This window comes from Micromonospora sp. C41, from assembly GCF_018070485.1.
Lineage (GTDB): Bacteria > Actinomycetota > Actinomycetes > Mycobacteriales > Micromonosporaceae > Micromonospora > Micromonospora chalcea.
Genome location: NZ_JAGPXP010000005.1, coordinates 168,815 through 281,091, shown reverse-complemented (window position 1 = coordinate 281,091; position 112,277 = coordinate 168,815). Strand labels below are relative to the sequence as shown.

General features: G+C 71.7%; 108 protein-coding genes and 2 tRNA genes (2 of these 110 running past the window's edge). 50 read left to right on the top strand and 60 right to left on the bottom strand.

The window, feature by feature from the left end; translation table 11 throughout:
- From KBX43_RS08595 to KBX43_RS08555, 9 genes are all read right to left on the bottom strand, one after another.
- Positions 1 to 2,322, bottom strand: partial view of a helix-turn-helix domain-containing protein gene (locus tag KBX43_RS08595; protein WP_210883993.1) — the 5' portion only. It extends 255 nt beyond the left edge of the window; 2,322 of the gene's 2,577 nt are visible here — the first part of the coding sequence; its start codon is at positions 2,320 to 2,322; the stop codon falls past the left edge of the window.
- A 101-nt stretch (positions 2,323 to 2,423) separates the two neighbouring features.
- The gene (locus KBX43_RS08590; RefSeq protein WP_210883992.1) at positions 2,424 to 3,572 is read right to left on the bottom strand and encodes an acyl-CoA dehydrogenase family protein; all 1,149 of its coding nucleotides are present in this window, start codon (positions 3,570 to 3,572) and stop codon (positions 2,424 to 2,426) included.
- Positions 3,573 to 3,690: 118 nt separating this feature from the next.
- On the bottom strand, positions 3,691 to 5,223 hold the full coding sequence (locus KBX43_RS08585) for an acyl-CoA carboxylase subunit beta (RefSeq protein WP_043327635.1): 1,533 nt from the start codon (positions 5,221 to 5,223) through the stop codon (positions 3,691 to 3,693).
- 187 nt (positions 5,224 to 5,410) lie between these two features.
- The gene (locus KBX43_RS08580) at positions 5,411 to 6,331 is read right to left on the bottom strand and encodes a hydroxymethylglutaryl-CoA lyase (RefSeq protein WP_043330791.1); all 921 of its coding nucleotides are present in this window, start codon (positions 6,329 to 6,331) and stop codon (positions 5,411 to 5,413) included.
- A 26-nt stretch (positions 6,332 to 6,357) separates the two neighbouring features.
- The gene (locus KBX43_RS08575; protein ID WP_210884006.1) at positions 6,358 to 7,695 is read right to left on the bottom strand and encodes an acetyl/propionyl/methylcrotonyl-CoA carboxylase subunit alpha; all 1,338 of its coding nucleotides are present in this window, start codon (positions 7,693 to 7,695) and stop codon (positions 6,358 to 6,360) included.
- Positions 7,696 to 7,772: 77 nt separating this feature from the next.
- Complete coding sequence (locus KBX43_RS08570; RefSeq protein ID WP_043327636.1) at positions 7,773 to 8,387, bottom strand: TetR/AcrR family transcriptional regulator; 615 nt, start codon at positions 8,385 to 8,387, stop codon at positions 7,773 to 7,775.
- Positions 8,388 to 8,445: 58 nt separating this feature from the next.
- Positions 8,446 to 11,292 carry a hypothetical protein gene (locus KBX43_RS08565; RefSeq protein ID WP_210883991.1) on the bottom strand — a complete coding sequence of 949 codons (2,847 nt, stop codon included), beginning with the start codon at positions 11,290 to 11,292 and terminating at the stop codon, positions 8,446 to 8,448.
- Positions 11,285 to 13,078: an HSP90 family protein gene (locus KBX43_RS08560; protein WP_064448005.1), complete on the bottom strand. Its 1,794-nt coding sequence runs from the start codon at positions 13,076 to 13,078 to the stop codon at positions 11,285 to 11,287. The genes KBX43_RS08565 and KBX43_RS08560 overlap by 8 nt, the downstream gene beginning before the upstream one ends.
- Positions 13,079 to 13,241: 163 nt before the next feature.
- A complete protein-coding gene (locus KBX43_RS08555; protein ID WP_210883989.1) occupies positions 13,242 to 14,381 on the bottom strand; it encodes an FAD-dependent monooxygenase in 1,140 nt (379 codons plus the stop codon).
- Between the two features lie 90 nt (positions 14,382 to 14,471).
- Between KBX43_RS08555 and KBX43_RS08550 the strand changes: the two genes are divergently transcribed.
- The 3 genes from KBX43_RS08550 to KBX43_RS08540 are packed head-to-tail and all read left to right on the top strand — an operon-like array spanning position 14,472 to position 16,807.
- Complete coding sequence (locus tag KBX43_RS08550; RefSeq protein ID WP_043327640.1) at positions 14,472 to 15,071, top strand: TetR family transcriptional regulator; 600 nt, start codon at positions 14,472 to 14,474, stop codon at positions 15,069 to 15,071.
- Positions 15,072 to 15,086: 15 nt separating this feature from the next.
- Entirely contained in the window at positions 15,087 to 15,617 is a 531-nt protein-coding gene (locus tag KBX43_RS08545; protein WP_064448007.1) for a SigE family RNA polymerase sigma factor, read from the top strand.
- A complete protein-coding gene (locus KBX43_RS08540; protein WP_166456822.1) occupies positions 15,614 to 16,807 on the top strand; it encodes a hypothetical protein in 1,194 nt (397 codons plus the stop codon). Before KBX43_RS08545 ends, KBX43_RS08540 begins: the two co-directional genes overlap by 4 nt.
- Positions 16,808 to 16,862: 55 nt before the next feature.
- On the opposite strand, the gene KBX43_RS08535 is transcribed toward KBX43_RS08540, so the two are convergent.
- The 4 genes from KBX43_RS08535 to KBX43_RS08520 form a co-directional block, all read right to left on the bottom strand.
- Entirely contained in the window at positions 16,863 to 17,765 is a 903-nt protein-coding gene (locus tag KBX43_RS08535; protein ID WP_043327642.1) for a sulfurtransferase, read from the bottom strand.
- Between the two features lie 89 nt (positions 17,766 to 17,854).
- A complete protein-coding gene (locus tag KBX43_RS08530; RefSeq protein WP_210883988.1) occupies positions 17,855 to 19,951 on the bottom strand; it encodes a hypothetical protein in 2,097 nt (698 codons plus the stop codon).
- 158 nt (positions 19,952 to 20,109) lie between these two features.
- Complete coding sequence (locus tag KBX43_RS08525; RefSeq protein WP_043327643.1) at positions 20,110 to 20,556, bottom strand: hypothetical protein; 447 nt, start codon at positions 20,554 to 20,556, stop codon at positions 20,110 to 20,112.
- Between the two features lie 2 nt (positions 20,557 to 20,558).
- A complete protein-coding gene (locus KBX43_RS08520) occupies positions 20,559 to 21,329 on the bottom strand; it encodes an SGNH/GDSL hydrolase family protein (RefSeq protein ID WP_043327644.1) in 771 nt (256 codons plus the stop codon).
- A 254-nt stretch (positions 21,330 to 21,583) separates the two neighbouring features.
- On the opposite strand from KBX43_RS08520, the gene KBX43_RS08515 reads away from it, so the two are divergent.
- Together KBX43_RS08515 and KBX43_RS08510 are read left to right on the top strand one after the other, a co-directional pair.
- Positions 21,584 to 23,068: a hypothetical protein gene (locus KBX43_RS08515; RefSeq protein ID WP_210883987.1), complete on the top strand. Its 1,485-nt coding sequence runs from the start codon at positions 21,584 to 21,586 to the stop codon at positions 23,066 to 23,068.
- A 19-nt stretch (positions 23,069 to 23,087) separates the two neighbouring features.
- On the top strand, positions 23,088 to 24,491 hold the full coding sequence (locus tag KBX43_RS08510) for a PQQ-binding-like beta-propeller repeat protein (protein WP_210883986.1): 1,404 nt from the start codon (positions 23,088 to 23,090) through the stop codon (positions 24,489 to 24,491).
- On the opposite strand, the gene KBX43_RS08505 is transcribed toward KBX43_RS08510, so the two are convergent.
- From KBX43_RS08505 to KBX43_RS08485, 5 genes are all read right to left on the bottom strand, one after another.
- Complete coding sequence (locus KBX43_RS08505) at positions 24,475 to 25,653, bottom strand: WD40 repeat domain-containing protein (protein WP_064448012.1); 1,179 nt, start codon at positions 25,651 to 25,653, stop codon at positions 24,475 to 24,477. The two genes, KBX43_RS08510 and KBX43_RS08505, sit on opposite strands and share 17 nt — an antisense overlap.
- Positions 25,650 to 26,180: a SigE family RNA polymerase sigma factor gene (locus KBX43_RS08500; protein ID WP_043327648.1), complete on the bottom strand. Its 531-nt coding sequence runs from the start codon at positions 26,178 to 26,180 to the stop codon at positions 25,650 to 25,652. The genes KBX43_RS08505 and KBX43_RS08500 overlap by 4 nt, the downstream gene beginning before the upstream one ends.
- A 115-nt stretch (positions 26,181 to 26,295) precedes the next feature.
- Positions 26,296 to 26,811, bottom strand: coding sequence for a putative immunity protein (locus KBX43_RS08495; protein ID WP_043327649.1), 516 nt, complete (start codon positions 26,809 to 26,811; stop codon positions 26,296 to 26,298).
- Positions 26,808 to 27,365: a putative immunity protein gene (locus KBX43_RS08490; RefSeq protein WP_064448013.1), complete on the bottom strand. Its 558-nt coding sequence runs from the start codon at positions 27,363 to 27,365 to the stop codon at positions 26,808 to 26,810. Before KBX43_RS08490 ends, KBX43_RS08495 begins: the two co-directional genes overlap by 4 nt.
- Positions 27,362 to 27,697, bottom strand: a complete 336-nt coding sequence (locus tag KBX43_RS08485) for a hypothetical protein (protein ID WP_082931107.1) — start codon at positions 27,695 to 27,697, stop codon at positions 27,362 to 27,364. Before KBX43_RS08485 ends, KBX43_RS08490 begins: the two co-directional genes overlap by 4 nt.
- 95 nt (positions 27,698 to 27,792) lie before the next feature.
- On the opposite strand from KBX43_RS08485, the gene KBX43_RS08480 reads away from it, so the two are divergent.
- Complete coding sequence (locus KBX43_RS08480; RefSeq protein ID WP_210883984.1) at positions 27,793 to 28,596, top strand: helix-turn-helix transcriptional regulator; 804 nt, start codon at positions 27,793 to 27,795, stop codon at positions 28,594 to 28,596.
- Positions 28,587 to 28,778 (top strand): DUF397 domain-containing protein, encoded by a 192-nt coding sequence (locus KBX43_RS08475; RefSeq protein WP_043327652.1) that lies wholly within the window; start codon positions 28,587 to 28,589, stop codon positions 28,776 to 28,778. The genes KBX43_RS08480 and KBX43_RS08475 overlap by 10 nt, the downstream gene beginning before the upstream one ends.
- On the opposite strand, the gene KBX43_RS08470 is transcribed toward KBX43_RS08475, so the two are convergent.
- Positions 28,753 to 29,523: a class I SAM-dependent methyltransferase gene (locus KBX43_RS08470; RefSeq protein ID WP_210883982.1), complete on the bottom strand. Its 771-nt coding sequence runs from the start codon at positions 29,521 to 29,523 to the stop codon at positions 28,753 to 28,755. The genes KBX43_RS08475 and KBX43_RS08470 overlap by 26 nt on opposite strands.
- Entirely contained in the window at positions 29,520 to 29,897 is a 378-nt protein-coding gene (locus KBX43_RS08465) for a VOC family protein (RefSeq protein WP_210883980.1), read from the bottom strand. Before KBX43_RS08465 ends, KBX43_RS08470 begins: the two co-directional genes overlap by 4 nt.
- A gap of 173 nt (positions 29,898 to 30,070) precedes the next feature.
- Here KBX43_RS08465 and KBX43_RS08460 point away from each other — a divergent pair, with 173 nt between their 5' ends.
- From KBX43_RS08460 to KBX43_RS08445, 4 genes are all read left to right on the top strand, one after another.
- On the top strand, positions 30,071 to 31,840 hold the full coding sequence (locus KBX43_RS08460) for a proline--tRNA ligase (RefSeq protein WP_210883978.1): 1,770 nt from the start codon (positions 30,071 to 30,073) through the stop codon (positions 31,838 to 31,840).
- 54 nt (positions 31,841 to 31,894) lie between these two features.
- On the top strand, positions 31,895 to 32,314 hold the full coding sequence (locus tag KBX43_RS08455) for a CBS domain-containing protein (RefSeq protein WP_030499538.1): 420 nt from the start codon (positions 31,895 to 31,897) through the stop codon (positions 32,312 to 32,314).
- A 76-nt stretch (positions 32,315 to 32,390) separates the two neighbouring features.
- Positions 32,391 to 32,816 (top strand): SufE family protein, encoded by a 426-nt coding sequence (locus KBX43_RS08450; RefSeq protein ID WP_013283255.1) that lies wholly within the window; start codon positions 32,391 to 32,393, stop codon positions 32,814 to 32,816.
- A gap of 20 nt (positions 32,817 to 32,836) precedes the next feature.
- The gene (locus KBX43_RS08445) at positions 32,837 to 33,469 is read left to right on the top strand and encodes a DsbA family protein (protein WP_166456813.1); all 633 of its coding nucleotides are present in this window, start codon (positions 32,837 to 32,839) and stop codon (positions 33,467 to 33,469) included.
- A 36-nt stretch (positions 33,470 to 33,505) separates the two neighbouring features.
- Here KBX43_RS08445 and KBX43_RS08440 read toward each other — a convergent pair whose 3' ends face one another.
- The 4 genes from KBX43_RS08440 to KBX43_RS08425 form a co-directional block, all read right to left on the bottom strand.
- Positions 33,506 to 34,054 (bottom strand): YbaK/EbsC family protein, encoded by a 549-nt coding sequence (locus KBX43_RS08440; RefSeq protein ID WP_043330797.1) that lies wholly within the window; start codon positions 34,052 to 34,054, stop codon positions 33,506 to 33,508.
- A 59-nt stretch (positions 34,055 to 34,113) separates the two neighbouring features.
- Positions 34,114 to 34,311 (bottom strand): hypothetical protein, encoded by a 198-nt coding sequence (locus tag KBX43_RS08435; RefSeq protein WP_043327658.1) that lies wholly within the window; start codon positions 34,309 to 34,311, stop codon positions 34,114 to 34,116.
- Between the two features lie 36 nt (positions 34,312 to 34,347).
- Positions 34,348 to 35,127, bottom strand: coding sequence for an SDR family oxidoreductase (locus KBX43_RS08430; protein ID WP_210883977.1), 780 nt, complete (start codon positions 35,125 to 35,127; stop codon positions 34,348 to 34,350).
- 266 nt (positions 35,128 to 35,393) lie between these two features.
- The gene (locus KBX43_RS08425) at positions 35,394 to 36,770 is read right to left on the bottom strand and encodes an MFS transporter (RefSeq protein WP_187693749.1); all 1,377 of its coding nucleotides are present in this window, start codon (positions 36,768 to 36,770) and stop codon (positions 35,394 to 35,396) included.
- Positions 36,771 to 36,924: 154 nt separating this feature from the next.
- Between KBX43_RS08425 and KBX43_RS08420 the strand changes: the two genes are divergently transcribed.
- The gene (locus KBX43_RS08420) at positions 36,925 to 41,361 is read left to right on the top strand and encodes an HAD-IC family P-type ATPase (RefSeq protein ID WP_069089559.1); all 4,437 of its coding nucleotides are present in this window, start codon (positions 36,925 to 36,927) and stop codon (positions 41,359 to 41,361) included.
- Here KBX43_RS08420 and KBX43_RS08415 read toward each other — a convergent pair.
- Positions 41,358 to 42,305 carry an L-threonylcarbamoyladenylate synthase gene (locus KBX43_RS08415; RefSeq protein ID WP_043330800.1) on the bottom strand — a complete coding sequence of 316 codons (948 nt, stop codon included), beginning with the start codon at positions 42,303 to 42,305 and terminating at the stop codon, positions 41,358 to 41,360. The genes KBX43_RS08420 and KBX43_RS08415 overlap by 4 nt on opposite strands.
- 20 nt (positions 42,306 to 42,325) lie before the next feature.
- The gene (locus tag KBX43_RS08410) at positions 42,326 to 42,955 is read right to left on the bottom strand and encodes a helix-turn-helix domain-containing protein (protein WP_043327660.1); all 630 of its coding nucleotides are present in this window, start codon (positions 42,953 to 42,955) and stop codon (positions 42,326 to 42,328) included.
- A 65-nt stretch (positions 42,956 to 43,020) separates the two neighbouring features.
- Between KBX43_RS08410 and KBX43_RS08405 the strand changes: the two genes are divergently transcribed.
- Entirely contained in the window at positions 43,021 to 43,611 is a 591-nt protein-coding gene (locus KBX43_RS08405) for a dienelactone hydrolase family protein (RefSeq protein WP_043327661.1), read from the top strand.
- 3 nt (positions 43,612 to 43,614) lie between these two features.
- Here KBX43_RS08405 and KBX43_RS08400 read toward each other — a convergent pair whose 3' ends face one another.
- Genes KBX43_RS08400 through KBX43_RS08390 form a run of 3 tightly spaced genes read right to left on the bottom strand, consistent with a single transcriptional unit; the run spans position 43,615 to position 45,037 of the window.
- A complete protein-coding gene (locus tag KBX43_RS08400) occupies positions 43,615 to 44,295 on the bottom strand; it encodes a PH domain-containing protein (protein ID WP_210883976.1) in 681 nt (226 codons plus the stop codon).
- A 53-nt stretch (positions 44,296 to 44,348) separates the two neighbouring features.
- Positions 44,349 to 44,735, bottom strand: a complete 387-nt coding sequence (locus tag KBX43_RS08395) for a VOC family protein (RefSeq protein ID WP_069089563.1) — start codon at positions 44,733 to 44,735, stop codon at positions 44,349 to 44,351.
- Positions 44,732 to 45,037 carry a helix-turn-helix transcriptional regulator gene (locus tag KBX43_RS08390; RefSeq protein WP_043327664.1) on the bottom strand — a complete coding sequence of 102 codons (306 nt, stop codon included), beginning with the start codon at positions 45,035 to 45,037 and terminating at the stop codon, positions 44,732 to 44,734. Before KBX43_RS08390 ends, KBX43_RS08395 begins: the two co-directional genes overlap by 4 nt.
- Before the next feature lie 53 nt (positions 45,038 to 45,090).
- On the opposite strand from KBX43_RS08390, the gene KBX43_RS08385 reads away from it, so the two are divergent.
- Complete coding sequence (locus tag KBX43_RS08385) at positions 45,091 to 45,639, top strand: AAA family ATPase (protein WP_210883975.1); 549 nt, start codon at positions 45,091 to 45,093, stop codon at positions 45,637 to 45,639.
- 79 nt (positions 45,640 to 45,718) lie between these two features.
- A complete protein-coding gene (locus KBX43_RS08380; RefSeq protein WP_064448027.1) occupies positions 45,719 to 46,453 on the top strand; it encodes an LPXTG cell wall anchor domain-containing protein in 735 nt (244 codons plus the stop codon).
- A 66-nt stretch (positions 46,454 to 46,519) separates the two neighbouring features.
- Here the strand turns inward: KBX43_RS08380 and KBX43_RS08375 are convergent, their stop codons facing one another.
- Complete coding sequence (locus KBX43_RS08375) at positions 46,520 to 46,918, bottom strand: ester cyclase (RefSeq protein WP_210883974.1); 399 nt, start codon at positions 46,916 to 46,918, stop codon at positions 46,520 to 46,522.
- Between the two features lie 147 nt (positions 46,919 to 47,065).
- On the opposite strand from KBX43_RS08375, the gene KBX43_RS08370 reads away from it, so the two are divergent.
- Together KBX43_RS08370 and KBX43_RS08365 are read left to right on the top strand one after the other, a co-directional pair.
- The gene (locus tag KBX43_RS08370; RefSeq protein WP_210883967.1) at positions 47,066 to 47,950 is read left to right on the top strand and encodes an aminoglycoside phosphotransferase family protein; all 885 of its coding nucleotides are present in this window, start codon (positions 47,066 to 47,068) and stop codon (positions 47,948 to 47,950) included.
- A gap of 46 nt (positions 47,951 to 47,996) precedes the next feature.
- A complete protein-coding gene (locus KBX43_RS08365) occupies positions 47,997 to 48,560 on the top strand; it encodes a dihydrofolate reductase family protein (RefSeq protein WP_210883965.1) in 564 nt (187 codons plus the stop codon).
- Positions 48,561 to 48,623: 63 nt separating this feature from the next.
- On the opposite strand, the gene KBX43_RS08360 is transcribed toward KBX43_RS08365, so the two are convergent.
- Positions 48,624 to 49,010: a MerR family transcriptional regulator gene (locus tag KBX43_RS08360; RefSeq protein ID WP_064448031.1), complete on the bottom strand. Its 387-nt coding sequence runs from the start codon at positions 49,008 to 49,010 to the stop codon at positions 48,624 to 48,626.
- 95 nt (positions 49,011 to 49,105) lie between these two features.
- On the opposite strand from KBX43_RS08360, the gene KBX43_RS31405 reads away from it, so the two are divergent.
- From KBX43_RS31405 to KBX43_RS08350, 3 genes are read left to right on the top strand one after another with little or no spacing between them, the layout of a single operon-like run.
- Positions 49,106 to 49,720 carry an NADPH-dependent FMN reductase gene (locus KBX43_RS31405; protein WP_247677235.1) on the top strand — a complete coding sequence of 205 codons (615 nt, stop codon included), beginning with the start codon at positions 49,106 to 49,108 and terminating at the stop codon, positions 49,718 to 49,720.
- Positions 49,669 to 50,022, top strand: coding sequence for a DUF4259 domain-containing protein (locus KBX43_RS31400; RefSeq protein WP_231915607.1), 354 nt, complete (start codon positions 49,669 to 49,671; stop codon positions 50,020 to 50,022). Before KBX43_RS31405 ends, KBX43_RS31400 begins: the two co-directional genes overlap by 52 nt.
- 42 nt (positions 50,023 to 50,064) lie before the next feature.
- Entirely contained in the window at positions 50,065 to 50,343 is a 279-nt protein-coding gene (locus tag KBX43_RS08350; RefSeq protein WP_064448033.1) for a hypothetical protein, read from the top strand.
- An 82-nt stretch (positions 50,344 to 50,425) separates the two neighbouring features.
- Here the strand turns inward: KBX43_RS08350 and KBX43_RS08345 are convergent, their stop codons facing one another.
- The gene (locus KBX43_RS08345; RefSeq protein WP_166456803.1) at positions 50,426 to 50,923 is read right to left on the bottom strand and encodes an SRPBCC family protein; all 498 of its coding nucleotides are present in this window, start codon (positions 50,921 to 50,923) and stop codon (positions 50,426 to 50,428) included.
- Positions 50,924 to 52,515: 1,592 nt separating this feature from the next.
- On the opposite strand from KBX43_RS08345, the gene KBX43_RS08340 reads away from it, so the two are divergent.
- Together KBX43_RS08340 and KBX43_RS08335 are read left to right on the top strand one after the other, a co-directional pair.
- Positions 52,516 to 54,039 (top strand): hypothetical protein, encoded by a 1,524-nt coding sequence (locus KBX43_RS08340; RefSeq protein WP_210883963.1) that lies wholly within the window; start codon positions 52,516 to 52,518, stop codon positions 54,037 to 54,039.
- A 644-nt stretch (positions 54,040 to 54,683) separates the two neighbouring features.
- A complete protein-coding gene (locus tag KBX43_RS08335) occupies positions 54,684 to 55,328 on the top strand; it encodes a class I SAM-dependent methyltransferase (protein WP_210883961.1) in 645 nt (214 codons plus the stop codon).
- 152 nt (positions 55,329 to 55,480) lie between these two features.
- Here the strand turns inward: KBX43_RS08335 and KBX43_RS08330 are convergent, their stop codons facing one another.
- Positions 55,481 to 56,230, bottom strand: a complete 750-nt coding sequence (locus KBX43_RS08330; RefSeq protein WP_307851488.1) for a glycosyltransferase — start codon at positions 56,228 to 56,230, stop codon at positions 55,481 to 55,483.
- Positions 56,227 to 57,018 carry a GntR family transcriptional regulator gene (locus tag KBX43_RS08325; RefSeq protein WP_030501466.1) on the bottom strand — a complete coding sequence of 264 codons (792 nt, stop codon included), beginning with the start codon at positions 57,016 to 57,018 and terminating at the stop codon, positions 56,227 to 56,229. The genes KBX43_RS08330 and KBX43_RS08325 overlap by 4 nt, the downstream gene beginning before the upstream one ends.
- Before the next feature lie 154 nt (positions 57,019 to 57,172).
- On the opposite strand from KBX43_RS08325, the gene KBX43_RS08320 reads away from it, so the two are divergent.
- The 13 genes from KBX43_RS08320 to KBX43_RS08260 all read left to right on the top strand — a co-directional run bounded on the left by KBX43_RS08320 (position 57,173) and on the right by KBX43_RS08260 (position 65,704).
- Positions 57,173 to 57,490, top strand: coding sequence for a hypothetical protein (locus tag KBX43_RS08320; protein ID WP_041799353.1), 318 nt, complete (start codon positions 57,173 to 57,175; stop codon positions 57,488 to 57,490).
- A gap of 294 nt (positions 57,491 to 57,784) precedes the next feature.
- On the top strand, positions 57,785 to 58,678 hold the full coding sequence (locus tag KBX43_RS08315) for a hypothetical protein (RefSeq protein WP_210883958.1): 894 nt from the start codon (positions 57,785 to 57,787) through the stop codon (positions 58,676 to 58,678).
- An 86-nt stretch (positions 58,679 to 58,764) separates the two neighbouring features.
- On the top strand, positions 58,765 to 59,637 hold the full coding sequence (locus tag KBX43_RS08310; RefSeq protein WP_210883955.1) for an FtsK/SpoIIIE domain-containing protein: 873 nt from the start codon (positions 58,765 to 58,767) through the stop codon (positions 59,635 to 59,637).
- On the top strand, positions 59,634 to 59,846 hold the full coding sequence (locus KBX43_RS08305; RefSeq protein WP_210883953.1) for a hypothetical protein: 213 nt from the start codon (positions 59,634 to 59,636) through the stop codon (positions 59,844 to 59,846). Before KBX43_RS08310 ends, KBX43_RS08305 begins: the two co-directional genes overlap by 4 nt.
- A gap of 84 nt (positions 59,847 to 59,930) precedes the next feature.
- On the top strand, positions 59,931 to 60,368 hold the full coding sequence (locus KBX43_RS08300) for a hypothetical protein (protein WP_210883951.1): 438 nt from the start codon (positions 59,931 to 59,933) through the stop codon (positions 60,366 to 60,368).
- Positions 60,368 to 60,667 (top strand): hypothetical protein, encoded by a 300-nt coding sequence (locus KBX43_RS08295; RefSeq protein WP_210883949.1) that lies wholly within the window; start codon positions 60,368 to 60,370, stop codon positions 60,665 to 60,667. The genes KBX43_RS08300 and KBX43_RS08295 overlap by 1 nt, the downstream gene beginning before the upstream one ends.
- Positions 60,664 to 61,014: an RRQRL motif-containing zinc-binding protein gene (locus KBX43_RS08290; protein ID WP_013288473.1), complete on the top strand. Its 351-nt coding sequence runs from the start codon at positions 60,664 to 60,666 to the stop codon at positions 61,012 to 61,014. Before KBX43_RS08295 ends, KBX43_RS08290 begins: the two co-directional genes overlap by 4 nt.
- Positions 61,011 to 61,307, top strand: coding sequence for a hypothetical protein (locus KBX43_RS08285; RefSeq protein ID WP_210883947.1), 297 nt, complete (start codon positions 61,011 to 61,013; stop codon positions 61,305 to 61,307). Before KBX43_RS08290 ends, KBX43_RS08285 begins: the two co-directional genes overlap by 4 nt.
- Positions 61,294 to 62,103 carry a DUF2637 domain-containing protein gene (locus tag KBX43_RS08280; protein ID WP_210883945.1) on the top strand — a complete coding sequence of 270 codons (810 nt, stop codon included), beginning with the start codon at positions 61,294 to 61,296 and terminating at the stop codon, positions 62,101 to 62,103. Before KBX43_RS08285 ends, KBX43_RS08280 begins: the two co-directional genes overlap by 14 nt.
- Positions 62,100 to 62,363, top strand: a complete 264-nt coding sequence (locus KBX43_RS08275; protein WP_210883943.1) for a hypothetical protein — start codon at positions 62,100 to 62,102, stop codon at positions 62,361 to 62,363. The genes KBX43_RS08280 and KBX43_RS08275 overlap by 4 nt, the downstream gene beginning before the upstream one ends.
- Positions 62,363 to 64,147, top strand: a complete 1,785-nt coding sequence (locus KBX43_RS08270; protein WP_210883941.1) for a replication initiator — start codon at positions 62,363 to 62,365, stop codon at positions 64,145 to 64,147. Before KBX43_RS08275 ends, KBX43_RS08270 begins: the two co-directional genes overlap by 1 nt.
- 22 nt (positions 64,148 to 64,169) lie before the next feature.
- On the top strand, positions 64,170 to 64,436 hold the full coding sequence (locus tag KBX43_RS08265) for a helix-turn-helix domain-containing protein (protein ID WP_210883940.1): 267 nt from the start codon (positions 64,170 to 64,172) through the stop codon (positions 64,434 to 64,436).
- The gene (locus tag KBX43_RS08260) at positions 64,436 to 65,704 is read left to right on the top strand and encodes a site-specific integrase (RefSeq protein WP_210883939.1); all 1,269 of its coding nucleotides are present in this window, start codon (positions 64,436 to 64,438) and stop codon (positions 65,702 to 65,704) included. The genes KBX43_RS08265 and KBX43_RS08260 overlap by 1 nt, the downstream gene beginning before the upstream one ends.
- Before the next feature lie 15 nt (positions 65,705 to 65,719).
- On the opposite strand, the gene KBX43_RS08255 is transcribed toward KBX43_RS08260, so the two are convergent.
- From KBX43_RS08255 to gyrB, 6 genes are all read right to left on the bottom strand, one after another.
- A tRNA-Ala gene (locus KBX43_RS08255) sits at positions 65,720 to 65,795 on the bottom strand.
- A gap of 10 nt (positions 65,796 to 65,805) precedes the next feature.
- Positions 65,806 to 65,934: a DLW-39 family protein gene (locus KBX43_RS08250; protein WP_013283222.1), complete on the bottom strand. Its 129-nt coding sequence runs from the start codon at positions 65,932 to 65,934 to the stop codon at positions 65,806 to 65,808.
- A 43-nt stretch (positions 65,935 to 65,977) separates the two neighbouring features.
- Positions 65,978 to 66,051 (bottom strand) — tRNA-Ile (locus KBX43_RS08245).
- Positions 66,052 to 66,196: 145 nt separating this feature from the next.
- The gene (locus KBX43_RS08240) at positions 66,197 to 67,129 is read right to left on the bottom strand and encodes a DUF3566 domain-containing protein (RefSeq protein WP_043327671.1); all 933 of its coding nucleotides are present in this window, start codon (positions 67,127 to 67,129) and stop codon (positions 66,197 to 66,199) included.
- 3 nt (positions 67,130 to 67,132) lie between these two features.
- Entirely contained in the window at positions 67,133 to 70,912 is a 3,780-nt protein-coding gene (gyrA, locus tag KBX43_RS08235; RefSeq protein WP_124778873.1) for an intein-containing DNA gyrase subunit A, read from the bottom strand.
- Between the two features lie 130 nt (positions 70,913 to 71,042).
- A complete protein-coding gene (gene gyrB, locus KBX43_RS08230; protein WP_043327672.1) occupies positions 71,043 to 72,989 on the bottom strand; it encodes a DNA topoisomerase (ATP-hydrolyzing) subunit B in 1,947 nt (648 codons plus the stop codon).
- A 547-nt stretch (positions 72,990 to 73,536) separates the two neighbouring features.
- On the opposite strand from gyrB, the gene KBX43_RS08225 reads away from it, so the two are divergent.
- A complete protein-coding gene (locus tag KBX43_RS08225) occupies positions 73,537 to 74,091 on the top strand; it encodes a hypothetical protein (RefSeq protein WP_210869924.1) in 555 nt (184 codons plus the stop codon).
- Here the strand turns inward: KBX43_RS08225 and KBX43_RS08220 are convergent.
- Positions 74,076 to 74,564: a MarR family winged helix-turn-helix transcriptional regulator gene (locus tag KBX43_RS08220; RefSeq protein ID WP_210883938.1), complete on the bottom strand. Its 489-nt coding sequence runs from the start codon at positions 74,562 to 74,564 to the stop codon at positions 74,076 to 74,078. The genes KBX43_RS08225 and KBX43_RS08220 overlap by 16 nt on opposite strands.
- Positions 74,565 to 74,645: 81 nt before the next feature.
- Between KBX43_RS08220 and KBX43_RS08215 the strand changes: the two genes are divergently transcribed.
- Positions 74,646 to 74,885: a hypothetical protein gene (locus tag KBX43_RS08215; protein WP_043327675.1), complete on the top strand. Its 240-nt coding sequence runs from the start codon at positions 74,646 to 74,648 to the stop codon at positions 74,883 to 74,885.
- Here the strand turns inward: KBX43_RS08215 and KBX43_RS08210 are convergent.
- The 5 genes from KBX43_RS08210 to dnaA all read right to left on the bottom strand — a co-directional run bounded on the left by KBX43_RS08210 (position 74,876) and on the right by dnaA (position 81,690).
- A complete protein-coding gene (locus KBX43_RS08210) occupies positions 74,876 to 75,481 on the bottom strand; it encodes a DciA family protein (protein ID WP_064448047.1) in 606 nt (201 codons plus the stop codon). The genes KBX43_RS08215 and KBX43_RS08210 overlap by 10 nt on opposite strands.
- Complete coding sequence (gene recF, locus KBX43_RS08205; RefSeq protein WP_043327677.1) at positions 75,474 to 76,604, bottom strand: DNA replication/repair protein RecF; 1,131 nt, start codon at positions 76,602 to 76,604, stop codon at positions 75,474 to 75,476. The genes KBX43_RS08210 and recF overlap by 8 nt, the downstream gene beginning before the upstream one ends.
- Before the next feature lie 16 nt (positions 76,605 to 76,620).
- Entirely contained in the window at positions 76,621 to 77,493 is an 873-nt protein-coding gene (gene gnd, locus KBX43_RS08200; protein WP_030499509.1) for a phosphogluconate dehydrogenase (NAD(+)-dependent, decarboxylating), read from the bottom strand.
- A 40-nt stretch (positions 77,494 to 77,533) separates the two neighbouring features.
- The gene (gene dnaN / locus KBX43_RS08195) at positions 77,534 to 78,667 is read right to left on the bottom strand and encodes a DNA polymerase III subunit beta (RefSeq protein ID WP_043327678.1); all 1,134 of its coding nucleotides are present in this window, start codon (positions 78,665 to 78,667) and stop codon (positions 77,534 to 77,536) included.
- 1,190 nt (positions 78,668 to 79,857) lie between these two features.
- Positions 79,858 to 81,690, bottom strand: coding sequence for a chromosomal replication initiator protein DnaA (dnaA, locus tag KBX43_RS08190; protein WP_113974477.1), 1,833 nt, complete (start codon positions 81,688 to 81,690; stop codon positions 79,858 to 79,860).
- Between the two features lie 576 nt (positions 81,691 to 82,266).
- On the opposite strand from dnaA, the gene rpmH reads away from it, so the two are divergent.
- The 9 genes from rpmH to KBX43_RS31395 all read left to right on the top strand — a co-directional run bounded on the left by rpmH (position 82,267) and on the right by KBX43_RS31395 (position 91,578).
- Positions 82,267 to 82,404: a 50S ribosomal protein L34 gene (gene rpmH, locus KBX43_RS08185; protein WP_018788530.1), complete on the top strand. Its 138-nt coding sequence runs from the start codon at positions 82,267 to 82,269 to the stop codon at positions 82,402 to 82,404.
- A 34-nt stretch (positions 82,405 to 82,438) separates the two neighbouring features.
- Positions 82,439 to 82,852 carry a ribonuclease P protein component gene (rnpA, locus tag KBX43_RS08180; RefSeq protein ID WP_043327680.1) on the top strand — a complete coding sequence of 138 codons (414 nt, stop codon included), beginning with the start codon at positions 82,439 to 82,441 and terminating at the stop codon, positions 82,850 to 82,852.
- 41 nt (positions 82,853 to 82,893) lie between these two features.
- Positions 82,894 to 83,133 carry a membrane protein insertion efficiency factor YidD gene (gene yidD / locus KBX43_RS08175; RefSeq protein ID WP_091567651.1) on the top strand — a complete coding sequence of 80 codons (240 nt, stop codon included), beginning with the start codon at positions 82,894 to 82,896 and terminating at the stop codon, positions 83,131 to 83,133.
- Positions 83,134 to 84,135 (top strand): membrane protein insertase YidC, encoded by a 1,002-nt coding sequence (yidC, locus tag KBX43_RS08170; RefSeq protein ID WP_043327681.1) that lies wholly within the window; start codon positions 83,134 to 83,136, stop codon positions 84,133 to 84,135.
- Positions 84,136 to 84,347: 212 nt separating this feature from the next.
- Entirely contained in the window at positions 84,348 to 84,938 is a 591-nt protein-coding gene (locus tag KBX43_RS08165; protein ID WP_030499504.1) for a R3H domain-containing nucleic acid-binding protein, read from the top strand.
- Positions 84,939 to 85,174: 236 nt separating this feature from the next.
- Positions 85,175 to 86,041, top strand: coding sequence for a 16S rRNA (guanine(527)-N(7))-methyltransferase RsmG (gene rsmG, locus KBX43_RS08160; protein ID WP_209964509.1), 867 nt, complete (start codon positions 85,175 to 85,177; stop codon positions 86,039 to 86,041).
- 246 nt (positions 86,042 to 86,287) lie between these two features.
- Positions 86,288 to 87,628, top strand: coding sequence for an AAA family ATPase (locus tag KBX43_RS31835; protein WP_307851486.1), 1,341 nt, complete (start codon positions 86,288 to 86,290; stop codon positions 87,626 to 87,628).
- A gap of 27 nt (positions 87,629 to 87,655) precedes the next feature.
- Entirely contained in the window at positions 87,656 to 88,696 is a 1,041-nt protein-coding gene (locus tag KBX43_RS08150; RefSeq protein ID WP_064448052.1) for a ParB/RepB/Spo0J family partition protein, read from the top strand.
- 2,024 nt (positions 88,697 to 90,720) lie between these two features.
- Positions 90,721 to 91,578, top strand: a complete 858-nt coding sequence (locus KBX43_RS31395; protein ID WP_307851485.1) for a hypothetical protein — start codon at positions 90,721 to 90,723, stop codon at positions 91,576 to 91,578.
- Positions 91,579 to 91,580: 2 nt separating this feature from the next.
- Here the strand turns inward: KBX43_RS31395 and KBX43_RS08140 are convergent, their stop codons facing one another.
- Positions 91,581 to 92,573 (bottom strand): D-alanine--D-alanine ligase, encoded by a 993-nt coding sequence (locus tag KBX43_RS08140; RefSeq protein ID WP_043327686.1) that lies wholly within the window; start codon positions 92,571 to 92,573, stop codon positions 91,581 to 91,583.
- Between the two features lie 7 nt (positions 92,574 to 92,580).
- A complete protein-coding gene (locus KBX43_RS08135) occupies positions 92,581 to 93,894 on the bottom strand; it encodes a PLP-dependent aminotransferase family protein (RefSeq protein WP_064448053.1) in 1,314 nt (437 codons plus the stop codon).
- 282 nt (positions 93,895 to 94,176) lie between these two features.
- Here KBX43_RS08135 and KBX43_RS08130 point away from each other — a divergent pair, with 282 nt between their 5' ends.
- Positions 94,177 to 94,842, top strand: coding sequence for a hypothetical protein (locus tag KBX43_RS08130; RefSeq protein WP_043327687.1), 666 nt, complete (start codon positions 94,177 to 94,179; stop codon positions 94,840 to 94,842).
- Between the two features lie 7 nt (positions 94,843 to 94,849).
- Here the strand turns inward: KBX43_RS08130 and KBX43_RS08125 are convergent, their stop codons facing one another.
- From KBX43_RS08125 to murJ, 7 genes are all read right to left on the bottom strand, one after another.
- Positions 94,850 to 96,010 carry an N-acetylmuramoyl-L-alanine amidase gene (locus tag KBX43_RS08125; RefSeq protein ID WP_043327688.1) on the bottom strand — a complete coding sequence of 387 codons (1,161 nt, stop codon included), beginning with the start codon at positions 96,008 to 96,010 and terminating at the stop codon, positions 94,850 to 94,852.
- A gap of 165 nt (positions 96,011 to 96,175) precedes the next feature.
- On the bottom strand, positions 96,176 to 96,499 hold the full coding sequence (gene trxA, locus KBX43_RS08120; protein ID WP_030499495.1) for a thioredoxin: 324 nt from the start codon (positions 96,497 to 96,499) through the stop codon (positions 96,176 to 96,178).
- 38 nt (positions 96,500 to 96,537) lie between these two features.
- Positions 96,538 to 97,491 (bottom strand): thioredoxin-disulfide reductase, encoded by a 954-nt coding sequence (gene trxB, locus KBX43_RS08115; RefSeq protein WP_064448138.1) that lies wholly within the window; start codon positions 97,489 to 97,491, stop codon positions 96,538 to 96,540.
- A 175-nt stretch (positions 97,492 to 97,666) separates the two neighbouring features.
- Positions 97,667 to 98,614, bottom strand: a complete 948-nt coding sequence (locus KBX43_RS08110) for a hypothetical protein (protein ID WP_113974483.1) — start codon at positions 98,612 to 98,614, stop codon at positions 97,667 to 97,669.
- On the bottom strand, positions 98,611 to 99,315 hold the full coding sequence (gene sigM / locus KBX43_RS08105) for an RNA polymerase sigma factor SigM (RefSeq protein ID WP_064448055.1): 705 nt from the start codon (positions 99,313 to 99,315) through the stop codon (positions 98,611 to 98,613). The genes KBX43_RS08110 and sigM overlap by 4 nt, the downstream gene beginning before the upstream one ends.
- 43 nt (positions 99,316 to 99,358) lie before the next feature.
- Entirely contained in the window at positions 99,359 to 100,972 is a 1,614-nt protein-coding gene (locus KBX43_RS08100) for a protein kinase family protein (protein WP_064448056.1), read from the bottom strand.
- Positions 100,973 to 101,381: 409 nt separating this feature from the next.
- On the bottom strand, positions 101,382 to 103,130 hold the full coding sequence (murJ, locus tag KBX43_RS08095; protein WP_064448057.1) for a murein biosynthesis integral membrane protein MurJ: 1,749 nt from the start codon (positions 103,128 to 103,130) through the stop codon (positions 101,382 to 101,384).
- A gap of 132 nt (positions 103,131 to 103,262) precedes the next feature.
- Here murJ and KBX43_RS08090 point away from each other — a divergent pair, with 132 nt between their 5' ends.
- Positions 103,263 to 104,723 (top strand): CCA tRNA nucleotidyltransferase, encoded by a 1,461-nt coding sequence (locus KBX43_RS08090; protein WP_043327693.1) that lies wholly within the window; start codon positions 103,263 to 103,265, stop codon positions 104,721 to 104,723.
- A gap of 184 nt (positions 104,724 to 104,907) precedes the next feature.
- Positions 104,908 to 106,947: a S8 family serine peptidase gene (locus tag KBX43_RS08085; protein ID WP_043327694.1), complete on the top strand. Its 2,040-nt coding sequence runs from the start codon at positions 104,908 to 104,910 to the stop codon at positions 106,945 to 106,947.
- A 64-nt stretch (positions 106,948 to 107,011) separates the two neighbouring features.
- On the opposite strand, the gene KBX43_RS08080 is transcribed toward KBX43_RS08085, so the two are convergent.
- The 4 genes from KBX43_RS08080 to KBX43_RS08065 are packed head-to-tail and all read right to left on the bottom strand — an operon-like array spanning position 107,012 to position 110,722.
- Positions 107,012 to 108,520: a flotillin family protein gene (locus KBX43_RS08080; RefSeq protein ID WP_043327695.1), complete on the bottom strand. Its 1,509-nt coding sequence runs from the start codon at positions 108,518 to 108,520 to the stop codon at positions 107,012 to 107,014.
- A 21-nt stretch (positions 108,521 to 108,541) separates the two neighbouring features.
- Positions 108,542 to 109,084, bottom strand: a complete 543-nt coding sequence (locus tag KBX43_RS08075) for an NfeD family protein (protein WP_210883937.1) — start codon at positions 109,082 to 109,084, stop codon at positions 108,542 to 108,544.
- 31 nt (positions 109,085 to 109,115) lie between these two features.
- On the bottom strand, positions 109,116 to 110,216 hold the full coding sequence (locus tag KBX43_RS08070; protein ID WP_210883936.1) for a PD40 domain-containing protein: 1,101 nt from the start codon (positions 110,214 to 110,216) through the stop codon (positions 109,116 to 109,118).
- Positions 110,213 to 110,722, bottom strand: a complete 510-nt coding sequence (locus KBX43_RS08065) for a SigE family RNA polymerase sigma factor (RefSeq protein ID WP_369799317.1) — start codon at positions 110,720 to 110,722, stop codon at positions 110,213 to 110,215. The genes KBX43_RS08070 and KBX43_RS08065 overlap by 4 nt, the downstream gene beginning before the upstream one ends.
- Before the next feature lie 68 nt (positions 110,723 to 110,790).
- Here KBX43_RS08065 and KBX43_RS08060 point away from each other — a divergent pair, with 68 nt between their 5' ends.
- Entirely contained in the window at positions 110,791 to 111,270 is a 480-nt protein-coding gene (locus tag KBX43_RS08060; protein ID WP_210883935.1) for a methylated-DNA--[protein]-cysteine S-methyltransferase, read from the top strand.
- Positions 111,271 to 111,335: 65 nt separating this feature from the next.
- Here KBX43_RS08060 and KBX43_RS08055 read toward each other — a convergent pair whose 3' ends face one another.
- Positions 111,336 to 112,277 carry the 3' portion of an inositol-3-phosphate synthase gene (locus KBX43_RS08055; protein WP_030499482.1) on the bottom strand. The gene runs 138 nt beyond the window's last position, so 942 of the gene's 1,080 nt are visible here — the last part of the coding sequence; its start codon lies beyond the right edge, outside the window; its stop codon occupies positions 111,336 to 111,338.

Genomic DNA, 112,277 nt, shown 5'->3' with positions numbered 1-112,277 from the left:
GATCAGCCCACGCAGCGCGTCCTCGGCGCGTGCGTCCGCCACCGCGCCGGGTGGATTCAGGCTCTCCATGACCGGCGGCCGCCGCTGGCCCGGCACCGCACCCGAGGGCCACAGCTCGGCGGCCGCGGCCAGCGCCTCGTCGCCCCGGCCCTGGCCGGCGAGCGCCAGCGCGACCTTGCCGACCGTCCGTCGCTGTCGGCGGGGATCGCCCAGCTCGGCGAGCGCGGTCGCCACCCGGCGGCCCTGCTCGACCGCCTCCGCGTACCGGCCCTCCAGACGGGTCAGCTCGGCCTGATCGGCCCGCGCCAGCAGGCGCAGGCGCCGGTCGCCGCACTGCGCCGCCAGGCGGTCCACGGTGGCCAGCCGCCGCCGGGCGTCGGCCAGCCGCGCCGCGCGTACGTCGTGCCAGGTGAGGTGCGACTGGGCAACGGCCATCTCGCGTACCCGGCCGTGGCGGGTGGCCGTCGCCAGCGCGGCCTCGGCCTGCTCACGGGCCTCGTCGTGCGCACCGAGCCCGCGCAGCAGCACGCAGAGCACGGACCGGGCCGACAGCTCCCCGATCACGTCACCCGCCTCGGCGAAGATGACGAGCGCGGCCCGGGCGGCCGGCAACTCCTCCGCGCCCGCGCCGTGCTCGGCGGCCAGCCGGGCCGCGCCGAGCATCGCCCAGGCCCGCAGCGTGGACCGGGTGCCGGCGGTACGCGGATCGGCCAGCAGCCGCCGCAGCCAGCGCCGGCCGGAGACGTCCCGCCCGCGCAGCCGCCACCACCGGGGCAGCGACGCGGCCAGCAGCAGCGCCGTCTCCGGCGCATGCTCGGCGGCGTACGCGAGGGCGGCGGTGATGTCGCTCGTCGCCTCGTCGAGCAGGCGTACCGCGCCGGACAACTGTGCGCCCACCAGCCCGGGCGCGGTGCGGTGGACGATCCTGGCGATCACCGCGGCGTGCCGGAGCCGGATCCCGGCGGTCTCGCCCTCGACGTCGGCCTGCTCGGCCGCGAAGTCACGGACCGCGTCCAGCAACCGGAACCGGAACGGGCCGGCGCCCCGGACGCTGAGCAGGCCCAGCTCGCGCAGCCGGTCCAGCATCGGCGCCGCGTCCCACCGCTCGCCGCCACCGGCGAGCAGCTCCCCGGCGAGCAGCTCCTCGGCCAGCTCGACCGACCAGCGGTTACGGAACGCGGAGAGCCGCCGCAACGCGGCCCGGTCGGCGGGCGCGAGCAGGTGGTAGCTGCTGGCCACCGCCTCGCGCAGCGTCACCGTGCCGGCCGATCGGTCGGCGGCGGGCTCCCACCCGGGATGGGCGCCGGTCAGGTCCAGTACGCGGTCGCCGTAGCGGTCGAGCAGTTCGGTGACGTCGAGGATGCGTCCCCGCGCCGCCATCAGCTCGATCGCCAGCGGCAGCCCGCCGAGGCGGCGTACCAGCGCGGCGAGCGCCGGCAGCTCGGCCGCCGTGGGTGGTTCGCGGCGGGCCTGGGCGAGGCGGGCGGCGAACAGCGCCGCAGCGGGCCAGCGATCCAGGTCGGCCCGGTCGGCGGGCGCGGCGTCCGCCGGTGGCACGTCGAGCGGCGCGACCGGGCGGACCAGCTCGCCGGGCAACCCGACCGGGCGGCGGCCGGTCACCAGCACCCGGAGATCCGGCGCGGCGGCGGTCAGGGCGCGAAGCGCCTCGGCCACCGGCTCGGGCGCCCGGTCGACCGCGTCGACGACCAGCAACGCCGGCCGGCCGTCGAGCCGGCAGGCGAGGTCGGCCAGCCGGTTCACACCGAACACCGACGCGGACGCGGCGAGCACGTCGGCGACGTCCGAGCCCTCCCCGACCAGCACCCCGCTGACACCGCCCGGGTGCCGGGCCGCCACCGCGTGCGCGACAGTGACGGCGAGCGCGGTCTTGCCGACCCCGGCGAGCCCGACCAGGCTCACCACCGGGTGGGCGTCGAGCAGACCGGACACCTCGGCCACGTCCCGGTCGCGGCCCACCAGGGGTACGGGCTGGGGCAACGCGACCGGCGCGGCCGACGGTCCGGCGGCTGCGGTGTCGGGGAGGCGGGGTCCGGGCCGGGCCGGCGTGGGCCGGGCGGTGGCGACGAACTCCCGCCGGTCGTCACCGGCCAGGCCGAGCGCGTCGGCCAGCAGATCCACTGTGGTGCGCTGAGGGCGGACGGCCCGCCCTCGCTCCAGATCGCGGACCGTCCGCACGCCCACGCCGGCCCGGCCCGCCAGCTCGGCCTGGGTCAGGCCGGCGGCGAGCCGGTGCCCGCGCAACAGATCGGACAGACCGGTGCGACCGCCTGGGCTCCGCGCACCGTCATGATCCGGAGTCATGGGCACGAAGAGTACGGATCGACTCCGACGCTCCACAGCCCATCGTCACCCACCCGACCGTCCCCTGCCGTTATCCGACAGGACGCGGACGAGTGCGCCTCTCACATGCCGAGGTCGCGGGCGATGATCATGCGCTGCACCTCGCTGGTGCCCTCACCGATCTCCAGGATCTTGGAATCGCGCCAGAAGCGGGCCACCGGGTACTCGTTCATGAAGCCGTACCCGCCGTGGATCTGCGTCGCCTCGCGGGCGTTGTCCACCGCGACGGTGGAGGCGTGCAGCTTGGCGATCGCCGCCTGGCGCTTGAACGGCTCACCGGCGAGCATCCGCGCGGCGGCGTCGTAGTAGGCCAGCCGGGCGGTGTGCGCCTTCATCTCCATGTCCGCGATCTTGAACTGGATGGCCTGGTAGTTGCCGATCGGCTGACCGAACGCCTGGCGCTCCTTGGCGTACTTGATCGACTCGTCCACGCAGCCCTGGGCCAGGCCGACGGCGAGCGCCGCGATGGCGATCCGGCCCTCGTCCAGGATGCGCAGGAACTGGGCGAAGCCCCGGCCGCGCTCGCCGAGCAGGTTGGCCGCCGGCACCCGGCAGTCGTCGAACGTCAGCTCGTGCGTGTCCGACGCGGTCCAGCCGACCTTCGAGTAGCCGGGCGCGACGGTGAAGCCGGGCGTACCGGACGGCACGATGATCGTGGACAGTTCCTTGCCGCCGTCCGGCCGCGTACCGGTGACTGCGGTGACGGTGACCAGCGCGGTGATGTCGGTGCCGGAGTTGGTGATGAACGCCTTCGAGCCGTTGATCACCCACTCGTCGCCGTCCAGGACCGCCCGCGTCCGGGTGCCGCCCGCGTCCGACCCGGTGCCCGGCTCGGTGAGCCCGAACCCGGCCAGCGCCTCACCGCTGAGCAGCTTCGGCAACCACTGCGCCTTCTGCTCCTCGGTGCCGAACCGGTAGATCGGCATCGCGCCGAGCGACACCGCGGCCTCCAGCGTGATCGCCACGCTGGAGTCGACCCGGGCCAGCTCCTCCAGGGCCAGGCAGAGCGCGAAGTAGTCGCCGCCCATACCGCCGTGCTCCTCCGCGAACGGCAGCCCGAACAGGCCCATCTTGCCCATCTGACGGACGATCTCGTACGGGAAGCTGTGCTGCTCGTAGTGCTCGGCGATGGTGGGCGCGACCACCTCGCGGGCGAATTCCCGGACGCTCTCCCGCAGCGCCTGCTGCTCCTCGTCGAGCCGGAAGTCCATGTCGATCCTCCTGGAAAGGGCGGGCCGCCGGGCGCTCGTGACGCCGGGAGCGGCTGAAGCGTTAGGAGGGGCCCCTTTACATGCACCAGGCGTTAAGAGGGGGCCCTTCCTTACCGGGTCAGACGGGGGTGACGCCGTGGCGGCGCCGGGAGAAGTGCCGCTCCTTGCCGCGCGCGGCGGCGAACCGGCGTACCAGCTCGGCGCGCAGCTCGTGCGGCTCGACGATCGCGTCCACCACCAGCTCGCTGGCGAGGCGGACCACGTCGATGTCGCGCTCGTACTCCTCGCGCTTCGCGGCCACGAACGCGGCCCGCTCGGCCTCGTCGGAGATGGCGGCGATCTTGTTGGCGTAGACCGCGTTGACGGCGGCCTCCGCGCCCATCACCGCGATCTTCGCGGTGGGCAGCGCGATCGTGGCGTCCGGCTCGAAGCCGGGGCCGGCCATCGCGTAGAGACCCGCGCCGTACGCCTTGCGGACCACCACACAGATCTTGGGTACGGTCGCCTCGGAGATCGCCGTGATCATCTTCGCACCGTGCCTGATGATCCCCTGCTTCTCCACCGCGCTGCCGACCATGAAGCCGGGCACGTCGGACAGGAACAGCAGCGGCACGTTGAACGCGTCGCAGAGCTGCACGAACCGGGTCGCCTTGTCGGCCGAGTCGACGAAGAGCACGCCACCCTTGAACATCGAGTTATTGCCGACCACGCCGACGACCTCGCCGTTCAGCCGGCCGAACCCGATGGTCAGCTCCTTGGCCCACAGCGCCTGGATCTCGAAGAAGCTGCCGGAGTCGAGCAGGCCCTTGACGTACCGGCGCATGTCGAACGCCTGCCGCTCGCTGGCCGGCACCAACGCGGCCAGGTCGGCCTTCTCCGGCGCGTCCACCGCGTCGGCGGCGGGCGGGTCCTGCTTCCAGTTCGACGGCAGGTACGACAGGTAGGTCCGTACCACGTCGAGCGCGTCGTTCTCGGTCTTGCAGAGGAAGTGACCGACGCCGGACTCGGCGCAGTGCACCTTGGCGCCGCCCATCGCCTCCAGCGTGGTCTTCTCGCCGGTGACCATCTCGACCATCCGGTCGGAGCCGAGGTACATGCTGGCGTTGCCGTCCACCATGGCGACCACGTCGCAGAACGCCGGGATGTACGCCCCGCCCGCCGCGCTCGGCCCGAACAGCGCGCACACCTGCGGGATCGAGCCGGAGGCGCGGACCTGGTTCCAGAAGATCTTCCCGGCGCCGCGCCGACCGGGGAACAGGTCGACCTGGTCGGTGATCCGGGCCCCGGCCGAGTCGACCAGGTAGACCATCGGCACGCCGGTCGCGTACGCCCGCTCGATGATCCGGATGATCTTCTCGACGGTACGCGCGCCCCAGCTGCCGGCCTTGACCGTGGAGTCGTTCGCCATCAGGCAGACCTGGCGGCCGTCGATGGTCGCGGTGCCGGTGACGACGCCGTCGGCGGGCAGCCCGTCGGCCATCGCGTTGGCGTAGAGCCCGTCCTCGACGAAGGAGCCCTCGTCGACCAGGTACGCCACCCGCTCCCGGGCGAACAGCTTGCCCTTCGCGGCGTTCGCCGCGTGGTACTTGTCCGCACCACCGGCGCGGGCGCGCTTGCGCAGCTGCTCCAGTGCCTCACCGTCGAGCGTCACGCCGACTCCCGTTGCCACCGCCCGCGCAGGGCGCCACCGACCTGAACGATCGTTAGGCTACCCCACCGCCGCCCTCTCCGGCGACCCGCTCCTCGCACCCCCACCCATCCACTCCCGTGATCAAGGAGTTTGCGTCCTCCGCGCGGCCGAATGAGGACACAAACTCCTTGATCAACGCGCGAAACGGTCAGGAGGGGAGGGGGGTCAGGCGGGTACGGGGGCCGGCTCGGAGGACTCCCGACGGAAGCTTCTTGCCCACCAGGGTCTCGGCCAGCTCGGCGGCAGCGATCAGGGCGTCCAGGTCGATGCCGGTGTCGATGCCCATGTCGTGCAGCATGTGCACCGCCTCCTCGGTGGCCAGGTTGCCGCTGGCCCCCGGCGCGTACGGGCAGCCGCCGAGGCCGCCCACGCTGGCGTCGAACTCGGTGACGCCCAGCTCCATCGCGGTGAGCATGTTCGCCAGCGCGGTACCCCGGGTGTTGTGGAAGTGCAGCAGCACCGGCAGGTGGGCGTTGCGGTCCCGCACCGCCGTGACCAGCTCGCGGACGCGCCGGGGCGTACCCATGCCTGTGGTGTCGCCGAAGGCGACGCGGTCCGCGCCGTCGCGGGCGACCCGGTCCACGATCGCGGCGACCCGGCGGGGGTCCACGTCGCCCTCGTAGGGGCAGCCGAAGCTGGTCGCCACGATCACCTCGGCGGTCGCGCCCGCGCCGTGCAGCAGGTCGATCAGCTCGGCGATGTCGTCCAGCGACTCGTCGGTGGAGCGGTTGACGTTACGGCGGTTGTGCGTGTCGCTGGCCGAGACCACCACCTCGATCTCGGTGAAGCCGGCGGCCAGCGCCCGCTGCGCGCCACGGGTGTTCGGCACCAACGCGGAGTAGCGCACCCCGTCGGCCTTCTCCGCCCGCTGCCACACCTCGTCGGCGTCGGCCATCTGCGGGATCGCCCGGGGGTGGACGAAGGAGACGGCCTCGATGCGCCGCACCCCGGTACGGGACAGCGCGTCGAGCAGCCGCACCTTCGCGTCGGTGGGGATGGGCTCCTCGTTCTGGAGGCCGTCCCGGGGACCGACCTCACGGATGCTCACGGAGTCGGGGAGTTCCGCCATCAGGTTCACCTCGTTCGGGTCGAAGGTCAGCGCATCCGGGAGACGATGCCGGTGTCGTAGTCGCCGGAGAGGAACTCCGGGTTCTCCAGCAGCTCGGCGAAGAACGGCAGGTTGCACTTCGGGCCGGCGATCTCGAACTGGGCGACCGCCGCCCGGGCCCGCTCGACCGCCTCCTCGCGGGTGTCCCCGCTGACGATCAGCTTGGCCATCAGGCTGTCGTAGAACGGCGTGACCGTGTTGCCGGCGACGTAGCCGGAGTCCAGCCGTACGCCGGCGCCGGCCGGCTCGTTCCAGGTGGTGATCGCGCCCGGGCCGGGCAGGAAGCGCTTCGGGTCCTCGGCGTTGATCCGCAGCTCGATGGCGTGGCCGCGCGGGGCGAGCGCGTCCGGGTCGAACGTCGGTGCCAGCCCGGCCGCCACCCGGAGCTGTTCCTCGACCAGGTCGACGCCGTAGACGTACTCGGTGACCGGGTGCTCGACCTGCAGCCGCGTGTTCATCTCCAGGAAGAAGAACTCCTGCGTCGAAGGATCGAGCAGACATTCCACGGTGCCCGCGTTGCGGTAGTTCACCGCCTCGCCGGCCCGTACCGCGGCGGCCAGGAAGCGCTCGCGCAGCTCCGGCGAGACCGCCGGGGACGGCGACTCCTCGACCAGCTTCTGGTTGCGCCGCTGCACCGAGCACTCCCGCTCGCCGAGCGCCACCACCCGGCCGTCGGCCAGGCCGAGGATCTGCACCTCGACATGGCGTACCCGGGGGAAGTACCGCTCGATCAGCACCGAGCCGTCGCCGAACATCCGCTCCGCGAACGCGCGGACCTTGTCGTACTCGGTGCGCAGCGCCGCCTCGTCGGCGGCCACGCCCATGCCCATGCCACCGCCACCGGCGGCGGCCTTGACCATCACCGGGTAGCCGATCTCCGCGGCGGCCGCGACCGCCGCGTCCAGGTCGGCCGCCGGCTCGGTGGTGCCGGGCGCGACCGGCACCCCGGCCGCCGCCATCAGGTTCCGGGCGTTGATCTTGTCGCCCATCGCGGTGATCGCGTCCGCGCCGGGTCCGACCCAGATCAGGCCCGACCCCTCGACGGTACGGGCGAAGTCCGCGTTCTCGGACAGGAAGCCGTAGCCGGGGTGGATCGCCTGCGCGCCGGTGCTGCGGGCGGCCTCGAGGATCGCCTCGACGTTCCGGTAGCTCTGCGCCGGGTTCGCCGGGCCGACGCAGACCGCCTCATCGGCCTCGGTCACGAACGGCAGCGCGCCGTCGGCCTCCGAGTGCACAGCGATCGTCCGGATCCCGAGCCGCCTGCCGGTACGGATGATCCGGCGCGCGATCTCCCCCCGGTTGGCGACCAACAACGATTCGATCATCTTCTGCACGGACGTGACCCCTTCTCGACGCAAAGCCGGGGTCTCTTCTTAACATGCGTTAAGGTCCGGGCGGCGTGTCAGGTCGGGTCGGTGGGCGCGAGCAGGGCCGCGAGCGTCGCGCCGCGCAGCAGCTCGGCCCGGCGCCGGCGATCGACCTCGCCACCGAGGAACGGCGTCGAGTTCATCAGGCCGAACGCCGCGTGGGCGAGCACCCGGGCCGCGCCGTCCGGCAGGCCGGGGTGCAGCGCGGTCAGCACCGTCACCCACTCCTCGACGTACATCCGTTGAAGCCGGCGGATGCGCCGGCGCGGCTCGTCCGGAAGGCGGTCCAGCTCGTGCAGGTGCAGCGCGATCACCGCCGGGTTGGCCAGCGCGAACTCGACGTGGAAGTCGATCAGCGACTCCAGCGCGCCACGCGGGTCGTCCGGGTGCCCGGCGGCCCGCTCCCGCCCGCCCGCGAGCAGCCCCTCGCTGACCGGCACCAGCGCGGCGACGAGCATCGCCTCCTTGCCGGCGAAGTGGTGGTAGAGAGCCGGCCCGGTGACACCGGCCGCCGCGCCGATGTCGTCCATCGACACGCCGTGGTAGCCGCGCGCCGCGAAGAGGCCGACCGCGATCTCCAGGATCTCGTCCCGCCGGGACCGGCGCCGGGCCGTGCCCGCCGTCCCCCGTGCCTGCTGTTCCACCGCCACCGGATCAGCCTAGACCTCGGCGTCGATCTAGAGCAGCCGCGGTTACCCGGCAGTCGCCTCAGTCCTCCTCGATGCCGTGCTCGGCGCGGACCGTCGCAGCCTCGGCCGGCCGGCCCTGGTCGTCGAGCGCGCGGGCCAGCAGCCAGGCGGCATGCGCGGCGGGCCGGGAGCCGGTGGGCAGACCACCCAGCACCGGACGCAGCAGCCCTTCGGCCTGCTCCGGCCGGCCGTCGCGCAGCAGCAGCTCGCCGGTCAGCACCTCGACCTGCGCCGCCTCGCCGAACGCCTCGATCGACCGGAGCCGCCCCGGCACACCCTCCAGCCGGTCCAGCGCGGCGGTGAGCCGGTCCTCGCCGATCAGCACCCGGGCGACCGCGTCGGCGGCCATCGCCCGCTCGTACGTGACCACGGGCGGCTCGTCGGGCTGACCGGAGACCGCGGCCGCCGCGGCGTCCACCCCCTCGATCGCGGCCACCGCGGCCGGCAGGTCACCGGACCAGTGCAGGGCGAGGAGTTCCCGCCGCCGGGCCCGCAGCTCGTCCACCTGGAATCCGGTCAGCCGCCACGCGCTGGCCGCCGCCGCGAACCGCTGCGCGGCCAGCGCGTCCCGGTCGGCGTCGTAGAGCAGGCCGCCGGACTCCTCCAGCACCTGCGCCCGGCGGGGAAGATTGTCCGGCCCGTCCAGGTTCTCCGCCAACGTGTCGAGCACCGCGAGCGCCAGATCCGTCTCGCCGAGCCCCGCGTAGATCCCCGACAGCATGTGCCGGCACCGGTCCGCCTCCGCCTGCGCGCCCGCCCGGTCCAGGCCGAGCACCGCCTCCTCGGCCACCTCGGCGGCCTCGGCCAGCCGGCCGGCCATCCGGTACGCCTCGGCCAGCTCCCAGCGCAGCAGCGCGTCGCCCTCCAGCCCCTGCTCGACGCAGAGCGTGACCGCCTCGGCCAGATCGTCCACCGCCTCGCCGGCCCGGTCGGCGGCCAGCAACGCCCGGCCCCGGGTCACCCGCAGCGGCAGGTGGGCGCCGGCCGGGGCGACAGTCAGCGCCTCGTCGCAGGCGGCCACCGCGTCGGCCGGATCGTCGGTGGAGCGGGCGTACGCCAGGCAGGCGCTGGTCAGCATCTCGGCGTCGCCCAGCTCGCCGGCCAGCCGGCGGGACCGTGCCGCCGCGTCCCGGAACTCCTCGGCCCGCTCCAACTGCTCCAGCACGTGCGTGCGGTGCAGCGCGACCCGCCCGGCCAGCCACGGATCGGCGTCCGCCTCCGCGTCGGCGCGGTCGAGCGCGTCGAGCGCCTCCGCCCACCGCTCCCGGTGCACGTGGGCGAGCGCGAGCCGGTCCCAACCGGCGGCCCGATCCCGCGGTTCGCCGTGCGCGGCCAGGTACGCGGCCGACTCCCGGGCCAGCGTCAGCCCCTCGTCCGCGCTCTCCTCGGTCATGCTCAGCAGCACACCGAGCCGCCCGGCCACCACCTGCGCCCGCAGCGGGTCCGGCACCTCCCGCCACGCGGCCAGCGCCTCCCGGTTGACAGCGGTCGCCACCGCCACGCCGTCGTCGTCCTCCTGGGACAACTCGCCCGCCCGCAGCTCCAGCCGCCACGCCCGGGTGGCCGGCGGCAGGTCGGCGTCGCCGTACCGCTCGTCGTACGCGCGCAGTACGGTGCCCAGCCCCTCCCGGCAGTTGGTGCGCCAGCACTCCTCGGCCAGCGCCAGCAGCTCGTCGGCGCCGGCGTCGGCGGGCACGCTGACCGGCGGCTCGGTCGTCGCCCGGTCGTCCGGCGCGGTACGCGGCGCGGGCACCACCGGGCGGCGCACGCTGGCGGAGAGCGGCAGGTGCTCGCCCTCCGGCCCGGCCACCAGCTTCCGGGCGATCAACGCGGACTGGTGCGTGGTGCCGTTACGCGCGTCGAAGCGCCCGGCCAGCCCGGTGGCCGTACCGGCCAGCTCGTCGGCGAGCGCGCCCACCGGCACGTCGGCGGCCGGCCGGTCACCGGAGGCGCGACGGTGCACAGTCAGCTCGGCCGGCACCTGACGCAGCGCCGCCGACGCGGCGGCCGCGAAATGCATCGCGGCAGCCGGGGTGGGCGCCCGGTCCAGCCAGTCCAGGTGCCGCTCGACCAGCTCCAGCGCGCGGGCATCGTTGCCGGTCGCGGTGCAGAACTCGATGTGCTCGGCGACGTCCCACAGGTTGGCCAGGTGCCCACGCAGCCGCCGGTACGCCTCCCGGTGCGCGTCCCGCGCGGCGTCGCCCCGGCCGGTCTCGCGGTAGGGCGTGAGCAGCGCGGTGAGGATTCCCTGCGGCTGCTCGCTGCAGGTCAGCCGGCCGGCGAGCACCGGCTCGGCGAGGGCCACCGCCTCCTCGTGCCGGCCCAGCCGGACCAGGTGCGCGACCTGCGTGGTCGGGTCGCAGCCGGCGCAGTCGGAGAGCGTGTCGCGGGGCGTGGTCATCCACTTGCGGTACCACTGCTCCGCCGCGTCCTCCTCGCCCACGTGCGCGGCGACCAGGTAGCGGTGCTTGTGGACCGCCTGCAACGAGTGCCCGGCGTCGCGGTAGCGCCGCTCCATGTCGTCGAGCACCGCGTACGTCCGGTCCAGCGGCAGCTCCGGGAACTTCACCATGGCGTTGACCATGTACTTGAAGGCCCAGAGCAGCTGGTGCGTGTAGCCCTGGTGGTAGGACTGCGGATCCTTGTCGTACTCGGACAGGCACCAGGAGAACGTGACGAACGACTTCGCCGGTTCGCCGCCGTAGACGTACGCGGTGGTGCCGGTGACCCGGGCGGCGAAGGCCAGGTGCCGGTCGTCGCCCGCGTCGGCGCGGCGCAGCAGTTGTTCCAGCGCGGCGATCTGCCCCGGGCCGTACGGCATGGTCTCGATCTCGTGGTGCATGCGCCAGAGGTCGTCGTCAGTCACGGGTCACTCCCGGTACGGCCCGGCCGAGCAGGCCGAGGAAGGAACTGTTCAGCAGCGCGGCGTCGGCCGCCCGGATCGGGTGGTGCCCGAGCAGCAGGGCCTGCCCGTAGAGCGCCTCGACGGCCAGCCCGACCAGCTCCGGGTCGGCGAGCGTGGTCACCCGGCGGACCAGCGGGTTGCGGTGGTTGAGCACGAGTTGCGGGCGGTCCGGCGGGGCGGAGGCGGCGAGCGCGTCGAGCACGCCGCCCCACAGCTCGTCGGCCTTGTCCCGGCTGGCGGCGAGCTGGTCGTGGAACGCGGCCGAGCGGGACACCAGATAGAGCGCGGGCAGCGAGACCGGGTCGTACGCCCGGATGACGACCTCGCAGCCGAGCCGTTCCAGCGCCCGCTGCGCCCCGGTCAGGAACGGACGCAGGGCCAGCTCGGTCGCCGGGTCGAGGATCTCGAACCGGGTGGTGAGGTCGCTGGGCTCCAGCCGTTCGATGAGCACCGATCGATCCACTGTGGGCAATCGCTCGATCAGCTCGGTGTCGTACGTGTAGCCGCCGTTCACCACCGCCAGGTCCTGCGCGGCGGCCACGGCGGCGAGCTGGCGGAACTCGTCCAGGCCGGCGGCGTACCGGAGCACGCCGTGGCGCTGCCGGAACTCGGCGAGCGTCATCGTGCCGACGTTGGTGTCCATCGGCCACCATTGGTCGACCAGCCGCAGCATCTCGTCGTCGTGCATCGCGAGCGCCTTGACGCCGAGGTGGTGCACCTGGAGGAACTCGCCGAGCCGGCGCGGGTCGTGCTTGGCCAGCCGCACCAGCCAGCCCCGGATCTGGTCGCCGAGCGCCTCCCGGACGGAGGTGAGCAGCGCGTCCTCGTAGAGCGCCTCGCGGCTGGCGGTGGGGCGCAGCTCGCTCGCGTCGACCACGCAGTGGGCGAAGAAGGCCCACTCGGGCAGCAGCCCGTCGGCGTGCTCGCTGAGCAGCATCCGCTTGAGGTAGACCCGGTGCCCGGCGCGGGCGGCCGGGTTCACCGCGGTGGGCAGGATGAACGCCACTCCGGTGAGGCCGGCCTCGGGCACCGACAGCGGCACCACGTCGAACGGGACGAACCCGAGCAGCTCCTGCGCGTACCGCTGGAGCCCGGCGCGGTCGACGGGCGCGCCGGGTGTGGTGGGCCACGGCGGCGGCCCGGCGGTGGTCGGCGTGTCGCCGACCCGGACGTCGACCGGCAGCAGGCTGCCGTAGAGGCGGGCCAGCTCGGTGACGGTGGGTACGCCGAGCCACTGGTCGGCGTCGCGCCGGGGCACCAGCGTCACTGTGGTGCCGGGCTCGTCGCGGGCCTGCTCCGGCTCGGCGAGCCGCACCGCGTACCGGCCGTCGGACCAGCCCGTCCAGAGCACCGTGGGCTCGTCGGCGTGCCGGGTGACCACCCGGATCTCGTCGGCGACCAGGAAGCAGGAGAGCAGCCCGATGCCGAACTGGCCGAGGAACTCGTGCCGGGAGAAGCCCAGCTCGTCGCGTTTGGAGCTGCGGCCGATGGTGGCGAGCAGCTCGTGCACCTGCGCCTCGGTCAGGCCGATGCCGGTGTCGTGCACGCGCAGGGTGCCGTCGCCGGTCAGCTCGGGCGGCTCGATGCGTACCCGGGCCGGGGCGTTCGGCTCGGTGGACCGGCGCGCGGTGATCGCGTCGACGGCGTTCTGGAGCAGCTCGCGCACGTAGACGCGCGGGCTGCCGTACAGGTGGTGACTGAGCAGGTCGACCACGCCACGGAGGTCCACCTGGAAGGTGCGGTCCAATCGCGCTCCCGGTTCGGATTTCGGCGCTCACCGTACCGGTCAGCGCCGACAGTGTCCGACCCGTTTCATCCCTCCCCCGCCCGCCCACCTCCTCGCTGATCTTGCACTTTCCGCCCGGTCGAAGGCGCACGAAAAGGACCCGTCGAGGGCCCGAACTGCAAGATCAGCGGGGTGGGGGTTCGAAGCCGGCGAGGCGGGTTGCGATTCGGGCGCGCATCGGGGGGAGGGTGGAGACCGCCTGGAGCAGGAGGTTTCGCAACGGGCGGAGTGGGGGTGGGGCGGCGGCTAGGCGGGTCAGGGTGGCGGCGAAGCCGAGCACCTCCTCGGCGCGGGGGCGGCGGTCGGCCGCGTACCCGTCGAGGGCCCGCGGACCGGCGGCGAGCGCGTCGCCGAGCGCTACCGCGTCGCGCAGGCCGAGATTCATCCCCTGCCCGCCGGCCGGGCTGTGCACGTGCGCCGCGTCCCCGGCGAGCAGCACCGGCCCGCAGCGGTAGGTGCTCGCGATCCGGTGGTGGATCCGGAACCGGGACGACCAGTCCATCCCGGTGACCCGGTCCGGCCGGCGCGCCGGACCGCGCTCGTCGAGCAGCGCCTGGAAGTGGTGCGCCTGCGGATCGCGCGGCGCGTCCGCCACCGCGGCGACCAGCCGCACCGTACCGTCGGGCAGCGGCGCCCAGACCAGCGGGCCCCGCCGGGACAGGAAGAGGCTCACCTGGTCGCGCGGCAACGCGCTGTCCACCCGGACGTCGGCGAGCAGGAACGACTCCCCGGGGTCGGCCGGGCCGCCGAAGCCGATGCCGGCGAGTTCGCGGACCCGGCTGTGCATCCCGTCCGCGCCGACGACCCAGCGCGCCCGGACCGCGCGGCCGCCGTCGAAGCGCGCGAGAGCGCCGTCGCCGTCGAGGTCCAGGCCGGTCATCTCGTACGGCCGCAGCACGCGCCCGCCGAGCGCGGCGAGCCGGTCGGTGAGCACCGCCTCGGTCTCCGCCTGCGAGATCAGCAGCGCGTACGGGTAGCGCGACGGCAACCGGTCGAAGGGGACGGTGAGCAGCACCCGGTCCCGGTCGCGGACGCTGAACCGGGCCGAGCGCAGCCCTCGGGCGGCCAGCGGCGCGGCGACAGCGATCCGGTCCAGCACTTCGAGGGTGCCGGCGTGCACGACGGCGGCGCGCGACGTGACGGGCGGCTCGGCGAGCCGGTCGACGACGGTCGCGGCAACCCCGTGCCCGGCCAGCGTCACGGCCACCGCCAGGCCGGTCGGCCCGGCGCCCACCACGAGGACGTCGGTGCGTTCGGGCAGCATCGCTCCCACCTCCGGCTCGGTCAACAACTGTTTGCCAACACATGTTGACTTCACTGTAGAACCAATGTCAACACGTGTTGGCCTACAGTCGTGGACGTGACCGAACCCGCCACCCGAACCCGCCGCTCGGACGCCACCCGGGCGGCCATCCTGCGCGCCGCCCGGGAACGCTTCGCCGCCGACGGCTACGACCGGGCCACCATCCGGGCCATCGCCGCCGACGCCCACATCGACCCGTCGATGGTGATGCGCTACTACGGCAGCAAGGAGGGACTCTTCGCCGCGGCGGCCGAGTTCGACCTGCGCCTGCCCGACCTGGCCGAGGTGCCGCCGGACCGGCTCGGCGAGACACTGACCCGGCACTTCGTACGCCGCTGGGAGGCGGACGGGACACTCGTCGCCCTGCTCCGGGCCGCCGCCACCAACCCCGGCGCGGCCGAACGGATGCGCGGCATCTTCGCCGGCCAGCTCGCCACCGCGGTGGCCCGGTCGAGCGCCGACCCGGCGACTGCCGAGCGGCGGGCCGGTCTGGTGGCCAGCCAGATCCTCGGACTGGCCCTCACCCGGTACGTCGTCCGGCTGCCACCCGTGGTGGACCTCGACCCGGAGGAACTGACCGCCTGGGTCGGCCCGACGATTCAGCGCTACCTGACCCAACCTTTGCCCCCGTCCCGCGCGTCTGGCCGGTGACGGAGGAGGAGCCGGATGGGGCGTGACTCGGACGACGGGCGGGCGGACTACCTCGCCTTCGTCGAGTCGCACCAGCACCGGCTGCTGCGCGCCGCGTACCTGATCTGCGGCAACCGGCACCAGGCCGAGGACCTGCTCCAGGACGCGCTGCTCAAGCTGGCGCTGCGCTGGCCGTCGGTGCGCGACGGCGACCCGGCCGCGTACGTGCGCGCCATCCTCTACCGCGACGCCGTGTCCTGGTGGCGACGCCGGCGGCGGGAGTGGCTCAGCGCGTACCCGCCGGAGCGGCCGGACACGGACGGCGACCCCGCGTTGCGGCTCACCGTGCGCGCCGCGCTGGACCGGCTGCCGCCACGCCAGCGGGCCGTCGTGGTGCTGCGCTACTTCGAGGACCTGACCGAGGTCGCCACCGCCGAGGCGCTCGGCGTCACGGTCGGCACCGTCAAGAGCCAGTGCCACGACGCGCTGCGCCGGCTGCGCGACGTGGTGCCCGCCCCCGGCCGGTCCGGCGACGGCCTGGCCGCCGGAAGCGAGGTGAACCCGTGAACGAGACGGAACTGAACCGGCTGCTGACCCGGGCCACCGAGGAGATCCACCCGACCCGGCCGGCCGCCGCCGGATGGGAACGGGCCGGGCGGGTCCGTCGTGCCCGCCGCGCCGCCGGGGCCGCCGCCGTCGCCGTGGTCCTGGTCGGCGGCGGTACGACAGCGCTCCTGCACCGCTCCGGCCCGCCCCCCGCGGCGCCACCCCGCCCGGCGGTGACCTCGGCCCCCAACGCGCCGGTCGTGCAGCGGCCCCCGGACCGGCTCGGCGAGGCGGGCGACCCGCTCGGCCGGCTCGGCGACCGGGTCGGCGCCGACCTCTCCGACCGCCCGGTGAGCCGGGCGCTGGCGCTGTACCAGCCGGTCGACCCGGCCACCGGCGAGGCGGGCACGGTCCGGGTGCTGGGTGACGACGGCATCGTCCGGGAACTCGACGTGGTCACGCTCGCGCCCACCCGCGACGCCGGGGGCAACGAGGCGACGGCACTCAAGCCGGGCAGCCTGTCGCCGGACGGCCGGACCGCCGCGTTCGCGCAGACCGGCGAGGTGGTGGTGGTCGACCTGACCGACGCCGAGGTGCGTCGCTATCCGCTCGCGGGCTACCTGGAACACGTGGTCTGGGCCGGTGACCGGCTGATCGTCGGGGACAACGACACCGCGTACGAGCTGGACCGGCGCACCGGAGCGGCGCCGAAGCTGACAGTCGACCCGTGGACACTCGTCGTACCCGAGCCGGCCCGGTCCGGCGACCTGCTCACAGTGGGCGGCTGGTCCGGGGACGGCGGCCTGGCCGTACGCCGGTTCCCCGCCTCCGGCGGCGCGCCGGACCGGCTGCCGGTGACCACCGGCGCGCTTCCCCCCGGCTACCGGCTGGACGAGGTGTACGGGCGGGGCTGGCAGCGCGGCGACCGGATCGGCCAGGCCGGGTGGACCACCACCGCCAGTGGCGCCGGCACGATGAGCGGGGGCGAGGGCGTGGCGGTGCTGGACGCCCGCACCGGCGCGGTGACGCGCCTGCTCGACCTGGGCCGGGAGGGCCGGGCCAAGGCGTGCTGCGAGGTGTACGGCTGGACCGCCGACGGCGGCCTGCTGTTCCGCTACGACGCCGGGCTGGCCCGCTGGCGGCCGGAGACCGGCGCTGTCGACCTGGTGGCGGCCGACGTCCCCGGGAGCCTGTCGATCGCCGCCCGCTGACGGGTCCGGAACGCGGCCGGTCCCGCCGCGGTGACGGCGGGACCGGCCGGGACGCTCAGCGGGTCAGGCCGCCGGGCTGGTCGCCCTTCACGACGGGAGCCCGGACCAGGTTGCCCCACTCGGTCCACGAACCGTCGTAGTTGCGCACCTGCGGGAAGCCGAGCAGGTGGTGCAGCACGAACCAGGTGTGGCTGGACCGCTCGCCGATCCGGCAGTACGCCACCACGTCGTCGGACGGGCTCAGACCGAGCTGGTCGGCGTAGATGGCGCGCAGCTCGTCGGCGGACTTGAACGTGCCGTCGTCGTTCGCGGCGGACTTCCACGGCTTGCTCACCGCGCCCGGGATGTGCCCGCCGCGCAGCGCGCCCTCCTGCGGGTAGTCCGGCATGTGCAGCATCTCGCCGGTGTACTCGCCCGGCGACCGCACGTCCACCAGCGGCCGACCGGCCGCCACGTGCGCCATGACCTGCTCCCGGTACGCGCGGATCGGCGCGTCGTTGCGCTCCGGCACCGGGTACGAGGCGCGGGGCCGGCTCACCTTGTCCCGGGTCAGCTCCCGCCCCTCGGCGATCCACTTCTGCCGGCCGCCGTCGAGCAGCCGTACGTCCGGGTGACCGAAGAGGGTGAAGACCCAGAGGGCGTACGCGGCCCACCAGTTGAAGTTGTCGCCGTAGAAGACGACCGTGTCGTCCCGCCCGATGCCCTTGGCCGCGCACAGCTCGGCGAAGCTCGCGGCGTCCAGGTAGTCGCGGGTGACCTGGTCGTTGAGTTCGGTGTGCCAGTCGACCTTGACGGCGCCGGGGATGTGGCCGGTGTCGTAGAGGAGCACGTCCTCGTCGGACTCGACCACCACGAGCCCTTCGTCGCCCAGGTGCTCGGCCAGCCATTCGGTGGTGACCAGGCGCTGCGGGTCGGCGTACGACTGGAGATCAGGATGCGGATCGCTCGGCACAGGCATGATCCCCAAGGTACGCCGGATCGCGGGCCACGGATGTGACACCGGCCCCACCGCCTCGGAAAGGTGGTGGGGCCGGTGCGGTCAGGTGCTCAGCCCTCGGCCACCAGGAACGTCCAGACCTGCTCGGGCGAGCGGGTGCCGTCCGCGGTGACCCCGACGACAGTGAGCGTGTGCGTCCCACCCTCGGTGGGCGTCCAGCTCACCGTCGCCCGGCTGCCGGTCTCGACGCGCTGCTCGACGCCGTCGTCGAACCGGTAGAGGAAGGCCACCGTCGTGGTGAGTTGCGACGTGAACCGGAACTCGCCCGGCTGGCCCGGACCGCCCATGGGCACGTCCGTCCGGTACGGGTCGGCGGTGACGGCGGGGCGCAGGTCCCGCACCCGGAAGGACAAGGTCGCCGGCTCCGATACGGTGCCGTCCCCGCTCACGCTGCGCACGACCAGGTTGACCACGCCCGCCTCGGTCGGCGCCCAGGTGACCGACGCGGTGCCGTCGGCCTGCGCGGCCACCACCTTCTGGTCCTCGCCGGTGAACTGGTAGCGGTAGCTGACCGTGTCGGGCAGGCGGGGGGTGAAGGTGAAGACGCCCGGAATACCCTGCCCTCCGCTGGGGATGGGCAGGTAGACGGTGGCCGAGACCTTCGGCGCGGTCGGCAGGGTGAACTGCCGGCTGCTGGTGGCCTCCACGCCGTCGGCCGTGACGCTGGTGACGGTCAGGGTGCGGGAGCCGCCCCGGGTCGCGGTGACGGTGATCGCGGCGGAGCCGTCCGCCGCGGCGTCCACCGTCTGCTCGGGGTCGCCGTCGAGGGCGTAGCGGTAGCGCACCACGCCGTCCATCTGCGGACGCAGCTGGAACGTGGCAGACACCCCGATCTCACTCAGCCGTCCCTCCACGACCGGCGACACGTCCGAGGCGCGGAACGTGTACTCGGTGGTCGCCGAGCGGTTGCCGACCGCGTCGAGGCTCCACACCCGCAGGGTGTTCGGGCCACTGTCCGGGGTGAGCGTGACGGTGGCCGTGCCGCCCGTCCGGTCCGCGTCGATCGTCTTCTCGACGCCGGAGTCCAGCGAGTAGCCGTACCGCACCACGTCGGCGGCGCCGTTGGCGGTGAAGGTGAACTCGCCGGGCAGAGCCGGGTACCACCCGTCGTCGTCGGGGAAGTCGGTCGACGTCACGACGGGCGGCGTGGCCGGCCCCCGGACGTCGAGGCGGAAGTAGCAGACCGGGCTCCACTCGCCGGTGGCCCGGCTGTCCGCCGCCCGCATCTGCCAGGCGTACGTCCGGTCGTGCTCGAACGGCGACGGATAGATGGTGTCGTAGCGGCCGACGGCCCGCTCGCCGTCGCGCGCGTAGTCGGTCTGCTCGATCCGCGCCTCCGGCTGGTCGACCGGCCAGGCCGCGAAGGAGACGGTGAGCTGGTCCGTGCCGCCGCTGTCGTTGCGGTCCCGGTCGTGCACCACTCCGGAGGGGACTGGGTAGCGGATCACCTGGTACGGCTCGGTGGTGGTGCACGCCGTGCCGGTCTCGCTCCGCAGGTCGGTCGGCACGCCGGGGCGGAAGTTGTAGTCGATCGAGATGCCGACCTTGCTGGCGTACTTCCGTGCCAGTGCCGGGTCCCGCTCGGCGTCGGCGGGCAGCCGCAGCGAGAGGGTCAGCGTCGACCGGCCCTCGGCGAGCGCCTGGCGCAGCCCGTCGACCGCGTCGAACTCCACCCGGGGCGCCGGGCAGACGGTCTGGTCGGTGAGCTGGCGGCTGTCGACCAGCCCCAGGTCGGCCGGGGGGTTCCGCCAGCTCGACCGGGCGGTGTAGGCGGCGGTACGCCGCAGCTCGACCACGGGACGTTTGGTGCAGTCGCCGCCTGCCGTCTCCTTCACGTCGAGGACTGCGGACTGGATGTCCGCTCCCCGGTAGCGGGAGATGTCGAACGTGAAGTAGGCGCGCGACGTGTGCGGGCGGCCTTTCCCGTCCTTCCACGTGCCGACCGGCACGTCCCCGGACCGGTCGATGTCGACCGTGGTGGGCGAGTGCGAGTCGGTCCAGGCCCACGAGGTGTTCGTCTCGTAGCGGATGTCGTACGCGGCTGCCGGCGCCGCGGTGGCGGCCACCGTTCCGGCCGCGACCACCATCGACAGCGCGGCGGCGAGCACGCCTCGCCGGGCGGTTCGACGTGGATTTCTGTCAGGCATGAGGGTCATCCCTCATCCACCTTTCCCCGATTTCGCCCCGTACTCGATCGACGGGGGTAGCGGATGCTATCCAGTGGGGCGGACATCGGGCGATCCCGATAAGCGGCCGACCGGACACATCGGACGAACGGCGGTGAAGGTCGAGCCGTGCGGCGGGGTCAGGCGCGGCGGTGCACCAGGCGGCCGGCGACCACTGTGGCCAGGCAGGCGCCGTCCGGGCCGAACACGGCGAGGTCGGCCCGCCCGCCGGTCACCAGTGCTGGCGGCCGCACGCCGGGCAGCACCGCCACGTCGTTGCGGGCCGCGGCAGCCCGCAGCGCCGGGTCGGCCACGTGCTCCTCGACCACCGCGGCGACGCCGAGCCGGAACAGCGCGTGCACCCGCTCGCGCGGCGTGGGCGCCGGGGGCAGCGGACCGTCGTGCACGAGCGCCGGCCCGAGCGTGCCGGCCCACCGCCGCACCCGCATCCCGGGGTACGCGCCGGGAAGCTCGTCCGTCGGCACGATCGCCTCGACCCGGTCACCGGCGACCACGACGGCCAGCCCCGCTCGGGGCGGGTCGTCGGCTGTCAGCCGCAGCAGGTCGGCGGCGTGGACGGTACGCACACTCAGTCGCGCTCGACCGGCCCGAGCACCGGCCGCTTGGCGGTGACGAAGTCGCCGGAGGACCGCCCGGTCAGCCGGCGCCTGATCCACGGCGCCAGGTGCTTGCCGGCCCAGCGCAGGTCGGCGGCGCGCGCGGCGAGCCACGGGCTGGGCGCCGGGTGCGGCGGGACCAGCAGCCACTCCTCGTCGCAGCCGACGCCGAGCGCGGTGAGCACCTGCGCGGCGACCCGGCGGTGGCCCGCCGCCGACAGGTGAATCCGGTCGGTGCTCCAGAGCAGCGGGTTGAGGTAGGTGTCGTCGGAGTACAGGTCGACCAGGATCGCGCCGTGCCGCTCGGCCACCTCGCCGACCACCCGGTTGAGCAGCGTCACGCGCGGGGCCATCAGCCGCTGGCCGGGCAGCCGGGACATCACGTCGGCGAACCGGAACAGCACCACGTCGCTGCCGCCGGAGCGCAGCCGCTGCACGACCGAGTCGAAGCGGGGGACGAACGCGTCCGGGTCGAAGGTGCGGCGCAGCACGTCGTTGCCGCCGGCCGCGAAGCTGATCAGGTCGGGCTTCATGGCCAGCGCGGACGGCACCTGCTCGGCCACCACGTTCGGGAACAGCCGGCCCCGGATGGCCAGGTTGGCGTAGCCGAAGTCGGGCCCGGCCTCGACGGCGAGACGGGTGGCGACCAGATCGGCCCAGCCCCGGTAGCTGCCGTCCGGATACGCGTCGTCCATGCCTTCGGTGAAGCTGTCGCCCACCGCCACGTAGCTGCGCCAGCGCACGGCGCCTCCCTCAGACGTCCCGGCAGAAGTGCGTCGCACAGTCTGTCACCGCGCGGGCCGCTCCCGCTGGCCCTGGACGCCGGACGTGGCGGATGTCTCGACGTCCTGCTCACGACAACCACCCCCGGGGACAAAAGCCCCGACCCGTCCAGGCGGGGCAGAATCCGTCGTCCGGACCGGGGATGATGGCTGCCGTCATCCGGCCGCGCGAAACCGTCCGGCCGGTCCCGCATCCGGCACGAGCGAGGAACCACATGACGCAGGGGCACCCACCGGCGGCAGGTTGGCCACCGCCCGGCAACGCCGACCCCCGGTACGGCGGACCGCCGCCCCCCGGGCAGCAGTGGGCGCCCCCGGGCGCGCCGAAGTCCCGCCGTGGGCTCTGGATCGGGCTCGCGGCGGGCGCGCTCGCGCTGGCGGTCTGCGCCGGCACGGCGGTCGGCGTCGGGCTGGGCCTGCGCGGCGACGACGAGGACGGCTCCGCGCCGAAGGCGACAGCCGGCGCGAACGGTGTCACCGTCACCGACGCCGAGCTGACCGCCCTGCTCGACCGGCACAGCAAGGCGCTGGCGGCGAAGGACCTGGACGGCTACCTGGCCGCGTTCGACCCGGCCCGCAAGGAACTGATCGCCGGGCAGACCCAGCTGTTCCGCAACCTGGGCAAGCTGCCGCTGTCGGTGGCCCGCTACGAGACGATCGAGAAGCAGGGCCGCGTCAGCGACGCCTTCGGGCAGGGCGTCACGTTCCAGCTCGACGTCTCCTTCGTGCACCAGCTGGACGGCTACGACCTGGCGCCGGTCGCCGAGTGGTACCGCTGGACGATCGTCCGCGCCGGCAAGGACGCGCCGATCCAGGTCACCGCCGTCACCGGCGCACCGGCCGGCGGCAACGGCGACTCGAAAACCGTCTACTACCCCGGGCCGTGGGACAAGTGGCGGGACATCCATGTCGAGCGGACCCCGTACGCCCTGATCATCACCGATGCGGCCCGGGCGGCCGTGGCGAGGCGGTACGCCCCGGCCGTCGACAAGGCGGTGACGAGCAACCTGGCCGTGTGGCGGGCCAACGCGCCGCCCGAGCCGGCGTCTGACAAGTTCGTCGTCACGCTCGCCGCCGGCAAGGACGAGATGACCTCGCTCTACCGGATCGGCACCGAGAAGGCCACCGAGGCGGGCTACTCGGTGGGCATGGTCGCGGCCGAGCGCAAGGACGGCAGGAACACGATCGGCGGCACCCGCATCGTGGTGGACACCGGAGATCGTTACTTCACCCGCTCCGGCGGCGACAACGACGCCCACATGGTGTTGCGGCACGAGATCGCGCACTCGCTGATGACGCCCCGCACCGACCCGGCCGCCGTGGACGAGTTCAGCAAGCTCGACGAGTGGGTGGTCGAGGGGTTCGCCGAGTACATCGCCTTCCACGGCCGCCCGCTGGCCGCCAGCGAGCGCACCGCGCCGGCCCTGCAACTGGTCCGCGACGGCGGGAACGGCTGGAACGGCACGCTGCCCAGCAACGCCGACTGGCAGAAGAGCGGCCTGCTGACCTTCCACTACTGGCTCGGGCACACCGCGATGACGCACCTCGCCGAGAAGCACGGTGAGCCGAAGCTGTTCCGCTTCGTCGAGGCCGTCTACGCCGGCACCCCTACCGACCGCGCCGCCCGGGACGTGCTCGGCGTGTCGCTCGACGAGTTCCAGGCCGGCTGGTCCGACTACGTCCGCGAACTGGCGGGCTGACGGAAACGGGAGACGACCGATGACGTATCAGCACCAGCAGTACCCGCCGCCCGCGTACCCACCGGTGGGCCGGCCGGGTCCGGGCGGTGCGCCGCCGGCGGCGCCGAAGCGGCGCGGGCGCGTCGCGTTGCTGGTGGCCGGTGGGCTGGTGGCCGTGCTCGCGGTCGCGGCCGGCACCGCCTACGGCGTGTCCCGGCTGGTCGGCGGCGGTGACGACGGTGGGAGGAAGCTGCGTGCCGCGTGGGTGCTCGACTTCCCGGAGCTGCAGCGCAACGGCCTGAAGACGTACGACGGGCAGGACATGTTCGGCGCCTGGCTGGCCGGTGACGCGGTGGTCCGGGCGCAGCCGGACGGGATCATCGCCTACCGGCTCGGCGACGGCGGCCAGGCGTGGGGCGTGCCCGCGCCGCAGGGGGCCTCGCTGTGCGCGGCCGCGCAGACCCTCGCCGACGGGCGGGGTGTGGTGGCGCTCGGCCCGGCCGACTCGTGCGACACGCTCGTCGGGTTCGACGCGGCCGCCGGCACGCAGACGTGGCGGGTGACGTTCCCTGTGGAACGCCGGACGGGCCGGTCCGAGATCGTCGCCCCCGACCTGTCGGTGGCCGCCGGGCAGGTGGTCGTCCGCAGCGGCGAAAGCGTCTTCGGCTACTCGCTGGCCGACGGCAAACGGCTGTGGCAGACCGACGCCGACCGGCTGCTGCCCGGCCGCGACTGCCGCCTGACCGACGCGCAGGCCGCCGGGGACCAGGCAGTGGTCACCACGCTCTGCGACGGCGACCGGGGCGCGCTGCTCGGCCTGGATCCGGCCACCGGCAAGCCGCGCTGGAAGCAGGACCTGCCCGCCGCGCAGCAGAGCGACGGGGTTCTCAGCGTCGACCCGCTGGTCAGCCGGCCCGGCCTGAACACCGAGACGTTCGTCGCGCGCGACGCCACCGGCAAGGAGCGGGCCGCGTTCGGCAACCCCGTCGACGGTACGCGGTTCAGCGACCTGCCGGTCAACCGTTCCAACACGGTGAGCGGGCCGGCGGTCCGCCCGTACCTGGCCGACGCGGACACGCTCTACCTGCCGACCGAGCCCTCTCCAGTGGGCGACAAGATGCGCCAGGTGAACCAGGTCGTGGCGATCGACCTGGCCACCGGGAAGCGGCGCTGGGTGTCGGCCGGGCACACCGACAGCGAGGTGGAACTCGTCCGCCTCGACGGGCAGGGCCTGCTGGCGTGGGAGGTGGGCGACCGGCGGGATCTCGCCCCACGGCTGGTCCGGATCGACCCCGCCACCGGGACGGTGAGCGTGGTGGCCGAGGCGCCGCTGTCGGCCGGCACCGAGGGCAGCGACGCGAAGGTGCTGGAGCGCGACGGCACAGTGGTGCTGGTGCCGTGGAAGCAGGTCACGGCGGACGCGGCGATCACGGTCCTGCGGTGATGATCTGCATGTCCCGCAGCGCCGAGGGCTCCGCCCGCTCCGTGATCTTCTTGCCGTTCGCATCCACCAGGACCACCGTGTAGCGGTCACCGCTGCGCACCCGGACCACCATCGACCCGTCCGGCTGGAAGAAGACCTGCCGCAGTTGACGTCCCTCCAGCGGCAGCGACACCTCCGCGCCGGTCCGGGTGTCGAGCACGGCGTTGACCAGTAGCTCCCGTGCCGCGTCCCCGTACGTGCCGTTCCGGTCGATCCGCAGGAGCGCGACCCGCCGGCCGTCCGGGGAGAGACTGGACAGGTCGAAGGAGACGTACCGGCTGCCCTTGGTGCCCAGGCCCGGCACCGTCCGGCGCGCCCTGCCGTTCCGGTCGGTGAGGACGATCGTGCCGTCGGAGCCGTCGGCGAACGCCAGCGTCCCGTCCGCCGCGAACACGGCGTGACAGCCGTCGAGGCCGGTCACCCTGGTGAACTTCCCGGAGGAGACGTCGAGCACGCCGGTGGCCGGGTCGTCGCCGCCAGCGTTCAGACGCACGACGAGCTGTTGCGAGTTCGGCAGCCAGACGGGTGACCAGCAGACGTCGTCGACGCCGTCCCGGAGCTTGCGCCGCCCCGAGCCGTCGATGGCCGACACCCACACCGCACCGGTCGTCTCGACCCAGGCGACCCTCTGTCCGTCGGGTGACACCGAGACGTTTACCTGCGCCGGCCCGTACGGGAGACCGAGCAGGCGGACCGGGTCGTCGCCCGGACGCCAGGACTGAAGCCGGACGGTGCTCGTCGGGGACGGGGCGTTCGCCAGGTCGGACGGGCCGTAGACGAGCCGCCCGAAGGTCGCGTCACCGTTCGGCCCCCCGCCTGTGGTTTCGCTGGGACTGGTCGACGGCGTGCTCGACGGCTCGGCGGACGGGGTCGGGGTGGGCTCGACCGGCGGGGCGGTGACTGTGACCGACGGCCCGGCCGGCACGGGCGTCTGGCTGTTCGGCCGGATCGCCAGTGCCGTTCCGGTCGCGGCGGCCAGCACCACCAGCACGGCGGCAGAAGTGGCGGCCGCCCGCTGGAGGCCGAGCCGCCGCGAGGTACGCAGTGCCCGGTCCCGCAGGTCGACCGGGGTGACCTCCTCGGCCAGATCGGCCAGGTCGAAACGCAGTCGGTCCTGGTTCATCGGGCGGTTCCTTCCGTGACGTACAGCTCGGCGAGCTCCGGTGCCACGCTGCGCAGCTTCGCCAGCGCCTTCGAGGTCTGGCTCTTGACGGTGCCGACTGTCACACCGAGCAGGTCGGCGGCCTCGGTCTCGGTGCGGTCCTCGAAGAACCGCAGAACCAGCACGGCCCGCTGTTTGGGAGAGAGCCGGGCCAGCGCGGCCCGGAGGGTCAGCCGGAGCGTGGTCTGCTGGGCGTGGTCGGGGGCCGAGTCGCCTCCGCGCGGCTCGGGCACGTCGCCCGGCATCGACTCGGCCACCCGGCGGCGTCGCCACCAGGAGACCTGCAGGTGGTACATGACCTTCCGGGTGTACGCCTCCGCGTTGCCGGTCTCGTGCAACCGATTCCAGGCACGGTGCGTACGGGCCAGCGCGGACTGGACGAGGTCCTCGGCCAGGTGCTGGTCGCCGGTCAGCAGGTAGGCGGAGCGCAGCAGCGCGGGCGTACGAGTTCGGACGAACAGGTCGAACTCAGTCAGGAGAAGATCCACACGAGCCGGTCCTTGGGGTCAAGTGGTGCATCGGCGTGACGCCTTCCGAGACGCCACCCGGCCACGCCATGGTTGCCACCTCCGGTGGCACTTTCCCGACAGGCTCCGGCCGGTGTCAGCAGTCGAAGACCGACCAGCAGATGTCGTTGCGCAGCCGCTGGTCGTCCAGGACCAGCTCGCGGATCTCGGCCGGGAGCTGATCGCGCTGCCACCGGCACTCGTCGCGCCCGGCCGCCTCGCCGAGACCGGCGGGCGCCGCCGCGCGTACCGCCTTGATCGCGTACGCGGCGGCGCCGAGTTCGTGCGCGGCCACGTGGGCCACGACGGCGGCCTGTCCGGCGGCGTACGCGGCGTTGCGTGCCGCCCCGCGCAGGTCCCGGGCCGCGCCCATGGCGTGCCCGCCCGCCGCGCGCGCCTCCATCATCCTGACCTCGCCCCGCACCCAGGCGCGGGCGTACGCGATCGCCTCGCGCGGGCGGCTGTCGTCCGGCCGGACCGCCTCGAACAGGCCGAGGACGTGCTCCGCGCAGGTGGCGGCCCAGAGCGCCAGCAGATGGTGGTGCTCGTCGGTGAGCGTGCCGCCCCGGCGGATCGTGGTGAACCGGGGATCGCGGACCTTCGGCAGGATCACGACGCGGCCTCCGGCCCGGCGGCGCCCTGGCGCAGGTCGTGGTCGAGTGCGCTCATCAGCCGGGCGACCCGGCTGCCGCCGCCGGTCACCGGCGGATAGCGGCGGAGCACGTCGACCAGCACGGGGGTGGCGAGCTGCCGGTACCGGTCCAGCGCTGCCACGCCGACGGTCTCGTCACCGCCGGCCTCCAGTTCGGCGACGCGCGCGGCGTTGGCGGCGGCCCGCAGAATGTGGCCGACCTGGGTGGCCTTCGCGATCGGGTGCAGGTACGCGGCCGCGGCGGCGTCACCGGCGGCCCGGGCGGCCAGGCGCGCGGACTCGGTGGGCGCGGACCGGGCGGCCCGGTGCGCGTCGAGGGACGTGACCCGCTGGAGTTTCGTCCGGGCGGCACCGCGCGCGAACGTCCACGCCGCGTCGACAGCCGCACGGGGACGCGGATCGCCGGGAACCGCCCGCTCGTAGACCGGGAGGACGTCCTCCGCGTGCCGGACCGCGTACCGCGCCACCTCGCGCAACTCGTCCATCGTCAGGTCGAAGTCCCCGGGCGCAGTCATGTCGCGGGCATCGTATCGGTGATGCCGCGCCGGTATGGGCCCCAGCCGACGAACCGCTCGAACAGCTCGCGCGGGGTCGGCCCGTCCTGCGGGTTGAGGCGGAACAGGTCGTGGGTGGCCTCGTGGTAGAGCCCGGACAGGTAGACGGCCAGGTCGACGGGGTGGTCCGCGTACTCGACCTTGAGCAGTAGGCGCGCCTGCGCACAGGGCCACGGCGCGCCGCAGGCGCGGCACAGCCAGAGCGGCCGGATCGGCAGGTGGGCCGGGTGGTCCGGCGGGTAGGGGCGGGGCCGATCGGGGTACGGCCCGAGCCGCGGTACGGGAAGGTTCATGCGTGACAGTCTGCTGATCGCGCCACTACGCTCGGAAGTCCTCGCTGCAGGTCCGGGGAGAGGCCGGGAGACCAGCCGCAATCTGAGGAGGGCGTGTGGAGAACGAGCCGACCGCCGAGCTGATCCGCGCGCAACTGCGGCGGCTTCGGGTGCGGGCCGAGCTGAGCCAGGAGGAGTTCGGGAGGCTCGTGCACTTCTCCGGCTCACAGGTGTCGGCGGTCGAGCTCGGCCACCGGCCGCTCGACAGGTTCTTCCTCGCCCGGGCCGACGAGGTGCTCGGCACCGGCGGACTGTTGATGTCGCTGCTCAAGCTCGCCGAGCGCGACGGCCAGCCGAGCTGGTTCCGCCCCTGGCTCGAAGCCGAACGCCAGGCGCAGCAGTTGCGCTGTTACCAGCCGAGCCTCATCCCTGGCCTGTTGCAGACCGAGAACTATGCCCGGGCGATGATCCGCACTGACGACATGCTCGCCGAGCAGGAAGCCGAACGGCGACTCGCGGTCCGGCTCGACCGGCAGACCGTTCTGGCCGGCGCCGATCCACCCAAGTTCGTCGCGGTGATCGAGGAAACCGTGCTGCGCCGCGCCGACGAGAGCTTTCGCGGACTGATGAGTCAGCAGGTGGCGCACCTGATCGAGGCCAGCAGCCAACCCCATGTAGCGGTACATGTCATCCCGGCCGACGCGAGCCTGCACATCGGACTGACCGGACCATTCACCCTGGCTCGCGGCGGCGACGGCGGTTGGATCGGTTACCTGGAGAACCAGCTCGGCGGAACAGTGATCGACAAAGATGAAGACGTGGCTATCCTGCTGTCCAGATGGGAGAGCGTCCGCAGTGAGGCGCTGTCCCGCCGGCAGTCGATCGAGCTGATGAAGGAAGTGGTCGAGTCATGGAGCTGATCGGCGCGCTCTGGCGCAAGTCAACCCGCAGCGGGCAGAGCGAGTGTGTCGAGGTGGCGGACAACCTGGCCGGTGTGGTCGGGGTGCGGGACAGCAAGGACCCGGCCGGGCCGGTGCTCACCTTCACACCCGACGCCTGGCGGGCCTTCGTCCGGCTCAGCGGGAGCCGCGCGTCGCGCTGATCAGCACCGTGTGCTTGCGTACCCGGAAGGCGCCCTCGGCGTCGATGCGGGCCTCGATCGCGGCGCGCGCGGCCGACTCCTCCGCCACGGTGAGCGGCCCGATCATGCTGACGATGTACGCCAGGATCGGCTCCGCGGCGGGCACCACAAGCTCGTCCGGGTAGCGCTCAACTGTCACGTCGGTGAAGTGGGCGGCGACCCGGGCGGGTGCCGTCTCGGCCGTGACGTCGTTCTGGTGCAGTCCGACGGCGAGGTCGGGGCGCCCCATGGCTGGTCCGAGCGCGTCCAGCTCGGCGAGGTGGTCGCGGCCGTTCACCGCGACGGCGAGCCGCCCGCCGGGACGCAGCACCCGGGCGAACTCGCGCAGCGCGGCGTCCGGGTCGTCCAGGTGGTAGAGCATGTGGTTGGCGATCACCGCGTCGACGGCGCCGTCACGGAACGGCAGGCGCGTGGCGTCACAGCGCTGCACCCGGGCGCCGGGCACCTCGCGCAGCCGCGCGCACATGGCGGGCGAGAAGTCGGTGAGCGTGAGCCGGCGCCGAGGGCCGATCCGGTGCCACAGCTCGCCCGTGCCGGCCCCGACCTCCAGCACGTCCCGGGCCAGTGGAAGCCGCTCGCCCAGCCAGGCGAACCAGCTCTGCGGATTGGTGCCGTAGGCGTGCAGCGCGATGCGAGCGGTCAGGTTGCCGGTCGTCGTCGCGTACTGGCTGGTCGCCCGCGCCGACGCGGTGGCGTCGCCCGTCATGAGAGGTAGAAGCAGAACGGGTGACCATCCGGGTCGAGGAGCACCCGGACGTCGTCCTGCGGCTGGAAGTCGGGCAGCGTCGCGCCCACGGACACCGCGTACGCCACGGCTGCCTCCAGGTCGTCGACCTTGATGTCCAGGTGGACAGACATCTGCTGGTCGCCGGGACCGGCCGGCCACACCGGCCGCACGTAGGCCGGCTCGTCCTGGAACGCCAGCCAGTGGCCGCCCTCGGGCGGGGCGAGGAGGACCCAGTCGGATTCCTTCTCGCGCCGGATCCAGCCGAGCAGCCGCTCGTAGAACGCGGCCAGGTCCTCTGCGGACGGCGCGTCCAGCACCATTGTCGTCAGCTTCATCAGCGGTCGCTCAGCCATGCCGCATTCCTACCCGGCACCCGCGACATTTACCGGCCCATCCGCACCATCTCGGCGGGGTGGCGGCATCGACACCAGTCGGATGCCGCCACCTCCCCGAGCCGGCGACGATCGGTCCGCGCGGACGCCGAAAGGGGTCGCCCGGCCCTCCGCTCGCGCCATAAGCTGCGGCAATGCTGCTGCGCATGTCGACCCTGCTGCTCCGGACCCTGCGTGAGGACCCGGCCGACGCGGAAGTGCCGAGCCACCGTCTGCTGCTGCGCGCCGGATACGTCCGCCGGGCCGCGCCGGGCGGCTACACCTGGCTGCCGCTGGGCAAGCTCGTGCTGGACCGGATCACCGCGATCGTCCGGGACGAGATGACCGCGATCGGCGACCAGGAGGTGCACTTCCCGGCGCTGCTCCCGGCCGAGCCCTACCGGACCAGCGGGCGGTGGACCGAATACGGGGACGACATCTTCACGCTCGCCGACCGCAAGGGCGCCGACCATCTGCTCGCGCCGACCCACGAGGAGCTGGCCGCGCTGCTGGTGAAGGACCTGTTCACCTCGTACCGGGACTTCCCGGTGACGCTGTTCCAGATCCAGACGAAGTTCCGCGACGAGGCCCGTCCCCGCGCCGGTCTGCTGCGCGGGCGCGAGTTCCTGATGAAGGACGCCTACTCGTTCGACCTGGACGACGCGGGGCTCCAGGCCGCGTACGACAGGCACCGGGCCGCCTACGAGCGCGTCTTCACCCGGCTCGGGCTGGACTTCACCACTGTCCACGCGATGTCCGGCGCGATGGGTGGGTCGGCGTCGGAGGAGTTCCTGGCCGCCACGCCGGTCGGTGAGGACACGTTCGTCGGCTGCACCGCCTGCGACTACGCGGCGAACACCGAGGCGGTGGTGACCCGCGCCCCGGCCGCCGGTGACCCGGACGCGCACCCGCCCGCCGAGACGCACGACACCCCGGAGACGCCCACCATCGCGGCGCTGGTCGAGCTGGCCGAGGCCCGCAAGCTGGGCGGGCGCACCGGCTGGACCGCCGCCGACACGTTGAAGAACGTGGTCCTCACCGTCCGCAGGCCCGGTGCCGAGCAGGCCGAACCGCTGGTCATCGGCCTGCCCGGCGACCGCGAGGTGGACCTGAAGCGGGTCGAGGCGGTGCTGGCCCCCGCCACGGTGGCGGTCTTCGAGGACTGGGACGCCCACCCGGAGCTGGTCCGCGGCTACATCGGGCCGCAGATCCTGGCCAAGCACGGCATCCGCTACCTGGTCGATCCCCGCGTGGTGCCCGGCACCGCCTGGCTGACCGGCGCGAACGAGCCGGGCCGGCACGCCACCGACGTGGTCTGCGGGCGCGACTTCGTACCGGACGGCACGATCGAGGCGGCCGAGGTGCGGCCCGGTGACCCCTGCCCGGCCTGCGACGCCGGTGAGCTGACCATCCGGCGGGGCATCGAGGTCGGGCACATCTTCCAGCTCGGACGCCGGTACACCGACGCGTTCGCGGTCGACGTGCTCGGCCCGGAGGGCAAGCCGGTCCGGCCCACGATGGGCTGCTACGGCATCGGCGTGTCCCGGGCGGTCGCCGCGGTGGCCGAGCAGCACCACGACGACCGGGGGCTGGTCTGGCCCGCGGCTGTCGCGCCGTGCGACGTACACCTGGTCGCCGCCGGGAAGGGGCCGCAACTCGACGCGGCGCTCGACCTCGGCCGGCGCCTCGCCGCCGCCGGCCTGCGGGTGCTGGTCGACGACCGCACGCACGTGTCCGCCGGGGTGAAGTTCACCGACGCCGAGCTGATCGGCATTCCGCGCGCCGTCGTGGTCGGCCGCCGTCTCGCCGACGGGTACGTGGAACTACGTGACCGGGCCAGCGGTGAACGGGCCGAGGTGCCGGTGGAGGACATCGTGGAGCGTCTGCGCGACGAGGTGGGCGCGACGCGCCACGACGGGGTGTAGCGAACGCGGTACCGGGTACCGCATACGGATCGACCGAGGTGTTCGGAGGCTCTCATGTACCGCGTCAGTGACGTGATGACCAGGCAGGTGATCTACCTCCCGGCGGAGACCCCGCTGGACGAGGCGGCCCGGGTGATGAAGGAGTCGGACATCGGCGACGTGGTGGTGACCGACGGCGCCACGCTCGCCGGCATGCTGACCGACCGCGACATCGTGGTGCGGGCGGTGGCCGAACGCGCCGACCCGGGCACCACCACGATCGGCTCGATCATCACCCGTGAGGTGGTCATGATCGAGCAGCACTGCACGGCGAACGAGGCGGCGGCGCTGATGCGCGAGCGCAACATCCGGCGCGTGCTGGTCTGCGACAGCGACCGCAAGCTCGTCGGCATCGTCTCCCTCGGTGACCTCGCCATGCAGCTCGACCCCCAGTCGGCGCTCAGCGACATCAGCGAGGCCGCGCCGAACGCGTGAGCGGGCCCGCTCGCGTGACGCGGGGCACCGCCACCGCCGTCGCATGACGGCGCGCGGCGGCGGATAGCCTCGACCCATGCCCGAGATGCCGACGAAGCTGGCCGAGATCGTGGACGAGTTCGCCGCCGCACCGCGCGACGTCGTGCTGGAGATGCTGCTGGAGTTCGCCGACGTGATCCCGCCCCTGCCCGAGGGTGTGAACCGGGAGGAGCTGGAGCAGGTCCCCGAGTGCCAGACCGCGTTCTTCCTGCGCGCCGAGGTGAACGCGGACAAGACGGTCAGCACCGTCTTCGACTGCCCGCCGGAGGCGCCCACCACCCGGGCGTTCGCCGGCATCCTCGCCGAAGGGTTGGCCGGGGCGAGCGCCGAGGAGGTGCTGGCCGTGCCGGACGATCTCTACCAGCGGATGGGCCTGGCGCAGGCGATCAGCCCGCTGCGCGTACGCGGCGGCACCGCCATCCTGGCCCGGCTCAAGCGCCAGGTCCGGGAACAGATCTCCTGACCGGCGGGTTGTCGCTGGTCATGGACATCGAGATCTACGCCGACGTGGTCTGCCCCTGGTGCTGGATCGGCAAGCGCCGACTGGAACAGGCGCTGGAGTCGTACGACGGCGAGGTGAACGTCCGGTTCCGGCCGTTCCAGCTCGACCCGACGCCGGTCACCGAGCCGAAGCCGCTGCTGGAGGCGCTCGGCGACAAGTTCGGCGGACGGGACAAGGCCGAGGGCATGGCCGCGCACGTCACCGGCGTCGCCGCGGGCGCGGGCCTGGACCTGCGGTTCGACCGGGCGGTGGCGGCGAACACGTTCGACGCGCACCGGCTGGTGCGTTTCGCCGCCGAGCGCGACCGTTCCGCCGAGATGGTCGAGCGGCTCTACCGGGCGCACTTCCACGACGGCATCGACGTCGGATCGATCGACGCGCTGGTCACGCTGGCCGGCGAGGCCGGTCTGGACGAGACCGAGGCGCGGGAGTACCTGGAGTCGAACCTGGGCCGCCGGGAGGTCGCCGCCGACCTGAGCGCCGCGCACCAGCTCGGCGTCTCCAGCGTCCCGACGTTCGTGCTGGCCGGAAAGTACGCGGTCACCGGCGCGCAGGAGCCGGAGACGCTGCTCGCCGCGTTGCGCGAGGTTGCGCAGCGCGAAGCGGCAGCCTGATGTTTCACGTGGAACAAGATCGATGCGAATGAGGACCTAGGCCGGCCTGGCCAGGTCCTCCACCACCCTCGCCCCGGGCAGCGCGCCGAGCGCCGGCCCGGGCAGGGCGATCTTGCTGTGCCGTACGCCTGATCCGATGATCACGTGCGGGGTGGCGATCACCCGGGAGTCGACGAGGACCGGCCAGTCCGCCGGCAGCCCGATGGGCGTGATGCCGCCGTACTCCATTCCGCTCAACTCGACCGCCTCGGCCATCGGCGCGAAGCTCGCCTTGCGCACGTCGAGCAGCTTGCGGACCACCCCGTTGACGTCGGCGCGGGTGGTGGCGAGCACGACGCAGGCCGCGTACCGGGTCTCGCCGCCGCGCTTACCGGCGACCACCACGCAGTTGGCCGATTCCTCCAGCCCCACCTGGTACGCCTCGCAGAACGCGGCGGTGTCGGCCAGGTCGGCGTCGATCGGGGCGACGAGTACGTCGTCCACGTCCACCGGGGCCTCGGCCGGCCACTCCTGCAGCGCCGCGGCGACCGGCGGGGCCAGCAGGTCGAGCCGCGCCCGGGCCGGCTCCGTCTTCAGCGTCCCCATCATGTCGCGATCCTCGCACCCGCTTCGCGGATCGCCCCTCCGGGCCCCGGCTCCGCCCCTCAGTTGGGATTGCTGAGGAACGCGTTCTCCTGCGCGAAGTCCCGGTTCTCGGCGGTGGTGAGCTGCCGGCGGCGCAGCACCTCGGGACGGTTCGCCTCGGCGTCCTCGATGCCGTGCCGGACGCCGACCCGGATCACGCCGTAGAGGAAGACGAAACCGAAGACGTAGAGGAGCACTGTGGCGACGAAGACCAGCATGCGGTCACGGTAGGCCGGTGCGGACCCGACCGGTTCTCATCTTCCGCCGGTTCCCCCGTACGTGTCCGCGAGGTAGTCGGCCCAGGTCCGGGTGCCGGTCGGCGTGGCCGTCGTGGTGAGTCCGCCTCCGCGCAACTCCCGCCCGAGGCGGCCGGGAATCCGGACCGGCAGCAGCGGACGGCGTACCCGGCGGGCCGCGAGCCAGGTGCGGGCCGCCTCGTCGAAGCGCAGCACCTGCGGCCCGGCGAAGTCCTCGACCCGGTGCGACGGTCCGGCGAGCAGCAGCACCGCGAGCCGGTCCGCCACGTCGGCCGGGTCGACCGGCTGGGCGAGCACGGCCCGGTCCCCGATCACCGGGCCGAGGCGGCTCGCGCCTTTCAGCAGGTCCGCCAGGAACTCGGGGAACTGGGTGGCGCGCAGCACGCTCCACGGCACCGTTCCGGCGGCCACCACCTCTTCGGCCGCGAGCTTGTGCCGGTAGTAGGGGATCGGCACCCGGTCGACGCCGACGATCGAGACGTACACCAGGTGACGGACCCCGGCGTGGCCGGCGGCCATGGTCAGTCGGCGGGTGCCGAGCACGTCGATCTCGTGGGTACGCCGTTGCGGCGACGAGGCCAGGTGCAGCACCGCGTCCACCCCGGCGACCGCCTCCGCCAGCCCGGCGCCGGTGGCCAGGTCGGTGCTCACCCACTCCACCCCGTCTCCGGTACGGGGCCGACGGCTGGTCGCCCGGAGCGTGAAGCCCTCGTCCCGCAGCCGGGGCACCACCACCCGCCCGAGCCGTCCGGTCGCCCCGGTCACCAGCACCCGCATCGCCACTCCTCCCAGCCCCGCCCTGCCCACTCGGTCCGCATTCAGGACGGCAGCCCGGCCGGGATCGTGACCGCCCGCCGGGCCGTCGGCCCGAAGTCGCGCTTGCCGGGCTGCTCCATCACAGTGTGTGAGCCCGGCGCAGGCGACTACGACTGTTGAGCGATATACCTGAGAGTCATAATCATGACCAGGAGTCATACCGCAGTCAGGCGATGCCTTCGGCAGGAGCGTTACTGCGCGTGAGCGGCGACCGGGCCGACGACGCCTCAGCCCACCGGGCGAGGCACCACTCGACCGGCAAGGGTCAGGCCGAGCAGGCCGCAGCCCGCTGCCACCGCCAGCGTGGTCGCGTAGCTGGCCGGGCCGGGTGACGCACCGGCGGCCAGGACCGCGCCGGTCAGCGCCAGCACGGTGGCCGCGGCGAGCGAGTCGCCCAGTTGCAGCGCCGAGCTGTTGCGGCCCTGCTCGGCCGGGGCCGACTGCTCCAGGGTGAGCACCGACAGCGACGGGTAGAGCAGTCCCATGCCGAGCCCGGCCACGGCCCAGGAGAACACCGCCGGCAGCACCGGCAGCCCGGGCAGCAGCGCCGACGCGACGCCCGCCGTACCGATGGTGATGCAGGCCAGCCCGGCCCGGGGCAGGCTCGCCGCCGACCGGGGCGAAGCGATCCGACCCTGGATCCACGAGCCCACCGACCAGGACAGCGCCCCCACGGTCAGCACCAGGCCGGCGCCGGTGGGCGAGAAGCCGCGCTCCCGCGACAGCATCAGCGGGATCACCACCTCGGCGGCCACGAACGCCGCCGACGCCAGCGCGCGCAGGCCGATCACCGTCGGCAGACCGCGTGCCGCGCGCAGGAACCCGGACGGCAACAGACGCGGTACGCAGACGAACAGCCCGGCCAGCGCCCCGGCGGTCAGGGCGGCGGCGAGCACGCCGCGCTGCTGCCCCCCGTAGTGCAGCAGTGCGGCGCTCGCCCCCGCCCCGCAGGCCCAGCCGACGCGGGCCAGCGCGCCCGCGGGCGGCCGGGTCGGCACGGTGCCGGCCAGCGCCTTCAGACCCGGCTGGATCAGCAGCGCCGCCGGAATCGCCACCGCCGGTACCGCGAGGAACACCCATCGCCAGCCCAGATGTTCCACGATCAGGCCGGCCAGCGCCGGGCCGACCAGCGACGGCACCACCCAGGCCGCGGCGAACGCGGCGAAGATCCGCCGCCGCAACTGCTCCGGGTACGCCTGACCGACCACCACGTAGAGCGCCACCGAGACGAGTCCGGAACCGAAGCCCTGCACCACCCGCCCGACGACCAGCATCTCCATGGTCGTCGCGGAACCGGCCACGACCAGCCCGGCGACGAACCAGGCGACGCCGTGCCACATCGCCGGCCGTGGTCCGCGCGCGTCGCACCAGATGCCGGAGGCGACCATCGCCACCACGCCGGAGGCGAACGAGCCGCCGAACGCCAGCGCGTACAGGCCGAGCCCGTCCAGCGCGCGGGCCACCGTCGGCATGGCGGTGCCCACCGCCAGCGCCTCGAACGCGAGCAGGGACACCAGGGCGACGCTGCCCACAGTCATCGCCCGAAGGCGCGGCGACCACAGGTCGACGGGTGGATCGGCCGGGAGGGCGGCGGTGCTGGTCATGGGCTACAGCCTCGGACCTCACCCCGGGTTGAGGTCAACTGTGGTCCCCGTCTCGTCCGGCGGGAACGACCGGACCCCGAACTTCTGCCGTCCGGGTGGCATAACGGACGCCGCGCCGGGAAGTCGGGCCGCCGGGACGAGACCGGGAGGCGAGATGGCGCTGGGACGCTTCGCCGGCCTCCTGCTGTCCCCGACGGTCGTACCCACCAAGGTCTCCGAGGTCGCGGGAAGCGTGGGTACGGCCGCCGCCCGGCTGGCCCGGCTCACCGGGCTGACCAGCCGCCGGGTGTGGTCGCAGGACGGCCGCCACCACATCGAGGTGCACGGCGTCTGCCAGGACGGCGGCGACCGGCTCGCCCGTCAGGTCGAGGCGGCGCTGGAGTCGATGCCGGGCGTGACCTGGGCGCGGGTGAACGCGCCGTCCGGCCGGGTGGTGGTGGCGACCGGGGAGCCGGCGCCGAAACTGCGCGATCTGATCGCCACAGTGGCCCGCGTCGAGCAGACCTGCCCGTACGAGCCGGACCCGGAGATCGAGCCGCCGCAGCCGCCCGAGGACGGCCCGCGTACCGCGCGCACGTTCGGCGCGCTGCTGTCCGACGTGCTCGGACTGGGCATCTCCGCCGCCACCCGGGTACTGCCGCTCACCCCCGTGCCGGCCGAGGTCGCCGGGCTGCTCGGCGCTGTCGACCTGCACCCGAAGCTGCACGCGCTGGCCGGGCTGGGCATCCGCGCCGACCCGCGCGCCGAGGTGCTGTTCCCGCTGGCCGAGGCGGTGGTGCAGGGTCTCACCGGCGGCTGGGCCGGGATCGTGCTGGACGGCGCGCAGCGCGTCGTGCAGTGGGGCGAGGGGGCCGCTCAACTGGCCGCGTGGCGGCGGGCCGAGCCACACCTGACCGGTGACCCGGAACGGGCTGTGGCCCGGGTGCCGGACGGCGAGCGGCCGTGCCCGGTGCCGGACGGGCAGCCGGAGCGCTACGCCAAGCGGGTACTCCCGGCCGGCGCGGTCGCCGGAGCGGCGGCGCTGCCGGTGCTAGGACCCAAGCGGGCCGCCGCGCTGGCACTGTCCTCGCTGCCGAAGGCGCCCGGTTCCGGCCGCGAGGGTTACGGCGCCCAACTGGGCCGGATGCTCGCCCGGCGCGGCGTGATCGCGATGGACCGCAGCGTGCTGCGTGAGCTGGACCGGATCGACACGGTGGTGCTGGACGCGGCGGTGCTCGGTTCGGACCGGGGGGTGCTGGCCGACCTGGCGCCGCTGGCCGACGCCGACACCGGGCAGGTCGCCGCCCGGGCGTTCGCGCTGTTCGACCCGGCCGAGCCGGACGCGGTACGCGCCGCCGACGGCTGGCGGATCGGCCCGCTGGACCGGCTCGGCGCCGACGATCCCGGGGACACCGCGGACAGCGCGCGGCTGCGCGCCGACGGTGGACGGCTGCTCGGGCTGGCCGAGAACGGCCGGCTCGCCGCCGTACTGCGGGTAGAGCCCGAGCCCGCACCGGGCGTGGACGCGCTGGCGTCGGCCGCCCGGCAGGCGGGCCTGCGGCTCGTGGTCGGCGGCGCGGACGACGGCCGGTACGACTTCGCCGACCTGCTCGTACCCGGTGGTGCCCGGCTCGCCGGCGCGGTGCACGACCTGCAACGCGAGGGCGCGGTGGTGATGGTGGTCTCCGGCGAGCGGTCGGCGCTCGCCGCCTCGGACTGCGGCCTCGGCGTGTACGGCCCGGAGGACCTGCCGCCCTGGGGCGCGCACCTGCTGGTCGGCGACGACCTGCGGGTACCGGCACTGCTCATCGACGCGGCCGGGGTGGCCCGCCGGATGACCGAGCAGAACATCCGGATCGCCATGGCCGGCACCGGGCTCGGCGCGCTCGGAGCATTCACCGCCGACCGTCGGCGGCTGCCCCGCCCGACGCTCGCGGCGGTGAACGGCGCGGCAGCGCTCGCGTTCGCGCACGGCGTGTTCCGGGCGCACCGGCTGCCGGACCGCACCGGCGTACCGGTGCCCGCGCTCAGCGCCTGGCATCTCATGCCGGTGGAGACCGTCCTCGAACAGCTCGGCACCGACGCGTCCGGGCTGACCGAGGGCGAGGCGACCCGGCGGCGGCGCGTCGAGGTCGGCGACGAGCACGGTCCGGCCGGGCTGCTCCGCTCGTTCGTCGAGGAGCTGTCCAACCCGCTCACCCCGGTGCTGGCCGCCGGTGCGGTGCTCTCCGCCGCGTTCGGCTCACTCGTCGACGCGGCGCTGGTCGGCGGCGTGGTGGGCGGGTCGGCGCTGGTCGGCGCGGTGCACCAGCGCAACACCGAACGGTCGCTGGCCGAGCTGCTGTCCCGCTCGGCGGTCACCGCCCGGGTTCTGCGCGACGGCGCGGAACGGGTGGTGCCCGCCGAGGAGCTGGTACGCGGCGACGTGATCACGATCAGCTCCGGGGACGCCGTACCGGCCGACTGCCGGGTGCTGACGAGTGACGGGCTGGAGGCGGACGAGTCGTCACTGACCGGTGAGTCGCTGCCGGTGGCGAAGAGCCCCGACCCGGTGGTCGCGGCGGCCATCGCCGAGCGGCACTCGATGCTGTTCGAGGGCACCACAGTCGCCGCCGGGCACGGCACCGCTGTGGTGGTGGCCACCGGCGCGGAGACCGAGTCCGGGCGGAGCCTCGCGATGGCCCGGCAGGCCCCGCCCGCCAGTGGTGTGGAGGCGCGGCTGGGCAAGCTGACCAGCAGCGCCGTACCACTGGCGGCCGCCTCGGCGATCTCGGTGGCCGGTGCGGGGCTGCTTCGGGGCGTACCCCTTGCCGAAACGGCGGCGACCGCCGCGAACCTGGCCGTGGCGTCGGTGCCGGAGGGGTTGCCGTTTCTGGTCAGCGCCGCGCAGCTGGCGGCGGCGCGGCGGCTGGCCGAGCACGGCGCCCTGGTCCGCAACCCCCGGACCATCGAGGCGCTGGGCCGCGTCGACGTGCTCTGCTTCGACAAGACCGGCACGCTCACCGAGGGGAAGCTGCTGCTGGCCGGGGTGGGCACCGGTGACGGCCGGTACGCCGTGCTGGGCGAACTGGACGAGCCGCTGCGGTCGACGCTGGCCGCCGCGGTGCGGGCCACCCCGTCCGCCGCCGACCCGGACGAGTTGCCGCAGCAGACCGACCGGGCGGTACGCCACGGCGCGGACGCCGCCGGGGTGACCGAGCGGACCGGCGCCGCGGAGTGGACCGCCACCGCCGGGCTGCCGTTCGAGCCGTCCCGGGGCTACAGCGCCGCTGTCGGCCGCTCCTCCGGCGGGCTGCTGCTGAGCGTGAAGGGCGCCCCCGAGTCGGTGCTGCCGCGCTGCGCGTCGCGGCGCACCGCCGAGGGGGACCGGCCGCTCGATGCGGCGGGGCGCGAGGAGGTGCAGGCCATGCTGGCCGGGCGGGCCGGGGCCGGGCACCGCATTCTCGCCGTGGCCGAGTGCCGGGTCTCCACCGAGCAGGTCAGCGACGAGCAGGTGAACGGGCTGGTCTTCGTGGGTTTCCTGACGCTCGCCGACGGGGTGCGGGACAGCGCCCGGCCGGCGGTGGCCCGGATCCGGGCCGCCGGCGTACACACCGTCATGATCACCGGCGATCACCCGGCCACCGCCGAGGCGATCGCCGCCACGATCAGCCCGGAGGACGGCGGCCAGCGCGTTGTCACCGCCACCGACCTGGACCGGCTGGACGACGCCGCGCTCGCCGAGCGCCTGATGGCCACCGACGTGGTGGCGCGCTGCACGCCGGCGCACAAGGTACGGATCATCCAGGCGTTGCAGCGCCAGGACCGGACCGTCGCGATGACCGGTGACGGCGCCAACGACGCCCCGGCGATCCGGCTCGCCGACGTCGGTATCGCGCTCGGTCAACGGGGCACACCCGCCGCCCGCGCCGCCGCCGACCTGGTGGTCACCGACGACCGGCTGGAGACGATCATCGCCACGCTGGTCGAGGGCCGGGCCATGTGGTCGTCGGTGCGGCACGCGCTCAGCATCCTGGTCGGCGGCAACCTCGGCGAGATCGCGTTCAGTGTGCTCAGCGCCGCCGCGACCGGCCGCTCCGCCTTGAACGGCCGGCAACTGCTGCTGGTCAACCTGCTCACCGATCTCGCGCCGGCGCTCGCCATCGCGGTACGGCCGCCGGCCGACGACCGCGCCGACCACCTGCTACGCGAGGGTCCGGACTCCTCGCTCGGTGTGACCATGACCCGGGAGATCGGGCTGCGGGCGGCGTCGACCACGCTGGGCGCAACCGCCGGCTGGACGATCGCCAGGTGGACCGGCACCCAGCGGCGGGCCAGCACCGTCGCGCTGGCGTCCCTGATCGGCACTCAGCTCGGCCAGACCGTACTGGCCGGCGGCACCAGCCCCAGCGTGCTCGCCGCCACCGCCGCGTCGGTGGGCGCGCTGGTCGCGGTGGTGCAGACGCCTGGTGTCAGCCAGTTCTTCGGCTGCACCCCGATGGGACCGGTGGGCTGGGCAATCGCCACCGGCTCGGCGCTCGGCGCGACGTTCGCCAACGGCACGCTCACCAAGCTGATGGACCGCATGCCGCAGCCCGGCTCGCACGGGCGTCCCGACGCGGAACAGTTCTAGTGCCAGGTGGCGGCGGCCCGGCGCAGCCGGTCGTTTATCGCGCGGCCCACTCCGGTGTCCGGCACCGGCTCGGCGACGATCTCGGTCACCCCGGCCGCGTCCAGCCGGTGCAGCGCGTCGAACAGTCGCGCCGCCGCCGCGGTCACGTCGCCGTCGGGCGACAGCACCTCCACCGCCGCCCAGTCGCCGTCCGCCGGTGGCTCCCGGAAGGCCAGGAACCCCCGCCGGCCGCCGCCGGGCTCGGCCGCCGCGCCCAACCGCAACGGGGTACGCGGGGCGTAGTGCGCGGCCAGCGTCCCGGGCGCGACGGGCTGACCGGAGCTGCCCTGGCGCACCTCGACCGGGCCGACCGCCTCGATGATCGCCTCGACCGGAAGCGCGCCCAGCCGCAGCACCACCGGCCGGTCGCCCCGGGCGTCCACGATCGTCGACTCGATGCCGCACCGGGTGGGCCCGCCGTCGAGCACCACGTCCACGGCGCCGCCCAGCCCGGCCACCACGTGCTCGGCGCGTGTCGGGCTGAGCTGGCCGAACCGGTTCGCGCTCGGCGCGGCCACCGGCACGCCGGCCGCCGCGATCAGCGCCCGCGCCGACGGCTCGTCCGGTACGCGTACCGCCATGGTGTCCAGGCCGGAGGTGACGATCGGCGGGATGATCTCCGGTCGGTCCACGATCAGGGTGAGCGGGCCGGGCCAGAAGCGCTTCGCCAGCTCGGCCACCGCCGCCGGCACCTCGCCCACCAGCGCGGCCAGGTCGGCGGCGTCGGCCAGGTGGCTGATCAGCGGGTCGAAGCTGGGCCGCGCCTTGGCCTCGAAGATCCGGGCCGCCGCCCGCGCGTCGAGCGCGTTGGCGCCCAGGCCGTAGACGGTTTCGGTGGGGAAGGCGACCAGCCCGCCGGCGCGCAGAACGGCGGCGGCCTCGTCGATGCCGCGCTCGGCCGGCAGGACGCGCGGGGATCCGGTGCTCACGCTTCCGACGCTAGCCTGCTCTCTTCGCCGCCCCGGCAAGACCCCGTCGAAGGGGCGGGGTCCGTGTCCGGGAGCGTGGGCGCGTCCGTGGGGTAGAGGCCGGCGGCGAAGCCGTACACCTGGTCCCCGGCGCGGGGGATCTGCGCGAACCGCCGGGCCAGCGCCTGCACCTCCGCCCAGAACTCGCGGACGTCCTCGATCGGGATGCGCGCGTGCACGAGCGTGCACCGCAGTTCGTCGGCGGCGTGCGCGGCGGCCGCTTCAGCTGCCGCCTCGGCGAGGCCGTTGATCCGGGACACGACCTGCTTGTCCTCTGTCCGGGTGAGCGTGCCGACGTAGAAGGTGCGGGCGACACGCCCGTAGAACCGCTCTTCGATGGCGCGTACCCGCCGGGTCCGCACCACGCGCAGCAGCCCGGCGTCCACCAGTTGGTTCACGTGGTACGCGACGCTGCTCTTCGGCCGGTCGACCGCGCGGGCCAGCTCGTTCACCGTGGCGGCGCGTTCCAGCAGCAGTTCCAGGAGCGTGCTGCGCAGCGGGTCGGCGAGCGCGCGCAACTGCTCCGGGGCGGTGACCACGAGCAGGTCCTCGAGGTCGTAGTCCGGGATCCGCTGATTGACCGACATTTCTCGACCGTTCTAAGATTCTGGTTCGTTCGATAACTCTGGTCTGACAACTCAGGAGTGTAGTGATGGCCGAGATCGTGCTCTTCCACCACATTCAAGGGCTCACCGACGGCGTACGCGCCCTCGCCGACTCCCTGCGCGCCGGCGGACACACCGTGCACACCCCGGACTTATTCGACGGCGAACGGCCGGCCACCATCTCCGACGGCGCCGCGCTGGTCAAGCGCATCGGCGGCGACGTCCTCGACCAGCGCGCCGACGCGGTCGTCGCCGACCTGCCCGCCGACCTCGTCCACGCGGGTGTCTCCTGGGGTGCCGCCATCGCCCAGCGGCTCGCCCAGACCCGGCCCGGCGCCCGGGCCGCCCTGCTCTACGAAGCCTGCCTGCCGGTGACCGGTGAGTGGGCGATCGGCCCCTGGCCCGACGGCGTGGCGGTACAGGTGCACGGCATGGAGCGGGACCCGTTCTTCGGGCTGGAAGGCGACGTGGACGCCGCCCGCGAGCTGATGTCGATCGTCGGCCCCGAACGCGGCGAGCTGTACGTCTACCCCGGCGACCGGCATCTGTTCACCGACAGCTCGCTGCCCTCGTACGACGCCGAGGCGACCGCGCTCGTGGTGAGCCGCAGCCGCGAACTGCTCGACCGGCTCGCCTGACGCCTACTCGTCACCCCGCAGCCGCGCCAACTCGGCCGCGTACTCGGCGTCGGTCAGCACCCCGCGCTCGTACTGCCGGGTCAGCGCGTGGATGTCACGCCGCCGCCCGGCGCTCGGCGCGGGCGGCCGGGTCCGGTCCGGACGGTCGACGCGGACCGGACCCGGCGCCGGGCTCGCCGCCGCGCGCTGCTCCGGGGGCCGGGCCTCGCGGTGGCACTCCCGCAGGTTCGCGAGGATCTCGTCGTAGTGCTCCGGCCAGGTGACCAGCCGGGTCAGCTCCAGGCGGAACGGCCGGACGATGGCGCCGGACTGGATCGGCGTCTGCACCGGCGCGCCGTCGGTCCGCTCGACGACGATCGCGTCGCGTCCCATGTCCAGACCTGCTATCGAACCCGTACCGCTGTGGATCTCCACGACCGACGCCCACGGCACCGTGGTCGTGCGGAGAAGCGAGCGCGAACGTACGCCGACGGGGCTCACCCAGACGCCGAGCATCGCGCGGCGAACCCAGACGACTAGGCCGACGGCGGTCCAAGCCACGGCGAACGCCGCCATCGGGCCCGGATAAACGCCGCGAACGCCCGCGAACACGAGGTACACCAGGAAAGCGGCCGTCCCCACCACCGCGCACATCGCGCCGCCGGTGGTCAGGTCCAGCGAGTACGGGCGCCGCCACACCGTCATGCCGCCAGGGTGACCGATCGTGTCCAGCGGTTCAGCGCGGCGTCAGCGCCCGGCTACCGGTACTGTGCGATCTGGATCAGGTTGCCGCAGGTGTCGTCGAACACCGCGGTGGTCACCGGGCCCATGTCGACCGGCTCCTGGGTGAACAGCACGCCGAGGCCCCGCAGCCGCTCGTGCTCGGCGGCCACGTCGTCCACCGCGAACTGCGTCAGCGGGATGCCGTCGGCCGCGAGCGCCTCCTTGAACGCCTTGGCGGCCGGGTGCGCATCGGGCTCCAGCAGCAGTTCCACGCCGTCCGGGGCGTCCGGCGAGACCACAGTCAGCCAGCGGTACTCCCCGGTCGGCACGTCTGTCTTCTTCACGAAGCCCAGCACCTCGGTGTAGAAGCGCAGCGCCTTGTCCTGGTCGTCGACGTACACGCTGGTGAGGTTGATTCTCATGGGTTCTCCTGGGTGGGTTCGGCGGACCTGAGCCATCGCTCGGTGACGGCCCGCAGCGGCCGGGTGTCGAGGTGGTGGAACTTGTAGCGACCCTGCCGCCGCGTGACGACCAGGCCGGCGGCCTCCAGGACGTCGAGGTGCTGGGAGATCGCCTGCCGGGACGACGTGACCTGGTGCTTCGTGGCCAGCCGCCCGCAGATCTCGAACAGGGTCTGACCGTCGCGCTCGGTCAGCTCGTCGAGGATCAGGCGGCGGGTGTGGTCGGCCAGCGCCTGGTACAGATCGCCCACGTCACCCACCATATGCAAGTGACGGCTTGCCTATCAAGCGGATTGCCCGCCATTCGGAGGACGACATGCCCGGATACATCCTCACCGGCGCTCCCGGCTCCGGTAAGACAGCGATTCTCCGGCACCTGGAGATCGACGGGTACCCCGTCGTGGAGGAGGCGGCGACCGACGTGATCGCGCTTCACCAGGCGCTCGGACGACCGGAGCCGTGGCGTGAGCCGGGCTTCGCCGACCGGGTGCTGGATCTCCAACGGGAGCGCCGTCGCCGAGCCGCGGCGAACGCCGGCGAGGTCGTCTTCCACGACCGTTCGCCCGTCTGCACGCTGGCGTTGTGCCGCTATCTGGGCCGGGCCGCACCGTCCGCGCTGCTCGCCGAGATCAAGGACATGACGGCGAATCGCCACTACGAACAAACCGCTTTCTTCGTACGCCATCAGGGCTTCGTGGAGGCGACCGCCGCTCGCCGGATCACCTTCGAGGAATCACTCGTCTTCGAGCGAATCCACGAGTTGACCTATCGCGAGGCCGGATTCGACCTCGCCGACGTGCCGGCCGGCCCACTGGCGAGCCGGGTCGCGGCGATAAGAGAGGCGGTTGATCGACTGCGCCGTTAGCGCAATCAATGCTCCTTGCGCTTCGGAGGGACGCCGGTAACATCTCCATGTTTTGATCTACACGGGGAGGAAAGTCCACATGCGATGGAAAATCCCGGCCGGCGCCCTGGTGGCGCTGGCCTTTGTGATTCCGGCGGCGCCCGCGGCGGCGCAGACCGCAGTGCCCGGGCTGAACGACGCCTGCCAGACGGTCGAACGCAAGGTGTACAAGGATTTCCGCGAGCTCGTCACCATCGACCTGGACACGGCCAACGTTTCCGAGCTGCGGCTGCTGGCCTATCGGCTCCTGGCCGAGGCGCAGGCCGAATCGTTGCCCGTTCTGCCGGGCGAGATCGAGGAGCGGCTGAAGGGCACCTCGGACGACCTTCGCGCATACCTCAAGAACGTGGAGAATCGCTGGGCGACGGCTCTGCGCGTCTCGATCGGCCAGACGATGACGGGTGCCGGCCCCAACGTGCGGGCCGCCGCGCAGAAGGTGCTCGACAACCCGTCCGTCGAGGCCTACCTCGCCTACCTGAACAACGGCCTGTACGAGGCTCGCGCGCTCGACTGCGCATCCCAGCCGACGCCGACGCCGTCTCAGCCCACGACCACGCCGACCGCGACGCCCAGCGCCACGTCGACAGTCGTGCCGCCCCTCAGTCCCTCCGCCAGCGTGGGCGTACCCGGCGGCGACGGTGGTGGCGAGGGTGGCGGCCTGCCGGTGACCGGCTCCGACACCGCGACAGTGGCCGGCATCGGCGGGGCGCTGCTGCTCCTCGGCGGCGCCAGCTACGTCATCGGACGCCGACGTCGTTCCCGCTTCGTCGCATAGCTTCCTGGGCGCGCCCAGCTCGATGTCGCATCGGGCTGGGCGCGCCGCGTTTCCGGATTCCCCCGGTCAGCCGGCGAGCTGCCGCCGCACCGAGTCGGTGTCCATCAGGTACGACATGTGCTTGAACTTGCCGTCCTGGAGCCGGTAGAAGGCGGTCTCGACGAACGAGACCGAGGCGCCGGTAGGTGCCAGGCCGTTCCACTCCTTGACGGGCGTTCCGGTGTCGACGAGGCGGGCGGCGATCCGGTCGCCCTCGACGACGACCTCCTGGATCTCCCAGTGGAGATCCGGCACCGCCTCGACGTGCTTGTAGAACTCGGCCACCATGTCCGCCATCCGGACCGGCGTGCCGTTCATGATCACCTCTTCGTGGGCGAAGTCGGCCATGCGGTCGAACTCCCGCTTGTTCGCCAGATCGACGTACCGCAGGTAGAAGTCACGCAGTTCCTCAGTGGTGGCGCTCATGATCGCTCGTTCCCCTCCGCACATTTTGTACCGCTCGGTTCGGAGCCAACCGTAGCAGGGTTCTGTACCGATCGGTTCATGATCAGGATCACGCCGCGCTCCGAATTCGATTGACCGTGTGATCCGGCGGGTCCTACGGTCGCGTCGATGCGTCCGGGAGAGATCGTCGTCACTGTGGAGCAGGTACGCGCCCTGGTCAGCGACCAGTTCCCCGAATGGTCGAGCCTGGCGATCGTGCCGCAGCCGCTGAACGGCACCGACAACGCGCTGTTCCGGCTGGGCGACTCCCTGACGGCACGGCTGCCCCGGGCGCCGTGGGCGGTCGACCAGGTGACGACGGACGCGACCTGGCTGCCGCGGCTCGCCCCTCACCTCCCGGTGCCCGTGCCGGTGCCGGTCGCGGTCGGCCGACCCGGCGGGGACTATCAGTGGCCGTGGACCGTCGTCCCGTGGCTCGACGGGGACAACCCGCAATCCGGGCAGGACCACGTCGACCTCGCCGTCGACCTCGCCCGCTTCGTACGGGCGATGATCGCGATCGACCCGATGGACGGGCCGGTCAAGGAGGGCATCCAGCGCGGCGTACCCCTGGTGCAGCGCGACGAACTGACCCGCCGGTCGATCGCGGAGCTGGGCGACCGGATCGACGGCCGGGCAGTGACCGCGGCGTGGGACGAGGCGATGGCGGCGGACGAGTGGCCGGGACCGCCGGTGTGGCTGCACGGCGATCTGCTGGCGGGCAACCTGCTGGTCGACCGGGGCCGGCTCACCGGCGTGATCGACTTCGGCGGTCTCGGCCGCGGCGATCCGGCCGTCGAGGTGCGACCCGCCTGGAGTCTGTTCGACGCCCGCGCCCGGGCCGCCTACCGGGAGGCGCTCGGGTTCGACGAGGCGACCTGGGTACGCGGTTGGGCCTGGATGCTGTCCGGATCGCTCTACTGGCTGGCGGACCTGTGGGACTCGATCAGCGAGTACGACCGCCGGGACACCATCCGCCACATCGACTACATTCTGCGTCACCGCCACGACTGACCTGCGGGGTCCGGTGTTGCGGGACCGACCGACGGAGGCATGCGCTGTGCGGAAATTGATCTACGGCATGAACCTGACAGTGGACGGCTACGTGTCCGCGCCCGGCGACGACATCGGGTGGGGCGAATCGAGCGACGAACTGTTCCAGTGGTGGCTCGATCAGGAGCGGGCGGTCAGCCTGTTCCTGTACGGGCGCCGCCTGTGGGAGAACATGAGCGGCTACTGGCCGACCGGCGACCAGCAGCCGGGCGCCACCCCGGCGCAGATCGAGTTCGCCCGGAACTGGCGGGACACGCCGAAGGTGGTGTTCTCCTCCACCATCGACAAGGTCGACTGGAACGCCCGCCTGTTCACCGGGGACGCGATCGCCGAGATAACCCGGCTCAAGGCCGGGGACGGCGGCCCGATGAGGGTCGGTGGCGCAGCCCTCGCGGGGGCGGCCATGCGGGCCGGGCTGATCGACGAGTACGAGATCGTCACCCACCCGGTCCTCGTGGGCGCCGGCGCGCCGTTCTTCGGCGCGCTGGACGGCTGGTCGAAGCTCGACCTGGTGGAGACGCGGACGTTTCCCGGCGGCGTGACCCTGAGCAGGTACGCAACGAGGCGGTAGCGACTTCCGGCGGCGTCTGAGGTCAGGCTCCAGCGCCTCCAGCCGGGTGCCGAGCCGGCGGCGTCAGGAGTCCAGTGCCGCTCCCAGATCGCAGAGCCTGGCGCCCGAACCGAGCAGTTCGAGCCGGGCCTTCAGGTCGGCCACGCGCTGCTCGGCCTCGGTGACGATGTGCTCGGCGACCCGACCCCAATCCTCGGGTCCCGGGTCGGCGGGAAGCGCGGAGAACAACTCGGCGATCTCGCGCACCGTCAACCCGACCCGCTGAGCGAGCTTGGCGACATGGATGCGGCAGGCCGCGGACTCGTCGAACCGGCGCTGGTTGCCTGCGGTACGCACCGCGTTGATCACGCCGTGCTTCTCGTAGAACCGCACCGCCGAGGGCGCCACTCCACTGTCGGCGGCGACCTCGCTGACGGTCGCGTATGCCACGACCGGGTTCGTGAGCGTCATGCCCTCACCGTACGCCGCGAGGGGTTGCTTCCCCCCGACGATGCGCGTCGATCCGGCTTGACTTCAACATATGTTCAACCCGCAGCGTGGTGGACATGACCGCTCCGACAGCACATGCCAATCACCACTCCACCACCGCCGCGCAGACCACGACGCGAGTCGCGGTGATCGCCTCCAGCCTTCGCAACGGGCGGATGAGCCCGACCATCGCCGAGTGGGTCGTCGCCGCGCTCCAGCAGAGCAGTGGCGTCAACGTCGACCTGATCGACCTCGCCGGGATCACCCTGCCCGACGACACCCGGCTTTCTCCCGGCGGCGGCCCGAGGACCGAGGTCGCCGACCGGATCGAAGCCGCCGACGCGTTCGTGTTTGTCACCCCGGAGTACAACCACTCCTACCCCGCATCGCTGAAGCGGCTCATCGACTGGCACTACGCCGCCTGGATGCTGAAGCCGGCCACCGTCGTCGCCTACGGAGTCCAGGGCGGGTACGCGGCGATCGAACACCTGCGCGGTGTCCTGGCCGAACTGAACATGGTCACCACGCGACGCTGCCTCGGACTGGCTGCCCCGTGGGAAGCCCTGGACGACAGCAACCACTTCACACCCGCCGACGGCACGAACAAGGCGCTGGCCAGCGCGCTGGCCGAACTGGCCTGGTGGACCGCCGTCCTCACCGACGCACGCGTCAACCGTCCGTTCCCGGCCTGAGGTCCTCGAACCCCGAACTTCTTCCTTGCAAAGCCCTTGGCTTGGACGACGACCTGCCACAACTGGCGATCGAAGCACTTGACCGGGTCCTCGGCGACGACTCCGAGTGGCGGAGCCTATGGGGTGAGGCGGGAGCGAGTGAGTTCCCGCCGATCAAGAGGTCCTTGTCTTTCCGCATCTATCTGCGCCGTGGTCCGCGCCTCTCGCCGGCGCCTACCAATGAACCCATGCTTCACCCGAAACCTGACACCTTGCGTCATATTTCTTCAACCAGCCGGCCCCGCAAGGTGACCACGGCGTGAGGCGGTCAACGCAGAAGACGACCCCTGTGAAAGCCTGTCGCGATGTCGCGTGCCCGCCTAGCGCTGACCGCCGGGGTTCTCCTGCTCATCGCCTCGTGCCTGCTGCCGTGCCTGCCGTTCCTGGATCTGTCCGGGATCTCGATGCCCTACCAGGACCCCACTCCCGAGATGCTGGAGAAGCAAGCCGCCGACATCACCGCAGCCGAACACAGACTCGCCGTCCACGCAGCCATCGCCGGCGCACTCGCCGTAATCGGCCTGGCAGCATTCATCTACGCCTGGAAGCACAGGCGGGCCCGCAAGGCCGACCACGGAATCTAGGCCAAACGTAAAGCATGTGCTGGGACGGATTCGTCAAGCATGTGGTGGGAGGTCAGGAGACTCCATATGCGGCAGACGGCCGTCACCTAGTAGGCGAGGGAGCGTCACCCGGCCGCGGGGGCGATAACACCATCGTCTGCCAGTTGCGGAACACGAAGCGGTGCACCGACTTCAACCCGACCCATAACGCCGGATAGAGCACGGCGCGGCCGAACCCGCGGACTGTCACCGTCGTGGTCCGGGTGACGTGCGTGCCACGGCCAGCAGGGGCCATCTCGAATAGATCCCCGAGATAGTCAACGTAGCGGTGGAAACCGAGATCCGTCGACTCCATGTGGAACGCCAGCCGGGCTGGTGGCTCCCATACGGTGATGCGCTGCCGCACCACCCCTTGCTCCGAGACACACTGCCGGGCCGCGTCTACCTCGCCTGGGCCATCGGGCAACCGGCACATCGTCGGTCGAGGCGTACCCAGGTAGAACACCGGGCACCGGGGCTGCAGTTCGAGGCGTGAGTCGCAGAGTGCCGGCCACAGCACCTCAGGCGGGTGGGGGATCGTCCAGCGCGTACGCACGATCACGCCTCCGACGGTAGTCCCACCGTCAACGGTGCAAGAGCGTCTAGCCGGACGTGTCACGGGCCCTGACCTGGCCAGATGATGTGGTGGAGCCCAGGGGACTCGAACCCCTAACCCCTGCCTTGCAAAGGTGGCTCGATGCGGCGAACCTCAGTCAGCCAGGGTCGGTGAGTGGCGTCCATGTCGCTGACTCTGTCGTCCTGCACCAGCAGCTCTCGCTTCTTGTCGGAAGTCTCGCTGACTTTCTGCTGACGGCGGCCTCCCCAGCCTCCCGCAGGAACCGTCGCGAGCCAGTCGACTGAGCAGCCGATGCAGTTGGGCAGCCGATCGGCCCGCCAGCGTCCACCGACGTGTCCGTTCGTTGCTCCCGCGATCGTCAATCAGTGAGCCACCTGGCGGGGCGGCGGGGGCGATGGAAAGTCCTCATCGAGGTAGCCCCTTTGGCGTGCCATTGCTCGTCGATGCCGCCGCGCCCACTCGACCGTCGCCGGTTCGAATGCGATCCGAGTCGCAGGGCAGGTGTGGCCGGCATGCTCTGCTGCCTGATGAAGCCTGTCAGCCAAAGCGCCTCTACTGCCAAGTGCTGACGCGACCCGCTCATCTGCGGAATCCGCCAGTGCCTTGGCCTTTGATTCGCTCGCTCGGCAGGCAGTCAGGCGCTCTCGCAGCATCTCCTCGTGAGCCTCGGCCCGTTGGGCGCGACGCTCAGGCAGCTTGCCCTGATGTTGGTTACAGACATCGCAGAGTGTCGGAGGTGCGCCGTCGCGGTCTTTCACACGCTGCGGCAGCTGACAGCACGTGCAATTAATTCGGATTGCACCGAAGGGCGTCTTCTCGTTCATTAACTACGTTCTACCTCGCATGTCAAGTTGATCTCCTTTTGTTCGTCGAGGGGGATCCTTGACATGCCCTGGCGGTGGTTCGTCAGACACCGACTGACGACGCCTCTTGTCCATCTTGCCTGCCATCAGGTGGCAGCGCCGCGTCGCTGGGGCGCGGCGCTGCCGGCCTTGCGGCGACACCCGCCGAGGTGAGCCCACGGGCGTGAAACCCCTAGCACACAAAGCACGCGTTCCATAGCCCCAGGTTGTGCATGATGAAGATCAGAATTCTCCTCCCCTCCGGTTGTCCACACAATCCACAGTGCACCCACGTACCTGTCCAGCGCTGTCCACAGGTTGTCCCGAGGCTTGTCCACCGGTGCTGTTGTGTGGTGTCGGCCTAAAGTGCTGTGATCGATCGCGACGGCTTACACGGCTGACGTTCAGCTCCCCGTAGCCTGCAAGTTGAGCGCAGGACGGGAGTTGTCAGACCCAAGCGCAAGCCTCCGAAGCACGGAGCGGCACCCGCCTAGGAACGGGTGCCGCATCGAACTCCGTGCCAGGTCCGCTGCCGACGTCCACTGATAGGAGATCGCGTGCCTAGGCTAACAACCCGGCTGGACCGGACCAACCGCCATAAAGATCGTTCCGCCCGGAGCCGCGGCCTTACAGAAGATCCCTCGGTCGAGGTTCAGCCTTGTCGCTGGCTAATCAAACGTTTGGTTCCGGCGTCCTTCGCCAGCCCGACGATGATGTTCGGCCGGTGGGTGCCAAATGCCTGACCGCCGTGTACTGAACGCCGTGAAGGGCTCTTTGTTTGACGTGCTTATGACGCGCGCGCTGCTCGCGGCCAACAGGGAGCCAGACTCAATGGTCCAGCAGCAACCCAATGAGGTCGTTGAGCGGGTCTTTCGCCGGTACAGCCACGAGCTCGTAGGGCTTGACTCAAATGGAATTTCTCGGTCTCAGGTCAAGGTGACGTCTATCAAAACGGACAAGTGGGTAGGCGATACCGTAGAGGAGCTGCCAGGACAGGCCGTCACGGTGAGGATTCCTTTCACCGGGTCAAAGGAACTCCTCCAATATGGCCTTCTCGCATATTCCGCATTGAAGCCGACTGTTTCCGATGATTCGGCAGTCGAATTGACGATTCAATCTCAGGGTAGACTAACAGCATCGACAATCAACTCAAGGGTAGCCGAATTCATTAGCGACGTCAGTGGCTGCGTTACGAAGGCCAACGCTGACGCTGCCCAATTCAACGCCCAGTTGCGGAGTGCTCTTCGGTCCAAGGTATACGACCGTAAAGACCTGCTCGACGACACAGCAGACCTCGATGCAGCGCTGACAATACCCCTCACAAGCATTGCGACCCAAGCGAGGGTGGAGGTCCCAGTTCAGCGCAAAATCGTCCGGGTGCAAGAGTCCAAGTCCAGTTCTTCTCCGACCGAGCCTCATGTCTCTCGGCAAATCTATGAGGACGTGATCCGCACGCTTAGCAGCTTCGGACGAGCCATGGAACGCCTTCCAGACACAGCTAGGGGTCTCGGCGAGGAGGCGATCCGTGATCTAGCGTTGTTCGTTTTGAACGCTAACTACGAGGGCGCAGCCACCGGTGAAGCCTTCAACGGAGCGGGCAAGACGGATATCCTCCTCAACTATCAAAACAGAAGCGCCTTCATTGGCGAATTCAAGTTCTGGGGCGGTCCGAAGGCTTTCTCCAGCGCAATCAACCAACTCTGCAGCTACACGACGTGGCGCGATACCAAAGCGGCGCTGATCCTCCTAGTAAAAGATGTTCGAGCAACCACGGCCATTGAAGGGGCCGACCAGGCGATCCGCTCGCACCCTCAGTTTCGCGAAGCGCGACCAAGCGACCGACCTATGGAGCGACGAGACTACGTCCTGACATCCAACACTGACTCCGAGCGGTTGATCTCAGTAGCGCTGCTGCCTGTGGTAATACCTGATCCTCGCAGTAAAGTAGTCGAGATCCCGGGCGCTACACCTATTGCCGCATCTTTCCCTAGCCCTCCTTCCGCTGTCGACGTCCGTCGGGTCTGGCCAGATGTGATCGCTCGGGTTTCCCGAAACTCTAAGCGAATTGCAGCGGTTTATCGCGACGGCGTCATCAATAGCGTCGAGGGTGACGTCCTGGTGGTGAGCTTCAGAAGCGCGGTGATTTCCAGCCTTGCGGCAGATCACCCGCAGCCAGTAGTAGACGCATTGTATGAAGAGCTCGGGGTCCGCTTCGCCGTCACTTGCCAAGTGGTGCCGCGTTCCTCGCAGGACTCATGACAGGCGGCTGCGCCGAGCACGAGTTCTTCAGCCATCCCGTCTGCCATCGACCCGCCCACCGGGGAGCGGGCCCCCGCTCGGCACGCCACGTCAAGACGGCCTTGACGCAGGTTCGGACGCTGGCGGGTCGGGCGGGGGTCTGCTCGGCTTGCCCGGGTCGATGGCAGGCGGGATGGTCTACCGCAACCACCCACGGACCGTGACCCGCCGGCGAAGCCCTGGCCATCCTGGAGCCGGAGCGCCCCCGCCGGAGGCGCAGTAACCGCCACCCCGCGACCGCCGCCAGCTCGCCGACGCGGCCGGCGTGCGCTTCCCTACGCCGCGCGGGCTCGTGGCCGCGCGGCCCGGCCGGCTGCCGGCCCACCCCCACCCGGTCAATACCCCTGTCGTTCTGCGGCGGCCCCTTGGGCTTCACGCTTCCGCGCCAGCCGCCGGGCGTGTTGCGTGGCCGGAGTCGGAGCGCCAGCGGAGCGACGGACGCGCGCCCAGGCGGCGGCGCGTGCGGCCCGTTCAGGGCCGCCTTGAAGACGTACAGAAACTTTGAACCACATTGCCGGCAGCCGGGCTGTCGTACTCGGGTTGGTGCGTTACATCGTGGCTTCACTTGATGCATGGCGCTCCGTCGAGTCACTACCCTCGCTGGGATGAGCGATCAAGACTGGTTGGCTGACACCCGCATCTCCTATGACACAGTCGCCGTCGGCTACGCCGACCAGGTGCGCGACGCTCTCGCTAGCGAGCCCTACCTACGAGTGAGTCTGGCGTTGTTCGCCGACATGGTCCAGGCCGCCGTCGACGGGCCGGTGGCGGACGTGGGTTGCGGACCAGGACACGTCACCGCCCACCTGAGCAAGCTTGGCGTCGACGCCTTCGGCATCGACCTTTCACCCAAGATGATCGACGTTGCTCGGCGGGATAACCCTGGCCTGCGATTCGAGGTGGGCTCGATGACGGATCTGAGTCTCGGCGACGCCTCGGTTGCCGGCCTGGTTGCCTTCTGGTCGCTGATCCACGTCCCCGACGACGCGGTACCCACGGTCTTCGGCCACTTCCGGCGGGTGTTGCGTCCCGGCGGACCGCTGTTACTCGGCTTTCACGTGGGCGACGGATCGCGGCTGAAAACACAGGGCTACGGTGGCCACCCGATGAGGGTCTACGTTCACCGACGCCAACCTGACCAAGTAACGGCTTGGCTGCGCGATGCCGGATTCACGGTCGAGGCCCAGTTGATGCTCAATCTGGACCAGCCTTTCCCAGGGGCCGTCCTCTTCGCGCGCCGCCAGCCCTAGCAGCTTCTGGGCAGTGTTGGGCTTGCACGAAATCGTCTAGCCGGACGTGTCACCCGTCATCCGACATCGATCCGTCACGCATCAAGTGGAGCCCGACATTGCCGGCAGCCGGCCGACCTGGCTTGACCTGGCCGAAGCCGCGGACTTCCGAATCAGGCACGTGCAGCGGGAAAGGACGACTGCAAAGCGGTAGCTCGCGACTCGATGAGCTGCATGCGGAGCTGCCACTCTTCGTTCGCGCTCCAGTCGCTTTGAGCGGTGATCTGGTCCGGATGCTTGCGGTACAACAGTCCAGGTTCCGCAACGAAGTACCCGTCGGTGACAACCGATGCGGCGATCAGCAGGCCGGTGTCTTCCCCGCCGGGCAGTGCCATCCATCCGCCGAGGGCAAGCGCGAGGTCACGCCGGATGCACAGCGTGGCTGGGTGGATCGGAAGCCGGTACTGGTTGGTCCGGAAGTACGTCAGGACGTCGCCCCGGGGGAGAGTGCCGCCCGGAGGGTCGGCGTGCTGCCACCCGATGGTTGACCCGTCCGGCATGAGGTCAAGCACGCTGCATGTGGTCCAGCCGACCTCCGGTCTGCTGGCGAGTATCTCGATCTCGCGAGCGAGGGCACCCGGTGTCAGTTGGTCGTCTGCGTCCAAGACTCTCAACAGGTCCCCGCCACTGCGGGCCATGGCCATGTTGCGGGCGGTCCCTGGGCCGCCTGGCTTGCCGGTCGCGCCCATGACGCGTGGGTCGTTGGGCAAGGCGGCCTCCACCTTGCCGGTGCGCCCATCCTCCTGGACTAGCCACTCCCAGGCCCATCCGTCTGGCAGCTCCTGAGATCGCAGGGATTCGTAAGCGTCTGCCAGGTAGGGAATGCTCGGGGCGTGTACCGGAGTGATGACGGAGATCTTCACTCGGACCACCGCGCAAGCTTCGTGGTGTAGACGAACTCCGTCCGATCGCCGGGAAGTACGACGTTTGACACCTCAACGACGCAGTCTTTGGTGTCCACGGAGATCTTGCGGAGGACGAGCACCGACACACCGGGTGGCAGTTTCAGGGCTTCTGCTTCGTCTGCCGACGGTGGCCGTGCGGTGATCTCGTCAACGATTCGGTCGAGCTCGATGCCGATGGTGAAGAGCTGGTTCTGGGTTCCGCCGGGCCATGGTTCGTTGTGGTCGTCCAGCAGTGCCGGGTTCTCGGCCACTACGTCGTAGACCATGTAGGACGTGTTGAGGCTGAGTGGCACCTTCTCCTTGCGCGAGCTGGTGCGGTAGATGCGTTCAAGCATCTTGGCTCCGATGGGAACGCTGAACAGGCGGGCCAGGTCGGCGCTTGCGGGAACGGTCCGATACTGCGCCGAGAATTCAAGATCTTGCATGGTCAGACCGGTGTCGCGCTCAGTCGCGCCGGTACGGCGTCGCTGAGACTCAGGCAGTCGGGCTCGGTCCTTCTCCCACTGGTACCGCTCGGGAGACCGCCGCACTCGCTGCCGGGGTGCGCGCACGAAGGTGCCTCGACCGTGGCGACGGTCGACGAGACCTTCTGCTTCGAGCGCGTCGAGCGCTTGTCGAACGACGGGCAAGCTGACTTCGTAGTCGGCCTTCAACGTCTGCTCATTCGGCAGCTTCGTGTCGGGCTTGAGTTCTCCCGAATGGATCTTTTCCCGCCAGTCTGCGGCGATCCGCTCCCATTTGGCCATGTCTTCACGCTCCTTCGCGGCAGCTTCCAGTTTAGGTCTTCATGAAGTCTTGACGCGATCGGACGGCCGTCGTACGTTGTCTGCACGTCTTCATGAAGACATGAAGACAGCGGAGTGCACCGGCGAGCGGTGCCCCAGTAGACAGGAGACGGCCTTGAAGCTGTACGTGGACACCACGAGCAAGCAGGTGACGGCGTCGAAGGACCCGGAGCCGAAGAACGACCAGAACGGCAACCAGAAGTCCGAGAAGAACACGGGCCGGCCCATGTGGTCCACCCAGGTCTTCGTGCTCGACGAGACGGGCGGGGAGGTCATCACCATCACGACGGCGGGTGAGAAGCCGAACGTGAAGGTGGGGGACTTCCTGGCGGTCGAGCAGTTGGAGGCCATTCCGTGGGCGACCAACGGGCGTAACGGCGTCGCGTTCCGGGCGGTGTCGCTGAAGCCGAAGACTGGTTCTCCGGCCAAGTAGGTCTCTTCGCACGTCGTGCTGTGTGAGCCACAGGTGTCCGTGGCCTGCGAAGCGGCCTGATGGTCCGCTGATCCAACCCCATGCGGTTCCGGGAGTGTTCCTGACTCCTACGTTCCCGGTCCGGTCGTCACGACAGGTGGCGGCAAGAAAGAAATTGGCCCGGGGTCGGTACTGACTCCTACATCTGCCGACCCCGGTGCCGTCAACTCATCCGATCCCAACTGGCACTTGGGAGGACTCGTCGTGTCCAAGTCTAGCCCTCGCCGTTCCTTCGGCGGGAAGTCAACCGGAACGGTGACGGTCATTGAGGCCAGGGTTCACCGTTCCTCGGCCCGTAACGCCCGGCTGGCGTTCGTTCTGTCGGCGGTCATCGTCGGTCTTCTGTCGGCTGTGGTGGCCGCGTCCTACATGCACCCGATCCTGGCTCTGTTCCTCGGCGCGCTCGTCGGCGTGCCGGTCGGTGGGATCGCGTGGGTGCTGGTGCGGATCTGGCCGGTGCTGCGGCTGCTGTGGTGGTGGGCGATCGAGATCGTGCTCGCGGTCGCCGTGCTCACCTTCTGGGTGCAGCTCGCCGACCACACCCCGGCCGTGGTGACGCTGCTCGTGGTCGCCCTGGTCGTCGGTGTCCCGGCCGCCGTGCCGGTCTGCCGCCGCCAGGTGATCGCCTGGGCGTGGTGTCTCGTGGTGAGGCATCGGCTGCGGGTGTGCTTCTCGCAGTTCATCATCGCCAACCAGTCCGGCAGCCTGCCGCTGATCCTGTGGGCTCGTCCCACGCCGGTCGGTGAGCGGGTCTGGGTGTACCTGCGTCCTGGCCTGTCGGCCAAGGACCTGGAAGGCCGCCTCGACAAGATCGCCGTGACCTGTCACGCCTCCACCGTGCTCATCGAGCGCGCCTCGGAGCGGACCGCCGCGTATCTGCGGTTCGACATCAAGCGCCGTGAGGTGCTGACCGCCACTGTGGGTTCGCCGCTGGTCGACGTGATCGACCCGGACGCCCCGACGGTCGAGCAGGCACCGCTGACGGTGCCGACCGCCCTGGACCTGCCGGACGTCGACGTCCCGACGATCACCCTCCCGGCACAGGGCAAACCCGCAGGCAAGAAGCCGGCCACCACCACGACGGCCAACGGCAGCAAGCCCGCGGCTTCGTCCTCGACGCCCGAGGACGACGTTTCCGACTGGATCTGACCCCCAATTTCACCTGGGACGCGAGGAGCCCTGCGGGCTCGTTCGTGTGGTTCCTCGCGTCCACCAACCGCCCAAGGAGGGCACCGATGACCACGTTTCCCGCCCCCGCTGCTGCGGTGCCGGTGGGTCCTGGCCTGTCGATGTTCGACCCGATCTTCATCGGGATCGACGAGTTCGGCCAGCCCGTCTACATCACCCTCGCCTACCGCAACCTTCTCGCCGGTGGTGAGCCCGGCGGCGGTAAGTCCGGGCTGCTCAACTGCATCGCGGCCCACGCCGCGCTCAGTGTCGACTCCCGGCTCGTGCTGCTCGACGGCAAGCTCGTCGAGCTGGGCCAGTGGGAAGACTCCGCTGATGCGTTCATCGGCCCGGACATCACCGAGGCTCTGACCGTCCTCAAGCGGCTGCAACTGGTGATGAACAACCGCTACGCCTGGCTGCGCGCCCACGGGCGCCGCAAGGTGACCGCCGACGACGGCCTGTCGGTCATCACCGTCCTGGTCGACGAGATCGCTTTCTACTCCGCCACCGTCGGCAGCAAGCAGGAGCAGGAAGAGTTCGTCGCTCTCCTGCGTGACCTGGTCGCCCGGGGCCGGGCCGCCGGTATCCCGGTCGTGGCCGCGACGCAGCGGCCGTCGTTCGACATCATCCCCACCAGTCTGCGGGACCTGTTCGGCTACCGGGCCGCGTTCCGCTGCACCACCCCGAACAGCTCGAACATTGTCCTCGGCCACGGCTGGTCCGAGCAGGGCTACACGGCCACCGACATCGCCCCCACCAACCAGGGCGCGGCCTACCTCATCGCCGAAGGCGGCGTTCCACGCCGCATCAAGGTCGCCTACCTCACCGATGCCCAGATCGCGGGCATCGCCGACTACGCCGCCTGGATCCGCCGGCCACGCCGGTTACCGGACCAGGTTCCGGACCTCACCCGCGTCGACTTCGGGGTGGCGGCATGACCACCCGGGAACGCACCTACGCCAAGGCCAACAGCCAGCGGGCCGCGCAGTACACGGAACTGTGGATCGTCGGCCGTCCCGAGGACATCGCCGCCATGGTCCAGGTCGCCTCGGCCAGCGGCCGACTCGTCTACCTGTCCGCCCCGAGATCGATGGGCGGCGACGACACCCGCCAACGCCGCTACCTGCGGCTGCGCACCACCCGATAAGCGGCCGACAGGACCAGGACATCGCCTGGCAGCAGTGCTGGTCCTGCCGACCTCCACCAACAGCCCCGAAAGGACGTGGCTGCCATGAAGGCTACCCAAAACCCTGCCTCCGGAGTCCGGGTCACACCCGCTGACCTGCTCCGGTGCGCTGCCCTCTACCTGCGCCGGCACGGCTGGCACCAGGGCACCTACTACGCACCCACCACCGACATCCTCACCCCGCCGGCCTGCGCCGCCGGGGCCATCGGCATCGCCACCGCCGGACACAAGGTGGAGCACTTCTCCCAGCTCGACCCGAGCGCGCTCGCCGACTACCTCGCCGCCATGGCCACGTTCGTCGACTACCTCGACGACTTTCACCCGCTGTTCGACATCGACGAAGACGGCTTCGTCATCGACGAACACACCTCGCCCTACTCCTGGAACGACGACCCGAGCCGCACCGCCTACCAGGTAGTCACCGCCCTTGAACGGGCCGCCGAACGGTGGGACCGCCTCCACACCCAGGAAGGCGGGAACTGATGTTCACCGTCAAAGCGTCCTTGACGCGCACTCCCTCCCGCCGCAAACGGCGCGACGTCGTCGAGAACGACGCATTCGCCGCGTTCGCCCGCCGCATCATCCGCGCCCACGGCCGCCGCGTCGCCGCCGGTGACGTGGAAGCCCTCCGCGACCTCGTCGCACTGTCGGCCAACCTCGACGACGCCATCGGCGAAGCCGTCGTCGGCCTGCGGGCCTTCGGCTACTCCTGGGCCGAAATCGGCACCCGTCTCGGCATCTCCAAGCAGGCCGCCCAGCAGCGCTGGGGAGGCCAGTCATGACCACCTACACCTACGACCCGGCCAACCCCGCCGACGAATTCCCCACCTACCCCTACCGGCTCGCCCCCGACGGCCTGGCCACCCGCCGACAGCTCCGCGCCGCCGGACTCCGTCCCGGAGGACATCACGCCGTCGCGCAAATCCTGTGGCGTCGCGGTAAGCGCGTCGCCTACCTCTACCGCCTCGACCTCGCCGCCCCGAAACGGGTCGCGACCCCGGCCCAGCGGGCCGCTATCGCCAAAGCCCTGCGGGCTCGCCGCACCTGCCGCCACTGCGGCCAGACCAAGCCCTACTACATCCCCCGCCGCTACGGCTGCTGCCTCGACTGCCACGGAGGCGACCGATGACCTTCAACCTGTCCGACCCATGCCTGTGGTGCATCGAGGGCAACTCGCCCGCTGGCGTCCACGACATCCTCGGCCCCGTCTACACGCCCTGCCCCATCTGCCTCCGCCGCTGCGTCCTCTGCGAAGGCGACGGCCTCTTCCCCGCCGACTTCACCTGCCTGCCCTGCTTCCGCAACCAACTCGCCGCCCAGGGCCTGGCCCCGATCATGTGCGCCCACTGCTCCGGCGTGGTCGACCTCATCCCCCTCGACAGCATCCCGGCACCGGAGGTGACCCCTCATGTCGAGCACTGACCCGAGCACCTTCACCCAGGAGTTCGCCGCCGAGTACGCCCGCAACGCCGTGCCCGCCATGCTCAAGGCGATCGGCTCCATCAAGCGCTACAACCGCTTCGTTCTGCTCGGTGCGCTGCTGACCAGCTACCTGCACCAAGCCCACTACCTGTGGACCCAGAACGCCGGCTACTTCGCCTACCTCGTCCCCCTCATCTTCGACGCCGCGATGGTGTCGATGCTGACCGTCGTCCGCACCTCCGGCATCGCCAAGCCCGCCAAACGCGGAGCACTCGTCGTCTTCGCCTGCGCCGCCATGCTGTCGGCAACCATCAACTTCGCCAGCCCCGGCAGCCTCGGCCTACGCCTGGTCTTCGCCCTGGTCGTCGTCCTCGTCATCGGCGTGGAACTCGTCGCCGGACTCATCCGACCCGACTTCGCCGCCATCGAAGCCGAAGCCGCCGCCCTCCTGACCGCCGCCCGCGACCTCGCGGCCACCAACCGGCCCACCACCGACAACGTCGCCCAGCTCGTCGACGAGCCGCCGACCGTCGACACCCCGCCGACAGTCCCGGCCGTCGTCGAGGCACCCGTCAACCCGGTGCCGATCACCCGACCCGAGGTGCCCGCGCACCTCATCCCCACCGCCCGCTTCGTCATCGGCCGCCACGAACAGAGCACCGGCCGTCCCATCACCATCGACGAACTCGCCGGACTGCTCACCGTCACCCCGGACATCGCCCGGGAACTGCTGCACACCCTCGGCGGCCACACCACCGCCGTCAACGGCACCCCCGTCGCCGGTGGTGCCCGATGACCATCCACGTCGTCGACATCGAGCAGGTCACCCACACCTGCCCCGCCTACCCGGACGAGCCGCACCCCTACGACACCCGACGCACGGTCATCCACGTCATCCCTGGCGGCCCCTGCCGGACCCCGGTCACCATCCGCTGCGGCCAGACGACCGTCACCATTCCCTGCCACCGGCACGAACCGGCCGCCCGCCAGTGCGGAGCCTGCCGGATCATCGTCACCCAGCACTCCATCACCAACCGGCCCGAGGTGGCCGCCTGATGGCGTCGACGCTGGACCTCACCCCCCGAGCCTCGGCCCGGGGGGTGGGCTCGAACGCCGACACCACCACCCCCGTCTACGCCTACACCGCCGCCGGTTCCGCCTTCCAACGCGCCACCCGACCCGACTACTTCGGCTGGCTCGACCACGTCCGCGCCGCCGCCGGCTGCACCCGACCCATCCGCCTTGCCGGCAGCCTCTACACCGTCGAACCTGGCACCGGCCGCGTCCTCGACCAGCGGCACACCGACGCCATGCCCGACGCCGCCATCTACAAGGCGTGCGGCAACCGCCGCGCCACCGTCTGCCCCACCTGCGCGCAGACCTACCAGCGGGATGCCTTCCAGCTCCTGCGCGCGGGCCTCGTCGGCGGCAAAGGCGTCCCCGAATCGGTCGCGCAGCATCCGGCCGTGTTCGCCACCTTCACCGCGCCGTCGTTCGGCACCGTCCACGCCCGGAAGGTGAAGCGGCACACCTGCCGCAACCGCCGCCGCTGCGACTGCCGCGCCGAACCCTGCCACGCCCGCCGCGACACCGGACTCTGCCCCCACGGCCGACCCGCCGTCTGCTGGGCCCGCCACGAAACCGGGGACGCGGTCCTCGGGCATCCGCTGTGCCTGGACTGCTACGACCACGACCACCAGGTCGTCTGGAACATCTTCTCCGGCGAACTCTGGCACCGCACGAAGCAAGCCGCCGAACGCTGGCTCGCGAAACTCGCCCAGCGCCGCGGCATCCCCCGCGTGGAGATCCCGACTGCCTCCGGCAAGACGCGCAAGGTCGCTCCGGTACGGCTGTCGCCCGGGAAGGTCGCGGAGCTTCAAGCGCGGGGAGCGGTGCACTTCCACGCCATCGCCCGCCTCGACGGCGTCGACCCCACCGACCCTGACAACGTCGTGCCCCCGCCAGCTGGGTTCACCGTCGACGACCTCGTCGACGCGCTGCGCCACGCAGCCCGGCAGATCGCCTTCCACACCCCGCCCCACCCCGACCGGCCCGACGGATGGCCGATCGCCTGGGGAGAGCAGGTCGACCTGGAACCGATCGCCACCGACGGCTCCGGGGAAGTCACCGATGGCATGGTCGCGGGCTACCTTGCCAAGTACGCCACCAAAAGCACCGAGGCCACCGGGCACACCAGCACCCGCCTGACCGCCGACACGATCGGGGACTACGCCGACCCCGACGGCGACCACACCGCCCGCCTCATCGACGCCTGCTGGCGCATCGGCCGACCCACCACCACCCCGGCCCCACTCGCCGACCGGCCCCCGGAACCCCGGCCACGGCCCGGCTTCGTCGCCCGCTGGGAATGCCCCGACTGCGGCACCCACACTCGCTACCGGGCCTGCCCCGTCTGCGTCGCCCAGCGTCAAGCTGCCCTTGACGCTGGGCCGTCGAAACTGGCTAGCGGCAACCCGTACACCCGCCTACGGCGGTGGGCGCACATGCTCGGCTACGGCGGCCACTTCCTCACCAAAGCCCGCCGCTACTCGGTGACCTTCCAACTCCTGCGCGACACCCGCGTCCAGTACCGGCGCCACGAGCACCAGGACCACGAGCACCCCACCGCCAGCGGACCACCCGGTGGCCAGCTCGTCGAGGACGTCACGCTCACCGTCGGCAGTCTCACCTTCGCCGGAGTCGGCTGGCACACCACCGGTGACGCCCTGCTCGCCAACACCGCCGCCGCCCTCGCCCGCGAGCGACACGCCATCGGCCACGAAGAACTCGCCCACGAACTCGGCACCACCCCGGCCGGCACCGTGCCGGTCGCCGCCTAACCCGACCTGAGGAGGTCACTGAATGAGCACCACCGCCCGGCCGAGCCCAGTCGTCCGGCTCGTCCCTCGAAACGGCGCGACCATCGTCGAGCCGGTAACCTACACCGTCCGCGAGGTCGCAAAGCTGCTCGGTCTGTCTCTTGGAAGCACCTATGCCCTCGTCCGGGATGGGACCATCCCCGCTACCCGCCTCGGCGGTCGTTGGGTCATCCCTCGCACGCGCTTTCACGCCTGGCTTGACGCGGCCACCGAGTCCGCTGCCATCGGCACCGATGGTGGGCGGCGCTGATGGGGCACATCGTCAAGACTCCCGCTGGCACCTACCGGGCGAACTGGCGCGACGCCACCGGGCGGCAGAAGGCCAAGACCTTCCGTACCAAGCGAGAGGCGTCGGCCTTTCTCGCTGAAACTGAGGCATCGGTTTCGCGCGGCTCCTACGTTGATCCGAGCGCCGGCCGAACCAAATTCAGCACCTACGCGGACCGGTGGCTGTCGTCTCGGTCGGTAGAAGCGACCACCCTCGCGGCTTGGTCCTCTCGCCTGCGGGCACGGTTGCTGCCGTACTGGGGCGGTTGGCAGCTCGGGAAGATCGATCACCTTGCCGTCCAGGAGTGGGTGACCCAACTGGGTAAGCAGGTTGCACCCGCCACCGTCGCCTCGTGCTTCAGCCTGTTCTCCTCCATCCTGGGCTCGGCTGTCCGGAGCCGTCTGATCGCGTTCAACCCCTGCGAGGGTGTCCGACTCCCGGCCCAGCGGAAGCGGGCTGGCGGAATGCAGACCATCTCCCAATCAGAGGTAACGGATCGTCTCCTGCCTGCGGTGCCTGAGTGGCATCGCGCTCTGGTCGCTGCTGCGGCTGGCGCTGGTCTGCGATGGGGTGAGTGCCTGGGCCTGCGGTGGGGATGCGTCGATCTCACCTCGTCGACTCTCGTTGTCGAGCGGGTCGTCATCGAGGTCGACGGTCACCTGTTCGACAAGCCGTACCCGAAGTCAGCCAAGAGTCGGCGGAGCGTGCCCCTGGCTCCGTTTCTGGAACAGACGCTCCAACGCCATCGCGAGCTGGTCGCGCACAGTCCAGACGACAGGGTCTTCACCAACTACGAGGGCGGCTCGATGTTGCGCAGCAACTTCCGTCGCCAAATCTGGCGGCCGTCGCTTGTCCGTGCCGGGCTCCTCGGTCAGGTCGCCGAGGTCGCCCCGTCTAGGTTCCGGGCCACCTGGTCGGATCGTGACGGCGCGGAGTGGTCAGCGGAGTTCCCGACCGAGCGGGAAGCATCCGACTGCGTGGCAACCAAGGCGGCCGGCGGCCTGCGGTTCCACGATCTACGGCACTGCTACGCGACGTGGTTGGTGTCCAGCGGAGTTCCGGTCAACATCGTCCAGGCGGTGATGGGCCATGAGCAGGCATCCACCACGCTCAACCGCTACACGCACACCCCGGCAGACTTCCACGAGTCAGTGCGCAGGGTGTTTGGCCGGTCTGCTGACGATCCGCTGACGACCAAAGATGGCCCTCAATCCGAGGAGGAGTCAGCGGGGGAGGGAAACGGGCCGTGACCTGGCCAGATGATGTGGTGGAGCCCAGGGGACTCGAACCCCTAACCCCTGCCTTGCAAAGGCAGTGCTCTGCCAGTTGAGCTAGGGCCCCGTGTCGGCGCTCAGCGCAGGTCGGGCGCGGTGGTCGCCTCGTGCCACAGGGCGCGCTCGTCGTTCGACGCCTTGACCTTCTTGGCCACGACGGCGGCCACACCGACGATGCCGGCCAGGATCAGGAGCTTCTTGAACATGTGCTTGACCCCTCGTGCTCGACTGCCGTCGGACGATGTGCGGTGGGGCTAGCTGGAATCGAACCAGCGACCTCAGAGTTATCAGCTCTGCGCTCTAACCGACTGAGCTATAGCCCCGCGTGGCGACGAGCAAGGTTAACCCATCGCCTCCGCCGCGCCCAAATCGGGGGGTCCGTGGCGGAAGCACCCGCGCCACCCCGAACCTACCCGGACGCACGACGCCGGGGCGACCGCTTTGCGCGGCGCCCCGGCGTCGACCGAATCAGTCCCGCTCGGCGAGCGTCAGCTCGATCCCGCCGACCAGGTCGGCGCAGACGTTGTAGACGAACGCGCTGAGCGTGGCCAGCGCGGTGAACAGCACGACGTTGACCAGGCCGATCAGCGCCGACGTCAGGATCACGCCCTTGGCGGTGATCCGGAAGCCGCCGCCGCCCTGGCCGCCGCCGGCGTTCACCAGGTCGGTCAGGCTGTCGTTGACGCTCTTGAACACGCCCATCGCGTCCAGCGCGAGGTAGAGCACCGAGGTCGCCACGACGACCACGATGAAGAGCACCACGGACACCGCGAACGCGAACTTCATCACGGACCAGGGGTCGATCCGCTTCAGGTTCAGCCGGGCCCGTCGCGGCCCGCGCGACGCGGCCGAACTGACCGAGGTACGCGCGGCGCGTACCGCCTCGCCCACGCGCGCGGCGCCGACAGCGGCCGCGCCGCTGACGCCCGGCGGCAGGCCCCCGCCGTTCGCGGGCCGGGACTGGCCGGTGGCGCCGGTGGTGGTCGGACGGGCGCCGTCGGGCGACGTCTTCGGCGCGGTGCCCAGGCCGGCGCCGATACGCGGCTGGGTGCCGGTCGTACCGGTGGAGGCCCGGCCGGCCGCGGCCGGTGGCTTGATCGGCTGTGTGCTCGTGGCGTTCGCGGGCTTGGCCGCCGGAGCGGCCAGACCGTTGGCCGACGTCGGCGCGTCGACCTTTGTCTCGGCCGACGAGTCCCGGGAACCCGAGTCCTCGCCCGGCTTGTCCGGAGGCGGCGCCATGCCGGGGGCGCGGGTGAACTTCGGGGCAGGCGCGTCGGCGGGAACCGTGGCCCGGCCCACGGCCGCACGGCCGGTAGCTGGTGTACCGCCCTGCGCAGCCTCCTCCTCGGCCGGGGTGGCCGAGGTCCCCTTGTTCCCCGACTTCGCCTGTGTCTCCGTCATCAACTAGTCCTGTTCGTCAGGCTCGTCGGCATTGCGAGCAATCGCCACGATAGTCACGCCGTCCGGGAGGTCCATCAGCTTGACCCCCATTGTGTTCCGGTCACGCGTACGGCGTACAGGCTTCACCGGAGTCCGGATGACGCCGCCGTTGCTGGTGATGGCGAACAGCTCGTCCTCCGGATCGATCACTACCGCGCCGACCAGGCCACCGCGTCGCTCGGTGATCTTCGCGGTCAGCACGCCCTTACCTCCCCGGCCCTGCACCGGGTATTCCTCGATCGGGGTACGTTTCGCGTAACCCCCGTTCGTCGCGACCAGAACGTCCAGACCCTCTCGCACCACCTCGACCGCGAGCAACTCGTCCTCGCCGCTGAAGCGCATGCCGATCACACCGGACGTGGCCCGGCCCATCGGACGCAGCGCCTCGTCGGTGGCGTTGAAGCGGATCGCCTGGGCGTTCTTCGACACGAGCAGCAGGTCGTCCTCCGGAGCGGCCAGGACCGCACCGACCAGTTCGTCCTCATCGCGCAGGTTGATCGCGATGATGCCGCCGGAACGGTTGGAGTCGAACTCCTCGAGCCGCGTCTTCTTCACCAGGCCGTTCTTCGTGGCCAGTACCAGGTAGGGCGCCACCTGGTAGTTCGGGATTTCAATGATCTGCGCGATCTGCTCGTCGGGCTGGAACGCGAGCAGGTTGGCCACGTGCTGGCCCTTGGCCACCCTACTGGCCTCAGGAAGCTCGTACGCCTTCGCCCGGTAGACCCGACCCTTGTTCGTGAAGAACAGGATCCAGTCGTGGGTAGAGCATACGAAGAAGTGGCTGACGATGTCGTCCTGGCGGAGCGTCGCCCCGCTGACGCCCTTGCCGCCACGCCGCTGCGACCGGTAGAGGTCGACCTTCGTCCGCTTCGCGTACCCGGTGCGGGTGATCGTCACGACCACGTCCTCGCGGGCGATGAGGTCCTCCATCGAGACCTCGCCGTCGAACGGGACGATCTTCGTACGCCGGTCGTCGCCCCACTTCGCGACGATCTCGCCCAGTTCCTCCGAGACGATCCGCCGCTGCCGCTCCGGCTTGGCCAGGATGTCCTTGAGGTCGGCGATCTCCAGTTCGAGCTTCGCCAGGTCGTCCAGGATGCGCTGCCGCTCCAGGGCGGCCAGCCGGCGCAGCTGCATGTCCAGGATCGCGGTCGCCTGGACCTCGTCGATGTCCAGCAGCCGGATCAGGCCCTGCCGGGCGTCCTCCACCGTGGGCGAACGCCGGATCAGGGCGATCACCTCGTCCAGCGCGTCCAGCGCCTTGGACAGACCGCGCAGGATGTGCGCCCGCTCCTCGGCCTTGCGCAGCCGGAACGCGGTCCGCCGCCGGATCACCTCGATCTGGTGCTCGACGTAGTACCGGATGAACTGGGCCAGGTTGAGCGTGCGCGGCACGCCGTCGACGAGCGCCAGCATGTTGGCGCCGAACGTCTCCTGGAGCTGGGTGTGCTTGTAGAGGTTGTTCAGCACCACCTTGGCGACCGCGTCGCGCTTGAGCACGAGTACGATCCGCATGCCGGTACGCCCGGAGGACTCGTCGCGGATGTCGGCGATGCCGGCGAGCTTGCCCTCCTTGATCAGCTCGGCGATGCGCTCGGCGAGGTTGTCCGGGTTGACCTGGTACGGCAGCTCGCTGACCACGAGCGCCGGCCGGCCACGCTTGTCCTCCTCGACCTCGACCACGGCGCGCATGCGGATCGAGCCGCGCCCGGTCCGGTACGCGTCCTGGATGCCCGCCTGGCCGACGATCAGGCCGTGGGTCGGGAAGTCCGGGCCCTTGACGATCTCCAGCAGGGCTTCCAGCGTGGTGGCCTCGTCGGCCTCCGGGTGCTCCAGGCACCACTGCACCGCCGCGCCGATCTCGCGCAGGTTGTGCGGCGGGATCTTGGTGGCCATGCCGACCGCGATGCCCTCGGAGCCGTTGATCAGCAGGTTCGGGATCCGCGACGGCAGGATCGTGGGCTCCTTGGCCCGGCCGTCGTAGTTGTCCTGCAGGTCGACGGTGTCCTCGTCGATGTCCCGCAGCATCTCCATCGCCAGCGGGTCGAGCTTGCACTCGGTGTTGTGGCTGACGAAACCGTCGGAGACGAACGAGTGGTCCTCGGTGTCCACCCGGATGCTGTAGACCGGCCGCACACCGGCGTCGGTGATCTCGGTCACCTCGGCGTAGTAGAAGCGCCCGTCGACAAGCGGCTCGACCACGTCGAGGATGCCGGGCTCGGTGATCCGGGCCGCGATCTCGTCGCGGTCCCGCTCCCAGCGCTCGATCCGGTCCACGTTGTGCCGGCGCAGCCAGTCGCGTTCGGTCCAGCGGCTCGCGCCGTGCTCGCGGACGAAGTCCCCGACGAACGGCACGTGATCGCCGGAAAGCGCGGTGCTAGTCGCCGGCACCTGGGCCAGCTCGGATTCCAGCTTGGCCTGCTTGCGGCCGAGGAAGCCGACGTGAGCGGCGAAGATCCGGGCGTCCCTACGGTTGGTGACGACGACCTTGATCTCACCGCTGTCGTACCGGCACTGCCGGCTGACCACGCCGAACTCCAGCAGCAGCTGCTGCACCTCGCGGGCCAGCCGCTCGCTGCGGGTCGAGTACGAGACCTGGATCGTGTGGCGGGGCAGCAGCGACGACGAACCGTCGCCCTCGAACAGCGCCTGGAGGAAGGCCCGCTTGACCGCGGCCGGTCCGCGCCAGACGAACTCCGGCACGAACTTGCCGGCGCTCCGCGCGCCCACCATCTCGCCGAGCACGCTCGCCCGAAGCGCGGTGAGGTCCTGCACGTCGAGCTCGTGCAGCCTGCTGCCGGAGGCGATGACCCGCTCGGCGACGTACCGAGGGCCGCCGACCGCGAGGTCGTAGGCGGTGAGGACCCGGACGAAGAACTCCCGGTCCACGTTGTTGAAGCCCGCCCGATTCTCCGACACCCACCCCTCGGACACGAACGCGCCCGCGAGCACGGCCGCCTCGACGTGTTCCAGCATCGGGTAGCCGATCTCGTCCGGCACGGTGCGCTGCAGGACCACCCGGTCGCCCGGGGCGATCTCGGCGAGCAGCTTCCACAGCAGGGTCGGCACGCCGGCCACGTCCACCAGGCAGAGCACCGGGTGGTTGTGGGTGCCGGTCAGCTCGTACCCCTCACGGGTGCGCAGCCGCAGCGTCGGGTGCTCGCCGGAGTGGAAAAACTTGCTGGCGCGGACCAGGTCGCCGTTGCGGTCGCGGACCTTGAGGTCGACGTCGGTCTCGCTGCTCGCCGCAGCGTCCGGCACGACGTCGCCGATCCGGACGGAACCCTCGGCGGTACGGATGCGGGCATCGCCGACGAGGCAGTAGCGCATGGCGGCGGCCGGGTCGTTTCCGGGGGAGCCGAAGTTGCCGTTGCCGTCAACCAGCGGGTAGCGCAGCGACCACGGCTGCGCCATCCGGACCAGCGCGTCGTAGATGGCGGAGTCGCCGTGCGGGTGGAACTGGCCCATCACGTCGCCGACGACGCGGGAGCACTTCACGTACCCGCGGTCCGGCCGGTAGCCGGAGTCGAACATGGCGTAGAGGATCTTGCGGTGGACCGGCTTGAGCCCGTCCCGGACGTCCGGCAGGGCCCGCCCGACGATGACGCTCATCGCGTAGTCGAGGTACGAGCGCTGCATCTCGACCTCGAGGCCGACCGGCTCGATCCGGTCGTGCTGGACGACCGCGGCCAGTGTCTCCGGGGTCTCCGGCTCGTTCGGGGTGGACTCGGGAGTATCGGTCACTGTTAACCCTTATCAGACTCTTCAGTCATGGTCTCGCTGTGGATAACGGCTGTGGAAAGCGTTCAGACTGTGGATAACTCTGTGGACTACCGGGCCGGCCGGTGGATCACCGGCCGGCCCGGCGCGTCCGTCAGATGTCCAGGAACCGCACGTCCTTGGCGTTGCGCTGGATGAACGACCGACGTGCCTCGACGTCCTCACCCATCAGGACGCTGAACAGCTCGTCCGCGGTTGCGGCGTCGTCGAGCGTGACCTGGCGCAGCGTGCGCGTCGCCGGGTTCATCGTGGTCTCCCACAGCTCGGGGTAGTTCATCTCACCGAGACCCTTGAACCGCTGGATGTCGTCCGGGCGGGCGTTGGGCTTCTTCTGCTGGCGCAGCGCGATCAGCCCGTCGCGTTCCCGGTCCGAGTACGCGTACTGGGCGTCGTCGCCCTTCTTGTTCCACTTGATCTTGTAGAGCGGCGGGGCGGCCAGGTAGACGTGCCCCAGCTCCACCAGCGGCCGCATGAACCGGAACAGCAGCGTGAGCAGCAGCGTCTGGATGTGCTGGCCGTCGACGTCGGCGTCGGCCATCAGCACGATCTTGTGGTAGCGCAGCTTCTCGATGTCGAAGTCGTCGTGGATGCCGGTGCCCAGCGCGGTGATCAGCGCCTGCACCTCGTTGTTCTTCAGCACCCGGTCGATGCGGGCCTTCTCCACGTTGAGGATCTTGCCGCGGATCGGCAGGATCGCCTGCGTACGCGGGTCGCGGCCCTGCTTGGCCGAGCCGCCGGCCGAGTCGCCCTCGACGATGAAGACCTCGGACTCGCGCGGGTCGGTGGACTGGCAGTCGGCCAGCTTGCCGGGCATCGAGCCGGACTCCAGCAGCGACTTGCGCCGGGCGAGCTTGCGCGCCTGCTGGGCGGCGATGCGGGCCCGGGCCGCCTGGGACGCCTTCTGGATGATGATCTTCGCCTCGGCCGGGTTGCGGTCGAACCAGTCGACGAGCGACTCGTTGCAGACCCGCTGCACGAAGCCCTTGACCGGGGTGTTGCCCAGCTTGGTCTTGGTCTGACCCTCGAACTGCGGGTCGGTGAGCTTGACCGAGATGATCGCGGCCAGGCCCTCGCGGATGTCCTCACCGGAGAGGCGCTCGTCGCCCTTGAGCAGCTTCTTGTCGGCGCCGTAGCGGTTGACGACGCTCGTCAACGCGGCCCGGAAGCCCTCCTCGTGGGTGCCGCCCTCGTGGGTGTTGATGTTGTTGGCGAACGTGTAGACCGACTCGCCGTACGACTCGTTCCACTGCATGGCGATCTCGACCGACATGCCGGTCTCCTCGGCGCCGAACTCGACCACCGTCTTGTGGATCGGGCTCTTGGAGGCGTTGAGGTGGCGGACGAAGTCGGCGATGCCGCCCTCGTAGTGGAAGGTGACCTCGCGGGTCTTGCCGTCCTCGTCCTCCGGCACCCGCTCGTCGAGCAGGTGGATGGTGAGGCCCCGGGTGAGGAAGGCCATCTCCTGGAGGCGCCGGTAGATGGTGTGGAAGTCGAAGTCGACGGTCTCGAAGACGTCGGGGTCGGGCCAGAAGGAGACGGCCGAACCGGTGCGGTCGGTCTCCTCGCCCTTCTCCAGCGGCGTCGGCTTGGAGTGGTCGTAGCGCTGGCGCCAGACGAAACCGTCCTTGTGGATCTCGACCGCCATCCGGGTGGACAGCGCGTTGACCACGGAGACGCCCACGCCGTGCAGGCCACCGGAGACCGCGTACGCCTTGCCGTCGAACTTGCCGCCGGCGTGCAGCACGGTCAGCGCGACCTCGACACCCGGCTTCTTCAGCTTCGGGTGCAGATCGACCGGGAAGCCACGGCCGTTGTCGGTCACCCGGACGCCGCCGTCGGCCAGCAGCACCACGTCGATGGTGTCGCAGTGCCCGGCCAGCGCCTCGTCCACCGCGTTGTCGACGACCTCCCACACCAGGTGGTGCAGACCGCGCTCGCCGGTGGACCCGATGTACATACCGGGGCGCTTCCGGACCGCTTCCAGGCCTTCGAGAACGGTGATGGACTCGGCACCGTACTTCTTGTTGTCCTCCGCTGCCACGCTCGGCCACTTTCTCGCACCGGCCGCGCGTGGGCGCGGGGGCGCGGGTTCGGCGGACAGGACGCGACGTCGGCGCGCACGGACCGCCCCTGGGATCACCAGGCACGGATCGTGTACGCCGGGCGCCACGGTTGCCCGCGGATCGCGATCGGCTCGGACCCGAGGCGGGACTATGATCGAGGGCCCGGAGGGCCCCTGCCCGTCGCTCCGTCTCGGGTCTTTCGTCTCGCTCCCAATCTTACTGTGCGGAGCCGACCAAACCGCCACTCGGCACCCTCTCCGAGGCGGCTGAGAATGCCGTAGCCGGACGAACCGCGCCTCCCGCGACTCCCCCTACACGCCAACGGGGCACCGCCGCGCCACCGGCCACCGTGAGCCGTGACGATCATCCGACCGGTGATCGGCTGCTGTCCCGACCGGGGGTCGCGGCCGGGTCCGGCGTGCCGTAGCTTTTGCGGCGCCGCCGTTGCGGTCTTGATCTTTCGCACCCGCAACCGGGACGATCGTCGAAGATGGTCCGAAAACGCTTGGTGAGAGGTGACGCCCGATGGGGCTGGACAACGTCGCGGTGCACTGGCCGCGGACCGGCCGCTTCTACGACCCGGTCGCGCCGGCCGAGTTCGTGGACTTCGGCGAGATCGTGGACGTGCCCCGGATCTCCGCGCCGACCGCCGCGCTCGCCGAGCTGATCGCCAAGACCGGCACGGTACGGGCGACCGCGTACACCGAACTGGTCGACCTGATCCTCGGGCTGGAAAATGTGCTCTACGCCACGGAGAACTCGGCCGAGGACGAGGACCCGGTGATCGACCCGGACGGCTGCTCGTGGATCGCCGAGGGCCTGGAGAAGTTCGTCGCCCGGCACCGGCCGTACGGCGAGGCGGTCACGTTCGAGTCGGTGAGCGAGGTGCTGCGCGCGTTGCTGGGTGACGGGCGGCTCGCCGAGCAGCAGCTCCGCTGGCTGGACAGCCGGCTGGACCGGCTGCGCGACGACAGCGGCGACCCGCCGCAGTGGAACTTCACCTGCGCCGAGCTGAGCGTGCTGGCGGCCTTCTACCGGCGCTGCGCGGAGCGCGGCTTCGCGGTCTACGCCGACGCCTGACCGGGCGCCGCAGCGCCGGAAGCAGACGTGGCCCGGTTGGCGGCCGCGATCACCTCGGTCAGCGCCGTGTGCAGGTGCCGCAGGTCGGCCAGCGGCAGACCCAGGCGCTGCACGATGGCCGGCGGGATCCGCTCGGCCTGCGTCCGCAGCGCCTGCCCCTCGGCGGTGAGCGAGACGGCCAGGCTGCGCTCGTCGGCGGCGTCGCGTTCCCGCCGGATGTAGCCGGCCGCCTCCAGCCGCTTGAGCAGCGGTGACAGCGTGCCCGGATCGAGCTGGAGCAGCCGGCTCAGATCCCGCCCGGACAGCGGCGCGTGCTGCCAGAGCGCCAGCATGACCAGGTACTGCGGGTGGGTGAGCCCCATCGGCTCCAGCAGCGGGCGGTAGACCGCGACGACGCTCCGGGCGGCGACCGACAGCGCGAAGCAGACCTGCTGCTCCAGCGCCAGGGGGTCCTCCTCGATCGGGTCGGTCACCTCGTCCTCCTCGTCGTCGTTGCGATCCTAGCAACGATTGGTGTACCAATGGTTTGCACACAAAACAGGGAGGGCGGCGGGATGAGCGACGACGAGCAGGTGGGCGACGCCTCCGGCAAGGGTGGCCGCCTGTTGGGCTGGGTGTTCCAGAACCTCGCCGGCCCCTCCCAGGTCCAGGGCGCGGTGCAGGGCGGCTCCCGGCTGGCCCGCGAAGCCTGGAAGCAGGACCTGGAACGCCGCAAGCAGTGGAGCCGCGAGCAGCGCGAACTCAAGCGCGCCCGGCGGGAGGCCCAGCGCTCGGGCGGCGACGGTCAGCCGTAGGTGTCGCGGGGCCCGCGCCCGCGTACCCGCCGGGGGCCGCGCGACCACGACGGCGCAGCCGGGCCGTGAATGTGCAGCTTGCGCACCACGTTGTGGCCGACCTCGCGGGCGATCTGCTGCAACAGCGAGCCCGCCAGCAGACGCAACTGCGTCGCCCACGCCGTCGAGCGCGCCTCCACCGTCAGCTCGCCGTCCTCCAGCTTCACCGGGCGGCTGTGCTGGGCGACCTCCGGGCCGACCACCTTCTCCCACGCGCCGAACACCGTCGCCTCGGCCGCCGGCTGCTGCCAGCCCCGCGCCTTGACCAGCTTGTCCAGCACCGCACCCAGCGGCTGCGGGTCGCGCGGATCCGGCCCCGGGCCGGAGTAGCCGCGCAGCCGCTTCTCGCCGTCGCCGCGGACCGCGCCGCGCCGCCGGGGAGCCGCCGCCTGCCGCCGGGCCTTCGCCGCGTCGAGCACCGCCCGCGCCAGTTCCGGCCCGGTCGCGCCCTCCGGCAGGTTCGCGCCCGGCTCGCCGTCCGCGGGCTTTCCCGGGGTACGCGCGTCGCGTCCCGGCCCGAGCCGCGCGGGCGGTAGCCGCACCTCGTCGTCAGACACGTCGCACCGTCCCGTCGCCCACCGCGTACCGGGTGCCGCGCAGGGTCGCCGGCACGTCGTCGTCCACAGCGCAGGTGACGAGCAGCTGGCTCGCGCCGCCCACCAGCTCGGCCAGCCGGTCCCGCCGGCCGGTGTCCAGCTCGGCGAAGACGTCGTCGAGCACCAGCACCGGCTCGATCCCGTCGGCGCGCAGCAGGTCGTACCCGGCCAGCCGCAGCGCCAGCGCGTAGGACCACGACTCGCCGTGGCTCGCGTACCCCTTGGCGGGCAGCGGGCCGAGGGTGAGCGCCAGGTCGTCGCGGTGCGGGCCGACGAGCGTGGTGCCGCGCTCGATCTCGGCGGCGCGGTTCGCGGTCAGCGCGGCGGCCAGCGCCTCCGCCAGCGCCGCGCGGTCGGCGCCGGGTTCGGGCAGCTCGACCGAGGGCCGGTACGCGATGCCAGCCGCGCCGCGGCCGGCCGCCACCGCGTCGTACGCCTTCGCCACGTGCGGGGTGAGCGCGGCGACCAGTTCCAGGCGGCCGGCGAGCAGGTCCGCGCCGTGCTGGGCCAGATGCGCGTCCCACACGGCCAGCGTCGACAGGTCACCGCCGCGTGTGCCACCGGTCTTGCGAGCGAGGTACGAGGTACGCAGCAGCGCGTTGCGTTGCTTCACCACGCGCTCGTAGTCGGCGCGTACCCCGGCGAAGCGGGGCTGGCGGGTGACCAGCAGGTCGTCCAGGTAGCGGCGACGTTCCGAGGGGTCCCCGCGGACCAGTTCCAGGTCCTCCGGCGCGAACAGCACCAGGCGCAGCGCGCCGAGCACGTCCCGGGCGCGCCGGGCCGGGGACCGGCCGAGGCGGGCCCGGTTGGCCTTGCCCGGCACGATCTCCAGCTCGACAAGCAGTTCCCGGCCCTCGTGCACCACCGCGCAGCGGATCACCGCCGAGGTGGCGCCCATCCGGACCAGCGGGGCGTCCGTGGCGACCCGGTGCGAATCCAGGGTCGCCACGTAGCCGAGCGCCTCGACCAGGTTCGTCTTGCCGACGCCGTTGGCGCCGACGAGCACGTTCGGCCCCGGCTCCAGGTCCACGCCGACGCGCTCGTACGAGCGGAAGTCGACCAGTTCGAGCCGGCGGACGTACACAGGCTGTGGATACCGGTCAGCGCTTGTGGACGGCGTGGCCGCCGAACTGCTGGCGCAGCGCGGCGACGGCCTTCATGGCGGGCGAGTCGTCCTGCCGGGACGCGAACCGGGCGAACAGCGACGCGGTGATGACGTTGAGCGGCACGGCGAGCCGTACCGCCTCGTCCACGGTCCAACGGCCCTCGCCGGTGTCCTCCGTGTAGCCGCTCAGCTCGGCCAGCTCCGGGTCCTCGTCGAGCGCCCGGTCCAGCAGGTCGAGCAGCCAGGACCGGACCACGGTGCCCTCGCGCCACGACTTGAACACGCCGGGAACGTTCGTGACCAGCTCGGAGGCGGTCAGCAGCTCGTAGCCCTCGGCGTAGGCGTGCATCAGGCCGTACTCGATGCCGTTGTGCACCATCTTGGCGTAGTGGCCGGCGCCGACCGGGCCGGCGTGCACGAAGCCGAACTCGCCCTCGGGCTTGAGCGCCTCGAAGATCGGCATCAGGCGCTCGACGTGCTCCTGCGCGCCGCCGACCATCAGCCCGTACCCGTTCTGCCGGCCCCAGACGCCGCCGGAGACGCCGACGTCGATGTAGCCGATGCCCTGCTCGTTCAGCCGCTCGGCACGCGGGGCGTCGTCGCTGAACCGGGAGTTGCCGCCGTCGATGATGATGTCGCCCTCGCCGAGCACCTCGGCGAGCTCGTCGATGGTGGCGTCGGTGACGCCGGCGGGAACCATGACCCAGACCGCGCGGGGCGACTGGAGCTTCTCGGCCAGCTCAGTGAGGCTCGCGGCGTCGCTGATCTCCGGGTTGTGGTCGAAGCCGACCACCTCGTGCCCGGCGGCGCGCAGCCGCTCCCGCATGTTGCCGCCCATCCGGCCGAGTCCTACCAGGCCGAGCTGCATCTGCTCCTACCTCCGTACGTCAGGGTCGTGCTGCCTGCGATCAGCGGGACACGCGGATCGGCATGATGAGGTACCGGTACCCCGGTATGACCTCGCCATCCTCGCCGGCCGGGGAAATGACCGCGGGCTTGAACGCGTCGACGAACCGGAGCAGGGCGTGCTGGGCGCCGAGGTTGGACAGGCCGTCGATGAGGTACTGCGGGTTGAAGCCGATGGTGAGCGGCTCACCGGTGAAGGTGGCCTCCATCGCCTCGCTGGCCCGGGCCTCCTCGGTGCCGCCCGCCTCCACCACGAGGCCGTCGGCGCTGAAGCTGAGCAGCACGGGGGTGGTGCGCTCGGCGACGAGAGCGACCCGCTTGACCACCTCGATGAGCGTGGCGACGGCGACGCGGGCCTCGGCGTTGTGGTCGGCCGGGAACAGCGAACGCACCGGCGGGTAGTTGGCGCCGTCGAGCAGGCGGCTGGTGGTCCGGCGGGTGCCACCGGAGAAGCCGATCATGCCTTCGCCGGCGCCGCCGGAGGAGAGCGCCATGGTGACGTGGCCGCCGAGCGGGCCGAGCGCCTTGGCGGTGTCGTGCAGCGTACGGGCCGGCACCAGCGCGTTGAGGCTGATCTCCGGGTCGTCCGGGTTCCACTCCATCTCGCGCAGCGCGAGGCGGTATCGGTCGGTCGCCAGCATGGCCATCGTGCCGCCGCTCAGCTCGAGGCGTACACCGGTCATCATCGGCAGCGTCTCGTCGCGGCCGGCGGCCACCGCAACCTGGGCCACGGCCGTGGCGAAGGCGGCGGCGTCGACGGTGCCCGCGCTCTCCGGCATCTCCGGCAGCGTCGGGTAGTCCTCCACCGGCATGGTGGGCAGCGTGAAGCGGGCGCTGCCGCAGACCAGCTCCAGGTGGGCGCCGACGGCGGCGATGTCCACCGGCTTGGCCGGCAGGGCCTTGGTGATCTCGGCGAGCAGGCGGCCGGAGACCAGGGCGGCGCCGTCCGCGTCACCCTGCACCTCGACCGTCACCTGGCTGGAGACCTCGTAGTCGAAGCCGGAGACCTGCAGGTTGCCGTCGGTGACGCGGAGCATCACCCCGGCCAGCACCGGTACGGAGGGCCGGTTGGGCAGGCTCTTGGCGGTCCACGCGACCGCCTCGGCGAGCGCGTCGCGCTCCACTCGGAACTTCATCAATGCCTCCGCGTCGACGTCAGCGACAACTCTCTCATGCCGACCGCTGCCACCCGTCCCGCCCGACCGTGCGGGTACCCATCGCACCTTAGGGCGCGCGGGCATCGGCTGTGCGCCCGACCCCGTGGATCCAGGTGCCCGGGGTGACTGCCGACGGCAGCGCTCCGGCCCGATCCACAGGAAGTCCAACGGTGATGATTGGTTTTTGTTGTTTAGAAGAGATAACTCATCGTCTTCATCGCACCTGTGCAAACTGTGGAGAACCAACGTCTGCGCAGGTCAGACACGTTATCCACCGGTGGTTTGGCTGTGGAGAACCGGGGGTAAAACTCGTGTCCCGGTCCACAGCCCCCGCCAGCCGCCGGGTTTTCCACGGCTGTCCACCGGTTGTCCACCGCTAATCCACCGGTTTTCTCCCCAGCGCTGTGGACAGCGCCGACAGCGTCGACCGCCTTAATCCCCAGAACCTTCAACAGCTCGCCCACAGGCGACCTGTCATCTGGGGACAACGTGATCGTCATCCCCAGGCGTCCACAGCCTCGTCCCCAGGAGTTGTCCACAGTCTGTGGGTAACCGGCCGGGTGCGGACGGTGGTTGTCCACTGCCTGTGACACAGGGGCTGTGGACAAGAGGTACGAGCTGTGGACGAACACAGCCCGATCCTGGGCCCTCCACCGGGTCGAGGGTCAACGAACCCGTGCTGTCGGCTTGCCGTCAGCCGCCTGTCGGGCGTCCGCTGGTCACCTTCATCACGTCAACAGGGCGTCGACGCGAGCCTTCCTCGGCGCGCCGCCCCCGTCCCCGCCCGCCCTCCGGCTCCCGCCCCGCACGTGTCGACCATGAAGTTGGCGGCAGTTGGCGCCCGGTTTGTCGCCGTCAACCTCATGATCGACGCAAAGTTTCGGTGGGGCTCGGGGCCCCGGGCGACTCGTGCGAGGCCAAAGCCCCGGCTCCGCAGAGATCTTTGGAAGGCGAGGGCCCCTGTGGCGGCCGTTTCCTTCCAAGATCTGCGGTCGGGGTCCGTGCAGACGCTGGGCGAGGCGCTCGGGTCGGCGGACTCCTGCGCAGCAGCCCCGCCCTGTTGACCAAGGAGTTCGGGGCAGGAATGACGTGTCTTCCCGACACAAACTCCTTGATCACCGCCGGAGCCGCCGGACGGGCAGCGCGCGGGCGGCGTGGGAGAGATGGGGTCAGGTGTTCTGCTTGATGCGGTTGGTCAGCTCGGCGATCTGGTTGTAGAGCGAGCGCCGCTCCGCCATCTGCTGGCGGATCTTGCGGTCCGCGTGCATCACTGTGGTGTGGTCCCGGCCGCCGAACGCCTGCCCGATCCGGGGCAGCGACAGGTCGGTCAGCTCGCGGCACAGGTACATGGCCACCTGGCGGGCGTTGACGAGCACCCGGGACCGGGAGTGGCCGCGCAGGTCCTCCAGGCTCACCCCGAAGTAGTCGGCGGTCGACACCATGATCTGGTCCGCGGTGATCTCCGGGCCGGCGCCGTCCGGGATGAAGTCCCGCAGCACCTCCTCGGCCAGCGACAGTTCGACCGAGGAACGGGTGAGGCTGGCGAAGGCGGTGACCCGGATCAGGGCCCCCTCCAGTTCGCGGATCGAGTTCGACACCCGGGAGGCGATGAACTCCAGCACGTCCGGCGGTGCGAACAGCCGCTCCTGGGCGGCCTTCTTCTGCAGGATCGCGATCCGCGTCTCCAGGTCCGGCGGCTGGATGTCGGCGAGCAGGCCCCACTCGAAGCGCGTACGCAGCCGGTCCTCCAGCGTCGCGAGCTGCTTCGGCGAGCGGTCGGACGTGATCACGATCTGCTTGTTGGCGTTGTGCAGCGTGTTGAAGGTGTGGAAGAACTCCTCCTGCGTCCGTTCCCGGTTCTCCAGGAACTGGATGTCGTCGATCAGGAGGATGTCCACGTCCCGGTAGCGGCGCTGGAACGCGCTGGTCTTGTCGTCGCGCAGCGAGTTGATGAAGTCGTTCGTGAATTCCTCGGTCGAGACGTACCGGACCGAGCGGGCGTTGCCGAGCGTCGTCGCGTAGTGCCCGATGGCGTGCAGCAGGTGGGTCTTGCCCAGTCCCGAGCTGCCGTAGATGAACAGCGGGTTGTACGCCTTGGCCGGCGACTCGGCCACCGCCACGCTCGCCGCGTGCGCGAACCGGTTGGACGAGCCGATGACGAACGTCTCGAACATGTACTTCGGGTTGAGCCGGTTGCCGCCGCTCTCCGTACCGCCGGGGAGCCTGCGGTCGGCCTGGCCGCCGCCACCCGGACGGTGGTGGTCGGCGCCACCCCGGCCGGGGCCGTTGTCGGTGGCGCCGTCGCGGGGCAGGCCGCGCATCGGCCCCGGGTCGGCGGCCGGGTTCTCCCGGTAGCGCGGCTCGTAACCCCCGGCGTCGGGAGCGGACGGCTCGATGCGCGTGCGCTCGTCGAAGGCGCGGCGCTCGGGCGCGGCGCGCAGCGGCTCGGCGAACGCGGCGCTGAAGAGCGTGTCCTGCGCGTCCCGGCCGGCGGGGATCAGGTGGGGCCGGCCGCCGTCCGCGGTCCGCTGCCGGGGCGCCGGTTCGTCCACCTGCTGTTCCGGGCGGGACTCGGCGTAACCGGGCTCGGGGCGGGAGTCGGCGTAGCCGGGCTCCGGGCGGGGCGACGGGAAGGTCGGGGCGGCCTGGTCGAAGCCGGGCAGCGGAGCGGCGCCGTCGTGCTCGGGGAGCGGTTCCGGGCTGCTGCGGTAGACGGTGCCGGCCGGGCGGGCGCCCGGGTCCTCGGTGACCCGTACGGTGACGGCCACCTGTATCGGCCGTCCGAGCCGGCGGCTCAGCGCCTCGGTGATGGCCGGGCGGAGCCGTGACTCGATCACGTCGCGGGTGAAGGCGTCCGGCACCGAGAGCAACGCGGTGTCCTCGACGATCGCCCGCAGCCGGGTGAGCCGGAGGTACGCCCGTTGCTGCGCGGAGATGATCTCGTCGGCGAGTTCGTCGGTGGTCGCCGTCCACACCGCGGCCAGGTCGGTCGCTCCGGTCACCGTCGTGCCACCCCCTCGCCTGCTCCTCACGCCCGCCCGGACGGCTGACCGGTCGTCATCCACAAGTTATCCACAGCCTGTGTACCGACCGATTGTGACCGCCCACCGGACGCGGGTCGGACCTGCCCCCCCTCGATCCACGGAGGCGCTGAAGCGGGTTCACCGTGCCGAACGATTCAACAGCGTGTCCGGTCTTGCCGATCGGCGACAAACCCCGGACCCCCGACGCCGACCGCAATCGGGCACGCTAACAGCGCGGACCCCACGCCATCAACCGGCGACACCCTGACGACGTTGGCAACATCAGTGAAAACCGCCCCTTCGGTCGTCGTTCCGACGCAGGTCGGACGCCCGAGTGTGACGTTTGACGGTCATTGCGCCCCTGCGTAGGCTGGAGCGGCTGCTCTCTCGCCCTCTGCTAGGGTGATTGATGCTTGCTGTCCGTGGCTGTCACCTCGCATCGCCGGGGAGCGCGTCACGGCAGCGCCGATCGGAGGTCACCGACAAGGTGGCCTGGACCAGCACACGACCCCGGGCGATCCGCCGCGCGGGGCGTACGACAACGGAGAGCCTGACGTGAGCAAGCGCACCTACCAGCCGAACAACCGCCGGCGCGCGAAGACCCACGGCTTCCGGCTGCGCATGCGCACCCGTGCCGGCCGCGCCATCATCGCTACCCGTCGTTCCAAGGGCCGCGCCCGCCTGTCGGCCTGAGGCCGACAGGTCCGGTCCGGGGACGTGGGCAGTCGTGCTGGCCGCCGCGCAACGACTGCGGCGCAGTAGCGACTTCGCCGCAGCGGTTCGCGGTGGCCGACGCGTCGGCCGTGGCGCCGTCGTGGTCCACCTGACCATCCCCGAGCCGATCGGCACCACCGCGACACCTTCGCCGGAGCCGGCGCGGACCAGCGGTGCGGAGACCTCCGCACCGAGCCGCGCCGGCTTCGTCGTGTCCAAGGCCGTCGGCGGCGCGGTGGTCCGGAACAAGGTCCGCCGCCGACTCCGGCACCTGGTTCGCGAGCGGCTGGCCGAGCTGCCCGCCGGCACGACCCTCGTGGTACGCGCGCTGCCGGCAGCCGCCGACGCCACGTACACCCGGCTCGGGGCCGACCTCGACGCCGCTCTCGCCGCCGCGCGTTCCCCCCGGGGACGGCGGTCGCGGTGACCGGCCCGACCGCGACTCCGTCGCCCACAAGCGGTGCCCGCATGCTGCTGGCGCCTATCATCGCGTACCGTCGGTGGATAAGTCCGGCTCTGCCGGCCCGCTGCCGGTTCTACCCGTCGTGCAGTGCCTACGCCGTGGAGGCGGTGTCCCGGCACGGTGCGCTGCGGGGCGCCTGGCTGACGGTCCGTCGGCTGTCGCGCTGCCATCCCTTCCACCCAGGTGGACACGACCCGGTTCCGGAGCCGGGCGACCGCCGCCGTGCCGACGTGACTGGAGCCTGAGTGTTTAGTCTCGACTGGATCTACTACGCGATCTCGTGGATCCTGCTGACCTGGCACTCGGCCTGGGACGCCATCGGAGTTCCGGTCGGGGCCGTGATCGGTACGAACTGGGCCTGGATCCTCGCCATCATCTTCCTGGTGGTGACGGTCCGGGTGATCCTGTTCCCGGTCTTCGTCAAGCAGATCAAGTCGCAGCGTGCCATGCAGGCGCTCCAGCCGAAGGTGAAGGAGCTCCAGGAGAAGCACAAGGGTGACCGGGAGACGCTCCAGAAAGAGATGATGGAGCTCTACCGGAAGGAAAAGGCCAACCCGCTCATGGGCTGCCTTCCGATGTTCCTCCAGATCCCGGTCTTCCTGGGCCTGTTCCACACGCTGCGCCGCCTCAGCCCGGACAACCAGGGCAAGACCCTGTACGGCTGGACTGTCGACCAGTTCAACAGCGCCTCGAACGCGACGCTCTTCACCGCGCCGATCTCCGGCAAGTTCGGCTCCACCGCGGAGGAGCTCAGCCGGCTGGGCGCGAACACCGGCACCGTCAAGGTCGTCGCCGGCATCCTGGTGATCATCATGATCGCCACCACCTACCTGACCAGCCGTCAGATGATCCTCAAGACCGGCTGGGCCGAGGACCCGCAGCAGCGCATGGTGCAGCGCCTGATGCTCTACGGCATCCCGCTGTCGCTGCTGATCTCGGGCGCGATCTTCCCGATCGGTGTGATCATCTACTGGGTCACCAACAACCTCTTCACGCTCGGCCAGCAGCAGTGGGTGCTGCGGAAGTTCCCGCCGCCGCCCACCGCGAAGAGCACCACCGCCGCCAAGAACACCGGCGGCAAGGGCCCGGTGCAGCCGGCCAAGACCGGTGGCCTGTTCGGCCGCAAGGCGGCCCAGCCGGCGGCGAAGGCCCCGGCCGCGGCGCCGAAGGTGGCCGGGCCGAAGCCGGGCGCCAAGCCGGTCAACCCGAAGAAGGGCGGCAGCCGGCCCGCCAAGCGACAGGGCTGAGTTCCACCGGGCCACCGCCGCGACACCGGCGGTGGCCCGTTCCGGTCACGTGCTGCCATCCGAGGAGTCGGCGCCGGGCCGGAATCGCCGCGCGACGCGCGGCCGCGGGCGAAACTGGCCCGTACAGACGTGCCCGAGGGCAACCGGCGAACCTCCCGCCGGCCCCGGGAGACCAGCGGACCCCCGAACGGTCCGGCCGAGCGAGTACGGAGATGAGACCCGTGACCGAGACCAGCATCCCCAGCGCCGACCAGTCCCTGGACGAGGAGACCCCCGTTACCGCCGCCACCGAGACCGAGGACGCCTCGGGCGAGGCCCGGGAGAAGAAGGCCCCGGCCGACAGCGACCTGTTCCGGCAGAGTGAGATCGCCGCCGACTACGTCGAGGGTCTGCTGGACATCCTCGACTACGACGGCGACATCGACGAGCTGGTCTCCGGCGGCCGTCCGGTCGTCGAGGTCGTCGGCGGACGGCTGCAGAACCTGGTCGGCCAGCGCGGCGCGACCCTGGAGGCGCTCCAGGAACTGGCCCGGCTGGCCGTGTTCCGCCAGACCGGCACGCCGAGCCGCCTGCTGCTGGACGTCGGCGGTTACCGGGCCGCCCGGCGCAAGGAACTGGCCGCCGTGGCGAAGAACGCGGTCGAGAAGGTCAAGGAGCACGGTGAGCCGGTGCGCCTGGAGCCGATGTCCGCGTTCGAGCGCAAGTGCGTGCACGACGTGGTGAACGCGATGAGCGGCGTGGAGAGCGAGTCCGAGGGCGTCGAGCCCAACCGCCGCATCGTCGTCCGTCCGGTGACGGACTGAGGTCCGTGATCTCCGACGAGACGACGGCAGGCGCCGTGGCCGGCCCGGGTGGTACGCCGCCCGGGCCGTCGGCTGTGCGCCCCGATCCCACAGTCGACCCGGTCTTCTCCGACGACGACGGGCCGGCCGACCCGGCGTACCCGGAAAGGGCCGCGACCGACCCCGGCGAGCCCGCCTTCTCGGCCGAGCCGGCGGTGGTGACCGGGGTCGAGCCCGCCGACCCGGCGATGGACGTGATGCCCGCGTTCTCCGGCGAGCCGGCGGCGGACGTGGCACCGGTGGCCGCGGCTGCGGCGGCCGACCCGGTGTTCGCGGAGCCGGCGGAGGACACGCCATCCCCTGTGGACGGTGCGGAGTCGACGGCCGTCCCCGATCCGGCGTCCGCGACGCTGCCGCCGGAACTGGCGGAGGCGGCCCGCGCGCTCTTCGGCGACCGGCTCGACCTCGCCGCCGCGTACGCGGAACTGCTTGCCACCGACGGCGTCGTGCGCGGTCTGATCGGCCCCCGCGAGACGCCGCGGCTCTGGGACCGGCACCTGCTCAACTGCGCGGTGGTGGCCGAGCGGATCCCGGAGGGGGCGAGCGTGATCGACGTCGGCTCCGGCGCCGGACTGCCCGGCCTGGTGCTGGCGATCGCGCGTCCCGATCTCACAGTGACGCTCGTGGAGCCGCTCGCGCGGCGTACCTCCTTCCTGATCGAGGCGGTGCAACGCCTCGGCCTGACCCGCGACGTCCGCGTCTTCCGCGGGCGGGCCGAGGAGGCGGCGGCCGGGTCGCGGGACCGGGAGCCGCTCTCCGCCGACATCGTGACCGCCCGCGCGGTGGCGCCGCTGGACCGGCTCGCCGGTTGGTGCCTACCGCTGCTGGTCTCCGGCGGCCGCCTGGTGGCGCTCAAGGGCGCCTCGGCCGCCGAGGAGATCGCCGAGCACACCGAAGCGGTGGTACGCCTCGGCGGCGGCACGCCCGAGCTGCACCGGTGCGGCGACGGGGTGATCGAGCCCCCGGCGACCGTGATCGAGGTGGTCCGTGAGCGCGTGGTGAACCCGCGCCGGGCCAAGAAGCCGAAGCGGTCGCGTGGCGGCCGCCGTCGTGGCGACCGCTGACCGAAACGGCTGTCCGGACGCCCACCCGGTCGTTGGACCGGGTGGGCGTGACGCGATCGATCACAACCCGACATGGACCCACCGCGCCCGTCGGCCGTAGGCTGACCGCGCGTCGATAGTGTGGAACGGCGGTGCCGGGCGGCACCCGAACCCGATGGTTCCCGCCGAGCCGACCACGCCGGGCGAGGGCCCGGTATTCGATTCGACGGGTGCGGACCGACCATCCGGAGCGGGTAGGGATGACAGGTGCATGACGACGGCAGGTACGACGATCCACGCTTGACCGGGCCCGGAGGGAAATCCCCCGGCCCCGTTTCACGTGAAACCAACTACCGGGAGTGGACGGTGAACGAGCCCCGCGATCCGTCCGCCTCTTACCCGCCGGCCGAGCCGCCGCCGCAGCGGCGGGACACGCCGCACGCCGGTTCCGTACGGCCCGTCTCGTCGGCGCCGGCGAACGTCCCGCCGGCCCGTGACCCGCTCGACCCGGCAGACGGCCCGGCGAACGCGCCGACGCCGCGGCCACCCGCGGTGCGGGCGAACGTCGCGGTGCCCGCTCGCTTCGAACCCCAGCCGCCCGTCTCGGCCGTGCCGCACCAGGCCGCTCCCGAGGTCACCGTGACGCCGTCCGACACGCCACAGGCGAGCGGGTACGGCGACGAGGTAGACGCCAGCACGTACGTTTCACGTGAAACCCCGACGCGCGAAGAGGATGATCCACCGTTGGCTATGGAGGCGATGCGCGCCGTGCAGATCCTGAATCCCAGTGGCGAGGTCACCATGCCCCGCCCGGACCGGACCCGGGTGATGTGCGTCGCCAACCAGAAGGGCGGCGTGGGTAAGACGACCACCACCGTGAACCTGGCCGTGGCGCTCGCGCTGCACGGCAACCGGGTGCTCGTGGTCGACCTTGATCCCCAGGGCAACGCCTCCACCGGTCTGAACGTCCCGCACCACACCGGCGTGCCCGACGTCTACGACTGCCTGATCGACAGCGTGCCGCTCGAAGAGGTGGCGCAGGCCGTCGAGGGCATCCCCAACTTGTGGTGCGTACCGGCCACGATCGACCTGGCGGGCGCCGAGATCGAACTGGTCTCCGTGGTGGCCCGGGAGTCGCGCCTGGCGCGGGCGATCGCCGCGTACCCGGGGCACTTCGACTACGTCTTCATAGACTGCCCCCCGTCGCTCGGCCTGCTGACCGTCAACGCGCTCGTCGCCGCGCAGGAGGTGCTGATCCCGATTCAGTGCGAGTACTACGCGCTGGAAGGGCTCAACCAGTTGATCAACAACATCAACCTGGTGCGCCAGCACCTCAACCCGAAGCTCGAGGTCTCCACCATCCTGCTCACCATGTACGACAGGCGCACCCGGCTGGCGGACGCGGTGGAGCAGGACGTCCGGAACCACTTCGGCGACAAGGTGCTCCAGGCCGTCATCCCGCGCAACGTGCGTGTCTCCGAGGCACCGAGCTACGGCCAGTCGGTGATGACCTACGATCCCGGTTCGCGGGGAGCCACGAGTTACTTCGAGGCCGCCCAGGAGATCGCGGAACGAGGCGTCAAGGAGCCGGTGAGCCGGAATGCGTAGTGCGGAGATGTCGCTGGGAGGCGTCGCATGAAGAACCGTCCCCGCGGCGGACTGGGCCGAGGGCTCGGCGCCCTCATCCCCACCGGACCGGTACCGGGCGCCGAACCGGCGGCCACCGAACCGGAGTCGTCGGCAGTTGCCGCGTCGCCCTCGGCTCCGGTCGCAGGCGCGACCGCCGCCATCACCGGCGGTGTCGGAAGCACCCCGTCGCCGGCCGTCGAGCCCGAGTCGCACCTGAGCCCGGTGCCCGGCGCACGCTTCGCCGAGATCCCGGTCGACGCCATCGTGCCGAACCCGAAGCAGCCCCGGCACGTCTTCGACGAGGAGGCGCTGGAGGAGCTGAAGACCTCGATCCAGGAGGTCGGCTTCCTCCAGCCGATCGTGGTCCGCCAGCTCGACACCGAGAAGTACGAACTCGTCATGGGTGAGCGGCGCTGGCGCGCCGCCCAGGCGGTCGGCCGGGAGACCATCCCCGCGATCGTCCGGGACACCAAGGACGACGCGATGCTCCGGGACGCGTTGCTGGAGAACATCCACCGCGCCAACCTGAACCCGCTGGAAGAGGCGGCGGCCTACCAGCAGCTGCTGGAGGAGTTCGGCGCCACCCACGAGGAGCTGGCCCGGCGGATCGGCCGCAGCCGCCCGCAGATCTCCAACACCATCCGGCTGATGAACCTGCCGGCCGCTGTGCAGCGCCGGGTCGCCGCCGGAGTGCTCTCCGCCGGTCACGCCCGGGCACTGCTCAGCCTCGACGACGCCGAGGCGCAGGAGCAGCTCGCCAAGCGGATCGTCGCCGAGGGCATCTCCGTACGCGGTGCCGAGGAACTGGTGCACCTGGCGCTCGCCGAGGAGCCGGCGAAGACGGCTGCCGCGAAGCGCCGGCCGAAGCCGCACGCCCCGGCGCTCACCGATCTCGCGGACCGGCTCTCCGACCGGTTCGACACCCGGGTGAAGGTCGACATCGGCCGGAGCAAGGGCAAGATCACGATCGAGTTCGCCACCGTTGACGACCTGGAGCGGATCGTCGGGATCATCGGCATGGACGGTGAGGAGCAGCCCGAGGCGTAGCCGTCAGAGGTTGTCCGGCCGGCCGCATCGCCCGCGAGGGGGTGCGGCCGGTTCTCTTTCTTCAGGACGCCGTTTCGGTTGCGAACCGTCTGCTGCTGCCCGCGCGAGGGCTTGGCCAGCTCGGCGTCCTTCCCGCTGGTTTCACGTGAAACGAGAATGCCGGTGCCCGGTGCCCGGTGCCCGGTGCGCGGTGGCGCGGTGGCGCGGTGGCGCGGTGGCGCGTGGCGAGGGGGCGCGGGTGACGCGGTGGCGTCGTGGCGCGGGTGACGCGGTGGCGCCGTAATGCGGGTGGCGGGGGTAGCGGTGGTAGCGCGGTGGCGATGTGCCGAGGCGACGCGGTCGCGCGGCGGCGGGATAGGCCGGGTGGCTAAGGCGACTGGCGGAACCTGGGCGGCTGGTTCGCTTCTGCCCCGGGTTGGGGTGCCGAACTCGCGGACTACTCGCCTCAGAAGGAGGGCAAGGACCGGGTGCAGCCCGGTCGGTAGGCGGCGGCGTTTCACGTGAAACGGGTAGGCCCGCGTGAGGCCGCTGAGCACTCCCGCCGCCCCGCCGATGCGGCGCGCGACGCTACTGGTCGAAGCTGTACATCGAACTGCCCACGAAGCGGCGGCCGCTGCCCGAACAAGAACGTCCGCTCGGGCATGGGCAAAGGGCAACCACGTGGGTTGCCGACCTGGGCTCGTCGCCTTTGGGTCACCGTGGCCCGCCCTTCGGGCCCAGTCCCATGCCGGCCGCTACTGGCCACCCGGCCAAACGATGACGCACGTCCATCGCGTCGATGCTGACATCGCGTCGCTGATGCGGCCGTCTCGCCGATGCCCCGCGCCGGTGGCCGTCGGTGCAGCCGCCGCCGCTGCGCACTCACCGCCCCGACACCCACCGCCCCGCACGCTGCCATCCCGCCAGAGCGGCAGCTGGACCGAGTGGAACACCATGGGTGTCAAAACGCCTCGGAGACACCCATGGTGTTCCACCGCACCCGGGGCGGCTGGCGTTGGCGAGCCCGGACCGAAGTGGTCCCGTCTGGGGGCGCGCGTTTCCCAAGATGTCCCCGTCGCCCCGGCCGATGACCACCCTGTCAGCAACGCCTCCAGACCACCCGCACAGGAGCCGGATGAGTTGTCGCTAGCCGCTGATCCCTCGCAGGTTCGAAGCGGGGGCGCGAGAATGCTCGCCGGAGCGACCGAGCGACCGAGCGACCGAGCGACCGAGCGACCGAGCGACCGAGCGACCGAGCGACCGAGCGACCGAGCGACCGAGCGACCGAGCGACCGAGCGACCGAGCGACCGAGCGACCGAGCGACCGGAGCGACCGAGCGGCCGGAGCGGCCGGAGCGGCCGGAGCGGCCGGAGCGGGCCGGAGCGGGCTGTCCGGCCGGGGCGGCCAAAGCGGCGGGGCGGCCGGGAACGGCAGGAGCCCGGTGACCCGGCTGGCCCCGGTGGCTCGGGGTGAGCCGCGGTGCGCCGCTGAGCCGAGGTGGCTCGGATGCCGCTTCGTGGGCCGGCCTGGCGGACGCTGCCGTCCCGGCTGCTTGGCACTCGGCGGGTGTCCGGCCGGGCTGTGCCCTCATGTCGCAGACCGGTTGGTCGACTCGACGGGCGGCGGACCGGTCGAGAGTCACCGTGGATCAGCCGGCCATCGAGAACCCCGGCCCAGCGAACCCCCGCGCCGGGCTGACGTAGGACGCAGCCTCCGGCGTACCGAGGACCGGCGTGGAACCACGGACGATCCGACCGCCGTCGTTTCACGTGAAACCGACCGCAAGAAGCCCTTCCCGAACCCGGTACGGATCGCGCGCCCGATCGTTGGAAGAACGGATCCACACGCCCTCCAGTTATCCACAGCAGTTGTCCACAGGCTCGTCTCGTTTCACGTGAAACGAAGCGCGGAAACCCTTGCTGAGCAGTGGATGACGCACCGTACTGGTGATCTCGGCACCCTGTGGACAACGTGGTGGACAACCTGTGCGCGGCCAGTGGAACGGGTAGGGACAGGCGTCGCCAACTCGGTTAGGGTCAGCGTCGTGCCGGACACCCCTCCCTCAGTTCCAGACTTCACCCAGTGGCCGTCCTTTCCCTTCGAGGGCGATCTCCGCGTCAAGCAGCTCGACGAGCCCGTACCGTTCGAACCTCCCCGCCGCGGCGAGGCGGACCGGGAGTGCACCGCCTGCAATGCGCCCGACGAGGCGTACATCTGGGTCGGTGAGCGGTGGCGGGTCCGTGCCATGGACCGGCCCACCGGTCTGCCGATGGTCCTGATCCTGGAGTCCCGGTCCCACCTGGATCTGGGCGACCTGCCGAATCTGCTCGCCGCCGAGCTGGGCGTGATGACCGTGCGCCTGGAGCGGGCCGTCCGGTCGCTCGACGGCGTGGCCCGGGTCCACGTGAATCGTTGGGGCGACGGTTCCGCGCACCTGCACCTGTGGTTCCTGGCCCGGCCGTACGGGCGGCTGCAACTGCGCGGCACGTTCCTGTCGCTGTGGGACTCGATCCTGCCTCCCATCTCCGAGGACAAGTGGCGGGAGAATCTGGCCCTGGTGGCCGCGTGGCTCGCCGAGTTCGGTGGCCGGCCGCTCGCCGAGCCGCCGCGCATCCAGTGGCAGGCCCCGTCGAGCTTTGCCCCGGCCTCGGCCGCGGACGCCGCTGAGGAGCCCGAGGACGAGCCCGCATCAGTGATCGAGGCTGCGGACGAGATCCCGGAGTCCGAGGCGGCAGGGGGCGTCTCAGACCCCTCCGCGGGCCCGTCGGTCGACGACCCGGAGCCGGAGGACGGATCCGAGGCGGCCGAGGAGCAGGAGACCGGGGACGCCCCGACTGCTGGCGAGGCCGAGGACATGGTCGAGGACGACCAGCCGCGGGCGGGGCGTACCCGGGAGGGCTGACCTCAGCGGCGGGCGGCGGCCCGGGTCACGAGCGTGCCGAGCACCCGGCCGAAGTCCAGCCCGGCCGCCTGGATCGCCAGCGGCAGCAGCGACGTCTCGGTCATGCCCGGAGAGACGTTCACCTCCAGCACGTGCGGGTCACCGCCGGCGTCGACGATCAGGTCGACCCGGGACACGTCGCGCAGGCCGAGCGCGGTGTGCGCGGCGAGCGCCACCTCGGTCACCCGGGCTGTCGTCGCGGCGTCGAGCCGGGCGGGCGCGTGCCAGGTGGTACGGCCGGCGGTGTAGCGGGCCGCGTAGTCGTAGACGCCGTTGCGCGGCACGATCTCGACCGGGGGCAGGGCCTGCGGGCCCTTGCCGAGGTCGAGCACGGAGACCGCCACGTCCATTCCGGGCACGTAGCGCTCCACGAGTGCGGTCTGGTCGTACGCGAAACAACCCACCATGGCGGCCGGCAGCGACGCCGCCTCCCGGACCACGGCGGCGCCCAGTCCGGAGCCGCCCTGCGCCGGTTTGACCATCAGCGGCAGCCCGAGCCGGTCGACGATCCGGTCCAGGACGGCGACCGCGCCCAGCTCGGAGAAACGGTCGTGCGGCAACGCCACCCAGTCGGGCGTCGGGATGCCCGCCTCGCGCAGCACCGCCTTCGCCGACGGCTTGTCCCAGGCGAGCCGGGACGACCGGGCGTCGCAGCCGACGTAGGGCACGTCCCAGAGGTCGAGCACGCCGCGCAGCGAGCCGTCCTCGCCGGTGGCGCCGTGCAGGGCGATCACCACCGCGTCCGGCGGGTCGGCGGTCAGCGCGGGCAGCAACGCCACGTCGGCGTCGCGCAGCTCCGCCTGCACGCCGACCGCGCGCAGCGCGTCGAGCACCCGGCGGCCCGACCGCAGCGAGACGTCCCGCTCGTAGGAGAGGCCACCGGCGAGTACGAGCACGTGCAGCTCGTCGACGGCGGATCCGGTCACGGGAGGCGGTGCGGCAGGGCTGTCGGACATGCGGGCATCATGCCAAGTCGGGACCGGGCGCGTCCGAGCCGCCCTGGCGTCGGCGGGGTCCGGCACCGCCGACCGCGCCGAAGACCTTCCGCATCGCGATCTCCTGCTCCATCACCCCGGCCAGCCGGCGGACACCCTCGCGGATCCGCTCCGGCGTCGGGAAGGAGAAGTTCAGCCGCATGTTCCCGGCGCCGGTGCCGTCGGCGTAGAAGCCGGTCCCCGGCACGTACGCGACGCGGGCGGCCACTGCCCGCGGCATCATCGCCTTGGAGTCGAGCCCGTCGGGCAGCGTCGCCCAGACGAACAGGCCGCCCTGCGGCCTGGTCCAGGTGGTGCCCTCCGGCATCAGGTCGGCCATCGCGTCGAGCAGCGCGTCCCGGCGCTCGCGGTAGATCTCGCGGTAGACCTTGAGCTGCTGCCGCCAGGGCATGGTGCCGAGGTACGTCGAGACGGCCGACTGGGCGTAGGCGCTCGGGCAGAGGATCTGCGCCTCACTGGCGATGACCAGCTTGTCGCGGACCGCGTGCGGGGCCAGGATCCAGCCCACCCGCAGGCCCGGCGCGAACGTCTTGGAGAACGTGCTCAGGTAGAAGACCCCCTCGCGCCGCCGGGCCCGCAGCGGCCGGGGCGCCTCGCCCTCAAAGCCGAGCTGACCGTACGGGTCGTCCTCCACCACGAGCAGCCCGGCGCGCTCACAGATGTCGAGCACCCGTTCGCGCCGCTCCTCGCTCAGCGTCACGCCGGCGGGGTTCTGGTAGGTGGGGATGGTGTAGAGGAACTTCACCCGGCGCCCGGCCCGGGCCAGGTCGGCGATGGCCACCTCCAGCGCCTCCGGGATGAGCCCTTCGTCGTCCATCGGCACGTGGGCCACCTGGGCCTGGGCGGCCTGGAACACCCCGAGCGCGCCGACGTACGTCGGCCCCTCGGCGAGCACCACGTCACCCGGGTCCAGGAAGAGCCGGGCCACCAGGTCGAGGGCCTGCTGGCCGCCGACGGTGACGACCACGTCCTCGGGGGAGGCGCCGCACGAGGCGTCGATCCCGGAGAGGGACATCACCTCGCAGATCCGCTCGCGCAGCTCCGGGGCGCCCTGGCCGACGCCGTACTGGAGGGTGGTGGCGCCGTGCTCGGAGCCGAGCCGGCCGAGCATCTCGCCGACCGCGTCGAGCGGCAGCGCCGCGATGTAGGGTGCCCCACCGGCGAGCGAGACGACCTCCGGCCGGTTGGCCACCGCGAAGAGCGCCCGGATCTCCGAGGCGGTCATCCCGCGGACGCGCCGGGCGTACCTGTCGGTGTAGTCGTCGAGCGTCGTGCCGGTCATGACATCACCTCGATCGGGTGTCGGCGGGGCTGCCGCCCGGTGTGGTACCCGCGATGCCGACATCCATTGGCGGCGAGGGCCGGTTGGTCGATCGTAGTCCCCGGTGACGGTAGCGGCACCGGCCGTGTGGACACGTCCACATCCCGGACCCGCCACTCGGCCGTCCGGGCGGGGGTTCACGCGTTCCCTCCCGTACCGCCGGACAGGGGCGTACGATCGCTCGTCGGGAGCAGGAGGGCGCGGGAGGAACCGGCGCTCCGAGCCTATTGGTGGGGTGCGCTCATGTCGCGACGTCTGGTCAGCCTGACCCTGGACACGCTGGAGGACCTGCCTCGATCGTGCCGGCGCTGCGTCTACTGGGAGCTGGATCCGGTCTCCGCGGAGCGGGCCTGCGCAGCAGGTGACCCGGGCCTGGAGAAGGAGGCGTGGGTCTCCCAGACGCTGCTGGAGTGGGGTTCCTGCGGCAAGCTCGTCTACGTCGACGGGATGCCGGCCGGCTTCGTCATGTACGCGCCGCCGGCGTACGTCCCGCGCTCGATGGCGTTTCCCACCTCGCCGGTCTCGGCGGACGCGGCGCTGCTGATGACGGCGCACGTGGTGCCCGCCTTCGCCGACGGCGGCCTGGGCCGGATGCTGGTCCAGGGCGTGGCCCGCGACCTGACCAAGCGCGGCATCAAGGCGATCGAGGCGTTCGGGGACGCCAAGTTCGGCGACGACGCGGACGACCCGGCCCGCGCCTGCGTGGCGCCCGCCGACTTCTTCCTCTCGGTGGGCTTCAAGACGGTCCGGCCGCACCCGCGCTACCCGCGCCTGCGGTTGGAGTTGCGGACGGCGCTGAGCTGGAAGTCGGACGTCGAGTACGCGCTGGAGAAGCTGCTCGGCTCGATGAGCCCGGAGACGCTGCTGCGGCCGGTCCGCCCGGCGCCGGCCACCCGCTCGACCAGCTGAGCGGGGATCAGTCGACGACGGTGCCGGCGGCGAGTGCCGCCCGCAGTTCGGTCACGTCGATCGAGCCGGTCGGCACGTCGCGTTCGATCGGCAGGTACATCCGCTGCACCGCGGCGACGATGGCCTCGGCCACCCGGTCCCGGAACCGGGGGTCGACCAGCCGGGCCCGGTCGTCCGGCGAGGTCAGGTAGCCGACCTCGACGCGTACCGCGGGCATCCGGGTGAGCCGGAGCAGCTCCCACGCCTTGGCGTGGGTACGGCAGTCACGCAGCCCGGTGCGGGCCACGATCTCCCGCTGCACCAGCCCGGCCAGACGTTCGCCGGTCGCCGACGTGACGCCGTTGTCGGTGCCGTAGTGGTAGGTGGCGACCCCCTCGGCGGCCGGGTTGGCGTGGTGGTCGGTGTGCAGCGAGATGAACACGTCGGCGCCGAGGGAGTTGGCGAGCTGGGCCCGGTCCGCGTCGGGCAGGCAACTCGCGGGCGCGGGGCCCCGGGTCAGCTGCACCCGTACGCCGGCCGCGGCGAGCCGCCCCTCCAGCCGGCTGGCGAGGTCGTGCACGAGGTCCGCCTCGGTCCAGTGCAGCGGGCCGTCGGGCACCACCACGCCCGGGTCGGTGCCTCCGTGCCCCGGGTCGATCACCACGGTCCGCCCGACCAGTTCCGGCCCGGCCTGCCGGATGGCGTCGGACTCGCGCAGCCATTGCGGGCGTCCGCCGACCACCTTGCGGCCGAGGCGGCGCAGCGCGTTGACGGTGTGCGGCCCGCACGACCCGTCCGGTTTCAGCCCCATCTCCCGCTGGAACTGGGCCACCGCGCGGGAGGTGCGGATGCCGTAGATGGCGTCGGCGCGCCCCACGTCGTACCCCATCTCCAGGAGGCGTTCCTGGAGCGAGCGGACGTCCTCGCCGGTGATCGGCTCGGGTACGGCGTGGAAGAGCGCGCGGGCGCCGAACCGCCAGCGGGCCGCGTCCAGCGCCCGCCAGGTCTCGGCGCCGACGCGCCCGTCGACGCTGAGGCCGCGGGACTGCTGGAACGCCCGGACCGCGCGTTCGGTCTCGGCGTCGTAGTCGTCGCCTCCGCCCTCGGCGGGAAGAAGCTCCAGGCCGACGAGGACGGTCCGGATCTCGGCCACCGCCGGTCCCTGGTCACCGGGTCGGATCGGATGCACGACGACCCCCTATGCACGGACGTTGGCAGGACCGGAACTCCGACGAGATGCTTACGGAGCGTACCGTGACCGGTACCCGGCGGGTTCGTGTTCATGCAGGTCAGAAAAGCCGGAACCCCCGTCACCCGGGCGGGGTGACGGGGGTTCCGGCGCTGCCGGTACGGCTCAGAGCGCCGACTCGATGAGCTTGAGCAACTCGCCCTTCGGCTTGGCGCCGGCGATCGACTGCACGGGCTGGCCGTTCTTGAAGATCGTCAGCGTCGGCACCGACATGACCCGGTAGGCGCGCGCCGTCTCCGGGTTCTCGTCGATGTTGAGCTTGACGATGGTGACCTGGTCCTTCATCTCGCCGGCGATCTCCTCCAGCAGCGGCGAGACCTTGCGGCACGGGCCGCACCACTCCGCCCAGAAGTCCACCAGGACCGGCTTGTCGGACTGCAGCACGTCGCTGACGAAACTCGCGTCAGTGACCGCCTTGGTTGCTCCCACTATGAACTCTCCTCCTCCGAACCTTGCTCGTCGAACTCTCAGCCCTGGATGGTGGCGATGAAGCGCTCGGCGTCCAGCGCGGCGGCACAGCCGGTGCCGGCCGCCGTGATGGCCTGCCGGTAGGTGTGGTCGACCACGTCACCGGCCGCGAACACGCCCGGCACGCTGGTACGGGTGCTCGGCGCTTCGACCTTCACGTACCCCTCGTCGTCGAGCTCCACCTGGCCGCGGAACAGCTCACTGCGCGGGTCGTGCCCGATCGCCACGAACACGCCCGTGACGTCGAGCACCTTGCTCTCGCCGGTGTGCACGTTGCGCACCCGTACGCCGTTGACCTTGCCGTCGTCGCCGAGGATCTCCTCGACCACGGTGTTCCACTCGACCTTGATCTTCTCGTTGCTCAGCGCCCGGTCCGCCATGATCTTGCTGGCGCGGAACGAGTCGCGGCGGTGGAGGATCGTCACCGACTCGGCGAACCGGGTGAGGAAGCTGGCCTCCTCCATCGCCGAGTCGCCGCCGCCGACCACCACGATGTGCTGGTTGCGGAAGAAGAAGCCGTCACAGGTGGCGCAGGACGACACCCCGTGGCCGAGGTATTCCTGCTCGCCCGGCACACCGAGCGGCCGCCAGGCGGAGCCGGTGGAGAGGATGACGGCGCGGGCGCGGTACGCGGTCTCGCCCACCCACACGGTGCTGACCGCGTCGGAGCCGATCTCGCCGGTGTCCTTCAGCTCGACCCGGGTCACGTCGTCGGTGAGGAACTCGGCGCCGAAACGCTCGGCCTGCTTGCGCATGTTGTCCATCAGCTCGGGCCCGAGGATGCCGTCGGCGAAGCCGGGGAAGTTCTCCACCTCGGTGGTGGTCATCAGCGCGCCACCCGACTGCACGCCCTCGATCACCAGCGGCTTCAGGTTGGCGCGTGCGGCGTAGACCGCAGCCGTGTAGCCGGCCGGACCGGAGCCGATGATGATCAGGTTGCGGACCTCGTCCACTGCCGTCTCCCGATGTGTGTGTTCGTCACCGGCCGCACCGATGTCGATCCCGAGTGCCGACGGCTCAGCGGCGCCGGCGCCTGACTTGCAGAACGTCATCGTACGAAGCGGGGATTCCCGAGCCGGTCATCCGGTGGGTCAGGTCACGTGCGGGACACGCGTGATGACCGCGTTTTCACCCTACCCGCGTACGGAAGCGCGTGTCCGCGCCGGACCCGGGCACGCCGCACTCCGGCCCGCTCGCCCAGCCCCAGCGGGCGCCGGTCGCGTCGGCGAACGTCACCACGAGCGCCGGAGCGCCCTGGTACCGGGCGTAGTCGATCATGTCGATGGTGAGCGGGGTGGCGCCGTGCTCCGCGCCGATCGCGGTGAGGCACGCGCCGAGCGTTTCCGGCCGGGTCAGCCGGTCCAGCCCGGCGAACCCCCCGGCGCGGTACTTGTCGCTGTACAGCGGCGTCTCCGGGCCGTTCTCCCGCGCCGCGCCGGACGGAGCGGCCATGTCCTGCGGCGTCGACTTCGCCCCGGTGGGCACGCGGGCGGCGGCGAGGCGTTCCGGGGTCCAGTCGGTGCCGCTGCGCAGCGCCGGTCCGGTGGTCCGGTACGGCGCGGCGGCCATCGGCGCCGCCTCCCCGGCCGCCCGGTCGGCCGTACCGCCGTCGCCCGGGTCGGCCAGCCGGCCGACACCGAGCCCCACCGCCGCGACCGAGGCCGCGGCCAGGGCCACCGGCCCGGCGATCCGGGCCCAGCGCCGGGGACGACGACCGGGGCCGCTGTGTCGTTCGGGACGCGACGCGGCGCCGGGCGGGCGGGCCGCGCCGCCGGCCTGAGCCGGTACGACGGGCGTACCGTCGCGCAGCGCGCCCGGTCCGGCCCCGGCGAGCGCCGCCGTGATCCGGTCGGTCACCGCCACCGGCATCTCCGGCGTGGGCGCCGCCGCCCAGCCGGCCAGGTCGGCGTGCACCAGGTCGACCGCCTCGGCGAGCGTCTCGTACGCGACCCGCCATGCCGGGTCCTGCTCGACCAGCCGGGCCACTGTCGCCTGCTCGGGGGTGCCGTCCAGCGCCCCGCCGAGGTAGTCGGCGAGCAGGTCGTGGTCGACCTCGCTGAACTCCCGGGAAGTCACGGCTCCTCCTGGCTGACGGCCTGACGGGACGCTCCCGACGAGGATCCGACGCCCTCGGGGCCCCGCCGGTTCCCGGAGGTGACCCGCGGCACGTCGGCCGCGGGGGAGTCGGAACCGGTCCGCAGGTGCCCGAGCAGGACGGCGAGCCTCGCCCGGCCCCGGGCGCACCGGCTCTTCACGGTCCCCTCGGCGACGCCGAGCATCAGGGCCACCTCGGCGACCGGATAGCCCTGCACGTCCACCAGGACCAGCGCGGCCCGCTGTTCGGCCGGTAGCGCCGCGAGAGCCTGCCGGACCACGAGCGCGGTGTCGTGGTCGTGTGCCGGTGCGGCCGGTTCCCGCCCGCCGGTGTGCCGGCCCGGTTCGCCGTCGGTGTGCGTCCCGTCCGGCAGCGGGACGGTGGCGTGGGTCTGCCGCCGCCGGATCCGGTCCAGGCAGGCGTTCACCACGATCCGGTGCATCCAGGTGGTGACCGCCGAGTCGCCCCGGAACCGGGCGGCGGCGCGGTGGGCGGAGAGCATGGCGTCCTGGAGGGCGTCGGCCGCCTCCTCGCGGTCGCCGATCGTACGCAGGGCGACCGCCCAGAGCCGGTCGCGGTGCCGCTGGAACAGTTCGGTGAAGGCGTCCCGGTCGCCCGCCACGTGGGCCCGGAGCAGGTCCAGGTCGGAGCGGCCGGGCTGCGGGTCGTCGCGTTCCGCCATCACCACGTCCGGCGGAGGTGGCGCGGCGGGCGCGGCCGACGGGTCACGAGCCCTGGACCGTGATCTCCTGGACGCCGAGCTTCCAGGTGCTGCCATTGTCCTTCACCGGCAGCTTGGTGATCCAGAAGAGGAGGTACTGGTACTTCTGGTCCGGCTGGAAGGCGTCGAAGATCATCTTCGTGCCGCCGTTCTCGTTCGCCGGCCCGACCACCGTGGAGTAGGCGTTCACCAGCTGCTTGTCGCCGGCGGAGGTGGACGGGAAGTCGCCGCGGGCACCGGTACGCAGCTCGACGGTGGCGCCGGTGGCCGACAGCGTCGCCTCCAGCTGCTTGACCGAGTGCGGGGCACCCAGGTCGATCCAGACGCCCATGCCCTTCTTGAGGCCGCCGAACTTGGCGTTCGTCCGGTAGGTGTTGGTCTCCCAGCCCTCGTCGTCGTCGCCGTCGATGACCTTCTCGGCGTTGCGCACCTCCGCGCGATCGCCGTCCGGGTCGATGATCCGTACGTCCTGGATGGTGAGCTTGCGGACCTGCGCTGCGGGCTCGTCGCCACCGCCGGCGCTGGCCGGCGCGCTGTTCGACGGCTGGGCGACCGGCTCCTTGTCGCCGTCGTCGCCACCGCCGAGCGCGTTGATGCCGATGAGCAGCCCGACCAGGGCGACAGCCAGCATGCCGGCGATGCCGATGGCGACCTTGCGCCCGCCGGCCGCGGCCAGCGGCGAGGGCTCCTCGCCGGGCTCGGCGGTGAAACGCAGCGGCCCGGCCTGCTCCAGGAACTGCTCGTCGGCCGGGATGTCGAGCCGGCTCAGCTCGGCGGCCAGCACGTCCGACGCCGGCGGGTCGATCTCCCGGTCGAGCAGGTCCATGGTCAGGTCGTCGAGGTACGCCGGTACGCCGGCACGCACCTGCCGGGGCGCGGCGATGGCGCCGGCGGCGTCGCGGACCGCGTCCGGCAGGGCGGCGCGGCCGTGCCCGGCGGTGGCGCCGTGCAGCGGGGCCTCGCCGTGCGGCCAGTGCCCGGTCAGGGCGAAGTAGAGCACCCCACCGACCGCGCGCAGGTCGTTCTGCTGGCTGTCCGCCCCGTCGGTACGCGCGTCGGCGAGCACCACCCGGCCGTCGTCGCTGATCATCACCGTGCCGGGGTGCAGGTTGCCGTGCACCATGCCGGTGGCGTGTACGGCGGCGAGGGCGCTCGCGACGGCGTTGCCGATCGCCGTGGCCCGAGCCGGGTCGAGCGGCCCGTCGGCGGCGACCATCTCGCGCAGCGACTGCCCGTCCACCCACTCGCGGACCACGTAGGCGCGGTCGTCCTCGTCGATCGCGTCGTAGACGCCGACCAGGTTGGGGTGGATGACGCGGCTCGCGGCGACCGCGGCCTGAAGCATCTCGGTGGCGGAGTCGCCACCCGGGTAGCGGAGGACCACCGCGACGGGACGGCGGAGCACCACGTCGACACCGCGCCAGACCAGCCGGCCCGCGCTGTCGTTGTTGATGTGCTCGACCAGTTCGTACCGCTCGGCGAGCAGCTCACCGACCGTGGGAGCACCGAAGGTCACGACCGCAGGAGAGGTCTCCTCCGCTTCCTGACCCTCGCCGACCTGGGTCACCCGTCCTCCCTCGGTGATCGCGTCGATCGATGGACCCGTGCTGCTGGGCATGTGGCTTCCCGCTCTGCCTTCGGTGGAACGGCCGCGGTCTCGACGCCGCGTCGATCCCGGTCGTACCCGTCGAGAGCGACCTTACCCGGGATGCCCGGTTCTCCGACATGTCATCTTCCCGCTGTGACCGGCCGGAAGGCCAGTCGCCACGGGCTCCCGGCCGGGTCGCCCGCCCACCCGGCGGGCGAGCCGGACACGCACCGCCAATCTAGAGGTTGACGGCAACGAGGTGGCACAGGGGCGTACCGGTGCGGCGACAGGGAGGTTTTCCCCTTCCCGGCCTGCGCTCCCTCGTCCGTACGGTTGGTTGTCCACAGGCCGAGAGGCCCAGTGGACGGGGGAATTCCAAGTTATCCACAGCCGTATCCCCAGCCTGGTGATCCTCGTTCACCGTCGGTCACCGAGGGGGTCAACGCCCGAGGCGCCGCCGGACCATCCCGACCACCTCGGTGATCTCGCCGATCCGCAGCACCATGGCGAGCCCGAGGTAGGTGGCGCCGATCGCCGCCCCGCCGATCACCAACTGGACCGCCGCGGCGAGCCAGCTCAGGCTCGCCGGGTCGCCCGGCAGCACCGCGACCACGAGCAGGCCGACGACCGCCGCGCCGAGGGCCGCCACGACCACCCGGCCGAGCGTGCGCATGATCCCGCCCAGCCCGATCCGGCCCACCCGGGGCCGCAGCAGCATCGCCGAGATGATCGCCGCCGCCAGGTACGACACGGCGTTGCCGAGCATCATCCCGGCCGCCGCGAACGTGTTCGAGAAGATCAGGAACAGACCGACCTGGAGCAGGACGCGCAGCGCCACCACCGGAATGTTGACCAGAGCCGGGGTACGGGTGTCCGGCAGCGCGTAGAACGCGAAGGTGAAGAGCTGGCTGACCGCGAACGGCACCAGGCCGAGCGCCGCCACCAGCAGCACCGTCGAGGTGGCCACCGCGTTGTCGCCGGTGAACGCGCCGTACCGGAACACCACCACCGAGATCGGGGCGGCCAGCACCGCGTAGCAGACCGCGATGGGCGCGAGCACCGCGGTGACCATCCGGGTGCCCCGGGACAGGTCGGCGGTGACGTCGTGGAACCGGTTCTCGGCGGCGGCCGCGCTCATCCGCGGCATCAGCGCGGTGATGATCGAGACGGCGATGATGCCGTGCGCCATCATCAGCAGCAGGAAGACGTTGTTGTAGATCAGCAGGCCGGCGTTCTGGCCGTCCCCGCCGGTGGCCCGGTTGAGCAGGTTGACCACCACGAAGAGGCCGAGCTGGTTGACCGCGACGTAGCAGAACATCCAGGCGCCGAGCCGGGCCAGCTCGCGCAGCCCCAGCTCGCGGAAGTCGAACCGTGCCTTCCACCGGAAGCCGACCTTGCGCAGCGCGGGCAGCAGGCCGATCGCCTGCACCGCGACGCCCAGCAGGGTGCCGCCGCCGACCAGCAGGATCCGGTCCCAGCCCACCTCGCCGGGCGGCAGCGCCTTCGCGCTGTAGACGACGATGTACAGGCCGAACGTGCCGATGGACACGATGTTGTTGAGGATCGGCGCCCACATCGGGGCGGCGAAGTGCCCCCGGGTGTTCAGCACCGCGGCGATCAGCGCGCTGATGCCGGTGAAGAACAGCATCGGCAGCATCAGGTACGACAGCCGGGTGACCAGCGTGGTGTACGCCGGGTCGTCGCTGCCGGCCGCGTACACGGCGGTGAGCACCGGGGCCAGCACCACGGCGATCAGCGCGGTCGCGGCCAGGGCCAGCACCGCGAGGGTCAGCAGGCGCTGCGCGTACGCCTCGCCCCGGTCCGCGTCGATCTTGCGGCGGCGGACCAGCACCGGCACCAGGACGCTGGTCAGCACGCCGCCGAGCAGGAACTCGTAGACCTGGTTGGGCAGGAACTGGGCGGTGGTGAACGCGTCACCGACCATGGTGCCGAGCGCGGCGCCGATCATCAGGTTGCGGATGAAGCCCGTACCCCGGCTGACCAGGCTGCCGATGGCCATCACCGCGCTGTTCGCCGCGGCGCTGGTCTCGGCCACCACCTCCTGCGGGGGCGCGACGGCCTCGACGCCCGGCTGGTTCAGCGGCTCGGCGGAGATGAAGGTGGCGCCGTCGTCCGGCGGCAGGCCGCCGCCGTGCGCGTTCGCGCTGCGGTAGAGCCCGCCGCTCATCTGCCAGCCTCCAAGGGGTACGTCGCAACCGGGTCCGGCCGGCCCCGCCCAACCGGAACCTTAGTCAACCTCCGCCCGTTACCCGCGCCCGGCGCGGTCGATCCACCCTCGGCCCGATAGGCTGGCGATCCCATGTCCGAAGCCTCCGCCTCCCACGCCGCCGACCGCCGCGAGCTGACCGCCGCGCAGCGCAACGCCGTCGCCGAACTGCTCCGAGTCTCACCGGTCGCCGACGAGCTGGGCCGGCGCTTCGCCCAGGCCGGTCACGAACTGCACCTGGTGGGCGGATCCGTCCGCGACGCGCTGCTCGGCCGGCTCGGCAACGACCTCGACTTCTGCACCGACGCCCACCCAGACGAGACGGTCAAGGTCATCCGTGGCTGGGCGGAGTCGATCTGGGAGACCGGGCGTGAGTTCGGCACCATCGCCTGCCAGCGCGACGGCCTCAACCTGGAGATCACCACCTTCCGGGCCGAGGTCTACGACCAGGTCAGCCGTAACCCGGTGGTGCAGTACGGCACCAGCCTGGTCGAAGACCTGAAGCGCCGCGACTTCACCGTCAACGCGATGGCGGTCAGCCTGCCCGACCACCGGTTCACCGACCCGTACGGCGGGCTGGCCGACCTGGCCGCCAAGATCATCCGTACCCCCGGCACGCCGCAGGAGTCGTTCCGCGACGACCCCCTGCGGATGCTGCGCGCGGCCCGGTTCGCCGCCCAGCTCCGCTTCGCCGTTCACCCGGACGTCCGCGCCGCGATGACCGAGATGGCCGGCGACCTGGACCGGATCACCGCGGAACGGATCCGGGACGAGTTCACCAAGCTGCTCTGCGGCGCCGACCCGATCACCGGGCTGCGGCTGCTCGTCGACACCGGCCTGGCCGAGCGCTTCCTGCCCGAGCTGACCGGCCTGAAGCTCACCATCGACGAGCACGCCCAGCACAAGGACGTCTACGAGCACACGCTCACAGTGGTCAGCAACGCCATGTCACTGGAGTCCGACGGCTGCGACTTCGTGCTGCGGATGGCCGCGCTGATGCACGACGTCGGCAAGCCGGCCACCAAGGCGGTCGGCGCGGACGGCCGGGTCAGCTTCCACCACCACGAGGTGGTCGGGGCCCGGCTGACCAAGGCCCGGATGAAGGCGATGCGCTACTCCAAGGAGATCACCTCCCAGGTGGTCAAGCTGGTCGGCCTGCACCTGCGCTTCTACGGGTACGGCCGGGGCGAGTGGACCGACTCGGCGGTGCGCCGGTACGTCACCGACGCCGGCGACCTGCTGTCCCGCCTGCACAAGCTGACCCGTTCCGACTGCACCACCCGCAACCGGCGCAAGGCCGCGCAGCTCGCGGCCGACTACGACGCGCTGGAGGAGCGGATCGCCCGGATCGCCGCCGAGGAGGACCTGGCCCGGGTGCGGCCCGACCTGGACGGCAACGCGATCATGGAGTTGCTCGGCGTACCGCCGGGACCGGTGGTCGGCCGTGCCTGGCAGCACCTCAAGGAGCTGCGACTGGAGCGCGGGCCGCTGGACCGCGACGAGGCCGAGGCGGCGCTGCTGCGCTGGGCCCGCGACGAGGGCATCATCGGCTGACCTCCCCGCGCGGGGAAGCTCCACGACGATACGGCGGCGTGTCGACCGAAAGGTTGACGTGCATCGGTCGATGTCTCGCGCATGATGATGGTCATCATCAGCCACCCGGATCGACGGGTACGGCTGTCCTGATCACATCCGCCCGTCCCGAAGGGACGGCCGCTGGACACGGGGAGAGCATTCAGTGTCACGTCATGGCGCGCTGCGCCGCTCCGCGCTGGTGGGGCTTGCCCTCACCTCCGCGACCTCCATCATCTGCGCCGCCACCGGCGGCGCCGCCTCGGCCGACCCGGCCGGCCCGAAGCGTGCCCCGGTCCGGGGCGCCGACACCGCCGCGGCGGTACCCGGCCGCTACATCGTCGTCCTCAAGGACGGCAAGGCCGGTCCCGCCAAGGTGAAGTCCACCGCGTCGGCCCTCGCCGGCGAGCACGGCGGCTCCGTACGTCGGGTGTTCGGCAAGGCGCTGTCCGGCTACTCCGCCAGCATGGACCGCCGGCAGGCGGAGCGCCTCGCCGCGGACCCGGCCGTCGCCTACGTGCAGCAGGTCCAGCGCTACCAGGCCACCGGCACCCAGACCACCCCGCCGTGGGGGCTGGACCGGATCGACCAGTCCCGGACGAAGACCGACGGCCGGTACACCTACCCGGCGACCGGCGCCGGAGTGACCGCCTACGTCATCGACACCGGCATCGACATCGACCACGAGGACTTCGGCGGCCGGGCCCGCAACGGCTACGACGCGGTGGAGTCCGACGACGTGGCGCAGGACTGCGACGGCCACGGCACGCACGTGGCCGGCACGATCGGCGGCACGAAGTACGGGGTCGCCAAGGACGTCGCGCTCGTCGCCGTACGGGTGCTCGACTGCGACGGCGGCGGCAGCAGCGAACAGGTGCTCGCCGGCATCGACTGGGTCACCTCGCACGCCACCGGGCCGTCGGTGGCCAACATGAGCCTCGGCTTCGGGGGCATCGACCAGGCGGTGAACGACGCGGTCGCCCGCTCCATCGCCTCCGGCATCACCTACGCCGTCGCGGCCGGCAACAGCATGCAGGACGCCTGCGGCGAGTCACCGGCGCGGGTGCCGGCGGCCATCACCGTCGGCGCCACCGACCAGATCGACTTCCGGGCCTGGTTCTCCAACTACGGCACCTGCCTGGACACCTTCGCGCCGGGCACCGGCATCGTCTCGGCCAAGGCCGGCACCGCCACCGGCACGGAGACGATGAACGGCACGTCGATGGCCTCCCCGCACGTGGCGGGCGCCGCGGCGCTGGTGCTGGAGGCACACCCGGGCTGGACCCCGCAGCAGGTGCGCGACTCGGTCGTGGGCACGAGCGTCAGCGGCGCGGTGCACGACATCATGGGCTCGCCCGACCGGCTGCTGCACGTCGGCGACGCGGTGGTGGCGCGCGAGTCGTACGGCCTCAAGGCCCGCGGCAACGGCCTGTACGTGACGGCGGAGAGCGGCGGCAACCGGCCGCTGATCGCGCGCGGCACCGAGGTCGGCGCCTGGGAGCGGTACGACGTGGTGGACGCCGGCAACGGCTACTACGGCCTGCGTGCCGTCACGAACAACCTGTTCGTCACCGCCGAGAGCGGCGGCAACCGGCCGCTGATCGCCCGGTCCGCCGCGATCGGCGACTGGGAGAAGTTCCAGATCGTCACGAACACCGACGGCTCGGTCAGTCTGAAGGCCGTCACAAACGGCAAGTACGTCACCGCCTCGAACACCACCAACCCGCTGATCGCCAGCAAGACCACCATCGGCGCGGCGGAGAAGTTCGACTTCGACGCGGCGCCCCCGGTGGTCGGCATCAAGGCGGTGGCAAACGGCAACTACGTGACCACCGAGAGCGGCGGCACCCGGCCCCTGATCGCCCGGGCCGCGACCGTCGGGGCCTGGGAGCGGTACGAGGTCGTCAGCGTGGGCGACGGGTTCTTCGCCCTGCGCGCGCTGGCGAACAACCAGTTCGTCACGGCGGACGCCGGCGGCAACCGGGCGCTGATCGCGAAGGCCACCGTGATCGACGCCTGGGAGGTCTTCGACTTCCTCGACTACAACACCGACGGCTCGGTCTACCTGCGGGCGAACGCCAACGGCAAGGCGGTCACCGCCGGCGCGACCGGGGGCAGCCAGCTCATCGCCAGCCGCGTCATCGACTGGAACAGCGAGACCCTGGGCCTGAGCACCGGCGAGAAGTTCGTCTTCGCCGCGCTCTGACCCGCCACACCGAAACGGCGCCCGCCGGCTCCCCGAGGGGAGACCCGGCGGGCGCCGTCGTTCGTCACGCGTCGACGGTGCTGCCGTCCACAGTGCTCTTGCCGTTGTTCTGCGCGCTGCTGCCCAGCCGCGCCAGCAGCCCGGCCAGGTCGATGCCGGTGAGGTCGCTGCCCAGCTGGAGACCCTGGGCGACGTTCCCGGCCACCGACTTGGTCAGCGACGACGCGCCGTCGGTGGAGATCACCGTCATCTTGTCGATCGCGCCGATCGGGGCGCTGGCCGCGCCGACCACCTCGGGCAGCACCTTGACCAGCAGGTCCAGGACGGCCGCCTCGCCGTACGCGGCGAACGCCTCGGCCTTGCGGGCCATCGCGTCGGCCTCGGCCTGACCCTTGGCGAGGATGGCCGCCGCCTCGGCCTGGCCCTCCCGCTCGACCGCCTCGGCGATCGCGGAACGCCGGCGCTGCTCCGCCTCGCCCTCCTTGGCGCCCTCGATCGCGTTCGCCTCGGCCAGCGCGGCCCGGCGGGCCCGCTCGCCCTCACCGGTGAGGCGGGCCTGCTCGGCGGCGGCCTGCGCGGCGGCGATGGTCGCCTGCCGCTGCGCGTCGGCGTTGAGCACCGCCGCGTTGCGGTTCGCCTCGGCCTCCTGCTCCACCTTGTACCGGGCCGCGTCGGCCGGCTTGCGCACCTCGGTGTCGAGCTGGCGCTGCTTCAGCTCGGCGTTGCGCTCGGCCACCTTCTGCTGCTCGGAGAGGATCGCCTGGTCCCGCTCGGCCTGGGCGAGCGGCCCGGCCGCCGCCGACTTCGCCTTGGCCGCGTCGATCTCGGCCTGGATGCCGGCCTGCTTGAGCGCCAGGTTCCGGTTCGCCTCGGCGATCGCCTCCTCGGCGAGCAGCCGCTCCTGCTCGGCCTGCTGGCGGGCCCGCGCCTCGGCGATGGCCGCGTCCTTGAGCACCCGGGCCGCCTCCGGCCGGCCCAGGTCCTGCAGGTAGGAGCCCTCGGCCAGGATGTCCTGGAGCTGGAACGTGTCCAGCACCAGGCCCTGGTTGGTCATCGAGTGCTCGGCCTCCTCGGCGACCGCGCTGGCGAACGCCGCCCGGTCCCGGATGATCTCCTCGACGGTGAGCCGCCCGACGATCGAGCGGAGCGCGCCGGCGAGCACCTCGCGGGTGAAGTTGTCGATCTCCTCCTGCTGGTTGAGGAAGCGCTGGGCGGCGGCGCGGATCGCGTCCTCGGTGCCGCCGACCTTGACGATCGCGACGCCGTGCAGCTCGGTGCGGATGCCCTGCTTGCTCACCGCGCCGCGGATGCTGACGTCGATCCGGCGGCTGGACAGGTCGAGCGACTGGAGCTTCTGCACCACCGGCAGGACGAACACCGAGGCGCCGAGCACGACCTTCTGCCCGGACATGTCGGTGGAGCGGGCTCCGTCGGCGGTCTGGGTGGTGCGGCCCTTGCGGCCGGTGACGATGAACGCCTGGTTCGGCCCGGCCACCTTGATCCGGGACAACACGAAGAGTACGAGGACGACGGCGAGGAGGACCGCGCCGCCGATGGCGACGAGCAGGGGCATGGGCATTCCCGTCTGTTGGTGTCAGTAGGTCTCGACGTGCACGCTGGTCTCGCTCAGTGCTTCGACCACGAAGATCCGGGTGCCGACCGGGATCGGCCCGTCGGCGCGGGCGTTGAGCTTCACCGGCTGGCCGGCGAGGCGTACCCGCACCTCGCCGTAGCCGCCGCTGGGGATCGGCGTCACCACCAGGCCGATCGCGCCGGCCAGGTGGTCGCGGGTGGGGGTGGCGTCGGTGCGCATGTTGCGGGCCGCGCGACTGAGCCGGGCCGCCAGCCAGCCGGTGGGCACGGCGGCGAGCGCGCCGCCGGCCACCGCCGCCGCGATCATCCCGGGGGTACGTCCGCCGATCAACTCGTTGACGATCGCGGCGCCGAAGCCGAACGCGCCGGTGAACCCGGCGGCCGCCTCCAGCGACACCGGCCCGTCGACGTCCGGCTGGCCGAGGTGGAGCACTCCCGAGCCGAGCAGGGCGAGCGTCAGCACGCCCACACCGACCCCGCCGATGATCAGGAAGATGAGCGTCCCGGTGGCCATGACCTGCACGGTATCGACGCCGTGCAACATCCACTACGTCCAGCAGAGGTTCAGCGCCGGGTCAGCGCGGCGCGATCGTCACCTCGGCGAGGGCGAGGTCCTCCGGCAGCGGCTGACGCACGAGTTCGCGGCCGGTGGTGTCGGCGAGCACGAAGTCCCGCGACCCGTACGGCCGCCGGTAGAGCAGGCGGTCGTCGCCGACCCAGACGACGTCGGCCACCGGCAACGGGTTCACCACGCGGCCGGTCGCCGCCTCCACGAGCAGGGGCTCCTTCTGCCCCTGCACCACCACCAGCCGCCCGTCCGGTGACCACGCCCAGGGCCCGGCCGGGTCGCCCGGCAGCGGCTCGAACCGGGTGGGCCGGCCGCTGTCGGCGGCGAAGAACTGCACGCCCCGCCGGGGATGCCGGATCGCCTCGGACCGAGGCCCGTTCGGGTCGGTCTGCTGGAGCAGCACCTCCCGTCCGTCGCGCGACCAGAGGAAGAAGCACGAGTCGGTGCAGGGATAGCGGGCGGTGTCGACGGCGTGGGACCGCGTGGTGCCGGCGGCGCTCAGCACGACGAAACCGGGGTGACCGACCCGGTTACTGGTGAACAGCAGGCTGCGGCCGTCCGGCGACCAGTTCGGCGAGCCCAGCGCGCGGCCCGGCTCGTACCAGCGGGTGGTGCCCCGGACCACGTCGACCAGGCCGACCTGCCGGGGCCGGTCGTCGTCCCAGACCGCCACCAGCGAGCCGGTGGGCGCGGGCAGGACGGCGTCGTAGCGGCCGTTGCCGAAGTACCGGCCGCGTCCCCGGTCGAGCAGGTACGACGGCCCGGCGGCGCCCGCCCTCGCCTGCGTGCCGGTGACCACCCAGTCGCCGGGCAGCACCAGCGGCCCGTCCGCCCAGTCCGGTCCGGGCGCCGACCTGATGACAGGCGACGGGTCGACGGTGACCGGCGGCGCGGTCGGCGGCGGGGCGGGACGCGGCCGGAGCAGGACGAACGGCAGCACCACCGCGAGCACGGCGACGAGCGCGGCAGCGGCAGTGCCCACCCGCCGTCGGCGGCGCAGCCTGCGGCCCCGGCCGAGCGCGCGCCACGCCAGGTCCGGCGCGGGCGCGGCGCCGTCGGCGAGATCGTGTACGGCCGTCCGCAGCGTCTCGTCCAGCGACGTGCTCATCGGGTCACCTCCGTCCGGTTCGTCAGCCCGTCCAGCCCCGGCACCAGCTTCCGGAGGCGGGCCAGCGCCTTGGTGCTCTGGCTGGCCACGGTGCCGGGGCGGCAGCCGAGCAGCGCGGCTGTCTGCTCGACGCTCAGGTCCTCCAGGTAGCGCAGGGTGAGCACGGCCCGCTGGCGCGGCGGCAGTGTCCGCAGCGCGTCCCGCACCAGCAGCCGCAGGTCGCTGTCGTCGCCGGCGGCCGGTCGCTCCGGCAGTTCGGCCACCGGCACCTCCGCGCGTCGCGCCCGCCGCCGCCAGCCGGAGACCTGGTCGTGGTAGAGGATCCGTTTCACGTACGGCTCCGCGTCGCCGTGGATCCGGGGCCACCGGACGTACGCCTTGGCCAGCGCGTTCTGCAGCAGATCCTCCGCCGCGTGCTGGCTGCCGGCCAGCGCGTAGGCGACCCGCAGCAGGGCCGCTCCCCGCTCGTTGACGAACGCGGTGAACTCCCCGTCGACCTCTGCCACCGTCCACCTCCGCATCTCCAGACGCCCGGGGCGGGGAAATCTTTGCCCGTCGCGCGACAATGGGTGGCATGCGCTGGACAGTGCTCGACTCACCGATCGGGGAGTTCTCCGTCGGCACCGACGACGAGGCGGTGCGCGGCGCGCACTTCGGCCGGGTGGACGGGGCGGCCGACGAGCCCGGCGACGCGGTGGCGCGGCTGGCGGTGACGGAGCTGCGGGCGTACTTCGCCGGTGAGCTGACCGAGTTCACGGTGCCGGTGTCGGCCCCGCGCGGCTCGGAGTTCGAACGCGCGGTCTGGCGGGAGATGACAGGCATCCCGTACGGGGAGACGAAGACCTACGGCGAGGTGGCGAAGGCGGTCGGCGACCCGGGCGGCGCGCGGGCGGTCGGGGTGGCCTGCAACCGCAATCCGGTGCCGGTGATCGTGCCCTGTCACCGGATCGTCGGCGCGGGCGGCAAGCTGGTCGGCTTCGGCGGCGGGCTGCCGCGCAAGGTGACGCTGCTGGAGCTGGAGGCGGCCGTGGCGCTGCGGCGCGCCTGGTCCTGACGTACCCGAAGAAGGAAGGCCGGGTCCGCGCGGACCCGGCCTTCCTTCTTCAGCGTTTCAGCGCGTCAGCGCTCGATCTCGCCGGCGATGAACGCCTCGACGGCGGCGTGCGCGTCGTGGTCGGCGTACTGCTCCGGCGGGGACTTCATGAAGTACGAGGAGGCGGAGAGGATCGGGCCACCGATCTTCCGGTCCAGCGCGATCTTCGCGGCCCGGACGGCGTCGATGATGACACCGGCCGAGTTCGGCGAGTCCCACACCTCGAGCTTCAGCTCCGCGTTGAGCGGGGTGTCGCCGAAGGAACGGCCCTCCAGGCGGATGTACGCCCACTTGCGGTCGTCCAGCCACGGCACGTGGTCGGACGGGCCGATGTGCACGTCGCTCTTCTGCATCTCGTGCGGGATCTGGGAGGTCACCGACTGGGTCTTCGAGATCTTCTTCGAGACCAGGCGGTTGCGCTCCAGCATGTTCATGAAGTCCATGTTGCCGCCGAAGTTGAGCTGGTACGTGCGCAGCAGCTCGACCCCGCGGTCCTCGAAGAGCTTCGCCAGGGCGCGGTGGACGATCGTGGCGCCGACCTGGCTCTTGATGTCGTCGCCGACGATCGGCAGGCCGGCGTCGGTGAACTTCTTCGCCCACTCCGGGTCGGAGGCGATGAAGACCGGCAGGGCGTTCACGAACGCGCAGCCGGCGTCGATCGCGGCCTGGGCGTAGAACTTGTCGGCCTCCTCGGAGCCCACCGGGAGGTAGGAGACGACCACGTCGACCTGCGCGTCGCGCAGCGCCTGCGCCACGTCGACCGGCTTGGCGTCCGACTCCTCGACGATCTCGCGGTAGTACTGGCCGAGACCGTCGAAGGTCGGGCCGCGCTGCACGGTGACGCCGGTCGGCGGCACGTCGCACAGCTTGATCGTGTTGTTCTCGCTGGCGACGATCGCCTCCGCGAGGTCCATGCCCACCTTCTTGGCGTCCACGTCGAACGCCGCGACGAACTTCACGTCGGATAC

What these genes read in the sequence shown, in the direction of transcription:
- KBX43_RS08305 (WP_210883953.1), top strand. Translation starts at nt 59,634, where the DNA reads ATGACCACCCGGGAACGCACCTACGCCAAGGCCAACAGCCAGCGGGCC.
- KBX43_RS08485 (WP_082931107.1), bottom strand. Translation starts at nt 27,697, where the DNA reads ATGAACCTTCCCGTACCGCGGCTCGGGCCGTACCCCGATCGGCCCCGC.
- KBX43_RS08070 (WP_210883936.1), bottom strand. Translation starts at nt 110,216, where the DNA reads ATGAGCACGTCGCTGGACGAGACGCTGCGGACGGCCGTACACGATCTC.
- KBX43_RS08250 (WP_013283222.1), bottom strand. Translation starts at nt 65,934, where the DNA reads ATGTTCAAGAAGCTCCTGATCCTGGCCGGCATCGTCGGTGTGGCCGCC.
- KBX43_RS08265 (WP_210883940.1), top strand. Translation starts at nt 64,170, where the DNA reads ATGAGCACCACCGCCCGGCCGAGCCCAGTCGTCCGGCTCGTCCCTCGA.
- KBX43_RS08240 (WP_043327671.1), bottom strand. Translation starts at nt 67,129, where the DNA reads ATGACGGAGACACAGGCGAAGTCGGGGAACAAGGGGACCTCGGCCACC.
- KBX43_RS08340 (WP_210883963.1), top strand. Translation starts at nt 52,516, where the DNA reads ATGCCTGACCGCCGTGTACTGAACGCCGTGAAGGGCTCTTTGTTTGAC.
- KBX43_RS08300 (WP_210883951.1), top strand. Translation starts at nt 59,931, where the DNA reads ATGAAGGCTACCCAAAACCCTGCCTCCGGAGTCCGGGTCACACCCGCT.
- murJ (WP_064448057.1), bottom strand. Translation starts at nt 103,130, where the DNA reads ATGAGCGGCGGGCTCTACCGCAGCGCGAACGCGCACGGCGGCGGCCTG.
- KBX43_RS08420 (WP_069089559.1), top strand. Translation starts at nt 36,925, where the DNA reads ATGGCGCTGGGACGCTTCGCCGGCCTCCTGCTGTCCCCGACGGTCGTA.
- KBX43_RS08090 (WP_043327693.1), top strand. Translation starts at nt 103,263, where the DNA reads ATGTCCGAAGCCTCCGCCTCCCACGCCGCCGACCGCCGCGAGCTGACC.
- KBX43_RS08580 (WP_043330791.1), bottom strand. Translation starts at nt 6,331, where the DNA reads ATGGCGGAACTCCCCGACTCCGTGAGCATCCGTGAGGTCGGTCCCCGG.
- KBX43_RS08225 (WP_210869924.1), top strand. Translation starts at nt 73,537, where the DNA reads ATGGGGCTGGACAACGTCGCGGTGCACTGGCCGCGGACCGGCCGCTTC.
- KBX43_RS08460 (WP_210883978.1), top strand. Translation starts at nt 30,071, where the DNA reads ATGCTGCTGCGCATGTCGACCCTGCTGCTCCGGACCCTGCGTGAGGAC.
- KBX43_RS08135 (WP_064448053.1), bottom strand. Translation starts at nt 93,894, where the DNA reads ATGACCGGCACGACGCTCGACGACTACACCGACAGGTACGCCCGGCGC.
- KBX43_RS08290 (WP_013288473.1), top strand. Translation starts at nt 60,664, where the DNA reads ATGACCACCTACACCTACGACCCGGCCAACCCCGCCGACGAATTCCCC.
- KBX43_RS08410 (WP_043327660.1), bottom strand. Translation starts at nt 42,955, where the DNA reads ATGTCGGTCAATCAGCGGATCCCGGACTACGACCTCGAGGACCTGCTC.
- KBX43_RS08385 (WP_210883975.1), top strand. Translation starts at nt 45,091, where the DNA reads ATGCCCGGATACATCCTCACCGGCGCTCCCGGCTCCGGTAAGACAGCG.
- KBX43_RS08575 (WP_210884006.1), bottom strand. Translation starts at nt 7,695, where the DNA reads ATGATCGAATCGTTGTTGGTCGCCAACCGGGGGGAGATCGCGCGCCGG.
- KBX43_RS08435 (WP_043327658.1), bottom strand. Translation starts at nt 34,311, where the DNA reads ATGCTGGTCTTCGTCGCCACAGTGCTCCTCTACGTCTTCGGTTTCGTC.
- KBX43_RS08535 (WP_043327642.1), bottom strand. Translation starts at nt 17,765, where the DNA reads ATGCCTGTGCCGAGCGATCCGCATCCTGATCTCCAGTCGTACGCCGAC.
- KBX43_RS08440 (WP_043330797.1), bottom strand. Translation starts at nt 34,054, where the DNA reads ATGGGGACGCTGAAGACGGAGCCGGCCCGGGCGCGGCTCGACCTGCTG.
- KBX43_RS08555 (WP_210883989.1), bottom strand. Translation starts at nt 14,381, where the DNA reads ATGCTGCCCGAACGCACCGACGTCCTCGTGGTGGGCGCCGGGCCGACC.
- KBX43_RS08140 (WP_043327686.1), bottom strand. Translation starts at nt 92,573, where the DNA reads ATGTCCGACAGCCCTGCCGCACCGCCTCCCGTGACCGGATCCGCCGTC.
- sigM (WP_064448055.1), bottom strand. Translation starts at nt 99,315, where the DNA reads ATGGCGGAACGCGACGACCCGCAGCCCGGCCGCTCCGACCTGGACCTG.
- KBX43_RS08375 (WP_210883974.1), bottom strand. Translation starts at nt 46,918, where the DNA reads ATGAGCGCCACCACTGAGGAACTGCGTGACTTCTACCTGCGGTACGTC.
- KBX43_RS08465 (WP_210883980.1), bottom strand. Translation starts at nt 29,897, where the DNA reads ATGGCTGAGCGACCGCTGATGAAGCTGACGACAATGGTGCTGGACGCG.
- KBX43_RS08360 (WP_064448031.1), bottom strand. Translation starts at nt 49,010, where the DNA reads ATGACGCTCACGAACCCGGTCGTGGCATACGCGACCGTCAGCGAGGTC.
- KBX43_RS08545 (WP_064448007.1), top strand. Translation starts at nt 15,087, where the DNA reads ATGGGGCGTGACTCGGACGACGGGCGGGCGGACTACCTCGCCTTCGTC.
- KBX43_RS31405 (WP_247677235.1), top strand. Translation starts at nt 49,106, where the DNA reads ATGACCGCTCCGACAGCACATGCCAATCACCACTCCACCACCGCCGCG.
- KBX43_RS08515 (WP_210883987.1), top strand. Translation starts at nt 21,584, where the DNA reads ATGACGCAGGGGCACCCACCGGCGGCAGGTTGGCCACCGCCCGGCAAC.
- KBX43_RS08400 (WP_210883976.1), bottom strand. Translation starts at nt 44,295, where the DNA reads ATGACGGTGTGGCGGCGCCCGTACTCGCTGGACCTGACCACCGGCGGC.
- KBX43_RS08350 (WP_064448033.1), top strand. Translation starts at nt 50,065, where the DNA reads ATGTCGCGTGCCCGCCTAGCGCTGACCGCCGGGGTTCTCCTGCTCATC.
- dnaN (WP_043327678.1), bottom strand. Translation starts at nt 78,667, where the DNA reads ATGAAGTTCCGAGTGGAGCGCGACGCGCTCGCCGAGGCGGTCGCGTGG.
- yidD (WP_091567651.1), top strand. Translation starts at nt 82,894, where the DNA reads ATGCTGCTGGCGCCTATCATCGCGTACCGTCGGTGGATAAGTCCGGCT.
- KBX43_RS08430 (WP_210883977.1), bottom strand. Translation starts at nt 35,127, where the DNA reads ATGCGGGTGCTGGTGACCGGGGCGACCGGACGGCTCGGGCGGGTGGTG.
- KBX43_RS08390 (WP_043327664.1), bottom strand. Translation starts at nt 45,037, where the DNA reads ATGGTGGGTGACGTGGGCGATCTGTACCAGGCGCTGGCCGACCACACC.
- KBX43_RS08470 (WP_210883982.1), bottom strand. Translation starts at nt 29,523, where the DNA reads ATGACGGGCGACGCCACCGCGTCGGCGCGGGCGACCAGCCAGTACGCG.
- KBX43_RS08445 (WP_166456813.1), top strand. Translation starts at nt 32,837, where the DNA reads ATGGACATCGAGATCTACGCCGACGTGGTCTGCCCCTGGTGCTGGATC.
- KBX43_RS08060 (WP_210883935.1), top strand. Translation starts at nt 110,791, where the DNA reads ATGCGCTGGACAGTGCTCGACTCACCGATCGGGGAGTTCTCCGTCGGC.
- KBX43_RS08325 (WP_030501466.1), bottom strand. Translation starts at nt 57,018, where the DNA reads ATGGCCAAATGGGAGCGGATCGCCGCAGACTGGCGGGAAAAGATCCAT.
- KBX43_RS08100 (WP_064448056.1), bottom strand. Translation starts at nt 100,972, where the DNA reads ATGCCCAGCAGCACGGGTCCATCGATCGACGCGATCACCGAGGGAGGA.
- KBX43_RS08475 (WP_043327652.1), top strand. Translation starts at nt 28,587, where the DNA reads ATGGAGCTGATCGGCGCGCTCTGGCGCAAGTCAACCCGCAGCGGGCAG.
- KBX43_RS08395 (WP_069089563.1), bottom strand. Translation starts at nt 44,735, where the DNA reads ATGAGAATCAACCTCACCAGCGTGTACGTCGACGACCAGGACAAGGCG.
- KBX43_RS08510 (WP_210883986.1), top strand. Translation starts at nt 23,088, where the DNA reads ATGACGTATCAGCACCAGCAGTACCCGCCGCCCGCGTACCCACCGGTG.
- KBX43_RS08130 (WP_043327687.1), top strand. Translation starts at nt 94,177, where the DNA reads ATGTCGCGACGTCTGGTCAGCCTGACCCTGGACACGCTGGAGGACCTG.
- KBX43_RS08425 (WP_187693749.1), bottom strand. Translation starts at nt 36,770, where the DNA reads ATGACCAGCACCGCCGCCCTCCCGGCCGATCCACCCGTCGACCTGTGG.
- KBX43_RS08150 (WP_064448052.1), top strand. Translation starts at nt 87,656, where the DNA reads ATGAAGAACCGTCCCCGCGGCGGACTGGGCCGAGGGCTCGGCGCCCTC.
- KBX43_RS08490 (WP_064448013.1), bottom strand. Translation starts at nt 27,365, where the DNA reads ATGACTGCGCCCGGGGACTTCGACCTGACGATGGACGAGTTGCGCGAG.
- KBX43_RS08280 (WP_210883945.1), top strand. Translation starts at nt 61,294, where the DNA reads ATGTCGAGCACTGACCCGAGCACCTTCACCCAGGAGTTCGCCGCCGAG.
- KBX43_RS08285 (WP_210883947.1), top strand. Translation starts at nt 61,011, where the DNA reads ATGACCTTCAACCTGTCCGACCCATGCCTGTGGTGCATCGAGGGCAAC.
- KBX43_RS08275 (WP_210883943.1), top strand. Translation starts at nt 62,100, where the DNA reads ATGACCATCCACGTCGTCGACATCGAGCAGGTCACCCACACCTGCCCC.
- KBX43_RS08165 (WP_030499504.1), top strand. Translation starts at nt 84,348, where the DNA reads ATGAGACCCGTGACCGAGACCAGCATCCCCAGCGCCGACCAGTCCCTG.
- KBX43_RS08260 (WP_210883939.1), top strand. Translation starts at nt 64,436, where the DNA reads ATGGGGCACATCGTCAAGACTCCCGCTGGCACCTACCGGGCGAACTGG.
- KBX43_RS08530 (WP_210883988.1), bottom strand. Translation starts at nt 19,951, where the DNA reads ATGCCTGACAGAAATCCACGTCGAACCGCCCGGCGAGGCGTGCTCGCC.
- KBX43_RS08380 (WP_064448027.1), top strand. Translation starts at nt 45,719, where the DNA reads ATGCGATGGAAAATCCCGGCCGGCGCCCTGGTGGCGCTGGCCTTTGTG.
- KBX43_RS08370 (WP_210883967.1), top strand. Translation starts at nt 47,066, where the DNA reads ATGCGTCCGGGAGAGATCGTCGTCACTGTGGAGCAGGTACGCGCCCTG.
- KBX43_RS08590 (WP_210883992.1), bottom strand. Translation starts at nt 3,572, where the DNA reads ATGGACTTCCGGCTCGACGAGGAGCAGCAGGCGCTGCGGGAGAGCGTC.
- KBX43_RS08310 (WP_210883955.1), top strand. Translation starts at nt 58,765, where the DNA reads ATGACCACGTTTCCCGCCCCCGCTGCTGCGGTGCCGGTGGGTCCTGGC.
- KBX43_RS08335 (WP_210883961.1), top strand. Translation starts at nt 54,684, where the DNA reads ATGAGCGATCAAGACTGGTTGGCTGACACCCGCATCTCCTATGACACA.
- KBX43_RS08080 (WP_043327695.1), bottom strand. Translation starts at nt 108,520, where the DNA reads ATGCCCCTGCTCGTCGCCATCGGCGGCGCGGTCCTCCTCGCCGTCGTC.
- KBX43_RS08075 (WP_210883937.1), bottom strand. Translation starts at nt 109,084, where the DNA reads ATGTTGCACGGCGTCGATACCGTGCAGGTCATGGCCACCGGGACGCTC.
- KBX43_RS08455 (WP_030499538.1), top strand. Translation starts at nt 31,895, where the DNA reads ATGTACCGCGTCAGTGACGTGATGACCAGGCAGGTGATCTACCTCCCG.
- gnd (WP_030499509.1), bottom strand. Translation starts at nt 77,493, where the DNA reads ATGCAGCTCGGCCTGGTAGGACTCGGCCGGATGGGCGGCAACATGCGG.
- KBX43_RS08405 (WP_043327661.1), top strand. Translation starts at nt 43,021, where the DNA reads ATGGCCGAGATCGTGCTCTTCCACCACATTCAAGGGCTCACCGACGGC.
- KBX43_RS08295 (WP_210883949.1), top strand. Translation starts at nt 60,368, where the DNA reads ATGTTCACCGTCAAAGCGTCCTTGACGCGCACTCCCTCCCGCCGCAAA.
- rsmG (WP_209964509.1), top strand. Translation starts at nt 85,175, where the DNA reads ATGCCCGCGTTCTCCGGCGAGCCGGCGGCGGACGTGGCACCGGTGGCC.
- KBX43_RS08450 (WP_013283255.1), top strand. Translation starts at nt 32,391, where the DNA reads ATGCCCGAGATGCCGACGAAGCTGGCCGAGATCGTGGACGAGTTCGCC.
- KBX43_RS08505 (WP_064448012.1), bottom strand. Translation starts at nt 25,653, where the DNA reads ATGAACCAGGACCGACTGCGTTTCGACCTGGCCGATCTGGCCGAGGAG.
- KBX43_RS08215 (WP_043327675.1), top strand. Translation starts at nt 74,646, where the DNA reads ATGAGCGACGACGAGCAGGTGGGCGACGCCTCCGGCAAGGGTGGCCGC.
- KBX43_RS08270 (WP_210883941.1), top strand. Translation starts at nt 62,363, where the DNA reads ATGGCGTCGACGCTGGACCTCACCCCCCGAGCCTCGGCCCGGGGGGTG.